The organism is Asticcacaulis sp. AC460 (genome assembly GCF_000495795.1).
GTDB lineage: Bacteria > Pseudomonadota > Alphaproteobacteria > Caulobacterales > Caulobacteraceae > Asticcacaulis.
Map to the genome: position 1 here is coordinate 115,343 of NZ_AWGD01000011.1, position 115,343 is coordinate 230,685.

Here is a 115,343-nt window from a genome sequence, read left to right on the forward strand (position 1 = left end):
CACACGGTCAGGCCACGGTACCAGTCGGTACCGCCGTTGGGATGGACGCGTTCGACATATTTGGCGCGGAACTCGGTCGAGACGACATCGCCGACCGTGGTCATCATGGGTTCGTCCCAGGTCGCCGCCATACCGATGGCCTGGGGGAATACGGTGGCGACGCCGGCGCGGGCGACGCCGTGCAGGCCTTCATTCCACCAGTTGTATTGCGGCACGCCCAGGCGCGGAATGGCCGGCGCCGTATGACCCAGTTGCGCTGCCTTTTCTTCCAGAGTCATGCGCGCCACCAGATCGGCGGCGCGCGTCTTGGGATCGAGTGACGTGTCGCGATAGCCCATGGCGGCGATTTGGGCGGCCACTTCGGCCGGCACCGGATCGAGATCCAAATTCTGAGATTGGGCCCTGACCACAGGCGCCGCCACGGCGCACATCGCGATCAGAGACACGGACACCAGAAGGCGTCCCACAAAACTAGGGGTCAGACTCACGGGCATCTCCTCAACACGCTCTGTACGGCGCTTCTTGCAGTGGTAGCGTTACCAGCCCAACCACATAAGCGTCAAGACAAACATCTGACCTATGCAAAAAGTGATCAGACCAATTTAAATCTATTGAATTATTTTAATCCTTAAAAACGGACCGTGACAGGCGCAAATTTTTGTCGTTATCTGCCCCCCAATAACAAAAACCATCCCTCAGGGGGACACATGTTCGACAAGGCCGCCCGATCCACCGGGCACGATGTCATTATTGTCGGTTCCGGCGCCGGCGGCAGCATGGCCGCCTATGCCCTGACCCGCGCCGGGATCAATGTCCTGGTCCTGGAAGCCGGCCGGTCCTATGACCCGCAGGCAGAGGTCAACATGCTGGGCCAGGAGCACGAGGCGCCCCTGCGCGCCACGGGCACGGTCGACAAGCCCTTCGGCTATTACGACGCCACGATCGATGGCGGCTGGCAGGTACCGGGCGAGCCCTACACCACCGCCAAGGACGAAAAGTTCGAATGGTGGCGGTCGCGTATGCTGGGCGGGCGCACCAATCACTGGGGCCGCCATGTGCCGCGCTTCGGGCCCTACGACTTCAAGCCGTTTTCGCGCGACGGCATCGGCATGGACTGGCCGGTCTCCTACGACGAGGTCGCGCCGTGGTATGACCGCACCGAGGAAATCGTCGGATTGTGGGGCGCGCGGAACGGACTTGAGAATCACCCCGATTCGCCGCCCGGCATCGCCCATCCCGTCCCCAAGCCGCGCGTCTATGAGCTGCTGATCAAGGCGGCGGCCAACGACCTGGGCGTGCCGTGCGTGCCGTCGCGCTACGCCATCCTGACCAAGGACAAGCCCGACGAGGTCGCGCCGCGCAACGCCTGCTACTATACCAGCCCCTGCGGCCGTGGTTGCAGCATCGGCGCCGCATTCCAGGCGACGACCTCGCTGCTGCCGCTGGCGGCGGCGACCGGCCGGCTGACCGTTGTCACCGACGCCATGGTGGCGAAAGTGGTGATGAAGTCGAAAAACAAGGCCGACGGCGTCGAATATGTCGACCGCAAGACCGGCCAGCGCCACACGGTCACCGCCAAGGCCGTCATCCTGGCGGCCAGCGCCTGCGAGACCTCGCGCCTGATGCTGAACTCGCGCAATGACGACCATCGCAACGGCGTGGCCAACGGCTCGGGCCAGGTCGGGCGCAACCTGGTCGACACGGTCGGCGGCTACACCGGCGGCATCATTCCGGGCCTGGAAGGCCGGCCAATCTATAACGAGGAAGGCGCCGACCAGGCCCACCTCTATATCCCGTGGTGGCTGTACAAGGAACAGAAAGAGGGCAAGCTCAACTTCGCCCGCGGCTATCACTTCGAAATCGGCGGCGGCTTCCGCCTGCCCGGGCCGTGGACCGGCGGCGGCGACCTGCCCCGGGCCAATGGCGCCGAACTGCGCGCCGCCATGAAGCGCCGCATGGGCAACCGCGTCCACTTCTCGCTGCGCGGCGAGATGATCCCCAACAAGGACTGCTATGCCGAGATTGACGCCAATGTCCGCGACAAGTGGGGCATTCCGGTGCTGAAGTTCCACTGGAAATGGTCGGACCAGGAGATCAACATGGTCCAGCACGGGCTGGACACGGCCCGCGCCATCATCAAGCGCATGGGTGGGACCGTAACGAATCCCAACGACACCGGTGAAACCAACATTCGTCCGGGCGGCTTCATCATCCACGAAGGCGGCACGGCCCGCATGGGCGCCGATCCGAAAACCTCGGTGCTGGATGCCTATAACCGCTGCTGGGAAGTACCCAACCTGCTGGTTACCGACGGCGCCATGCTGACCTCGAACCCGCACAAGAACCCGACCCTGACCATCATGGCCCTGGCCTGGCGCGCCTGCGACAAGCTGGCCGCCGACATCAAGCAAGGGGCGTTCGCATGACCCTGTCCCGCCGCACCACCCTAGCCTGGCTGGCGGCCGCCGCCACCGCCATTCCCGCCGTCCCGGCCGCCGCCCGCGCGGACAAGCCGGTGGCCGTAACCGCGCTCAATCCTCAGATCGCCTGGCCGGATCTCGAGCTGCCGGTCAATGCCGCGCTCGGCTACGGCACCGATCCCGACCTGATGAACCCCACCGCGCCCTGGCCGCTTCTGCTCAGCGCCGACGGCCGCAAGGCGATCAACATCCTGGGTAACCTGATCCTGCCGCCGGACGAAAGCGGTCCCGGCGCCGGCGATATCGACATCGCCGCCTTTGTCGACGAATGGATCAGCTCGCCCTACGAAGCCCAGGCCGGCGACCGCCGCAAGGTGATCAACGGCCTGGCCTGGCTGAACGCGCAAGCCGGTAAACCCTTCGCCAAGGCAGACGCTGCGACCCACGCACGTATCGTCGACGCCCTGATGCTGGACCCCGTGCCGGACTTCCTGGTCGAGCCGGCCGGCTTCTTCGGACGCCTGCGCGGGTTGATCGTCGGCGGCTATTTCACCGCGCCGGAAGGCAAGGCGGCGATCGGCTTCCAGGGCAATACCCCGATGAAGGACTATCCCGGCCCCAGCGACGAAGCCGTCGAACACCTCAAAGGCCTGCTGAAACAACTGAACCTGCCCTACCCCGTGGTTTAAAGGATACCCCATGAACCGTCGCTCTCTGCTCCTCTCCGCCACGGCCGCCGCCGCCTTTCCGCTGACCGCCTGCGCCGGCACGCCCCAGCCCAACACCCTGACTGCGGCTGAAAAGTCCGCCGGCTGGAAGCTGTTGTTCAACGGCACCGACACCACCGGTTGGCGCAAGTTCAAGGGCGGCACGCCCGGCTGGGTCATCGAGGACGGCGCTCTGGCGCTGAAGGCGGCCGGCGGCGGCGACATCGTCACCGAAGAGGAGTTCGGCGCGTTCGAACTGGTCTATGACTGGAAGATCTCGCCCAACGGCAACAGCGGCGTCATGTACTTTGTCCGCGAAGTGCCCGACACCGACCGCCCCTACCAGACCGGGCCGGAAATGCAGGTCCTGGACAATGCCGGCCATTCCGACGGCAAGATCCCGTCGCACACCGCCGGCGCACTCTACGACCTGATCGTACCGCCGTCGGACGCCTCAAAGCCGGTCGGCGAATGGAACTCCGCGCGTGTCCTGTTCAACAACAACCACATCGAACACTGGCTGAACGGCGTGAAAACGGCCGACACCTCCTATGGCGACGACGCCTGGAAGGCCATGGTCGCCAAGTCGAAGTTCGCGGCCATGCCGCACTTCGCCGAAGTCGCCACCGGCCGCATCTGCCTGCAGGACCACGGCGACCCGGTGTGGTACCGCAACATCAAGATCCGCAAGCCGTGAGATTCCACATTTGACGTTTCATTGGGGCTATGCCCTCGCCGCCGCCCTGGTCTTCGCCGTTGAGGTCCTGATAGCGCTGTTCGTGCGCGACGGTTTTGTGCGGCCCTATCTCGGCGATGTCCTGGCCGTCGTGCTGGTCTATCTGACCTTGCGCGCCGTCACACGGCTGAACATCGCCGCGGCCCTGATCGCCACCCTCGCTATCGCCCTGGCTATCGAACTGGGCCAGCTTCTGGGCCTGACCGACCTGCTGGGCCTGCGCGGCAACCGGCTGGCGCAGGTCGTCCTGGGCGGTTCCTTCGACCCGAAGGACCTCGTCTGCTATGCGGTCGGCGGCATCGTCATTGCCGTTTTCGAAGCCCTTCGTGGAAAACGCCGGGCTTAAGCGTAATTTTAACCGCCTGCGCGTAAAGCTGAAACCCGTATCCTTCAGCTTGTGCCCAATGACCGAAGCCGCCTTTGAACTTGCTCCCTGTGGCCTGGTCGTTTGCGACGGCAACGGCTCCATCGTCGCCGCCAATCGCTTCTTCCGCGAGATGAGCGGCTATGACGGCGGCACCAAGACCTTCGGCCGCTGCCTGACCCGGCCCTCGCAGTTCATCCTCAGCGCCAAGCTGCTGCCGCAACTGAACCAGAGCGGCGAAGCCAGCGAGATCGCCCTGACCCTCAACGGCCCCGACGGCGACAGCATTCCGGTCCTCGTCAACGCCCGCCACGACGGAGACGGTTTCCACTACGCTATCTTCCCTGCCAGGGAACGGCGCGAATACGAGTCCGAATATCTCAACGCCAAGAAGAAGCTGACGCAATACAGCGACTATCTGCGCATGGCCGAACGGCTGGCGCATCTGGGCCACTGGCACGGCAACCTGGTGACCCGGGAAACCTACTGGTCGCCGGAAACCTACGCCATCTTCGGCTGCGATCCGGAGACCTTCACGCCGCGCATCGGCGAAACCATGGTCCTGTACCATCCCGACGACCGCAAGGACATCCTCGCCACCGTCGACGCCGCCGTAGCGGGCAATGGTGAATTCTCCTTCCGCGCCCGCTGCATCCGCCGCGACACCGGTGAAATCCGCCATATCGAGACCAACGGCGTGTGCGAGCGCGACGAAAGCGGCCAGGCCATCGGTCTGTTCGGCGTCGTCCAGGACCTGACCGACCTTCTGCGCGCCCAGGACGCCACCGAGGCCAGCGAGGCCCGCTACCGCCTGCTGGCCGACAGCTCCAACGACATCATTTCCGTCTTCGACCTGGACGGCACCATCGACTATGTCTCGCCGGCGATCGAAAAGCTGCTGGGTTTCACCCCGGCCGAGGTCATCGGGAAAAACGTCCGCGACATCGTCCATCCCGACGACTTCCGCCTGACCCAGGCCGCCTTTGCCGGCTATGTCCGCAGCGGCGACTGGAGCGCCGTGCCGCGCGTCCAGTACCGCGCCCGTCACAAGAACGGCCACATCGTCTGGCTGGAGGCGTCGCCGCGCGCCATGCTGGGGCCGGACGGCAAGATCGCCAAGCTCCAGGACGTGGTCCGCGACATCACCGAGCGCAAGGCCGTTGAGGCCGCGCTGGAAGACGCCATGGTCGAGGCCAATGCCGCCGCCGACGCCAAGTCCCAGTTCCTGGCCACCATGTCGCATGAACTGCGCACGCCGCTGACCAGCATCATCGGCTTTTCCGCCCTGCTGCGCGACGTCGTCCAGGACGAAGAGCCGCGCCGCTTCAGCCAGCGCATCTGGACCGCCAGCCAGGGCCTGCTGGCCCTGATCAACGACATCCTCGACCACTCCAAGCTGGAGGCCGGCCAGCTGGAGCTGGACATTGCGCCGTGCTCGGCCAACGAACTGATGCTGGAGGTCGCCGAGACGCTGGAGGTCCAGGCCCAGGCCAAGGGCCTGTTCCTGACGGTGGATACCGACGACGACATGCCGCTGATGCTGCTGGACGAGGTGCGGATGCGCCAGATCCTGATGAACCTGGCCGGCAATGCCGTGAAGTTCACCCAGGACGGCGGCGTCACCATTGCCCTGCACTGGCGCGGCGACCGGCTTCAGGTCACCATCACCGATACCGGTCCCGGCATTTCCCCCGAAGGTCAGAAGCGCCTGTTCAAGCGTTTCTCCCAGGTCGACCACACCACCAACGGTACCGGCCTGGGCCTGATGATTTCCAAACAGCTGGTCGAGCTGATGGGCGGCCGGATCAGTGTCGAAAGCAGCCCGGGCAACGGCTCGATGTTCTGGTTCGACATTCCGGTTCAGGTCTGCGAAGGCGATGCCGACGAAGAGGTCGGCCCGGAAGTCGCCGCCGAAACCGGTTTCATCCTGGTGGCCGACGACCATGCCGCCAACCGCGAGCTGATTGCCACCCTCATGCGCTCCCAGGGCTACAGCGTCGACACCGTCCCGGACGGCGGCGAAGCGCTTCAGGCCTGCCTGGAGCGCCGCTACGACCTGATCCTGATGGACGTCAACATGCCGGTCATGGATGGTCTGGTCGCTACCCAGGGCATCCGCGCCAGCTGCGAACTGAATGCCCGCACACCGATCGTCGGCGTCTCCGCCGGCGGCGAATCGCGCCGCCGCATCTGCCTTGGGGCGGGGATGAACGCCATGGTCGAAAAACCTATTCGCCCGGCGGTCCTGACCGCCACGGTCGCCGAATGGCTGGCCCAATCTCAGGGAGACTTCCCCCATGTCCGCACTGGATAAGTTCCGCATCCTCGTCGTCGAGGACACCCGTGACATTTCCGATCTTCTTGTCATCCGCCTGGAGTTGGGCGGCTATGTCACCTGCGTGGCGCGCAACTGCGAACAGGCCATCGCCCAGGCCTTTGCCTTCAAGCCGAACGCCATCCTGCTGGATATCGGGTTGGGCGATGGCGGCGATGGCTTCGAGGTGCTGCGGATCCTGAAGTCCAGCACCAAGACAAGCGACATACCGGTGCTGATGCTGACGGCGCGCCAGCAGCTGACGGACATCCGCCGGGCAATCGATATGGGCGCGCGTGACTATGTCACCAAGCCGTTCGACGACCGCAAGCTGTTGATGCGGGTGGCCAAGCTGCTGGGCCAGCCAATGCCGCATCTGACGACCGAGCGGCGGATGATGCTCTGAACTCGCGAAAAGTCCTTCGCGGCGCTGCGCTTGCTCAGCGTACATATACGAACGGCACTGGCGTCTGACCGTTAATCGGAATGGCCTTTTCTTTCTTCTCCTCCCCATTTCTTCAATGGGGAGGTGGCGAGCAAGTGAGCCGGGCCGAAGGCCAATGGCGAAACGCGTCGAGACGGAGGGGTCCTCTGTGCGGCCGACCGCCGACGCGTTGGTATCACCCCGCCCACTGCCTCAGCAGGTTGTGATACAGCCCCGTCAGGCTGACCACTTCCGGCGTATCCCCCTGCTCTGACCGCAGCTTCAACACCGTCATATCCAGCTCGAACAACATCCGCCGGTGGGCTTCGTCCCTCACCCGGCTCTGACACCACAGAAACGACGCCAGCCGCACCCCGCGCGTCACCGGCTCGACCCGATGCAGCGAGGTCGACGGATACAAAATCGCGTCCCCCGCCGGCAGCTTGACTTCATGGGCGCCATAGGTGTCCTCGACGATCAGCTCCCCGCCATCATACTCGTCCACCTCACACAGAAACAAGGTCGTTGAAATATCTGTCCGCGCCACGATCCCCCGCCCGACATCGTTCTGCAAAGCACCGTCGATATGGTTGCCGAACTGCGCCCCGACCTCATAGGCATTGAACCGCGGCGTCAGGATGATGTGCGGTATCGCCGCCGACACGAACAAGGGATGCCGGCGCAACGCCGCCTCGACCAGACCGCTCAGTTCTGCGGCTTCCGGTGCATCATGCGGAAGCTGGGCATTGCTCTTGACCCCGGCCGCCTGGGGGCCGGCTGAACTGCGGCCGTCCTGCCAGTGGGCCTTTTCCAGCTTGCCGCGGATATAGGCGACCTCATCGCGGGTCAGGACCTCAGGGATATGCAGCATCATGGGGGGCAATCCAAAGAATAACCCCGCCGGCTTAGCACCGGCGGGGCATGAAACTCAACCTCTGGGCTGAACCTAGAAACGGACGTTCAGGGTCAGCATGCCATTCAGCGGGGCACCCGGAAAAACCCGGCCGCCGCCATTGTTCAGCGAGCCGATATAGTCTTCGTCCAGCAGGTTGTAGATGTTGAGCTGGACGGCGACACGATCGGTCAGGCTGTAGGACGCCATGGCGTTGACCAGCCAGTAGGCGGGGATTTCGCTCAGGCCGGCCGACGGAGCGGCGCCCGGCGCCACGACGCGCAGCTGTTCCGAGGTATAGTTGCCGCCGAGGCCCAGGGTCAGCTTTTCGGTGACGTCATACGACGTCCACAGCGAACCGGTCAGGTCCGGCGACCAGCGCGCGGCCGCACCCGTGGCATTGTTGCCGGTGGCGGCGCCGTCCTCGACCTCGGTGTCCAGTGTGGCGATGCCGGCGATGACCTGCCACTTTTCAGTGACCTGGCCGACGGCGCCGAATTCCAGCCCGCTGACCTTGCGCTTGCCGAACTGGCGGACAGTGACGCCGGCGCCCGGATCGATGTCCTCGACGATTTCGTTCTGGTGCTCGGTCGAATACCAGGCCGCGGTCAGCGACAGACGGTTGCCGTACAGGTCCCACTTGGTGCCGATTTCCGCATTGGCGGTTTCCTGTGGATCCAGGTTCGGGCTGCCGATATTGGTCGCCGTGTCCGACAGGGCGAAGTTGGCGCTGCCCGGCGGCGTGGCCGAATTGCCGATGGCGACGTAGATGCTGCCATTGGCGCGCGGCTTGTAGACCAGGCCGGCGTTCCAGCTGACCAGGGTGCCGTCCTTGCTGAGGTGAACCGGGATCAGGGTGCCGACCGTATAGCCAGTGTCGGCGGCGACTGTGCGGCGGGCGCCACTCGTGGTCGTCTTGTAGCTGTCGACACGGACGCCGGCATTGATCAGCCACTGGTCGCCCAGTTTCACCGTATCGAACAGATAGGCCGCGACCGTCGTGGTCTCGCCATCGGTAAAGGCGCCGGTGTCGAGCGGATCGGGCAGGGTCTGGTTCGGGTTCGGATTGTACAGACTGACCACCGGCACGGTGACGCTGACCGTTCCGGTCGGCGTGGCGTAGCTGGTGTTGTAGGTGCGGTTGAACTGGCTTTCCGACGACACCTCGACGCCGCCCGACAGTTCGTGGGTAAGGCCGCCGGCCGTCCAGGCGCCGCGCAGGTTGGTGGCATTGGCCAGGATGGTGTTTTCCTGGTCGACCTTCTGGCGCGACAGGTTGACGGTCCAGGTCGACGGGTCGGCCGGAGTCGGCGCCGCGATGCCGGTCGCGCCGGTATTCACGCCGGTCAGGACCCGGTCCATGGTCGAATGGCCGTAGCGCGTGGTGTTGGTCAGCTTCAGGCCCGAGGCGAAGTCATGCTCGATCCTGGCGGTGACCAGGGCGGCATCGACGTCTTCGTGGTCGTTGATCGAGCCGTAGAAATTCTCGCGATCGACGCGCTTGCCGGCCTTGATGGTGGCATTGGTCGGGAAGTCGTAGCCGTCATAGCCGATGGTCGGGATACCGCCGTCGGGGACATTGTCCTGCTTGACCACCTGGCCGAAGACATAGAAGCGGGTATTGGTGCCCAGGCCGATGCCCCAGGCCGGCGCGATGCCCCAGCCCGAGCGGTTGACGACGTCACGGCCGGCGGCATCGATGTCCTGGGTAAACACGTTCAGGCGCAGTGCACTGGTTTCCCCGGTGGCCAGGTTGGCGTCGGCGGTGCCGCGATAGCCGCCCGAGCTGTAGGCCGAGAGGGTGGCCGAGGAACCGCCGCCCAGGCGCGGCAGCTTGGAGACCAGGTTGATATAGCCCGACGACGAACCGCGGCCGAATTCCGAACCGGCGGCGCCCTTGGCGACTTCGATCTGGCCGACATTGAAGGTATCGCGGGTGACGGCGCCCAGGTCGCGGAGGCCGTCCAGGAACAGCGAGGTCTGGGACGAGAAGCCGCGCAGCTGGAAGGTGTCGCCGGCCGAGGTATTGCCGTTTTCACCCAGCTGGATGGTGATGCCCGGCGTGTTGCGCAGGGCATCCATCAGGGTGGTGGCGCCCTGCTGGCGGATGACGTCGCTGGTGATGACGACCATGGTCTGGGGCGTGTCGAGCAGCGGCTGGGTGCGCTTGTCGGAGCTGGAGGCGGCGGCCTTGAAACCCGGGCGCTCGCCCTTGACGACAACGGCATCAGCGTCGCCGGAGGCGTCGAACGCGTCGTCAGCGTGGGCGGCAGCGGGGATGGCCAGGGCCAGGGCGGCCAAAGTCGCGTAACGGGCGGCGCTGTGTTTACGGCTGCGGATGGAGGCGGTCATTGACGTTCTTTCTCTACTTCCGCCCTTCCGGGCGGGGGCATTCCTTAGTCCCGGCCGGTTCTCTGGCCAGGTTTTAGCTTCGGTTCCGGCCGGGGCCGGCGGGGAGGTGCCGGGTTTCGGCGAAGGGCCAGAATTCGATATTGCAAGTCATTCGCAATTGCAAGCCGCAAATCGAACAAAATGTTTCGCGGCGGTTACAGCCCGTTCGCATGTGTCAGAAGGGCATCACCTGGAACACGCCGGTGTACGACCAGCGCTTTTCGGGCATGGGCGCATTGGGATCGGGCGGCGTGCCTTCAGGCTGCTGGACGCGGGCGGGGTACGAAGCGCCGATCCAATAGGTCTGGGCCATCGGCCAGGTGATGGTGACGTCACCATTGGCGTCCGAAGTAACGCTGAAATCCTTCAGGTTGCTGCGGTAGCGGCCGCCGCCGGGCACGACGGTCAGGCTCAGCCCAGCCAACGGCTTGCCGTCCAGGAGGACGCGGAACTTCGCCGGCTCATCAGCGACCAGTTCCGACGGATGGCTCAGTGGCACCAGTTCCAGGCCCGAACCGGTCGGCTCCAGCACGCCGTCGCTGGTATGTCCCGAGGTGACATAGGTTTCGACGCGACCATAGTTGCGGGTCAGGGAGACATCGGTGGCGCCGGCGGGAATCTGGCTCGCCAGGTCGGCCTCGGTGCCGCGGAAACGCTTCTGCTCGCCGTTGAGGGTATAGCGGCCCATGACGGCGGTCGAGACGCTGGCGATGCGGTAGGTGCCGTCCTTGGCCAGGTTCAGGTCGAAGGTGGTGCGGAACTTGCCGTTGCCGACGTTCTCGGGCGTGACGGTGGCGCCATCCGGGCCCGTGACCGTGACGTTGTCGAGCTTGATCGGCAGGTGGTCGAAGTCGAACAGGCCTTCCGACACGGCGGCATCGACCGTGACATAGCGCTCCTTGCCGTCGACATAGTTGGTCGAGACCAGCAGCCACTGACGGTGGGCAAAGGCGGGCGAGGCCAGGACTCCACCGATTGCCAAGGCCAGCGCGCTCGCGGCGAGAACGGAGGATTTGAAGGTCATGGGCCGGCTCCTGAACAGATTGAGGGTGACGTATCACTCATGCAATTCATTCGCAACTGGCTTTTTGCGAATGCGTATCAGATTGCCCGTCGCTGCGCAGTATTTGCCGCTTCACGGGGACACGCCGGTAGACTCAAACGACGGAACATACGGAAAGAGGCGGAACGAACCGGAATCCCGGGTGGCCGATCTCCCGCGCGAAGCGCCTTAATGGATAGATGGTTCGGGTGACGCACCGGCATATCATCACCCGGAATTCCGTGACTTCCGTGCACGTCGCCGCAGGCGGCGCTTCAGTGTTTTCCGTGTTCCTCTTAAAAGCCTCCGGTTTGTCTGAGGCTTTTAAGAGGAACACGGAACACACGGAGGCCGCTGCGCGGCGACACTGAAAACACGGAATTCAGGATGCTCTCATGCCTATGCGTCAGATCATGCCATCGGTAGGAAGGCGCTTCGCGCGGGAGATCGGCCACCCGGAACTCAGCTTCTTTCCTGCCGCCATTAGATTGCCGGGTTTACTTCCGACAGGGTAGGAAACAGAGACTGACGACAGGATGACATCATGGACTGGGCAAGGCGGATCTCACTTTTGGCGTTTCTGCTGATGCTCGGCTGCACGGGCCAACCAAAGGGACATGCGGCGACGATTCCGCACCCCGACGCCCCTGGCAAGGTCGTGGAATATTTTTCAGAAACGCCGAAGACATCTGGCCCATGGCCTGTGGTCGTTTTTCTCCACGGTCATCAGGACGGACTTGTTCGACCTGGCGGCAAGACCTATGCCGATTGGGGTGTCCTCGATGAGTTTGCAAAGCGCGGCTATCTGGCCGTCTCGATCTCCCTGCCGGGGTACGGCGGGTCAAGCGGGCCTGAGGACTTCGCCGGTCCCTTTACCCAGCACGCTGTCGAAGCTGTCCTTGCGAAGGTGCGCCAGGATCCGCGTGTGGCGCCCGACCGGGTCGCGATCGAAGGGGTAAGTCTTGGCGCCGTAACGGGTGCCCTCGTCGCCGAACACGATCCGAACGTGCGCGGCCTAGTGCTCATCTCGGGTCTTTACGACCTCCAGCCCTTTTTTGCGCATCCAAAATCGGACGCGGCCAAAAACGTCAGGTCGGCCTTCGACTCCCAGACCGGCGGAACCCCCGAGGCCCTGCAAACCCGTTCCGCGCTGAGGGGCGCCGCGACGATCCGGGCTCACACCCTGATCATCAACGGCGCCAGGGATGATCGTACAGACCCCGACCAGGCCCGGCAGCTCGCGGCGGCGATCAACGCCCATGGCGGTCACGCCTGGGCGCACATCTATCCGGACTATGGTCACGAAATCCCGGTCAAGGTCAGGGCGCTTGAAATCGACGCCTTTCTCGACGAAACCTTAATGCCCGATAGCGGATCGGCCCATTAGGCGTCATGCCGAGTTCCTGCGCGAAGCGCCTTAAATTCATGTGCCTGGATATGGCGCACCGGCATATCATCACCCGGAATTCCGTGACTTCCGTGCACGCCGCCACAGGCGGCGCTTTCAGTGTTTTCCGTGTTCCTCTTAAAAGCCTCCGGTTTGTCTGAGGCTTTTAAGAGGAACACGGACCACACGGAGGCCGCTGCGCGGCGACACTGAAAACACGGAATTCAGGGTACTCGCATGCATAAGCATCAGGTCATGCCATCGGTCGGAAAGCGCTTCGCGCGGGAGGTCTCGCAACCGGAATTCCGTTTCTTTCCGCTTCTTTCCGCGTCAGTACAGATCCTTGCGATAGCGCCCGGCAGCCACAGCAGCTTCGATCCAGGCTTCACCAAGAATAGCCCGCAGGGCGGCGTCCACGCCCTGCCCCATCGCCAGGCCGCCGCACACCAGCACGGCTCCATTGCCGCCGAGCCAGGCACGCACCTCGGCGCCATGGGCAGCCAGGACGTCCTGGACATATTGGCCATCACCGCCGTCGGGCTGGGAAAAGGCCAGGTCGAGCCGCTTCAGCGGCAGGGATTGAGCTTCAGCACACAAGGCGCCATCGCGGACCGGGTGGCGCTCGCCATAGACCAGCCAGCCCGGCGTCGTCGCCTGACGGATATGGGCGCGCAGGCCGGCCAGGCCGGACCCGGCGGCGATCAGCAGCACCGGATCGTCCCCGTCCGGCGCATGGAAATTGCGGTGGGCCTTGACGCGCAGCGGCACAGTGTCGCCGACCTTCAGGGTTTGGGTCAGGAGCATCGAACCCGGGCCGCCTTCGACGGTGCGGACATAGAGTTCGACATGGCCTTCGTCCGGCAGCGAGGCCAGGGAATAGTCGCGGCGATGACCGTCGGCCGTCAAAATCTCGGCCAGGTCGCCGGCCTGCCAGTCCGGCAAGACATCTGCCGTCAAACGCAAACGATAAAGCGGTTGGTCACCCTCGGGATTGAGGCGTTCGCGTGAAACCAGACGCCATGGCGCGAACACGGCTTCATCGGCGGCATCACCGGCGCCCAGGCTGTGCAGCAGTTCATCCCATTGCTTCAACGCGGCGGCATCGAGATCATCGACCTCGAGACAGGGCATGAGCGGATGGGCCTTATTGCTTTCCAGCCAGGCAAAGACGCGATGACCGAAAGCGCAGAAACGGTCGTATTTGCGGTCGCCCAGCGCCAGGACAGCAAACCGGCGATTGGCCAGGTCGAGCGTCTTGCGCAATAGGCCGCGCTCAAAGCCGATACCTTCGTCCGGCGCGTCGCCGTCACCGGTCGTCGATGCCACCACCAGGATCACCTTCGCCGCGCCCAGCATATCGGCCGTCGCGTCACGCAACGACGCCACCACGGCATCACGGCCGCCGGCCTCCAGTTGCGCATAAGAATGACGGGCGATCTCTTCGGCCTGGCCGGTCTGGGAAGCGAACAACACCAGATACTCGGCGGAACCCACGACCTTTTTGCGCGGCCACAGCGACCACAGGCAGGTCAGGACGAAGAAGGCCATCGCCCCCCACGCCCACAGCCAGCGTTGCGGATCCTGCGTCATCAGCTCGGTCACAGCCAGGCCTCCAGGGCGGGGCTCAATACCTCACGGACACTGTCGCCATCGCGCACGCGCAGCAGACAGGGAATGTTGTGACGTCTGGCAAAGTCGAGCGCGCGGCCCTCCCCCATCACCATCAAGGCTGTGGCCAGGGCATCGGCGCGCCAACAGGCGGGATCCAGCACGGTAGCGCCGGCGATATCCGACGTCGTCGGCGCACAGGTCGCGGCATCGATGGTGTGCGACATCACCTTGCCGTCATGGACGAAGAAACGGCGGCTGTCGCCCGAGGTGGCGACCGCGATGTCATGCAGGGCGACCACGGCGTCGGCGTCTTCGATCTCGACCCACCATGGCAGACCGTCCGCCTGGACGCCCCAGCCGGTCAGTTCCCCGCCGACCTCGACCAGGGCCGCGACACAGCCCGGCTCGGCCTTGACCAGGCGCAGCAGTTCATCGGCGGCAAATCCCTTGGCGATGGCGCACAGGTCGATGCGCACGCCGGCCGGCCTGACCAAACCATCGGCCTGCCAGGTCAACTGACGCCAACCACCACCGCTTAAACCGGAAACATCCGCCAAGCCTTCCGGCACGGCCTTCGCCCCGAAACCCCAGGCTTCGACGGCGTCCAGAAGACAGGGGTCGAACGCCCCGTCGCTCAGGCGCGCCACATCCAGGGCATGGCTCATAACCACCATGAACATCGGCGGCAGCTCAACAAAACTGCCAGGCTCGGCGGTATTGAAACGCGTCAGGTCGCTGTCGCCGCGATAGGGCGACATTTCACGATCGACCTGATGCAGCTTGGTTTCCAGCCGTTTGTGCAGATGGGCGAAGGCGCGCTCACTGAGGCCCGGATCGGCCAGCAGGATCACCTTCCAGGTGGTGGCGAAGGCCGCGCCCTCAAGAACATATTTGCGCGCCGTCGGGTGCGGCCTGGGCAGGGCGCCCAGCTCCGGGATCAGAACCTTGCGGCCGCTGACGCTTTCCGGTTTCACGGCTTGTAGGTCAGGCTGACCGTACCCAGTTCGCCGTCGCCCTTGCCCGACACCGTGCCGCCCTTGCCGGGGGTGTAGGTGAAGGGCACCTTGACCAGGTCGTGGCCGCCGGCTTCACGCGCGGCTTCGACGACCAGGACATAGGCACCGGGCTTCAGGCCGCTCAGCTTGGCGGTGTCGATGGTCAGGGTCTGGCGGCCCGGAGCGCGCGTCGTCGAGGTCACGCCGTCGATCGGCAGGGTCAGGTCGCGGCCGCTCTTGCGCCACCAGGTGCGCACGTCCTGGAGCCATTTCTGGCCGGCGCCCTCGCGCTTCTTGACGTCGTACCAGACGAATAGGTTACCAGCATGGCCACCTGAGGCGCTTTCCAGCCAGCCGGCGACATAAGGCTTATGGTACTCGGCGACCTTCTGCTGCGGAATATCGATGTCGAGCACCAGTTGACCAGCGGTCGCGCCGGTCGCCGTGAGAGCCAGCGCGCCGCCGGCGATGAACAGCGAAGATTTAAGCATGTACGAACACCATGAACAGGATGAAGGGGATGACCAGGCCGGCAGCCGCCAGAGGCCAGGTGATGCGGCGGTTTTTGGCGTAAAGCCACAACAGGCCGAAACCGGTGACCGAGAAGATCACGCAGGCCACGGCCAGGATATCGATGAACAGCGACCATACGGCGCCGGTATGCCGGCCCTTGTGCAGGTCGTTAAGGACGGCCACGGCGCCGCGGTCGGTTGTCTCGTAGCTGACATGGCCGTCGGCCTTGTCGATGGTCACCGAGGTGTCGACGCCGGGACCGGTCAGGTCGAGATAGATGTCGTCGTCGGAGACCTCGGCCTTGACCCGCGCCACGTCCGCGCCGGTCAGGGCCTTGATTTCCCCGGCCAGCTCCGCCGGTACCGGTTTGCCGTTTTCGGCCTTGCCCAGGCCGTTGAAACCGGCGTCCGACAGGTCCTTTTCGACGCGCTCTGTCTTCGGCTTGGCCTCGATCTGCGCCGCATGGTTCAGGGTGAACCCGGTCACCGAGAACAGCAGCAGGCCGACCAGGCACAGGGCCGAGCTGATCCAGTGCCATTGGCGCAACTGGTTACGCCAGAAGCCTGCCAAAGAACCTGAAAGCGCGGGCGGAGGTGAGGACATCGGAAACTGAGGCTGTGGCGGAGTTAGTTGATAATCATTCGCATTAGCAACGGCACCCGCCTTTTGCAAGGTAAAAAGGCTTCGCGGTCTCCCGAATCTCAGGGAGCTATGAAATCGTCGCCTTTGCCGGCGTCTTGCTCAGCCTTCAAAAGCGTGCGGTCGGTTTCGTCGATGACGCCGTTCTTGTCGCGGTCCTGGCGCTCGAACATGCCGATGCCCGACGCCAGGAATTCGGCGAAGGTCATGCTGCCGTTCTTATTGGTGTCCAGAACACCGAAGCGGACATGGACCTGGCGCATCTGGCGCTGGTATTCCTCGACCTTCTTTTCCTCGTCGCGGTCGAAAGTCTTCAGGTCCTCGTTCAGACGGGCCTCGAACTCGGCGACATATTCGGCTTCCGACAGTTCGCCGCTCTTGTCGGCGTCGGTCTCGTCGAAGCGGACGTGGCGGTAGGCCTCGAACTCGGCGCGGGTGACCTGGCCGTCCTTGTTGGTGTCGTACTCCTCGATCATGCCGGCGATCGAGTGCGACACGGCAAAGGCCGGAGCGGCGGTGAATGCGGCCACAACAGCCAGGGCGGGGATAAGCTTTTTCATGGCGCGTTCCTTACTGAGGCAGCACTTCGAGGGTGACGGTGGCGGTGGAACTGGTCCAGGTCGTCTCGGAAGCCGGACGGCGGACGCGAACCTGGATCAGGTAGAGACCCGCCGTCGCCGGGGTGAAGCTGACCTCACCCTTGGCATCCGACACCAGGTCGAGGTCGACGAGCTTTTTGGCGGCATAGTTCTGGCCATCGGTGACGATGGTGACGTGTTCGCCCGACAGCGGCTTGCCGTCGGCCAGGACGGCGAAGCGGACGGCCTCACCGGCATAGGCGTCATTGGGCGCGGTCAGGGGCTGCAGCTCGACGCCGGTACCGGCGGGCGGCAGCATGCCGGGCTTACCCTTGCTGACATAGACGTCGGCGCGGGTCAGGCTCTGGACATCGACGATAACGGCGCCCGGTTCCGGGGCGGCCTGGGGGTCTTCCTGGAAATGAAGCTGGCCGTCCTTAACGGCGGCCTTGGCGACCCGGCCGGTGCGCAGGCCCGAGGTGACGCGGTAGGTACCGGCGGCGCCCAGAGGCACCTCCAGGAAGGTCGCGTCCTTCAGGCTGGCCGCCGGGGTCAGCGGGGTGACGGTACCATCGGGACCAACCACGGCGAAGTGGTCGGACTTCATGGCGACGTCGGGGCGCAGGTCACCTTCGGCGAACGAAGCCTCGACCGTGACATGCGGCCGCTTGGCGTCGGGATTGAAGGTGTTGGGCTTGAGATAGGGCGAATGGGCCAGGGCGGCGGATGCCACAAACGGCAGAACCAGCAGGGACAGACAGAGCTTTTTCATGAGGCGTTTCCCTTAGAATTTCACCGTCAGCGACACGGCGCCGTTGACGCCGGGCTGGGTGTAGGCGTCCTTGATGGTCGAGGTCCGGGCCAAGCCACGAACGTCGCTCCACCAAGCGTATTTTTCGTTGGTCAGGTTAAACAGGCCGGCCCGCACAGTGGCCTTCTCCGTGACATCCCACCAGCCGGTCAGGTCGACCGCGGCAAAGGCGTCGGGGATATAGCAGCCGCCGGTGCAGGTCACGCCCAGCCGGTCAGCTTCCTTGCGCACAACCGCCGTGGTGTGCAGGCCGCCGCCGTAATTACCGGACGGGGCACGATAGCTCAGGCCCAGGACCAGCTTGGCCGGATCGATGCTGGCCAGGGCGCTACCGGTCGTGATGTTGGTGCCGCGCGCCGTTGACGCCGCCACATCGAAGGTGAAGCGCTCGCCGATCTTCAGGGTACCGCGGGCTTCGGCGCCCTCGATCTCGACCTTCGACTGGTTGACATACTGGTATTTGGCCGGGTCATTGGCCGTGAAGGTGCCGCCGATGAAGACCTGCTCGATGAAGTCGTCATACTTGGCCGAGAACACCGTGACGCTGCCGGAGAAGACGTCGTTGCGATAGCGCAGGCCGCCTTCCCAGGTCTGGCTGGTTTCCGGCTTCAGGTCCGGATTGGGCAGGGTCATATAGTTGGAGACCAGGTTGGCGAAGGCGTTGTTGACTTCGGACGGGGCCGGCGCCTTGAAGCCTTCGGCATAGTTGACGAAAACCGACAGGTTGCCGGTGAAGCGGTACAGGCCGCCCAGCTTGGGCGAGACGTGCGAACCGTCCTGGGCCGAGGCCGTGAACCCGGTTAGCAATGCATCCGGCTTCGGCGTCAGTTCATAGCTGTCGAAGCGCAGGGCCGGGAACAGCGACAGCTTGCCGTCGAAAGCGGTGATTTCGTCCTGAACATACAGGCCCGTCCGCGTATAGTCGGTATTCGGGAAGGCCCGCGTCGGGAAGGTTTCGCCGACCGGCGGCACGGTGCCGTCGCGGACCGATTCCTGGGTCGTCTTCGACCAGTCGCCACCATAGATGAGGTTGTGCGTCACGCTGCCCGTGGCGAATTCACTGGTCAGCGTGACGCTGCTACCCAAGCTCTCGGTGTCGAAAATATTGATCCGGGTGCGGTCGGCGCTGATATTACGGTCCTCGGACGCAAACTGGTAGCTGTGCGAGGTCTGGCCGTAGACGGCCACCAAAGCCGTCTTGACGAAGCCGTCGCCGCGATAACGGTAATCAAAGCTGAGCCGGTCGCGATCCGTGGTGTCATGGGCCCACAGGCTGAGCGTCGAGGTCGCGGCCAAAGGCGGCACGGCCACGGCCGACCAGGCGATGGTGTCGACTTCGCTTTCCTGACGGTCATAGGTCAGGCGCAGGCGATGCGCGTCGGACGGCTCATAGACCAGCTTGGCCAGGATCGACTGGCTGTCGATGTCCTGCGGGTTGGGTGTGGTGCGGGTGATGTTCGGCGCGTCGATATCGCCCTGGGTCTCCTGTTCGTGTCCCCGGCGTTGCGAATATGCCACCATGCCCGAGAGGCTACCGCGACGGCCGGCCAGAACGATGCCGCCGCCCTGGCTGTCGTCGGCAGAATTGCGGCCGAATTTGAGCTGACCGCCTACACTTCCAGTTTTTACGAAGTCTCCCGGATCCTTCGTGGTGAAGTTTACGGCGCCGGCAATGCCGTCCGAACCGTACAAGGCCGAGGCCGGACCGCGCAGAATTTCGACCGATTTCAGCAGATCCAGGCCAACATAATCGCCCCGTCCGGCGTTCTGACCGCCGAAGGAAAAGCCGTCCGGCACGCGGATTCCGTCGACCGTCATCAGGACGCGGTTACCTTCCAGGCCGCGGATATTGAAGCCGGAATTGCCATCCCGCCCTGTCGTCGCGCCGGCAGCGGTAAATCGCGCCGGCGAATTGCGCACCGACACGCCCGGCTCATAGCGCACCAAATCCTTGATATCGCTGACCAATTGGTCGTCCATATCGGTGTCGCTGATCACGCTGACGGTGGCCGGGACGTCCTCGACGGCTTTTTCCGACCGGGTGGCCAGGATGGTCACGGCTTCATCATCCGCCAGGACAGGCACGGCCGCCGCCATCAGCCACAGGGGAACGGTCATCATCAACGCAGTGCGCATGGTTACTCTCCTCAGATTGCATGCCCGAGGCGATAATGAGAATGATTTGCAGAGTCAACATATATTGCGAATGATTCTTAATTGCTTATTGGATGTGTGGCGTGAGGGCCGCACACTTTTTCCGCGCCAAACGCCGCACGATTTGCTAGGCCTTTAGAAAACACCTGTTGGGGGAACCGATCATGCGTCCTGTCCTTCTGAGCCTGGCCTTGCTGGCCGCTGCCGTGCCCGCAACGGCCAAGGAAAACGTGCCCCTGCGGCTGGATGGCCTGTTCCAGGATCACATGGTCCTGCCGCGCCACGGCGCCGTCGTGTCGGGCCATGCCGCCCCGGGCGAAGAGGTCACCGTCTCCTTCTTCAACATCAGCCAACTGGCTTCCGCCGACGACAAGGGCCGCTTCCAGGTCGAGCTGCCGGACTTCCAGCCCGGCAAGACCGGCCGGCTGTCGGTGTCATCCGGATCGGGCGATCGCCTCGAATTGGACGACGTGGTGTCCGGCGATGTCTATCTGTGCTCGGGCCAGTCCAACATGCAGATATCGGTCAAACGCGCCCTCAATGAAGACGTTGTCATCTCCAACTCGGCCAATGACCTGATCCGCATGGCCACGGTTCCAGTCAACCCGCAGGCCAGGCCGCAGGAACGGTTCTCCGGTCCCATTACCTGGCAGAAGGCTGCGCCCGACACGGTCGGCGACTGGTCGGCGACCTGCTACTTCTTCGCCGCGGCGCTGCAGAAGCGCGTCCAGGTCCCGATCGGCCTGGTCCATGCCTCGCTGGGCGGTTCCGACATTACCACCTGGCTGTCGCCGGAAGCCCTGCTGCCCGACTATGCCGCGGCGGAAAACCTGCTCAACCTCTATGCCGAGGATCCCGACAAGGCCGGCGCCGAGTTCGGCCACAGCTTCGAGCAGTGGTGGCAGGACAAGGGCGCTCCCGGCACGCCATGGGCGGCTTCGGCGGGCGACCTGCGCACCTGGCAGGCTGCGCCCAACGTATCCAGCAATTGGGAAAAGTGGGGCCTGCGCGAACTGGCCAGCTACAATGGCCCCCTGTGGTACGGCGCGACCGTCACCCTGACGGCGGAACAGGCGGCGCAAGCCGCGACCCTGGAACTGGGCCGGGTCGACGACATCGACCAGACCTGGCTGAACGGCCAACCAGTCGGCTTTACCTCCGGCGCCGGGACGGAACGCAAATACAAGGTGTCCGCGGGCACGCTTAAGGCCGGCGACAATGTCGTGGTGCTCAATGTCGTCGATCTGTGGAGCTATGGCGGCATGTATGGCGATACTCCGCGCCAGCTGAAGCTTGCCGACGGCACGGCGGTACCGCTGGCGGGCTGGCGCTGGAATCCGGTACCGGCGGGATTGGGCAATCCGCCGCGCGCGCCGTGGGACGCCACCGGCGGGGTCAGCATCCTGAAAAACGGCATGATCGCGCCGATGGGACCGTTCGGCTTTGCCGGAACGGTCTGGTACCAGGGCGAAAGCAATGTCGGCCGGCCCTATCAGAGCCTGATGGCGCGGCTGTTCAAGGACTGGCGCGGCCAGTTCGGCGACGACATGGTCTTCGCCGTGGTGCAGTTGGCCAATTACGAGAACCGCGCGGTGAAACCCGTGGAATCGGGATGGGCGCGGCTGCGTGAGGATCAGCGCCTGGCGGTTCTGGCGGATGGCAACGCGGTGCTGGCCACGGCGATTGATATCGGCGAGCCCACCGACATCCATCCGGCCAACAAGCAGGTTCTGGGCGAGCGGATATCGCGGGCGATTGCCATTAAACTGTATGGCTTCAACGGCTCGGAATCGGGGCCGATGATCAAGTCGGCGGTGAAGGACGGCGATCGCCTGGTGGTGACCTTCGACGGCATGGAGGGCGATTTCATCACCTACAGCTCCAATCGCCCGATCGGGTTCGAAGCCTGTGTGAGTAACGACTGCCGCTATGTCGATGCCGAGGCGAGCGGCAAGACGGTGGTGTTGCTGGCGGCGGCCGATGCCACCAAGGTGCGGTTCTGCTGGGCCGATGCGCCGACCTGCAACCTGTATGACGGCAAGACGGGCCTGCCCGCAGTGCCGTTTGAGCAGGCGGTGGCCCCCTAAGCTCGGTCCCGCGGCTCCAGCGGTCCGAAGTCAATCGCCTTGCAGCCGTTGCAGCTTTCGCAGCCCGAACCGCAGCCGTCCGACTCGGCGGCGGCTTTCTTCGGCAGGAAGCGCTTTACCAGCTGCCACGCGGCGAAGGCCACGATCAGAGCAACGATCAAACCCTGGATCATGACGTCAGCGCCTTGGTGATCTGATAGGTCGCAAACGCTGCGACATAGGCCAGGGCGAACAGATAGCCCGCCGTCACCGCGACATATTTCCAGCCGTTGGTCTCGCGCTTGATAACGGCCAGGGTCGACAGGCATTGCGGCGCGAAGACGTACCACGCCATCAGCGACAAGGCCGTGGCCAGCGACCATTGCGACGAGATCAGCCCGCCCAACTGACTGGCGATTTCATCGTCGCTGCCTGCGACGCTGTAGACGGTGCCCAGGGCCGACACCGCGACTTCGCGGGCGGCCAGGCCGGGGATCAGGGCGACGCAGATCTGCCAGTTGAAGCCGATGGCATCGAAGGCCGGCTGGATGAAATGACCGATGCGGCCGGCGATCGAATAGTCGATGTCCGGGCCCGTGGCGCCGTCGGGCTTGCCCGGGAAGGTGACCAGGACCCACAGCAGGGTGTTGACGGTAAAGATGATCCCCGTGATACGGCGGATGAAGATCATCGCCCGCTCCCACAGGCCCAGGGCCAGGCTCTTCAGGTTGGGGAAGCGATAGGACGGCAGCTCCATCAGCAGCGGATATTCCCGCTTTTCGCGGCGGCTGATCGAAATCACCCACGACACGATCAGGCCCGAGACAATACCGATCAGGTACATGCCGAACAACACCACGCCCTGGAAGCTGAGGAAGCCCCAGACGGTCGTGTTAGGCAAAAAGGCGCCGATCAGCAGGGTATAGACGGGAATCCGCGCCGAGCAGGTCATCAGCGGCGATATCAGGATGGTGGTCATGCGTTCGCGCAGGTCGGGAATGCTGCGCGTGGCCATGATGCCCGGGATGGCGCAGGCATGCGAACTGAGCAGCGGGATGAACGACCGTCCGGTCAGGCCGGCCGCGCCCATCACCCGGTCCAGCAGGAACGAGGCGCGCGGCAGGTAACCGGATTCTTCCAGGACCAGGATGAAGAAGAACAGGATAATGATCTGGGGCAGGAAGACCAGAACGCTGCCCAGGCCGCCGAACAGGGCGTCGGCGACGAAGCTTTTCAGCAGGCCGTCGGGCATGGACTGGGTCGCGACGCCACCCAGCCAGGCAAGGCTGCCCTCAATGGCGTCTTGGGCCGGGGTCGCCCAAGTGAACACCGCCTGGAAGACCAGGAACATGATGACTAGCAGCAGCGGAATACCCAGCCACGGATTAAGCAGGAAGCGGTCCAGGGCATCGTCGGTTTTCGCAGTACGCGTCGGCATGACCACGGTGGCGGAGAGAATCCGGCGCGTTTCGCTGTGGTCGGTTTCGACCGGGCTGACAGGTGGCGCGGCCGGGGTGGCGCGGTCGATCTGGCCGATCAGCGCCTTGGTGCCTTCGGAAGTGACGGCGACGGTCTCGATCACCGGCAGGCCCAGTTCGCGTTCCAGCCCGGCGGTGTCGATCTGGATGCCGCGCTTGCGGGCGGCGTCCATCATGTTCAGCGCCAGCACCATCGGCCGGCCCAAGCGGCGGATTTCCAGCACGAAACGCAGGTGCAGTCGCAGGTTGGTTGCGTCGGCGACGCAGACGATCAGGTCGGGGACGGCGACGCCTTCGAGCTGACCCAGACAGACGTCGCGGGTGATGATTTCGTCGGCGCCCAAGGCGTCCAGGCTGTAGGTGCCGGGCAGGTCCAGGACATGGACGGTGCGGCCGGACGGAGCGGTGAATGTGCCTTCCTTGCGCTCGACCGTGACGCCGGCATAGTTGGCGACCTTCTGGCGCGAGCCAGTCAGTTGGTTGAACAGGGCGGTCTTGCCGCAGTTGGGATTGCCGACCAGGGCGATGTTAAGCGTGGACATCAGGCGGCCAGTTCTACCGTAATGCGGGCGGCCTCGGAGCGGCGCAGGGCAAAGCGGGTAAAGCCGATCTGGATCAGCAACGGATCGGCGCCGAACGGGCCGCGGCCCACCACCTGGAGCGGTTCACCATCGACAAAGCCGATCTCGCGCAGGCGCCGGGCGATCGGGTCGGCGTCGGAGGTGTCGCTGACCGCGATGACGCGGGCAGGGGTGAAGGCTTTCAGTTCGGTGAGTTTCATGGCCGCCAGATAATAAGATGCGAATGATTATCATTTTGTTCATGGCGGGGTCAAGGTCGCGCGCGTGTTTTGTCTTGCGGCGAAAGGCCGCCGGGTGTTGAGTGCGGCCATCTTCCGGAGGGCTGCCATGATCCGCTTCGTAATGTCCTGTCTTGCCCTGGCGACCTTGAGCGCCTGCGCCAGCCTGCCGCACGGCGAGGCGCCGGCGCGGGCCGAGTTCGTGGTCATCGGCGACACCCCCTATAACGCCAGTGACGAAGCCATGCTGGCCACGGCGATACCCAAGATCAAGGCGATCAAACCGCCGTTTGTCCTGCACGTCGGCGATACGCAAGGCGGCGGCGAGGTCTGCGGCGCACCCGACGACCGTTTCGCGAAACTGGTAGAGGCGTTGAAACCCATTCCTGTTATCTATTCGCCCGGCGACAACGAATGGACCGACTGCGACCGCAAGGACGTGCCGGGCACCACGACCAAGTTCTCGGAACTGGCGCGGCTGGACATTCTACGCAGCAGGTTCTTCGCGGCACCGGCGGTAACCGATCCGGCGTTCGACTATATCCAGCAGGCAGGCCAGCCGGAAAACGCCCGCTTCGAATATGGCGGCATGGTGTGGACCACCCTAAACATGGTCGGCACCAACAATGGTCGCGACTCAGTCATGGGTGACGATCTGGCAACAGCGGCCAAGGCGGCGGAAGCGCGCGAACTGGCCAATGTCGGCTGGCTGAACGAGGCCTTTGCCGTGGCGGCGGCGAAGAAGGCCCGCGCTGTCGTGATCATCATGCAGGCCGACATGGTGACCGAGGTCGATCCGAAAGCTTTCGGTCATCCCTGTTTCGATGCGGTGGCGGGGAAACGCGAGGTGCCGTGCGACGGCTTCTATCCCATCCGTGACATGCTGCCGGCTTTGGCGGCCAATTTCGGCAAGCCGGTGTTTCTGATCCACGGCGATACCGGGCCATTCCGGGCGTTCAAGAGCTGGGCGCCGGGCCAGGTTTATGAGCTGAATGCAGCCGGCGATGTCTGGTACCGCGACAGCGGAGAGATGTGCGCCGTGCGCGACGTCACCCATGTGTGGATCGATGTCGATGCCGCAGAACCCCTGCGTGCTGTGGGGCTGACGACGGGTGAAGTGCCGGGAACGACACAGCCTGTTCACGACGACTGCAAGTAGGTGGAGACTTAGTCCCCCCGACACTCCGGCATGGTGAACAGCACCTGCATCACCTGGCGCAGGCCCAGCAACAGCGCCTTGCGATCCGTATGGGGGTTGGAAATCGCCCGGATCATCATGCCGTCGAAGATCATGCCAATGATCTCGCCGCGCGCGTCCATCAGGGCCGGATCGCCGAAGCCCGGATTCAAGCGCCGGCACAAGCCCCGGCCCAGTTCGCGTTCCTCGATATCGGCGGCCTGGACGATCGCGGCCACACGCGGATTGCGCGCGGCTTCGGCCAGCACCTCCAGCGCCAGGGCCGAGTTGTCCGGATCGTACTTGTGCGCGATGGCGTGCTCCATCGTCTCAAGCAGCACCTCCATCAGCCGTTCGTCGGGCGTGGCGTCCCACTCGGCGAATTTGGCGCGCATTTCGGCCAGGTCGTTGGCAACGATGGCCTCAATAATGGCTTCCTTATTGGCAAAGTACCTATAGATGACGCCGACGCTCATCTTCGCTTCCGCAGCAATGTCAGCCATGCTGGCGCCGTGGAACCCCGAACGGCGGACACAGCGCAAGGTGGCTTCGAGGATATGCTGGCGGCGGGCCTCGCGACTCGGGCGAGGTTTGGTGCCGTCCGCGGGCAGGGCGTCCGTGGTCATTCTTTACGCAGATTCCTTGGTAAATAAGGATTTAAACATTTTGTAATGCAGCCTGGTGCTTGACATACAGGATTGCCAGGCTTAAAGCCACTCAAATGAGAGTGAACGATCATTCTCATTTTTCGCATCTCTACTGACAGTTTTTGTCGGCATTGCGGCGCAAACGGAATTCAGTATCCTCATACCTGCGTAACCGACTCTCGTTCGTCCCGGAGAATCCGCATGACCCCGTCCCTTTCGTCCATTAAGCGCGGCGCCCTCCCCGTGGCGATCCTCCTGGCCGCGACTTTGGGTATGACCGCCTGCGGCAAGAAACAGCAGGGCATGCCCCAAGGCGGCGCGACCGAGGTCGGCATCGTGGTGGTCCAATCCGAACCCGTGCCGATCACCACCGAACTGTCCGGCCGGACCTCGGCCTATCTGGTTTCCGACGTACGGCCCCAGGTCAGCGGCCTGGTCAAGGCGCGCCTGTTCACCGAAGGCGGCTACGTCCGTCAGGGCCAGCCGCTTTACCAGATCGACGCCGCCCCGTTCCAGGCCCAGTACGCCCAGGCCCAGGCGCAACTGGCCCAGGCCAATGCGTCGCTGACCAGTGCGAAGCTGCGCGCCGAGCGCTACGCCGAACTGGTCAAGGTCAATGCCGTGTCCAAGCAGGAAAACGACGACGCCCAGGCCGCGCTCGGCCAGGCCAAGGCCTCCGTACAGGCGGCCGAGGCTTCGGTGCAGACCGCCGCCATCAATCTGAACTACACCAAGGTCGCAGCCCCCATTTCCGGCCGCATCGGCAAGTCCACGGTCACGCCCGGCGCCCTGGTGACAGCGGCCCAGCCGACGGAACTGGCCCGCATCCAGAACATTGAGCAGGTCTATCTCGACATCAACCAGTCGGTCGCCGAGCTGACCCGCCTCAAGCGCGCCGTCGCCGGCGGCCAGATCAGCGAACCGGCCTCGGCCGATGTCGAGCTGATCCTGGAGGACGGTTCGGTCTATCCGCTCAAGGGCCGCCTGCAGTTTTCCGACGTCACGGTCGATCCGGCCACCGGAACGGTGACCCTGCGCGCCGTGTTCGCCAATCCCGACGGCGCCCTGTTGCCCGGCATGTACGCCAAGGCCCGCGTCATTTCCGGCGTGGTCGGCAACGGCATCCTGGTGCCCCAGCCCGCCGTCACCCGCGACCCCAAGGGCAATGCCATGGTCATGGTCGTCACCAAGGACAACAAGGCCCAGCCGCGCCCGATCAAGACCACCCAGACGGTCGGCAACAAGTGGCTGGTCACCGAAGGCCTGCAACCCGGCGACCGCGTCATTGTCGAAGGCCTGCAAAAGGTTATGCCCGATGCTCCCGTCAAGCCCGTGACCATCGGCGCCGCCGCCGAAAAAAAATAAGGCCCCACCAGGCCTGAACCGACTCCAAAGCCTATAAGCCCATTCCCTAGAGCGGGGTTTTGGTAGACTCAAAACGCCGCTCTAGATTTTTGTTTTGACGCGCAATTTTTCCGAAAAGTGCTGCACACTTTATCGGATTGCGCTCTGAAGGATACCGGCAATGCTCTCCCGTTTCTTCATCCACCGTCCGATCTTCGCCTGGGTCGTGGCCATCGTCATCATGATGGCCGGCATCCTTTCGATCTGGAAGCTGCCGATCGCGCAGTATCCCCAGATCGCCCTGCCCCAGGTATCGGTCTCGGCCTTCTATCCCGGTGCCTCGGCCAAGACGGTGGAAGACAGCGTCACCCAGATCATCGAACAACAGATGAAGGGCATCGACGGGCTGCTGTATATGAATTCGACCTCGGATTCGAGCGGCGCGGCCAGTGTCACCCTGACCTTCAAGTCCGGAATCGACCCCGACATCGCCCAGGTCCAGGTCCAGAACAAGCTGCAATCCGCCACCGCCCTGCTGCCGCAGGAGGTGCAACAACAGGGCCTCAGCGTGAGCAAGGCGACCGGCAGCTTCCTGATGGCCATCGGTCTGTATTCCGACGATCCCAATGTCAGCAGCACCGATCTGGGCGACTATATGAGCTCGACCCTGATCGACCAGGTCAGCCGCGTCGATGGCGTCGGAACGATCCAGAATTTCGGCGCCCAGTACGGCATGCGCATCTGGCTCGATCCGGCCAAGCTGACCGGCTACAACCTGACACCCACCGACGTCATCGCCGCCATTCGTGCCCAGAATACCCAGGTTTCGGCCGGGCAGCTGGGCGGTTTGCCGGCCGTCAAGGGCACGGCGCTGAACGCCACCATTACGGCGCAGTCGCGCCTGACCACGGTCGAGCAATTCCGCCAGATCATCGTTAAGAACTCGGCCGGTGGCGCCACGGTGCGCCTCCAGGACGTCGCGCGCGTAGAGATGGGCGCCGAACAATATGCCGCGTCGGTGAAGTTCAACGGCCGGCCGGCCACCGGCATGGCGATCAGCCTGTCGACCGGCGCCAACGCGCTGGAAACCGCCAAGGCGGTCAAGCTCAAAATGGACCAGCTGTCGAAAGGCTTCCCTGCGGGTTACAAGTATGTCGTGCCGTTCGACACGACGCCGTTCGTCGAACTGTCGATCCATGAGGTCATCAAGACCCTGGTCGAAGCCGTCGTCCTGGTCTTCCTGGTCATGTTCCTGTTCCTGCAGAACTGGCGCGCCACCCTGATTCCGACGATCGCCGTTCCGGTGGTTCTGCTGGGGACCTTTGCCGTCCTGGCGGCATTCGGCTACTCCATCAATACCCTGACCCTGTTCGCCCTGGTTCTGGCCATCGGGCTACTGGTCGACGACGCCATCGTCGTGGTCGAAAACGTCGAGCGCGTCATGCGCGAGGAAGGGCTTCCGCCTCTGGCCGCCACCATCAAGTCGATGAATGAGATCACCGGCGCCCTTATCGGTATCGCCCTGGTCCTGTCGGCGGTGTTCATTCCCATGGCCTTCTTCGGCGGCTCGCAGGGCGTCATCTACCGCCAGTTCTCGATCACCATGGTCTCCGCCATGGCCCTGTCGGTGGTCGTCGCCCTGGTGCTGACACCGGCGCTCTGCGCGACCTTGCTGAAGCCGATCACGGCGAATCATGAGCCCAAGGGTTTCTTCGGCTGGTTCAACCGCAATTTCGACCGCGCCGCCGTCGCCTATCGCAACGCCGTCAACCGCATCCTGGGCCAGAGCGCGCGCTATCTCACCATCTTCCTGGTGATTGTCGGGCTGATGGTCGTGCTGTTCACGCGCATCCCGACCGCCTTCCTGCCGGATGAAGACCAGGGCTACCTGTTCACCATCGTGCAACTGCCCCCCGGTGCGACCGAAGAACGGACCCTGGCCGTGCTGGATCAGGTCTATGACCAGTTCAAGAACGACCCGGCTGTCGCTTCGGCCTTTACCGTCTCGGGCTTCTCCTTCTCGGGACCTGGCCAGAATGCCGGCATGGCTTTCGTCCGCCTGAAAGATTTCGAAGAACGCAAGGGCGAAAACATGAAGGCCTCGGCTGTCGCCGGACGCGCCATGGGCACCTTCATGCAGTTCCGCGACGCCATGGCCTTCGCCATCGTGCCACCGGCCGTGTCCGAACTGGGCAACTCGTCCGGCTTCGACCTTCAGCTCAAGGACGTCGGCGGGGTCGGTCACGACGCCCTGCTCAATGCCCGCAACCAGGTCCTGGGCATGGCCTCGCAGAACCCGGCCTTGGCCGGGGTGCGTCCTAACGGTATGGAAGACACGCCTCAGCTGAAGCTGGAAATCGACCAGGCCGCCGCCGGCGCCATGGGCCTGAGCCTCGGCGACATCAATGCGACCCTGTCCAGCGCCATGGGCGGCGCCTATGTCAACGACTTCATCGACCGCAACCGGGTCAAGAAGGTCTATGTCCAGGCCGATGCCCCCTTCCGCATGAGGCCCGAAGACCTCGACCGCTGGTATGTCCGTAACGACCAGGGCAATATGGTGCCCTTCTCCGCCTTCGCCACCTCGCACTGGGAGTTCGGCTCCCCGCGCCTGGAACGCTATAACGGCGCCCCGTCGATGAACGTCCAGGGAGCAGCCGCTCCCGGCAAGTCATCGGGTCAGGCCATGGCCGAGATGGAAAAGATCATCGCCACCCTGCCCGCCGGCATTTCATATGAATGGACGGGCCTGTCGTTACAGGAAAAGCAATCCGGCGCCGAAGCCCCGATGCTGTACGCCCTGTCGATCTTCGTGGTCTTCATCCTGTTGGCCGCCCTGTACGAAAGCTGGTCGATCCCCGTCGCCATCGTCATGGTCATCCCGCTGGGCGTTCTGGGGGCCTTGCTGGCCACCATGCTGCGCGGCCTGGCCAACGATATCTACCTCCAGGTGGCGCTGTTGACCATCATCGGGCTCAGTTCCAAGAACGCCATCCTGATCGTCGAGTTCGCCAAGCATAACCACGAGAAGGGCATGAGCCTGATCGACGCCACCCTGGAAGCCGTCCGGGTCCGTCTGCGCCCGATCATCATGACCTCGCTGGCCTTCACCTTCGGCATTACGCCGCTGGTCTTCGCCAACGGCGCGGGGTCCGGCAGCCAGAACGCCATCGGTACCGGCCTGGTCGGCGGCATCATTTCTGCCACCCTGCTGGCCATCTTCTTCATCCCGCTGTTCTTCGTCGTCATCGAACGCATCTTCAAGGCCGACGAAAAGCACCTGAAGAAACTGGCCCTGCAACGCGAAGCCGAAGCCCTGCTCGACAACGACCCCAATAGCCGCGGAGGGCACTGATCATGCCTAAGCTTGTTCGACTTTTCCTTCTGACCACCGTGGGCGCCGTAGCGTTGAGCGCGTGCACCATGGCCCCGAAATATGAGCGCGGAGTCCTGCCGGTACCGGGCCAGTTCCCAGCCGAAGCCTCGAGCGTTTCGGCCGAAACCCTGTCTTGGCGCCAGGTTTTCCTCGACCCGCGCCTGCAGGCGGTCATCGCCCAGTCGCTGGACAACAACCGCGACCTGCGCGTGGCAGTGCTCAATGTCGAGCGCACCCGCCAGCAGTACCGCATCCAGCGTGCCGGCTTGCTGCCGGGCGTCAATGGCAGCGTCTCCGGCACGCGCGGCGATACCGGTCAGGTTGATGCCTCGGGCAATCCGGTCGGCGAGACCGAAGTCTATAGCGCCAATATCGGCGCGGCGTGGGAGATCGACCTGTTTGGCCGCGTGCGCTCGCTGAGCCAGGCGGCGCAGAACACCTATTTCGCCGCCGGTGAAAACCGCAAGGCCGCCCAGATCAGCCTGATTTCGGCCGTGGCCTCGACCTGGCTGACCCTTGCCGCCGACCAGGAACAACTGCGGCTGTCGCGGCAGACCCTGCGGTCGCGTGAGGAGAGCCTTGACCTGACGCAACGGCGTTTCGACGCCGGCGCCTCGGATCAGTTGACCCTGCGCCAGGCCCAGGTGCTGACAGAGCAAGCCCGCGGCGATGTCGCGTCGTTAAGTGCGCTGGTGCAACAGGACCAGAATGCCCTGCGGCTGCTGGTCGGCGCCGAAGTGGCCGCGGAAAACCTGCCGGATGCCTTCCCCGATAATGCGGTCCTGGCCGACCTGCCGGTGGGCGTGCCGTCGGACGTGCTGCTGAAGCGGCCGGACGTGCTGGCGGCGGAGTATGGTTTGAAGGCGGCCAATGCCAATATCGGTGCGGCGCGCGCCGCCTTCTTCCCGAGCATCTCGCTGACCGGGAGCGTTGGCAAGGCCTCAACCGATCTGGGGCAACTGTTCGACGGGACGGATACCTGGACCTTCTCGCCGTCGATCTCGGTGCCGATCTTCGCCGGCGGCGCCAACCGCGCCAATCTCGGTGTTGCCAATACCAGCCGCGACATCGCCGTGGCCCAGTATGAGCAGGCCATCCAAGCGGCGTTCCGCGATGTTTCGGATCAACTGGCGACGCGCTCGACCATCGACGAACGGCTCAGCGCCCAGACCCGCGTGGTTGAGGCGGCTGCAGACAGCAACGCGCTGGCTCAGGCGCGGTTTACCCAGGGTGTGGATTCGCGTTTGACCCTGGTCGATGCCGAGCGGACGTCTTACGGCGCCCAGCAACAGCTGATCGGCATCCGGCTGGTGCGGGCGGTCAACCTGGTCAACCTGTACGCCGCGCTCGGCGGCGGTTTCGAATAGTGGGCTTCACACCCCCTCCGCTTCGACGCGCTACAGCCTTCGGCTTTCGCTTGCTCAGCACCTCCCCCGCAAGCGGTGGAGAATAAGAAGCGACTATCCTCCCCCGTTTACGGGGGAGGTGTCGAGCAAGTGAGCCCGCAGGGCGAAACGCGTCGAGACGGAGGGGGCGTGCAGCCCCGCTTACTGCGCCAGAATGTACGTCGCGAGCACCTTACGGTCATCCTCGCTGATACCTTCGAAGGCCGGCATGGCATGGGTTCCACCCCACACACCCGTGCTGCCAGCGCCGATCCGTCCGGCAACATAGTCCACCGCATCGGCACGATCGTGGTACTTCGCCGCCACCTTCTTGTACGACGGCCCGACCGAGTCCTCGTCGATCTGGTGGCACGACAGGCACGAATTGTCCTCCAGCAGAGCCAGGGCAGGTGATACCGGCGCCTCGGCCACAGCGACCGCCACGGGCTCCAACTCACCCGGCCGGAAGACGATCCGGTACAGGCCCGACGTCGGGTTCGGCGCGTTCCACTTCGGCCCATAGGCTAGGACATACAGGTTACCGTCCGGGCCGAACATCATGTCGATCGGGTTGTCGATCTTCACGTTGGGCGCCAAATCGACGATCTGGCGGACATTCCCCTGGTTGTCGAAATCGACCACCTTCACATAGCTGCGCACGAAGTCCGAGATGAACAGCTTGCCCTCGTACCAGACCGGGAGGTTGGTCGTCGCCGGGGTTTTCAGCCGGCGGTAAACGCCGCCCGCCGTCGCCGAACGGCCGCCCGTGCCCAGTTCCGGGAAGATCGAGGATTCGTTGTACGGATAGTACAGCAGGGCTGGACGCGCCGGCGGCAGCACCTTCATACCGGTATTGCGCGCCGACGGATTGACCGGATGCGCCGGATCGAAGGCCGGGCCATTGGCGCCGGTGACGAAGTCGTGCTTGTGGTAGGGATAGTTGTTGCCGATGAACAGCGGCCAGCCGTAGTTGCCAGGGCTCTTGATCTCGTTGATCTCGTCATGGCCGCGCACGCCGCGGTTCTCGTCGTCGACGCTGGAATCCGGGCCGACATCGCCGAGATACAGGTAGCCCGTCTTCGGGTCCTGAGCGAGCGAGTACGGGTTACGGAAGCCCATGGCGTAGATTTCCGGCCGGCCCTGTTTCGGGCTGGCGAACAGGTTGCCCTTCGGCACGGTGTAACCACCGGCGGGCTTGGGCCGGATGCGCAGGATCTTGCCGCGCAGGTCCTGGGTGTTGCCCGACGAACGGCCGGCATCCATGTCGCCGCCGGTCGGACGGTTATCCAGCGGCGCGAAGCCGTTGACGTCCTTGTCCCACGGATTGGTGTTATCGCCCGTGGTGATGAACAGCTCGCCGGCCTTGTTGAACAGCAGGCCGCTGCCGGTGTGGCAGCAGGTGTCCTCGATCGGGATATCGATCAGGGTATCGACCGGGGTCAGGCGCCCGGCCTTCACGTCCAGCCGGAAGCGGCCGACGCGGTTCATCATCTTGCCGCCCTTTCCGCGCTTCGAATGCTGGATGTAGAGAATGCGATTGCCGGCAAAGCCCGGATCGACGGCCAGGGCATAGGCGCCGTGCTCGCCATTGGACGAATCGAAGGCCACCTTGCCCACCGTGCGGCGCGTGCCCCAGGTCGGATCGACATGGATCAGCTCGCCGCCACGCTGGATGATCAGAATGCTGCGGTCGGGCAGGAAGTCGAAAGCGATCGGCTCATTCATGTTGGAGACGACGGTTTCGCGCGTCATGCGCTCGGCCGCCGGGCGGACCTTGCTGTAATCCTTGGCTTTGTTGCCGACGGCATAGGTCAGACCCTGAATGATCAGGCGCTGCATGATCGGTTCGGCATAGGATTCGTTGCGGTGGCCCAGGCCGATATAGAAGCCGCGGCCGCCGTCAAAGTCGTTCGACCATACCATGTTGCTGATGCCCTGGGATTGCGATCCCTGGTAGCTCTGGCTGTCGATTTTCAGAATGTGGTGCAGGAAGGGGCTGACGTCGCGGTAGTCGTACCACTCGTCGGTGAAGCGCAGCTCGCCCTTCTTGACCAGGGCGGGATCGGCGGCAATGGCCGGGTTGTGCGGATCGGCGACGACCAGCCGGGCTTCCTGGATGGCCGGGTGGTGCTTGAAATGGCCGCCGATCAGCTTGGTGTACCACGGCCACTTGCCGTCGCTTTCGGTGTCGGTCGCCGAGTGTATGCCCAGAAGGCCACCGCCCGACTGGATAAAGTGTTCGAAGGCGGCCTGCTGGTTTTCGTCCAGGATATCGCCCGTGGTGTTGAGGAACACGACGGCGTCATAGGTCTTCAGGTTGTCGTCGGTGAAGACCGACGCGTCCTCGGTGACGGTGACGCTGAAGCCCTGCTTTTGAGCCAGGTCCTTGAGCGCCGCTTGGCCGGTCGGGATGGAGTCGTGACGGAAGCCGGCGGTCTTGGAAAAGACCAGGACCTGCGCCCCCATCAGCGGTTTGGCCGTTGCTCTTGCGGGGCCTTTCGCGGCCCAGGCAGCAAACGCCACGGCCAGGGCGGCCAGGACGAGTATCAGCCCGAACAGCAGCTTACCGCGGCCCAGACCCAATCTTTGAACTATCGCCATTGTTTCCTCTCGATCTTGTTTTTTCTTGTCTTCTTCACAGCTTACGGGGAAGCGCCCTCCTCCCCATCTCATGGGGGGGGTGCCGGCGAAGCCGGCGGAGGGGTATTCTTCGGTCTTTAAAACGCCTTACGCAAACTCACCGTTACATTGCGTCCCCGCGCCCGGAAGCCGACCACGGTTTCATACTCCGCATCCCACAGATTGCCGATCCGCGCCGACACCGCCAGCCCATCTCCAAAACCATAGCCGACCGTCAGATCGCTGCGGACATAGCCTTTCAACCTGACATCGCCGGTCGGGATCGAATTGGACGAACGCTTGCCGACATAACGGTTGTCCAGCCGCACGGTCCATCCCGGCGAAGGCGTCCAGGTCACGTCGAACGCCGCCGTCAGGTCCGGCCGATGCAACAGGCCATCCTCGCTGCCATTGACCTCGTTCTTCAGGGTCGAGACCCGCGCCTCATAGGTCACCCGCGATCCGATCGGGCCTTCCAGGCCCAGGTCGACGCCGGAAATTTCCACCTTGTCGCGGTTGACCAGCTTGAAGGTAGCGAAATCGAAGTCGATCAGGTTGCGATAGACGGTGCTGTGGGCCGCGATCGTCAGACGCGCACCACCGAACCGGTACGCCAGGCGGAGATCGCCGCCTTCGCTTTCTTCCGGCCGCAGATCGGGCGAACCAACCAGCGGATCGCCCAGGGCGTAGAAGCTCGGCACCTTCAGCGACCGGCCCCAGGTGCCGGCCACGGCCAGGCGATCGTCGGCCGACTGCCATTCCAGACTGGCGCGATGGCTCCACGCCGCCTTGTCGTTGTCGCGGGCATCGGCGCGGATGCCGCCGCGCAACGAGAAGCCGCCGCCCAGCCGGACCAGGCCTTCGCCGAAGACGCCGGCGCTGCTGCGGTCCTGTTCGAAACTGGATGGCAGTGAAAAGAAGCCGAAGTCCAGCACGCCGTCGACCTCGCCCTGTTCGCGCATCAACTCGACGCCGGCGGCGTAATCCACCCGCTGGCCGGCGGCACGATAGGTGGCGGTGGCCTGGACTCTATCGAAAGAACTGGTCTGGACCGTTGCCGGTGTGCCGCCGGCCATCGGATCGCCCATGGCCGGGCTATACTGGTCCTGATCACGCCGGAAAGCCGCCAGGTTCACGTTGACACTTCGGCCATCGCCAGCCGGTTGCCGGAACGACAACCCAGCCAGGCGGTCCTTGTCCTGGATATGCTGCTGTTCGCCGTTCGAATAGAGAATTCCGCCGCTGGCGACATCAAAACCTTCACGGTCGCTGTCAGCGGCGCGGACGAACAGGCTGAGGCGGCCATCGCGCGGCGTCGCGCCCGTCAACTTCGCCGTCACGGTCGAGAGCGTCCGCCACTGCCCCAGGTCCTTGTCGCCGTCCTCGCCATGGCGGGCAGCGCCGTTCAGAGTCCAGCCGCCCAGATCGACGCCACCGGCCAGGCGGACGGCATATTCCTCATCGCCCGAAACCGACAGGCGCAGTTGCGGTTGCGGTTGCAGGTCGATCTCGGTCGTCACCACGCCGGCCAGGGCGCCGGAACCGTACAGGGCCGACAAAGGCCCCTGCCCCACGGTAACTCCGGAAATCTCATCACCGGCCAGGGTGGAAAAGTCATAGGCGCCGCCGCGCGAATCGCCGAGGTCATGGACCGGCACGCCTTCGATCAGCACCGGGGTGAAGTTAGCGTCGGCGCCGCGCACGAACAGTTCGGCGCGCGATCCCGCCACGCCGCCGTCCAGAACCGTCATGCCGGGCACGCCTTCCAGGACGTCATTGACCGACTGGCCCTCCTTGGCGACGCGGTGTTCGGACCACGGCACGGCGGTTTTCAGCCTTGTGCTGACGATGACAACGTCTTCGGCGAACGCCGGAACCGTCACGGCGGTCAACGCCCCCGCGCTGCACAGAACCCAAACCCACTTCACGCGGAACTCCCTGAACGACCCAGGCGGAGTTGCAGCACGAAATGCGGCAAACCTCAATATGTAAACGATGTAAAGGATTACAATGATGAGGACCTATTCTGCCCCACCCTTGCCGAACTTGCGGTTGATGCCGATCATGACACCCGGGCTTTCGGTGCGGCTTTCAACGCGCGACGTGCCTTGCGGCGTTTCGAACACCGTCTCACGCTTCGACGAATTCAGCAGATCGAAGCCACGCACCGAGAAGGTCCATTTCGGTGTGATCTTGTGACGGTAGACCATGTCCAGGCGGTAGAAACCGGTCTGATAGCCCTGTAACTGCACGCCGCGGCCTTCGGCGTTCAGGTTGAACTGCAGCCAGTCCTTGGCATTGGGCCGCCAGTCGATGACGGCATTGCCGGAATAGGTGACATATTGCCGCTTCAGCGCCTCGCCGCCGAACATCCCGGCGATCTCGCTGTCGAAGACGTTCAGGTTGACCGAATAGTCGATCTTTTCCGAGACCTTGCCCTTCGCGGTCAGTTCCAGCCCCATGGCGCGCGACTCATCGGCAGTGGTGACCGAGGTCATGACGACCTGGCCGACCACCCGCCGTGTCTGGGTCATCGGGTTAGCATTGACGCGATAATAGAGGCTGCCGTTGGAGCTGAAATCCTTGCCTTCGAACTCATAGCCGATCTCGTAGGCGTCGGTCTCCTGGGCCTTAAGATAAGGATTGCCTTCGTAGGTGTAGTAGCGGCCGTAATAGACAAGGCGCGGATTGAGCTGATAACCGTTGGGCCTCTGGGTGCGGAGGCTGTAGCTCGCCACCAGCTTGGTGCTGTCCGACAGGGTGCGGTTCAGGTTCAGTGACGGCAGCCAGCGCAGGTCGGAGGTCTCGGCGGGGCCCGCCGTCCAGCGTTCGGCTTCGACCCGCAAACCCGGCATGACCGCCCATTTGCCCAGCGGCGTCTGCCAGGTGACATAGGCGGCCTGGGTGGCGCGATCGTACAGGAACAGGCTGTCGATATCGCTTTCGCCCGGCACCAGGTTGGCGAGGTTTTGCGACCGGTTCAGGCCCTCGCTTTCGTTGGTCTCGATTTCAAACCCGGCGTTCAGGCGGGATTTTCCGAGGGGCCGCTCGTAGTCGCCCTTGAAGTTCATCCCGCCCTCGGGCCCTTCGTTGAAATAGGCATAGGCGATATCGGACGGCGTAGGCACGGCGCCGATCAGCCGGTGCCAGGCGCCGTCGGCATAGGTCCCGGTATTATAGGATACGTTCAGGTCCAGGGTTTCGCCTTCGACGGCGCCCTTGTGCTGGAAATGCGCCGACACTTCCGATCCGTGGCCGGCTTCGGCGCTAAAAACGTCTTCACCATGATCGTCGATCACCTGGCCGGCGGCATTCTTGATCAGCACCGTGCCGTCCTCGCGCGTCGAAGCCCGCCAGCGGTAGTGGCTGAGGTTCAGTTCCAGCCGGTCGCGCTCGTTGGCGTCGTAGGCCAGGCTGGCATTGGCATAGGTGCCGCGGCGCGACACGTCGGAATGGCTGACGCCATCGGTGGTTTCCGTGCCCCATGTCTGATGACCGCGCCAAGTCGTGTTTTCCAGGGTGCGGCTGGTGCCGGCCGAGCCGCCCCACGTCCAGCGTCCGCGCTTGGTGTTGAAGCCGAGATTGATGTTGTAGCGGCCGTCGTCATCGCCGCGGACACCGGCATTGCCGTTGACGCCGTCCTTGCGCTTCTTTTTCAGGATGATGTTGATGATGCCGCCGCTGCCGTCGGAAGCGAACTGGGCCGACGGGTTGGTCATCACCTCGATGCGCTCGATTTCGGACGCCTGAAGGTTGGCCAAGGCGCCTGAGCGGGATTCGACGCCGTCGATCATGACCTTGACCTGGGGATCGCCGCGCAGGGCGATGCGGCCGCGCGGATCGATGGTGACCGAGGGAATCCGCTGCAAAACGTCGCTGGCCGTCGCAAAAGCCGATTGCGCACTGGTGCTGACGTCGTAGACACGGCGGTCGATCTTGTTAGTGACCGAAGGCTTGCGCGCCTTGATGGTGATGGTGGGATTGTCTTTACTATCGGCTGGCGGGGCCTCTGCCGACTGTGCCCAAACCACGCCGGGCGCACACGCCACCACAGCGACCATAACCGCCAGAACTCGCACCATTTTACCACCCCGTACACCTGCGCACGCAGCAAACATGCGCAGGTGCCGTGGTCAAGGGCTTACGGGATCAAATCCTTGCGAAGTTCCGGAACCGCCTTGGAGAGTTCTTCCGTGACGATCTTGGCGAAGACATCGGCGCCTTTCGGCCCCAGGTGGGTGTAGTCGAAGGACAGCTTGGCGGCGCCCATGGGTTCAAGGGCGGCGTTGATCTGGGCTTGCGTCGGCGCGGGGGCATTGGGCGGTACGGGTACGCCGGTCGCGGCGGGAATGGTGGTGCCGGTCTGGGCCGCGGCGGCGACCTCCGCCGACGGCGGGAGTTGGGCAAACTGCGTCGCCTGGGCCGCGCCCATGGCCTGGACCACGGCCTGGCTGCGGGCGTAGAGGTCGACCACGGGCACGTTCATCTCTTGGGCGACCTTGCGGGTGGCGTCGGCCCAGGGACCGAGGTCATCCTGCAGCTTGCCGTTCTCGAAACCGCGCCGGGTCAGGGGCGTCACCAGCACGGGGATAGCGCCGGCGGCACGGACCTCTTCGACATAGGCGCGCAGGTTGGCGGGAAATTCCGTAGCCAAGTCGGTGGAGCGGCCGGGCTTGCCGGGCTGGTCGTTATGGCCGAACTGGATCAGGACATAGGTCTTGGCGAACCCGCCTGATTTCATTTCAGCCAGCGCGATATCCCACGAACCTTCGGCGCGATAGTTGAAGCTGGACCGCCCGCCGCGCGCCAGGTTGACGCAGGCCAGGAAGGAAGTGACGTGGTCGGCGCAGAAGCTGGGGCCCCAGCCGCCCTGGACCGCCGTGGTCGAATCGCCGACCAGGATGATCTTCTTGGCGGTGATCTTTTTGACCTGGGCGCGGGCTTCTGCGTCGGTTTGCGCGAAGGTGGGTGTGGCGAAGGTGAGAGCGATCAGGGGCAACAGGTATTTCATGTCGTCATCCACTTTAAAGCATTGATCAGGAAACGTTTTTGCAGCGGCGCCACCATGTCCGGCAGGCGATGGACAATGGCGCGCATGCCGGCTTTTTCGACCGTGAAACAGGCGGCGCCGTTGTGGCGGTCGTGGTCACGGCTGTAGCCGGCGATAACCTGGATGCCATCGCCTTCGATCTTCAGGCCGTTCGACGGTTCGCCGGGAATCTGATGCAGGACGCTGGTCGCCTGGTCGGTCGGGATGCCGTCGAACAGGGCATGGGCGCGCAGGTAGTTCCAGTTGCCCATCCACGGTGCGCGGAGATTTCCGACCTGGCCGGAATAGGTGAATAAACCCAATGCCGCCAATTGTTTAGCCACGCCATCCGCCAGGCCGTCTTCGGGCACCATGGCCAGCAAAGGGGTGCCTTTGCGGACCGCGGCGAGGACGTCGGGCGGCAGTTCACCGGGGATGACGACCGGCTTTTCGCCCTTCTTGGGCCGGGCTTCCAAGCCGGTCTGTTCGGCGATCTGGCGGCGTTCGATCTCCTCAGCTTTGAGGCCGGAAGCGATGATGGCGTCGTATTTTGTGTTGGGTTTAAAGTCTTCGAACGTGACGACGGAAATTCCCGCCAGCTGGTCGCAGAAGGATTTGGCGATGCCGGAAACGCCTATTTTCAAAGGGCGGGCGAAGGCGGGACGGGTGTGGGTGACCCAGATTTCGCGTGTGAAGGTCGAGGTCCAATGGCCGGGCAGTTCCAGCACGATCTTGTGCAGGCCGGTCTGGGTCAGGACCGGGGTCGTGATTTTTTCGGCAAGGAGGTAGCTGAACTGGTCGCGGACATGTTTCGGCACCGGAAAGGTTAGTATTTCCAACGACTTGCCATCGGGCGTGACCAGGCTGAGGTTGAGAGTGCCGGTCAGTTGGGTGTCGGTGTCGTTGAGCAGCCAGATGTCCAGTTCGGCGGCCTCGCCAGCCGAAAAAGCCAGTTTTTTGGTCTTGGCGACGGGTCGGACCGGCAGAAGGCTGGACCTGATCAGATCCGGATTTGCCTTGAAATACCGCAGGTTATCGACAATGCCGGAGTGGTTCTCGATGGCCGTGGTCTCCCATCCCGAGATGGCGGCGACATCGACCGAGTCGCCGATGCGGATGTTCTCGCAATAGTGCTGCCAGGCGTCATAGGCCTTGCGCCCGATTGACAGGAACAGCGATTCAGTCGTCGGGAAGGCTTTTCGGAAACCCCACACTTCGCAATAACTGGATGTGTTTTCGATAATGGCCGTGTGGTCAGCCAGATCGTACGACTTGCCGCCCTGGGCCTTGATGTCGGCGACCATCTTGACGTGATTGTCGGCCACCGCGCAGCCCTGCATCTCGCCGAATTCGACGATGTAGGGTTTGCCCGGCTGGTGGTGGATATAATCGTCCCTGGTCTGATAAAATTTGTCATACCACTGATCACCGGCGCCCTGGTGGTTGACCCACCATCCGCCCCATTCTTCGACGTCGGAGCGATAGTAGTGATCGCTGTAGGGCAGGTACATGGCCTGGGCGGCGCCGCGGGCGACGAAGCCGTCATTGAGGATGACTGCGCGGCTGGGGTCGGTGTCGTGGATGGCCTTCAACACCGCCTGGACGTCGGGATTGGCCAGGTTGGCGCCGATCTCGTTCTGCAGGGTGTAGTGGGCCAGCGATGGGTGCGACCGGAAGGCTTTCGCCATGGCAACGCATTTTTCGACCATGAAGGCGCGGCTGAAGATATCGGCTTCGGACAGGGTCTCGCCGGGTTTGATATCCCTGGCGATGGCGTGGCGGCCGCCGCCGGGTTCCATCACGCGCAGGAGACCCAGTTCGTCCTGGGCCTTGAACACATCGGCCTTGCCGACATTGCGGTGGGCATGGAGGGTGTTGAGGCCCAGGGCCTTGGCCGAGTCGATCTCGCGCCGCGCCAGGACGGGGGTCGGCCACATCCCGTTATAGCCCCAATAGCCCCAGGAGATGGCCGAGTAGAGTTTGATGCGTTTGCCGTTCAGCCGCAGCACGGCGTCGCTGCCGAGGCCATCGACGCCGAACCAGCGGAAGCCGAAGCGGACATCGCGGGTGTCGTCGCCATAACTGAAGCGCAGATGGTAGAGGTGGCGGTTTTCCAGGTCCCACAGTTGGGCCGAGGGCGCCGAGACGGTGAAAACGCCGTCCTTGAGCCGGATATCCGCCGGGACGGGTTTCAGGTCGGCGTCGAGCAGGACGGCGGTCAGCTTGCGTTTCTTGCCGGTGACCTCGACATGGCCGGTGACGACGTGGGGGTCGGGCGTGTTCAGCACCCAGGCGTCGCTGATATGGCCGTCGAGGGGGTGGACGGTGAGCGACATGCCGCGGTCCAGGCCGCCGAAGCCGTGCGAGGCGAACAGCCTGGCCTTGCCCCACATCATGGTGGTCGAGTCGCGCCAGTCGTAGCGGCCGCCGGGATTGGTGATGCGGATGGCCAGCCGGTTAGGCTGGCCGGGTTTCATGGCCCGGGTCAGGTCGCAGTCGAAGGGCAGCTCCGACATGATCGAATAGCCGACCAGGGTCTCGTTGAGGAAGACCTCGGCGCGCAGGCGGGCGCCGCGAATATGCAGGAGCACGCGTTTGCCCTTGGCCGCAGCGGGGATCTCGATATCGCGCCACCACCACGACACGCCGCGATACGCCCCGTTTTGCGGCACGTCGTCGTCCTCGGCATAGCGGTATTCGTCGCCGGTATAGGGTCGCAGGCCGAACCGGCCCCAGAAATGCTGTTCGACTGTGGCCGGCAGGGTGACGACGGTTTCGGGCGTGAGCGCGCTCCAGCCGCCGGTCGGCGGATTGACCGGCAGGTTTTTGAGATCGACCTGGGCGGGCAGGAAGATGGTGTCGTCCTGCCAGGAAGCGGCCTGGTCGATCCACAGGTTCCAGCCGTCATCGGGGATTATCATGCGGAGGTCCTGTCGAGGAAGTGGATCAGCCGGCTCATGTTGTTGATGTAGGTCCCCGTCGAAATGCCGATCACCGGCGTGGTGGTGATGTAGGGCGAGGTGTCGCGGGCATCGATCGCTTCGCCGTTGGCGGCGATCGACGCCGGCAAAAGCGCGGCTTCCGCATCGGGATGGAAGACATTGCTGGTGGCGTTGAGCAAGGTCGGCCAGTAGCCGTCGCTGTTGAGGCTCGCGACCAGTTCTGCGATGCCGGCGTTTTCGTCCTGGGTGTTGAGGTCCGAACCGCGTTGCGGCCGGTCGACGGCGTATTTCGGCAGGGGCTTCAGCGCTGGCGACAGCAGGGGCGAGTCCTGGGTCGCGACGTCGCGCGGCAAGGCCTTGACGGTCTCGTATTCGCGGCGCAAGGCGGCGATGTTGAGCTTGCGGTTGACCCAGCCGACGCCATCCTTGGGTTCGTAGACGACCTCGTTGCGTTGATCTCCCGACCATGTGCCGGAATGTTTGAGATAAAGGGCGCGGTCGGTGCCGACCTCGATAAAGGTCGGGTGGGTGAAGCCGTTGATTTGGCGTTCTTTGGGTAGTTCCAGCTTGTCGAGCCAGTCCAGCGCCTGCGGCAGGCGCGCCAGATATTTGGTGTCGCCGGTCCAGCGGTAGAATTTGATCATCTGGCGGATACAGGCCGCGGTGGTGTGGGTGGCCAGGGATGGCGGTTCCGAGCTGCGGGCGCCGGCGGGTTTCAGGTCTTGGGTATATTGCAGCGCCCAGCCCGGCTGGGGGTCGCCCTGTTGGGCCAGGATGAAGATGCCCATGCCGCGCATCAGCGGTTCCAGCACCCGCTGTTCGCCCAGGGTCTGGTAGATCAGGGCAAGGAAGTTGGTATTGTTGATCGCCACCTCGTCGTTGAAGGTGATGTTGGCGGTATAGTCGGGCAGACCGCCGTTGGAATATTCGCGATTGATCGGGAAACGCTGGGGCCAGCCACCGATCGGATACTGGGCGGCGATAACGAAATCGACCACCTTGTCGAGCGGAGCGCGGTATTTCGGATCGCGCTTTTCCATGTAGAGGCGCAGCAGGAACTCGCCGCTTTCGATGGTGCCGCCGTCGTCGAAGGTGCAGTTGCCGTAGTAGTGGCGCATCTCTTCCAGCCGCATGCCGTGCGAGCCGATGGTGTCGTACCAGTCGCGCAGAGAGGTCTCGCCGGCGAAGTCGATCATGTAGTGCCAGCCGCCCGACGGATGCTGGCCCCAGATCAGGGCGCCGGCGACGTCTTCGGCGGCCTTGTAATACTGGTCCTCGCCGGTGGCGTGGTAAGCGTCGAGGAAGAGCTGACCCATGCCGGGGGTACCGGGCGCCTGGACCCAGATCATGGTCGGCTTGGCCTCCATCTCGCCCCAGCGCCGCGACATATCGGGCAGGTAGGACCAGACATAGCCGCCATTGACGGCGACCTTGTCGGTCATGAAGGTCGTGGCACGGCGCATGGTGTCGAGGATTTTGGCGCGCGACGGTGTTGCGGCCAGCGCGGGGGTAGCGAGCATGGCGCCGGTGGCAGTCAGGAAAAGGCGACGATCCATCAGGCTATCCATGAACGGTCGGGGAAGACGGCTTCGAGACGCCATTTCGCCGCGTCTTCGGGTTTGAGCATGTCGGCCCAGAAGACGCGCGAAGCGTCATTGGCGCCAGGGCCGGTCGAGCCGTATTCGGCGAAGTGGGCCGTGGTGTAGGTCTCGGTCTTGCCCGGCGTCCATTCGCGCCAGCCTTCCGGATGGATATTCCCTTCGATGCGGGTATCGAGGAAGACGACCTGGCCGTAGGGGCGCCAGGCGCGGCCGAAGTAATAGTTTCCGTCGCCGGCCGTGGTCACTGTGCAGTGGTCGAAGACGTAGGCCGTGGTTTCGGTTTCGGCCGTGCGGCTATGGGCGGTGATAAAGGCCTGTTCGCGGGCGAGGATATGGAGGACGCAGCGGTCGAATAAGGCCAGGGCATTGCCGAAAATGAAGTCGACATGGCCTTCGATATAACAGTCGTGGAAGTACTGTCGCGACGGTTCGGTCGGTTTCTTGCTGGCGGCATACAGCGTGTCCTGGGCGCCCAGCAGGCGGACGTTCTGGAGTACGGCGCGGTCCGAGGTCAGGTACAGGGCGACGGCCTGGGACGGTTCGGGGTTATCGAGGTGGTAGTCGTTCTGGATGGTCAGGTTGGTGGCGCGGAAGCCGTCGCCGGTGATGGTCAGGGAGGCGGATTTGCCGGTGCCGCCGGCCATCTTGGCGCTGTCGCCCCAGACCAGGATGACGTCTTCGGGTTTTTCGCCGGTGCCGATCAGGTGGACGTCGGTTTTGTTGAGCGACCATTTTTCACGGTAGGTGCCGGGGGAGATCTCGACCGTGCCGCCGGTTTCCGGCAGGGCATTGAGGGCTTCGGTGACGGTCTTGTAGTCGGCCGGAACGCGGACCGTGGGGCGGGTTTGGGCCAGGGCGGGCCAGGGGGCGACGGCGGCAACGGCCGTCACTGTGGCGATGAAGGTACGGCGAGTCAGCATGGGAACTTCCTTTCCACACAGTCAGGCGAGGCCGTGACGACCGAAGATACCCCTCCACCGCTTCGCGGTCCCCCTCCCCACTTCGTGGAGAGGAGAAGTAAGACGGCTTCCATATTCAGATGGATCAGAGACTGCATCACAGCGCTCGGTATTTGAAGTTTTTGAAGCGAGCTTCGCCGGTGCCGGTGGCGTAGAAGCCGGGCTTCAGCATCAGGAAGCCGCCGCGGACATTGTGGTGATAGCCCGAGACCTCCATGCCGCGGTCGAACCGCTTCCACGTCACGCCGTCCGAAGAGGTGTGGAAGCTGACGATATGGCGCTCGTTGCGCAGCCGCATCAGCATGCGTTTGCCGTAGGGATTGGCCGGGCGGCCACGCTCGATGCCGTACTGGTGGGTGATGAAGCGGTCCTTGTCGAAGCCCAGGCCGCAATAGAGCTTCTGATCGTAGAACAGCAGCAGGCCGGCGCGGGCGCCGTCGTCGATCTCGATCTCCATCTCGATCTCATAAGCCGGATCGCCAACCACGGTGATCAGCGGCGCCGAGGATGACGGCGCTTCGGCGGTGGCCGTCAGGTGCAGCACGCCGTTGTCGCGGCGGATGCGTTTGGCTTCATCGGCCGACGGGTTGAAGAAGTTCCACTGGATGCCGTACTTGTCTTTCGTGAAGTCATCGGACAGGGCAAAGCCATGGGGTTGCGCAGTGCCGCCCTTGGGTTTGGCGATGGGCTGCGACAGATCGCCGCCGCCGAAGTCGAACCAGCCGTCGTTCGACCAGGTGACCGGCGCCAGCAGGGTTTGTCTCCCCAGGGTCCACAGGCCGTTTTCATAGCCGTGATAGACGCCCCACCAATCGCCGGCAGGACCTTCGACCAGGGTGGCGTGGCCGCGCGACCACCACTTTTCGTCCAGCGAGGTCGTGCGGACCAGAGGGTTGCGCGGGTGTTGCTCCCACGGCCCGTTTATGGATTTGGAGCGGGCGACGATGACCATATGGCCGGTGGGCGGACCGGCCGTGCCGCCGACGGCCAGGATCAGGTAGAAGTACTCACCGTGGCGGGTGACCTTGGGGCCTTCCGGGGCAAAGCCTTCGACGTCCCAGGTATCGGGGTAGCGCCACGGGTCGTAGACATGTTCGGGATTTGCGGTACGGGAGAGACCGTCATCGGAAAGGCGCACCCGGTCGCCGCCCGACAGGAACAGCCAGCGCGAACCGTCTTCGCCGACCGCATGGCCGGGATCGATATGGGCTGGCAGGTCCAGGTCCATGGGGTCTGACCAGGGGCCTTTGATGTCGTCGGCCCAGATGACCCAGGAGGTGGTCTTGCTGTCCGGGGCGGTCGTCTTTTTGGTGGGGATATAGAGGTAGTAGCGGTTGTTGTGTTTGGTAAGTTCGGGCGCCCAGACCGAACCGATATTGCGCGTCAGGGCGGCCGTGATGGGCTGCCAGTTGATCAGGTCCTTCGAGTGCCAGATGACGAGCCCCGGATAGGCGTCAAAGGTCGAAAACGTCATGTAGTAGTCGGCACCGTCCTTCAGGATCGACGGATCCGGATGGTCGCCGGCCATGATCGGATTGAGGAACCGCCCGTCGCCCAGGTCGGCCTGGCGCTGGTTTTCGATTCCGCGGGCCCAGGTGGTGGGCTTGGCGGGCTCGGGGGCGGCTTGGGCGACGGCGGGCGTGCCGAACAGCAGGGCGCCGAGGCTGAAGGATTTAAGCGCATCGCGCCGGGTGTTGGACATGTGGCATTTTCCTTAGTGGAATTTTCGTTGAGTTGGTGAAGCGGATTTTCCGGTCGCGGTATCTTCCCGCGCGAAGCGCATCCGAGTATCTACCGGGCCGTCGTGTTTGTGCGCGTAAACGCTGTCCATCTGGCTTATCTGGCTTATCTGTGGACAGCCCTCGCCGAGGTTCAAACGGATGGATGGTCGGCGTAAGGCCACCGCTGATCGTGCGAACGGAACCTTCTTTTTTTGGATCCACAGATAAGCCAGATAAGCCAGATGGATGGCGTCAGGGTCGGCCAGGCCTCGGGATAGCCCTACCTTCCTGTACCCCTCCACCGCTTCGCGGTCCCCCTCCCCACTTCGTAGGGAGGAGGGAGTTCGCCCCCTCTCCTTCATGCGAGCCTCACAAAGTCTGTGTGTTGGAGAGTCTTTGGGTTGAAGGGACGGCGGGTGGAAGGGCGGACGGGGTAGCCGCCAGCGTCGGATTCGGAGTGGATGATGCGGCCGGTGCCAGCCTTCGCCGAGGCGATGATAGCCGCATCGATCGGGTCGCGGCTCCAGGGGCGAGCGCCAGCGTTGGCGTAGACATGGCGTTGGGTGTTGGCGATTGTTGTCAGGTTGGGCTGGGGCATCGAGCGGATAAAGGCTTTGGGGACGTAGGCGCCGCCTTCGTCGTAGCCGTCAGAACGGGCCTGGTAGTAGCCGATGATCGGGGCCGGTGAGCCGTCCGCGTAGGTGGCGATATTGTCCGCCGCGTGCAGCTCCAAGTCCCCTGCCCCGCCGAAGGTCAGCATGGCCAGGCCCGCCCGGGTGTCTAATCCGCCGCGCATGACATTGCCGCGCAGGACCATGCGGCCGGGCACCCGTTCGCGACCGGTCCATTGGTCTTCGACCAGCGTGTATTGCGAACAGGTATGGCCAGGATTGGCAAAGACATTACCCGTCACCACCGCCTGACCGCCGCCCTTGACCAACGGATGACGCTCATTGTTGTTGGCGTAAAGATTGCCGGTGATGCGCACGCCAGTGACATTGTCGTGGATCAGGGAGCCCATCGAATGCGGCCCCTTGGCGTGGCTGGCGTCGTGCAGGCTGTTGGCCACGATGTTGTTGGAAAAGACGATGTCGTGCGAGGTGTTGCGCCGCCAATCCTCAAGCGTCGCGCCTTCAAAGCGCGGGCCGGAGGCCGAGAGCGCTTCGTCCACCGCCCAGGTCAGGCTGCAATGGTCGACGACGACATTGTAGGCCGAGGTGGTGGTCAGACCGTCGGGTTCGAAGCCGCTCCGTTTTGCCATGCCGGCCGTGCCGGGACGCACGGCGATATGACGGATGACGACATCGTGGGTGGCGACCGAGATACCGCCGCGGATCAGGGTGATGCCGGGGTCGGGCGCCGTTTCACCTGCCACGGTGACGAAGGGCTGGGTCAGTTTCAGGCTGGTCTTGTCGAGGTCGATGACGCCGCCGACCTCGAAGACGATGGTGCGCGGACCGGCTTCGTCGAGGGCGGCCTTCAGCGAGCCCGGCCCTTCGCGGTCGAGCGTGGTGACGCGCACGATCCGCGTCCCGGCCTGGGCCAGGCTCGGCAGGAGCAGACCTGCCGTCATTACCAGCAAGGCACGCCGATCGATCACAGCCGCACCAGTCCTTTGCCGTTCAGGCCGAAGACGGCCGTTTCACCGGCTTTCAACGCCAGGGGTTGCGTCTGCCCGTCGTAGACCAGGGCGGCCTTTTCGCCGAACGCCGAGGTCAGGGTGACGCGGTCGGCTTTGCCGTCCTTCCAGGCGATGTCGAGGGTGAAGCCGCCGCGCGCCTTCAGGCCGGTGATACGGCCCGACGGCCAGGCTTTCGGCAGGGCGGGGAGTATCTGGATTTCGCCGTCGTAGGATTGCAGCAGCATCTCGGTCATGCCCGACGTGCCGCCGAAATTGCCGTCGATCTGGAACGGCGGGTGGGCGTCGAACATGTTGGGATAGGTCCGTTCCGGCCCCAGCAACAGCTTCAGGATGGAATGGGCGCGATCACCCTCGCTCAGGCGCGACCACAGGTTCAGCCGCCACGCTATGGCCCAGCCGGTCGACAGATCACCGCGCTGATCCAGCGAGACCTTGGCGGCCTGGGCCAGGTCCGGAGTCTTGCGCAGGCTGATCTGGCTGGACGGAAAGGCGCCGTAGAGGTGCGAGACGTGGCGGTGATGCGGGTCACCGGCCTCGGCGTCCCAGTCCTCCTGCCATTCCTGGAGTTGACCTGCCTTGCCGATCTTGTTGGGGGCGAGTTGGGTGCGCAGGGCGGCGACTTCGCCACGGAAAGCCTTGTCGGTTTTCAGGATCTCGGCGGCTTTGATGGTGTTGGCGAACAGGTCGCGGATGATCTGCATATCCATGGTGGGGCCAGCACAGATCGAGGTGCCGAACTTGTGGCGGTTCTCCGGCGACATGGAGGGCGCGGTGACCATGAAGCCGCTGTGCGGATCCTTGACAAGGGTGTCGACGAAGAACAGCGACGCGCCCTTGAGCAGCGGGTAGATGTCCTTCAGGTAGGCCCGGTCGCGGCCATAGTCGTAACGGTCCCAAAGGTGCAGGCACAGCCACGCACCTCCCGTCGGCCAGGTGCCGTAGAAGGCGGAATCGATCGGTCCGGTCGCCCGCCACAGGTCGGTATTGTGGTGCGTCACCCAACCGCGCGCACCGTACATGATGCGGGCCGTCTCCCCACCGGTGATGGCCAGGTCCTTGACCATCTGGATCAGGGGCTCAACCATCTCCGGCAGGGCGGTCGGCTCGGCCGGCCAGTAGTTCATTTCGGTGTTGATGTTGATGGTGTACTTGCCGCCCCACGGCGCATTCAGCTTCTCGTTCCACAGGCCCTGGAGATTGGCCGGCTGGGTGCCCGGCCGCGAGCACGAAATCAGCAGGTAGCGGCCGTACTGGAAGTACAGGGCGGCCAAAGCGGGATCGTCCTGGACCAGAGATTTGGCGATACGGTCGTTGGTGGCCAGATCGGCAAATTCATTGCGGCCGAGGTCGAAGGTGACGCGGCCGAACAGCTTTTTGTGGGCAGCGATATGGTCGGCCAGGATTGTGTCGTAGGGGCGTTGGACGGCGGCGGCGATCTGGGCTTTGGTGATGGCGGCAGGGTCGCCCGAAACATCGCGGAAGTTTTTATAGTTGGTAGCCGCCGCCATGTAGACGGTCACGCTGTCGGCGTTTGCGACGATCAGTTCGTCATGGCCGGTGGTTTGTTGTCCGCCCTGGGCGACCACCCTGACCCGGCTTTCGAAGCGAAGGGCGCCTTCGATGCCATTATGCGGGCCGTTGCGGCCTTTGAGTACGATGTCCTGAGGGGATTCGATTGTGACGGCGGCCTGCTGCGGGCTTTCGAAAGCGAGCTGGAAGCCGATCTTGCCGGGCTGGTCGGCCGTCAGGCGCATGACCATCACTTGGTCGATCGGCGAGACAAAGGTTTCGCGGGTAAAGCGGGTGCCGTTCTGGGTGTAGGTCACGGTGGAGACGGCGCGTTCCAGGTCCAGTTCACGGCGGTAGTTGGAGGCGTTCGACGAGACGCCGAAGATCAGGCTGAGTTCGCCGATCGTCTGGTACGACACCTGGCGCATGGGGTTGGCCATGCGTTTGGCCTGGATCAGTTCCTGGGCCTTCAGGTATTCGCCGGCAAAGATCAGATTGCGCACTTCCGGCAGGGCGGCCAGGGCTTCGGGGTTGGCCGGCTGGTAAGGGCTGCCGGCGTAGATGGTGTCTTCGTTCAGTTGCAGCCGTTCGCGGGCGACGCCGCCGAACACCATGGCGCCAAGCCGGCCGTTGCCCAGCGGCAGGGCTTCGGTCCATTCGATGGCGGGCTGTTTGTACCACAGCACCAGGTCGCGGGGCGGGGTTTGGCCGCGCGCCGGCAAGGCTGCGGCGACGGCAGATGCGGCAGCCAGTTGGAGTGCGGAACGGCGAGTAAGGCGGGGCATGGGCACTTTCATACTATGTATGACTTTTGGTTTGGTATGAATTTCGGGCGAAATGGCCTTCGCCTGAAATACACGGTCGATGCCTGTAAGATACCCCTCCACCGCTTCGCGGTCCCCCTCCCCACTTCGTGGAGAGGAGAAGAAAGGACTATCTCGGTTCCACTCAAAAAAAGGGCGGGCGGGTTGGGCAACCCGCCCGCCTGAGTGGCCAGCTTGTCTAGGAATGTCGCATTCCACAACGGGGAGCTGGATCTGGAGAACGGTAGAAAAGACCGGCTGGGGCGCCCCGGTGGCCCCAGCCCGGCAAGAAAGACTGCGGTACCGGGAGACGGACACCGCAGTCTGGGAAAGCCTAGTACTTGTAACGCAGGCCCAGGGTGATGGTCCGGCCGGTCGAGCCGTACTGAGTCACCACAGGCTGGTCGTAGGCGTAGCGGTTGGTCGTCTGGTTGGTCATGTTCAGGCCTTCCAGGGTGACCGTCCAGTGCGGCGCCGGATTGTAGCTGATCGCGAAGTCGACGTTCAGCGTCCCTTCCGAACCGCCGAACTCGTTCATCAGCGGACCGTCGCACGGCGTGCCGTCGGCATTCAGGCCGACCGCACAGGCGCCCGATGCGATCGGGTAGGTCGTGTAATAACCCTTGCGCTGGGCGGCCGAGACACGGGCGCTGAGCTTTTCGGTTTCATAGTAGAAGGTCAGGTTGATGGCGTCCGGCGAGGCATTGAGCCACGGACCATTGCCGTAGGTCGGCGCCTTGGTGACCACGCCCGTCGTCGCGTTGACCGTGCCCGGATCCAGGATATAGGTCAGCTCGGAATCAATGTGCGTCATGTTGAACTGCACGCCGGTGTGGCTGAGCAGGCCCGGCAGGAAGTTGAAGTCCTGCTGGTAGCTGAATTCCCAGCCCTGCAGCGAGCCGCCCGGCGCATCGCTGACCTGGCGGGCCAGGAAGGGACGGTCATCGCTGACGTAGGCGATCTGGTCGGGATCGGTGAACTGCAGCTTCAGCGCATCGATGGCTTCGGCATCCAGGAAGGTCGACAGCGGCGCCGAGTACAGGATGGTCTGAGGGTAGGAGTCGATGTCCTTTTTGAACAGCGACAGCGACAGCAGGCCGTTCTTGGCGAAGTACCATTCGGCGGCCAGGTCGTAGGCCGTGGCGCGGAAGGGCTTCAGCTTGGGGTTACCGACGGTGAGCGTGCCGCCCGCCGCTTCGCCGCCCGCCGCCGGGACGCTGATCGCCGACACGGCCGGCGACAGGTTGACCAGTTGCGGACGGGCCATGACCTTGGAGGCACCGGCGCGGATATAGAGGTCGTCCATGACTTCCCAGGCTACGTTCATCGACGGCAGCACATCGTCATACTTGTTGGTGCCGAAGATGTGGCGGCCGGCCGTGGTTTCGCCCTGGGACAGAACCTCGGTCGAGACCTGGCGGACACCGATATTGCCGAACAGGTTGCGGCCCAGGATGTCGTGCTTGAAGTTCAGCTGGCCGTAGACGCCTTGCGTCTCTTCGGCCACCGTGAAGCTGGCCGTGCGGTTGCGCTTGCGGGTGATGCGGAAGTCGCCGTACTTGTTGACGCAGTTGCAGTCGAAGCCGAAGACCGACGAGAAGGCTTCGATCGACGGGGCGCGGAACGCGGTCGGCGTGCCTTCGGAGACCTCCAGGCCGTCACCGAAGTCGATGACGCGGCTTAAGGAATCGACCGAGACCTTGGCTTCCTTTTCGGTCGGGTTTAGCAGGTCGCTGTTGCGTTCGAACTGGTTGGTCGAGAAGCCGTACTTGCGGGTCACCGCGCCGAACTTGAACGAGAAGGTGTCGTTGATGTCCCAGGTGAAGTCCGCCTTGGCGCCTTCGTAGGTGTTTTCGGTATCGCGGATATAGTTGCGCATACCCGAGAAGCCCTTGATGATGCCCCACTTGGACGCATCGGTCAGGTCGAATCCCGGGTTGAAGGTCGGCATGTCGCCGCCGGCGCGTTCGTCGTAGGTGAAGACTTCCGGACGGTCCATCGAATTGAACTCGACCAGCAGGCCCTGATAGTGGTTGAACGACTTCGAGGCACCCACCGTGATATCGGCGCGGAAGTTATCCGTGAAGGCGTGGGTCAGGTTGAACGAAACCTGGTTGAATTCGGTGCTGTATTGGCCACGGTCGGCGGCGGAGCGCCAGTCGATGTTGCTGAGCTTCAGGTAGTCGGCATTGTTGTTGGTGACGTGGGCATCCAACACCTTGACCGCCGGCCGGCCGATCAGCGCATCGCGGAAGGCCATGCCGTTGGTCGAGGCGATATAGCCGGGCGACGCCGTGCTGTTGAAATAGTCGTAGGGGTCGAGGTTGAACGGGTTGTAGCTGAACTGAGTGCCGGCGACGAGCGTCGTGCCGTTCATCTGCTGGCCGCAGTCCTGGCCGGGCGCCAGGTCGGTTTCGGTCGCTGCGGTGCACAGGCCGGGATAGAAGCCGCGCTTGGTGGCCACCGCCGTGCCGGCGTTCGCCGTGTTGAAGCCGGCATTGGTGTTGTTGCGGTTCAGGCCGACGCTGGACACCTGGTAGATGGTCGATTTGTTGTCGAACTTCGAATAGAGGCCGTCGATGGTCAGGCGGGTGCGGGGCGCCAGCTGGATCTGGAACGAGGCCGTGACGCCCAGGCGCTTCTGCTCCAGGTCCTGCTGCTCGATCGAGCCCAGGGCCGGGAACTTGACGACCGAGTTGTTACAGCCGGGCTGAACCGCCGTGGTGTTGGTGGACGCTGCGGCGCAGCCCGGATACAGGGTGGCATAGGCCGTCGGGTCGGAGCCGGTCTGGGCGGCGATTACCGCCGGATTGGTGATGACGCTGCCGAAGGTGGTGCCGGCAGGTGCTGCGAAACCGGCGCGGCCGGGGATTTCGTTGCCGGCCCAGGTGGTGCCGCGATAGGTGTAGTCCGAGCTGCCCGGACCGCGGCGGAACTGGTCGTTTTCGGAGACCTTTTCCGAATAGGCGACCGAGGCCAGGAAGCCCATCTTGCCGTCGTACCAGCGCTTGGAGAACAGGCCGGTGATCCGCGGGCTGTTGGTGCCGCCGTTGCTGTTATAGGCGTTCTGGACCGACACGGCGAAGGCGCCGTCCTTATAGTCGAACGGGCGGCCGGTCTGCAGGTCGACCGTGGCGCCCAGGCTGCCTTCGTCGGTTTCGGCCGAGGCCGTCTTGCGCACGGTCAGCGAGTTAAACAGTTCCGAGGCGAAGGTGTTGAAGTCGAAGGCGCGCGAGCGGTTCGGCGTCGAGCCGGCGTCATTAGCGCCCGCCGTCGACAGGGCTTCCAGGTTGTTGATGCGGACGCGGGTGAAATCGCCGCCCAGGCCGCGCACGCTGATCTGACGGCCTTCGCCGTTGTCGCGATCGATCGAGATGCCCGGGATGCGCTGAAGCGATTCCGCCAGGTTGGCGTCGGGGAAGTCGGCGATGTCGTCGGCATTGATGGCGTCGAGCATGACGTCGGCATTGCGCTTCTTGCTGAGCGCGCTGCGCAGAGAGGCGCGATAGCCGGTGACGACGACGACATCGTCAGCCGCAGCAGCGGGCGCGGCGGCGGGCGCATTTTGGGCCTGAACGGCGCCGGGCAGGAGGCCCGCAACCGTTAGCGCTAACACTGAAGCTCCGAAGAGTTGAACCCTGCTCCCCGAGCGGATGGCATTCCGTTTCATGATGTTCTTCCTGGTTTTTCCTGCGTGGCGATGCCTGCCACTTTTTTGTTTGGCAATGACACCGGGGTCAGACACCGGTGTCATTTGTCGACCTATTAGCACATTCTTCGGAAACGGAAATAGAAAATGAGCATTTTGCTATGTTGCTGCGCAATTTTGCGCGATTCAGAGCGTCTACGTGGCAAAATCGTCACAAATAGCGGAACAATTATGAATATAAAAATAATTCTATACTTATTTTATGCTTGCAACGCCAATCGCCCTTTGCGCTAAAAGCACAAAGGTTATCTCATTTTCGCCACTTTGAGCGGCGAAGCGCGAATTTTACTTACGGCCGGCGAATTTCGTCATGTCATGCGCATGTCCAAAATGCCTTCCGTCAAAAACTGTAGCGAAGACCGGCATGGATGCGCCGGCCGCCGAGACGGTAGTCCGTCGTCCGGCGGGCCACGGAATCGCTCCATGTGCCATTGGTCTCCTTGGTGAGATTCAGCCCTTCCAGGCTCAGGGTCAGCTGGTCGGTGACGCGATAGCTGGCCGAGGCATCCCAATAGGTCGCCGCGTTCATGCCGTTGGCGTCGGTGTTGAAACCGCCCGGCACGGCGCTGAGATATTCGTCGCGGTAGTTCATCGACAGCCGCGCCTCGAACCGGCCCTTGCTGTAATACAGAGTGGCGTTGGCCGAATTGCGCGACAGGTAGACCAGGTCGGCGGTCACGGTGACCGTGCCCAGTGCCGAGGTGGTGATGTAGTCGATCTGGCTGGTCGCCCAGGTGTAGTTCATGCGCACGCCCAGGCCCGACCAGAGACCGGGCAGGAAGCGCAGGGGCTGCTGATACGTGATTTCGGCGCCGTAGAGCGGTCCGCCGGGCGTATTGACGGCACGCTGGATGACGAAGTCGTCGGTCATCGTCGCCCCGGTGCCGGCCAGAAGCTCCACCGGCAGGCCTGTGGTCGAATAGGGCGCCACGTGGGTCAGGGACTGCACGTAGGTCGAAATGTCCTTGTAGAACAAGCCGATGGCCGCCACCTTGCCCGAGGCCGGATACCATTCGTACGACAGGTCGAAGCTGTCGGCGCGGTAGGGCTCGAGATAGGGATTGCCCGTGGCCACGCGGCGGGCGCCGCCATTGACCTGGACGCTGGTGTCGGCGACCAGGCTGGTCAGGGGCGGACGGGCGATGACCTTGGCGGCGCTGAAACGCAGCACCGTGTCGCGGTTGAGGTCGGCGGCGATGTTGAAGGACGGCAGGGTGTCGCTATAGGCGCGGCGGACCTGGGTCAGGCGCTGGCCCGACGGATCGACCGAGGTCGGGACGCTGGCGATGAATTCGGAGACCTGTTCGGTGCGGACCTGGCGGACGCCGAAATTGCCGCGCACCGGCACGCCCCACAGGGTGCGTTTGAAGGCCACCAGGCCGTAGACCGAATGGTCGGTTTCGAAGACGGCCTGATTGAAGCCGCGCGCCGCCGGATTGGTGGTCGACACCGCCGTGCGGCCGCTATTGCCCAGCAGGTCGTACTCGGCGATGAAGGCGTCGATATCGGGGATGGTCCAGCAGATGGGCGAACGGCCGTCTTCGACGATGTCAGACACGCCGCAGAACTGTTTGGTCAGGTCCGCGATGCCGGCTGATGGCGCCGAGAAGTTGGCCTCGCCCTGGATCAGGCGGTAGACGATGCTGCGGAAGCTGTAGTCCTTGGTTTCACCGCCCAGGCTGGCACGCCAGCCGTCGCCAAGGTCATAGGTGAATTTGGCCTGGGCGATTTCATAACCGTTGTGCAGGTAGTTGGGACGCAGGCGCAGTTCCGGCCCTGTCGCCCCCGTGCCGCCCGGTTGAGTCACACGCGGGCCGAAATACCAGTTGGACGGTTCATTGACGTCGAAACCATAGTCAATCTTCGGGCGATACTGGCCGCCGTCGCGGATGTCGTAGCTGTAGCCGTCGACATTGAAGCGGTCGATCTGGGCCGACAGTTCCAGGTTGCTGAACCTCGACGAAGAGACACCGAACATGCCTTCGAAGCCCAGGCGGTCGGTCAGTTGGTGCTTAAGGCTGAACGAGCCCTGCTTGAAGATGGTGGTGAAGTTCTCGATGGCGATTTCCGAGCGGACATCGACATTGTCGAACCGGCCATAGACCAGGGTGTCACTGGCATCGACCGCGGCCTCCAGCGGCACGCTTTCCGGTTTGCCGCCCTGGGAGGCGCCACGGCTGAAGCCGATGGCCTCCAGGAAGTGGTCGGTGCGTTGCGTACTGAACTGCGAATAGAGCAGGTCGACCGTCATCAGGGTGTGTTCCGATGGCTGCCACTGGGCGCTGGCGGTCATGCCGACGCGTTCGACGTCGCCCTGCAGGTCGGTATAGCGGTAGAAGCGCGGGATGTAGGTGGTGGCCTGGTTGACGCTGTTATAGGCGGCGGTCGCCTGGGCCAGGTTGGCGACGTCGCACGGGCCGCCGGTGCCCTGGGTCGGCTTGCAGAAACCGCCATCCGCCGTGCCCTGGTTCCAGCCGCCGCTGTTGACGCCCTGCAGGTTCAGCGGGGTCAGCGACCAGGCGGCCGAGACCAGAATCCCGGCCTTGTCATCGGCAAAGGTGTCACTGAGCATAAGCGTGGCGCGGGCGCCGCTGCGGTCGCCCAGGTCGTTATAGGTAAGCTGGGTGCCGGCAGCGATGCGCGGGCCCTTGCGGTCCAACGGATGCGGCGTGACCAGGTTGACCGTGGCGCCCAGGGAGCCTTCCGGTTTGTCGGCGCTGGAGGTTTTCAGCACGTCGACGCGGCTGAACAGCTCCGACGGGAAGACGTTGAAGTCGAAGCCGCGGCTGCGGTTGACGCCCTCGGCCAGGCCATCGGTCGCGGCCTGCGATTCCAGGCCGTTGATCTCGACGCGCGTGAAGTCGGGGCCCAGGCCGCGCACGGTGATGCTGCGGCCTTCGCCCTGGTCGCGGGTGATGGCGACGCCCGGCATGCGCTGGAGGGCTTCGGCCAGGTTGTTGTCGGGGAACTTGGCCATGTCTTCGGCCAGGACGACGTCGACCACGCCATCGGCGCGGCGCTTGATGCGCAGGGCTTCGGTCAGGCTCTGGCGATAGCCGCGCACGATGACCGGCGGGGACGGCTCTTCGACCCAAACCACCGGCTGGGGCGTGGCGGCCACAGGCGCGGTCTGAACCGGCAGGGGGGCGACGATGTAGGAGCCGCCGCGCGTGGTGGTCAACCCTAAGCCAGTGCCGGCCAGCAGGGTCTTCAGCGCGCCTTCGGTGGAATAGGCGCCGCGCAGGGGTTTGGCCTGGCGGCCGGAGACGGCTTCGGGCGAGAAGATGACATTGGCGTGGGTCTGGGAGCCGATTTCGGTCAGGGATTTCGACAGCGCCTGGGACGGCAGGTCGAGCGCGTACAGAGCTTCGGCCTGCGCCGCGGGTGCGGACATCAGGGCCAACGCCACAACGGCGTTCAAGCTCATGAGACGAGCAAAACTTCCCATTTCCCCTTGCCTGTAACGAAGCGTCTCTGGGCGCTCCTTGATGATGAGACGGATGACGGTGGCAAAACCGACATTATCTTAGCGCGATAAGGTGATGGTCTCCCCTGAGCGGCGGGCTTTCAGCCGGTTCATCTGGGCGACGGCGACGGCGAATTCGGCAGCGTCATTGGTTTCGAACACGCCCGAAACGCGCAGTTCGCCGATCTCCGGATCGGCGATGACGATCCTGACCGGACCATAGCGGTTCAGCTCGCCGGCGGCGTCGCGCAGCGCGATGTCCGAGAAGATGACCTCGCCGTGGCGCCAGGCGGTTACGGTGTCGACCACCGGCTTGTCCAGCACGGTGCGCCCGGCGCCACCAAAGGTCAGGCGCTCACCGGGCGCCAGGATGGCCAGGCGCTCCAGGGTGTCGCCTTCGCGGCGCGACACCTCGACCTTGCCTTCGATGAGGGTCACCGCGGTATGATCCGGATTGCGCCGGACCAGGAAGGAGGTGCCCAGGGCCTTGACCTCGCTGCCGCCGACCGAGACGATGAAGGGCCGCTTGGGGTCGCGCTTGACGTCGAACAGGGCTTCGCCGCGATCCAGCGCCACCCGGCGCTGGCCGGGGGTATAGGCGACGGTGACGCGGCTGTCGGTATTCAGCGACACGCGGCTGCCGTCGCTGAGGGTCTGGACCTGCTGTTCGCCGGGCAGGGTTTCATAGACGGTCGGCTGCGATATCCACAAAGCGCCGGCGGCCACCATGGCGGCGACGGACGCGGCGGCAACGGCGGCAAAGGCACGGCGGCCGCCGGCCTTTTTGACGGCGACAGGGCGCGCCGGATAGTCGTCATTGGCGGCGATGGCCTGGCGCACGGAGGCGGCGCCCGGCAGCAGTTCCCAGACCTCGGTGGCCCGGTCGAAGGCGGCCTGGTGGTCCGGGTGGGTCTTCAGCCAGCGCTGGAAGGCGGCTTCGGTGTCGGTGGAGCGGTCGTCGTGCTGCAGCCGCGCCAGCCAAGCCGCGGCCTCGGCATCCGCCCGCTCGCGTTCCGCTGTTTGCTGTCTCACCATCCGTCCATCCACTTCATCAGTTCGAGAGTCGCCCGCGCCACCTGTTTTTCGACGGCGGCGACCGTCATGCCCTCGGTCTGCGCAATTTGCTTGAAACTTGTCCCGTCCAGCCGGCGGCTGAGCAGGATCCGCCGGGTCCGCTCCGGCAGTTGGTCCAGGCCTTCGGCGGCGCGTTTCAGCCGCGCCTGGGCCCGGACGATCTCATCCGGCGGCGGGGTGCGGTCGGCCACCCTCAGCAGGTCGTCGGCGACATCGACGAAGGGCGAGTCGCGGCGCCGCCGGGCGCGGTCCATCGACAGATTGACCGCGGCGGTGACCAGCAGGGCTTCGCGCGAGCGGACCTGTTGCTTGCGTTCGTATTCTTCGACGCGGAGGAAGGCTTCCTGGACGATGTCGTCGGTGTCCTGCATGAGAACGCCCCGCCGCAGCAATGCGCGTCGGGCTTTCTCCAGCATGGCCTGCAGTGGCGACATCAAAGGGATTCCTCGTCTCAGTTTATGAGACGTATGCGAAAGGAAAACCTGACATGGCCGGCTGAAAATCCAGTGAATATTGTAGAAGAAGGAAGAGTACCCCTCCACCGCTCCGCGGTCCCCCTCCCCATAAAATGGGGAGGAGAAGGAAGCAGATGTCACAGAATCTTTCTTCTCCTCCCTATCGAAGATGGGGAGGTGGCGAGCAAGCGAGGCCCCCTATGGGCCGACGCGCGTCGAGACGGAGGGGTCCTCTTTCCTACTCCACCGGCGGGATCAGCCGCGCATCGACGTCGGCGTTGCGATCGACCACCAGCCTGCCGTCGATCAGCTTCAACTCGGCGACCTGGATCACCGTGCGCTGGTTCCAGTGCGGGTCCTCGGGCTTCTCAGCCCCCTGGTGAACGAAGTAGTAGATAAACGCTCGGCCGCCCGACACCACCACATCCGGATGCTGACCCATCTTGCGATCGGTGGGCTTCACACCCGGCTCACCCAGGATAAAGCCGTCCTGCTGCGTCCAATGCTCGGCATCATCGGAACTCAGCACCGCCAGCCCCTTCCAGGCGTCGAACACCATCCAATATTTGTCAGCAAATCGGAACACCTTGGGCCCCTCGCCGCGCGTCTCGCTGACCGGGATGTCCCCGACCCGCTTCCAGGTTTTCAGATCCGCGCTATCGGCCGCCATGATGCGCGAACCGACCGTCTCGTCCTTGTACCACAGGCGATATGTGTCCCCGACCTGGATCACCGCGGCATCGATGATACGGCCGATATCGAGTTCGACGTCGCCGGCGCACGACCAGGTCTTCAGGTCCGGGCTGGTCAGGTGGACGATGCGGCTGGTCGCGCCGGGCTGGCCCCAGCGGTTGAAGATGCCCGGCACGATGGTCAGCCACATGTGATAACCGTCCTCGCCGCGGAAGACTTCAGGTGCCCACAGGGTCACGCCGGTACACGACGCCGGAAACACCGCCGTGCCCGCATAGTCCCACGTCAAACCGTCCGCCGAGGTCGCCACGCCGATCGGCGTGGCATGGACCCAGGCGACGTCCTTCAGGTCGGGCGCCTTAACGGTGGCGCGACGGTTGGTGTAAAACATGGTCCAGCGCGCCTGGGCTTCGTCCCAAACGATGGAGACGTCGGCGGCGCCGTCATAGACCGGATCGCGGTACAGAGGCTTGGACGCCACCTTTAACGCCGGTGCCCAGGTGAAACGCACTCCGTCCTTGCCGTCCGACTGCGGCCCCGGGCTATCGGCCAAGACCACGCCCGTCTTCGGATCGATGCGCAGGAAGCGGTTGGTCACCAAAGACATCAGGGCCAGTTCACCGGTCGGGGTCTCGATCCACTGGAAGCTCTGGGCCGCGCCGGGTTTGCCGGCTTTCAGGCTGACCGCGCCATCGGCGGCCACGGTCAGCCAGGCATCGCCGACCTTCAGCGCGGCCCGTCCCAGCTTCATATCGACGACCGCCGCATCGGCCGGCGCGCCACGCACGGGCTTGCCGTCGGTCACGCTCAAACCGGTCGGCTGTGTCCAGGACGTCAACCGGATCGATTGGCCGTAAGGGATGGGCTTCATCAGCCCCTTGGGATGCGGTTCATAGACGTCGATCGAGTCGAAATCGGCATAACCGCCTTCGGCCCGGCGGCTGTTGTAGGCGAACAGCGAGTAGCGCACGCCCTGGAAGGTCGTCAGTTGAAACGCCATGGTGAAGGGCTCGCCGGCCGGCAGGAAGGTCTCGCCGTCGGTCGAGTACGAAAACCGCGCGATTTCGGTCATGAAGTCAGCTTCGGCGCGCAGCCAAACCTTGGTTGCGTCGATCTTCACCCGCACTGTGGCATTGCTGTATTCGTCGAACTGGACCAGGAACAGTCCGTCATCGCTGCGTTCGACACCGATCCAGGCATAGGGCTTGTTGGTCAGGGCCAGCCCAGCGACATCGCCCGGCTTCAGGCCGGAAGCATCCAGCACGGCGGTCGGGGTCGATTGCGGCCCGATGGCGCGCTGGGTCAGGGTGTTGCGCGCCGTCCAGAAATCCCCCGCCGGCAGGGTGTGCAGCCGCAGATGGCCCGGCCGCTCGGTCAAAGACCATTTGGCATCGACGGGAACGTGGCTCCATTGCCAGACGGGTTTCAACGTCGCGCCGGCGAAGTCGTCGCTGCGTTCGTAAGGCATATGCGGCGCGACCTTGTACTTTGTTTTGGGCTTGACCCAGGTACGCGGATTGCGCGTCAGGTTGCCAGGCAGGCCGAAATAGGGCCAGCCGTCCTTCCAGGTGATCGGCGCCAGTGAGGTCAGCCGGCCGACCGAATTATAGTCCATCATCGAAAAGCCCCACCATTCGCCTTCCGGCGTCTGGACCAGGCCGCCCTGGTGCAGCGACATGCGGCCATTGGGCGCCGGATTGCCGGGGTGGATGCGCAGGAAGGGTTGGCGGCCGCCGACTCTGTTGCCTTCGGCCAGGCCGAAGTCCTCATCGATGCTGATGGCCTGGTTGACCTCATACGGCCCCCAGATGTTATCGGCCCGCGCCGCCGGCATCCGCATCCGCCCGTCGAACCAGGCCGAGGTGATGACGTACTTGCCGTTCAGCTTATAGAAATGGACGCCTTCGCCCATGCCGGCGCTGTGGGGGATGATCTCACGCTCGGTGCCGGGCACAATGTCGGACAATTCAGCGTTCAGTTCGGCCATCCGGATACCCTGATAGCCCCAGATGATGTAGGCCTTGCCGCCGTCGAACAGCACCGACAGGTCGTGGAAGGACCGCTTCATCTGGGTGTGGGTCCACGGGCCTTTCGGGTCGGTGGCGGTGAAGAGCTGGGTCGTCTGGCCGTTGACGTTGCTGAAGATGTAGTAGGTGCCGTCGTAATAACGGAAGGTCGGCGCCCAGATGCCCTGGCCGTACACACCCTTGCCGTCTTCGAGGCGGAAACCGGGGCCGAGGTCCAGCTTGGGGCTGGCGTAGGTGAGGAATTCCCAGTTGACCAGATCCTTGGAATGCAGAATCGGCAGGCCCGGCATGGAGTGCATGGTGGTGCCGGTGAGGTAATAGTCGTCGCCGACACGGATCATGTCAGGGTCGGAAAACTCATCGTAAAACAGCGGATTGGTAAAGGTGCCGTTGCCGTTGTCGGCTGTCCAAGTCGTTGGCCAGGTGTCGGCTTTTGCGGCGGTGATCCCGGCGAGGCCGAGACCGAGGGCGATGACCAGTCCGGTGATGAACGAACGCATGGGATTCCTGCCTGTGGCTTTTTATATGTCTGACAATTACATAACGCGACGGGGCGTGAATGGGCAAGGGGATTTGTGCGGCTTTGCGGGCCTGTGGAGCGTTTGGAAAAAAGTTTTATGTGGTTGTTGACGCCTGAAAACTTTCTGACTATAGGTCGCCGCCTCCGGTCTAGGCCGGGGACCGCAGACCTAGAGACGTGCCCAGGTGGCGGAATTGGTAGACGCGCTGGCTTCAGGTGCCAGTGATGTAACAGTCGTGAAGGTTCGAGTCCTTTCCTGGGCACCATCTGCTAGTCCGTCACAGTGCGGAATCAATTGAAAAATCCATTTAAATATAGTCGTTTGAGCGGGCTGTAGTCCGCCAAAGTCCCATAGCGTTCGGTAACGTCCGAACCAAAATTGGGGCATCATTCGGGGTATGGCGCTATTACTCTATTAGGCGATACCCCAAGCTATTACCACAGGCCGTTGTGACGTCGGGATTTGACGTTTAGTTATGCGCTTCCCGCCGTGCTAGAGCGCGTTTCGATCCGGTAGAATCGGATCGGCGCTCTAAGTTTTTGTTTTTACGCGCATCTTAATCCAAAAAGTGCGTCACACTTTTTGGGATGCGCTCTATTGCCGTGGGCGTGTACTGCGTGTCGGTCACTCGCGACCAGATCACCGAAATGACCACCATGCTCGCCAGCGGGCGCGTTCAAACATTTCTTGAATAATTCAGCTAAATTAGCTAATATAGGGGATATAGCCATAACAAAGCCAAGGAGGGCAGTTATGACCGAATTTACCGTACCATCGACCGAGTTTCAAAACCGGGCGGGGCTTTATATCGAACGGTCAGCCAAAGACCCGGTTTTCATCACTAAGCATAGCCGCCCGGTTCGCGTTTTGCTGGATATAGACGAATACCGGAAGTTGCGCAAAAATTACCGAGAAGCCTTGCACGTGTCGGAATTAAGCGACGCAGACATGGACGCAATCATGTCCGCAGAACTACCGCCGGAGGCGGAAGCTCTCAATCACCTTATGAACGACGAAGCCCCATAGTCATATGGCCTTGCCCGATCCTAAACCCGGTCTGGTCATCAACTACAGTTATTTGTGGCAAGAAGAAGCGACGAAGGGACAAGACGAAGGCCGAAAGGATCGGCCTTGCGTCATCATTCTGGCTGTTCAGCAGATTGAAGGCGAACAGGTTGTCACAGTTGCGCCGATCACCCATTCGCCCCCGGCAGTCGCCACGTCCGCGATTGAACTGCCCGCGCCAGTAAAAAGGCATCTTGGTCTGGACGATCAAAGATCGTGGATCGTGACATCGGAAGTCAATCGCTTCGCTTGGCCTGGCAGCGATCTTCGCCCTGTTTCAAGAAACAAGCCCGGCCAATTTACGTTCGGATTCATTCCTGGTGATCTCATCCGAAAGATACGACAACAAATTCAGGAACGGCGATCCATCAAAATCACCGACCGCGACGCGTGATCCTCCTCGCTCCCATGCATCATCATATGCAGCACGGTTGATACCACTTCCATCGCGGCATGAACGCCCTGGTGGCGATCGAGCTGAAAATCGGCCGGTTCGAGCCGGAACACCTGGGCAAGGTTGGCTTCTATCTTGAAGCCCTGGACCGCGATGTTCGCAAGGCCCATGAAAATCCGTCCATCGGCCTGTTGCTGTGCGCCAGCGCCGACGATGAAGTGGTAGAATACGCCCTTATCCTGTCGTTTGCCCCCGGCCTTGGTAGCGCAATACCAAACCCAGTTGCCTGACAAGAACCTGTTGCGCGCCAGGCTGCATGAGTTTTACATGTTGAACGCCAGCGGCCAGACAGAGGACGCATGAGCGCGAAGCTCAATCCCGCCAACAATGACACCGGCGTGAGCAGAAATGTCTCTGGCCCCCTTTAAGCCAAGTCCTTTCCTGGCACCATCTGCTTAAGCCGCCAAGCGGCAACTCCTGAAAATTTACAAATGCAAAATGCGTGAAAGTGATGCGTAAAGCCACTTCACGACACGGAATTTTGCCCCAGTTTCTCCTCTGCAATCTGGTCAAAAGACTTTGCCGCCACGTCGTCCGCGCTAGCTGATCGGCTTACCCAATTCGAGTAGGTCTTGCCTGCCAAGGACCCTCATGATTTCAACATCGCCGTCCAGGATTCGGTAATAGATGGAGTCCACGCCGCAAACGCTTCTGCGGTATCCATCTCTGATATGGTCGACGGCCGGATACATGTACGGCTTCTCAGCGATGGTATCGAACCTGTCGAACAGCGCAGCATAGTAGCTGTCGGATCGCACCTCACCGAAGTCTGTCACGCCGCGCAGATAGATGCGCTTTATGTCGTCTCTGGCAGCATGGTTCAGTTTATATGCGGCCATTCCGTCGCATGTCTTCTTTTATTTCCGCCAGGAGAGCCTCCCGGGAAACGGTTGATGCCCCTTGCTGTTCCGCTGCAACGAGATGCGCGCGAATAGCCGCGATATCGGCGGCGGTTTCCTTCTCGCGGACCTGACGCTCGCGTATCAGTTCTCGGATGACTTCACTTTCGTTTCCATAATGGCCCGTCGCGACCTGCCCGGCGATCCAATCGTTTTGTTGGTCCGTAACGGAAATACTCTTTTTGACCATAGACATAGCGCCCTACCTCTCAGAACGAAATACTACACTGTAGCATATTATCCCACAATCACGGTGCCGGGAAGTGTGGCCGCTCCTAGTTCCAACGCGAATAACGTCTTTGCCCCCTTAACCCCATAACCCCATAACCCCATGGAGCCAGCCGTGCCGTGATCCCTTTGGTTTAACGAGCTTGACTCTATTAACGCATTGTTTACTCTTGGCTCCAACGGAGGGGAACCAATATGCAAGGTGTGGGCCTAAGTGAGCTTTGGCAACAGACCATTTCCGCATTTGGTAGCTTAACTTATCTGGACATATACAAAATTGCCTCCCCAATAGGCGCAGGGCTGTTCGGGCTACTAGGTTTTGCCACAAGATTTTGGAATGACTCAGCTAAGCGCATCACTTTTTCTGGTTTAGTCGCCACCTTGGGTGTGACCCTATCAATAGCCGCCGGGGTTACCGCTAACGTTTTTGAGTTTCGAAAAGAGCAAGTCGATCAAGCAAAACGAGATCAGACGCTTGTGGAAGTGGAGCGGCTGACGCGGCAACAAACAAAAATTGTAGAAGCACAGGGCGTACAAATCGAACTTCAGGGCAAATCCTTGCAGGTTCAGCGTGAACAGGTTTCGGCACAACGCGAATCCCTCAACTCAATTAATCGCGCTGTAAACTTGATAAATTCTCCCTCAGTTCACGCAACATTTCATGTCAATCGCATCCAGTATGATAGTGCCTTTGTTCTTAAGCCTGGAATTTCAAAAAAGGACATCCCTTATAGTCCAGAAAAGCACTTGAAAAATTACTTATCAACATCTTCCTTTTTGTCTGTAGCATTTTACAGAGAGTCGGAGAGTAGTGTAAATATAAGAAAAAGTCTAGAAGGCATGGATGAGGCTGGATATATTGAGCCTCTTTTATTCTGGAACGTAGACAGGCACGGTGAAATAATAGTCGTCGAAAAGCCATCTTCACTCGTCACGCCCGATGGTAAAAATTGTTGCGATTTGCGCGTTTCCTTTGAATCGGAAAGCCTGAAGCGTTGGAATACTGACAACATTCAAAGCTGGGTAGATATTGAGAAAACTCGTATTGCGGTTATATGCAACGGACTTGATCGAAAGGGATTTTGCGCACGCGCAAGTCTAACTAATTTTTACTTTAGGGATATTTCCGGGCTGGTTATAAACATGGCTGGCTGCGAAACGGACCACTCCGTAAACGATCAGGGGCTTGGTGTAGTTATGGCGATTTGCACGCCGAAAAAGTTTACAGGGCCAAAAAAACTCTAGCCTGCTAGGGCCGATAGAAGGAAATTCGGCTTGTCATGATGCGTGCGGCTTCATCCATTCAATGCTAGTGAGGCCAGGGAAACACCAGACCCTTTTGAGTTGCCGCCCTTGCCGGTATCCGCATGACGTGCAAATGTCCGGGGAAACTCAGGGGCTTACGGGCGAATCATGAATCCCACCGAAATTGCCGATGCGCTGGACGTCATCGCCAAAGCGCCGTTCGACGCCGCTGAATTCGGCTATGCCTTCGCCGACGCCACCGACAATGCCCGCGCGACCATCGCCAAGCTTAAATCCGGCGCCACCAACAAATCCGACCTGTCGGGTGGCGTCCTGCTCAACCGCAAATTCCACTACGCCCCAGCCCTGGCCGGCGACACGGCGCAAACCCTCGATGCCCTTCGCGCCAGCAAGAAGACCGCCTCGGCCAAACCGGCCATCCTGATCGCCACAGATGGCCAGATGATCGCCGCCGAACACCCCAAATCCGGCGACACCCTGCATTGTCCCTTCAACGAACTGGGTATGCATTTCGCCTTCTTCCTGCCGGCGGCGGGCAAGGACCGCTATCAGGCCGCCGAGGAAAACCCGGTCGATGTCAAGGCCTCGGGCAAGCTGGCCAAGCTCTACGACGCCCTGATGCGCGCCAATCCCGACTGGAAGCAGGCCGAACGCCGCCACGACATGAACCTGTTCATGACGCGGCTGATCTTCTGCCTGTTCTCAGAAGACGTCGGCATCTTCACCCAGCATCAGTTCTCCCACGCCGTCTTTTCCTATGGCGGCAACAAGGGTGAGCACGCCCACGACACCATCGTCTCGGCCTTTGCCGCGATGAACCGGCCCAAGGGCGAACGCAGCGACCTGCCGGCCTGGACGGCGAACTTCGAATACGTCAATGGCGGGCTGTTTACCGGCACGATCGATGCGCCGGATTTCGATCCGGTCGCCTTCCGCTATCTGCGCGATTGCTGCGACCTCGACTGGAAACTGATCAATCCCGACATTTTCGGCTCGATGATCCAGTCGATCGCCGACCCCGACGCCCGGTCGGAACTGGGCATGCACTATACCTCCGTGCCCAATATCATGAAGGTGCTGGGGCCACTGTTCTTGGACGATCTCGACGCCGCCATCGACAAGGCCTGGGACAAGGTGTCGGCCCTGCGCGCGCAACTGACCCGGCTGTCGAAGATCCGGGTGTTCGATCCGGCCTGCGGTTCGGGCAACTTCCTAGTCGTCGCCTATCGTGAACTGCGCGAACGCGAAATCCGCTTGTTGAAGCGGCTGGGTGAACTGGAGGCCAACCCGCAGAACGTCATGTGGTCGTCGGTCAGCCTGGGCCAGTTCCATGGCATCGAAATCACCGACTTCGCCGCTGAAACCGCCAAGCTGGCGCTGTTTATCGCGGAATATCAGGCCAATGCGCGCTTTGCCGATGTCTTTGGCCGGATGCCGGCCCTGCTGCCGCTGCGGGACGGTGGGCATATCCTGACGGACAATTCTTTGCGTGTGGACTGGGAGGTGGCCTGTGCTCCGCCAGTGGACGACGAAGAGGTCTATATAGCTGGTAATCCGCCTTTTCTCGGCAAAGCTCAGCAAGACAACGAACAAAAAGCTGATATGGATTATGTTTTCGGCGGACATACTAAAGCCTACCGGGCATTTGACTTGGTAGCAGCATGGTATTTTAAGGCATCTCTATATGTCCGCAACTGCTCTGCTCGGGTCGCTTTTGTGGCGACTAACTCCATTTGCCAAGGCGCTTCGGCTTCGTCATTCTGGCCGGAAATTCTTCACGGAGGAATTGAAATCGGGTTTGCTCACCGGTCGTTCAAGTGGAGCAATAATGCCGCGTCGAACGCAGCGGTCATTTGCGTCATCGTCGGCTTGCGCAACAAATGTTCTGAGCGGAAGCGCATCTTTGAACAGGGCATTGAAGCCGAGGTTGGGAACATAAATACCTACCTTATCGACGGCCCCACAATTTCAATCTCGGCAACCAGCAAGCCTATAAACGGGCTGCCGGAAATGACCTTTGGAGAAATGCCTCGCGATGGTGGGCATTTAATTCTCAATGCCGAAGAGCGCGCTTCTCTCGTAATGAACTATCCGGAAGTATCAAAGATCGTAAAAAAGTTTTGGGGTTCTGAAGAGGTGGTTAACGGTCTCGAGCGTTATTGTCTTTGGATTGATGAACGCAGTGACGATGGCACATTCGATGCACTTCAACTGGCTTCAGATATTCCTCCTGTAAGAGATCGCATTGAAAGAGTTTCTGCCAACAGGCGCATGAGCCCGAACAAATCAACAAGTGAATTTGCGGATCGTGGGTTTCGATTTGTAGAACGTCGTAGTCCCAAGAAATATAAAAGCGCGATACTTATTCCAAGTGTCACGTCCGAACGTCGTCCATACCTGCCAGTAGACAGGGTAGCTAGCGATGTCATTTCGTCTAATCTGAACCAGGTACTATACGATGCGCCCGACTGGTGCATCGCCCTGATTGCATCCCGCCTCCATCTGGTGTGGATCGCGACCGTTTGCGGAAAGCTGAAATCGGACTTCCGTTATTCCAACACACTTGGTTGGAATACCTTTCCCGTTCCCAAGTTCACCCCTGACCAGTTGGATCAGCTTACGGCCTCGGCGCGGCGCATCCTGAAAACCCGCTATCAGCACTATCCCAAGACCATCGCCGATCTGTACGATCCCGACGATATGCCCGACGACCTGCGTCAGGCGCACCGCGACAACGACGATCTGCTGGAAACCATGTATATTGGCCGGCCGTTCCGCAACGACACCGAACGGCTGGAAAAGCTGTTCAAGCTCTATGCCGCCAAGGTGGCCACCAAGGGGGGCAAGTAGATGGTCGAGATGGTCAAGGTCGCCTATGGGCAGTCGGGTGCGTCCAAGACGACCAACGCCCTGGGCCAGCGGCCTATGCAGGCGCGGGCCTATGCCGCGCGCGGTGCCCAGTGCCTGTTGTTGAAAGCGCCGCCCGCCGCCGGCAAGAGCCGCGCCCTGATGTTCATCGCGCTCGACAAGATGCACCACCAGGGCCTGGGCAAAACGATTGTCTGCGTGCCGGAAACCTCGATCGGCGCCTCATTTCGCTCGACGCCCCTCTCCAAAGACGGCTTCGACCACGATTGGGTGGTCGAAGACCGCTGGAACCTGTGCCTGTCGGGCGTGGAAGACGCCCCGACCTCCCAGAAGGTCAGGGCTTTCACCGAGTTCCTCACCTCGGACGCCCGTGTCCTGGTCTGTACCCACGCCACCTTCCGCTTCGGCTTCGACGCCGTCGAACAGGCGCGCGGGATCGAAGCCTTCGACGACATCTTCCTGGCCATCGACGAATTCCACCATGTCTCCGCCGCTGACAACAACCGGCTGGGCGAGATTCTGCGCCGCATCGTCCGCCGCGAAAAGTCGCACGTCATGGCCATGACCGGGTCGTATTTTCGCGGTGACGCCGTCCCGGTGCTGCGGCCGGAGGACGAGGAACGCTTCACCATCGTCACCTATTCCTATTACGAACAGCTCGACGGCTACGAATTCCTCAAATCCTTGGGGGTCAATTACAGCTTCTATCGCGGCCAGTATATCAACGGCCTGCCCGAAGTGCTGGACACCCGGCTGAAGACCATCATTCACATCCCCCATCGTGGCTCGGCCGAAGCCTTCGGCGACAAGTATGACGAGGTCGGCCGGATCATCGACCTGATCGGCGAGCACAAGGGACGCGACCCGGACACCGGCTTCGACCAGGTCGAAACCGCCGATGGCCGGGTGTTGCGCATTGCCGACCTGGTCGATGACGGCCCCGGCCGCGATATCGTCAAGGCGGCCTTGTCGCGCGAAATCCGTGGACCCGATGGCCGTCGCGACGATGCCGGCGACCGCGCCAAGGTCGATATCATCATCGCCCTGGGCATGGCCAAGGAGGGCTTCGATTGGGTGTGGTGCGAACACGCCCTGACCATCGGCTATCGCGCCTCATTGACCGAAATCATCCAGATCATCGGCCGCGCCACCCGCGACGCGCCGGGTAAGCCGCGCGCCCTGTTCACCAACCTGGTCGCCGAACCCGGCGTCGAAACCGGCGCGGTCACCGATGCCGTCAATGACATGCTGAAGGCCATTTCCGGCTCGCTGCTGATGGAACAGGTGCTGGCCCCCAACTTCCGCTTCTACCGTCGTGAGGATGGCGATATCCGCGAACCGATCAGCGTCGACGGCCAGGGCCAGGTCACCATAGGCATTCGCGGCCTGATGGAGCCGCCGACCGAGCGTGCCCGCGACATCTGCGAAAAGGACATGAACGACCTGGTCGCCAGCGCCTGTCAGGCCATGGATGCCCGCGTCCTGGCGCCCGACACCGCGCCGGAAGTGGCGACCCAGATGATGCTGACCGACATCATCGAACGGCGCTATGACAATCTGAGCGCCGATGAAACCGAAGCCATCCGCCAGGACCTGGCGGCGCGGATGAACATCCTGACCCTGGCGCGCCGCGAAGCCGCCACCGGATTTTCAGAAAGCGCCAGTGGCGTTTTCGAAGGCCCGCCACCGTCCGATGGCGATGACGAACCGGCGGGTGCGCCCAATACCCTGTTCGACCTGGTGCGGAGGTTCATCAATGTCCGCGAACTGGATATCGACCTGATCGACAGCGTCAATGCGTTCCGCGAACGCTTCGAAGTTGCGTCGAAGTCGCTGGATTCCTCGCTGCTGGCCCACGTCCAGACCGCCATGGTCGCCATGCGAGTCCAGATGACGGAGGAGGAGGCGCGCACCCTGTGGGTCCGCATCAAGCGTTTCCGGGCGCAGGAAGGCCGCGAGCCCAATGTCCACGCCTCCGACCCGATGGAAAAGCGCATGGCTGAGGCCCTGGCCTGGCTCAAGAACCGCAAGGCGCAGATGATGCGCGACGGGGCGGGCTGACCGTGCCGCGCCCGACCCTGGAAGACATCTTCGCCGAACCGGATGAATTCGGCTTGCTGAATGTAACCTTGCGTGCGGCTTCGTCGCGTCCGTCGGCGGATGGCGGTGCGGCCATTATGCGCGATGTGACGGGCTTTTTTCAGCGCACGGGCCGCCTGCCCGATGCGGACGCCGACGACCACGAAGAAATGCGCCTGGGGACCATCTGGTCTCGTATGTCGGCGACGGCGTCCGAAGCCATGCGCAACGAAGATCATCTCGGCCTGCTGACCCGGTCGGTGCAAAAGCGCGAACCGTCGTGGCGGGACGATCCGGACGGGGACGAGATTCCCGATAGCCTGGACGACATTCTGGGCGATGACGAATTTGGCATAGACGATGATGTTTTTTCGCTGCGCCACGTCACGCCGTCGGCGGAGCGTCTGGTCCCCGACCATCGCGCCGAGTTCACGCCGTGCCGTGATTTTGCGAACTTCCAGGCTTTGTTCGACGATATGCAGGCCGCGCTGGATGCCGGCGATCGCGTGGCGACCCGCATCGAGAAGCGTGCGATCATCGAGCCTTTGGAAGGTGATTTCTTTATCCGCAACGGCCTGTTGGCCTATATCGCCGAAAAGGGCGAGATGACCATGCGTGGCGGTGCCCGCGACCATCGGCTGCGGGTGATCTTTTCCAATGGCACCGAGAGCGACCCGCTGATGTCATCGTTCCGCAAGTCTTTGAACGACGACAAGACCGCGCGCGTGGTGCAAAGGCCGGGTATGGGGCCGCTCGACCCGGAATTCGACGCCGACCGGCTGGACCTGACGGGGACCATCTATGTTGCGCGAACGCTTTCAACGGACCCGGCACTGGCCGCCGACCGCGCCATCCTGCACAAGATCGGCGTGACCTCCCAGGACGTCAGCCGTCGCGTGGCGGATGCCCGTAACGATCCGACCTTCCTTCTGGCGCCGGTTGAGGTCGTTGCGACGTTTGAACTGAAGAACCTGTCGCGCGCCAAGGTCGAAGCGCTGCTGCACCGGTTTTTCATGGCCGCCCGTCCGGCGCAGCTGTTTATCACCGACCGCTTCGGCAAAAAGATACGGCCGCAGGAATGGTTCTATGTGTTGCCTGACCATGTCAGCCAGGCGGCAGCATTGATCCGGGACGGTCAGTTGCACCTGTACCGCTATGACGTGAGCCAGCAGAAGATTGTTCTCAAATGACGAGGTTGGATTGAGCGACATCAAACTCTTCAAGCTGGCCAACAGCGGCGTTCAGGAACTGAGCGGCACGACCGACACGATCGAAAAATCGGTTCAGGTGCTTTTCGAGCGCCATCTCGAAGCCTTGCTCGGCGTTCGCTTCCTGGCGACGGAATTCGTCACCACGAATGGTGGGCGGATGGACACCCTTGGGCTGGATGAAAATGGCTGCCCGGTGATCATCGAATACAAGCGCGCGATGAACGAAAATGTCATCAACCAGGGTCTGTTCTATCTCGACTGGCTTATGGATCACCGCAAGGATTTCCAGTGGCTGGTCATGGAAAAGCTGGGCAAGGCCGTGGCGGACAGCGTCGACTGGTCGGCGCCATGCCTGATCTGCGTGGCAGGTGACTTCAACCGCTATGACGACCACGCGGTGCGCCAGATTCAGCGCAATATCCGGCTCATCAAGTATCGCCGATTTGGTGAGGACCTGTTGCTTCTGGATCAAGTGACCTCGACTTCCGTCAAGAAGCCGGTCGCCCTCCCCGGCACAGTCGAGGTGTCGCCATCGGGCACACGGTACAAGACCATATCTGCGGTCATCGAAGAGCTGGATGCCGGCATGATCGACCGCCTGGAAGCGGTAAGAGCCACGCTCTGCGCCTTGGGGGACGACGTTCAGGAAACGATGCTTCGCTTCTACATTGCCTTCAAGCGCATCAAGAATTTTGCCTGTGTCGAGGTGCGGCCGCGTGAGGGAAGGATTCTCATATTCCTGAAAATCGATCCCGTCACCGTGCAACTCGAACCCGGGTTCAGCCGCGATGTTTCGAAGATCGGTCACTATGGCACCGGTGACCTCGAAGTCACCTTGTCACGGCCCGAAGACCTCGAAAAAGCGCTGTCGCTGATTCAGCGCAGCTATGACGGCGCATGATCCTGGCACGTATCTTGAAATAGTACAGATACAAAAAGGGCCTCCGTCCCGGTTCGGAACGAAGGCCCAAAGGATCGACTTTTCAGGAGCTTAGCCCAAAAACCTAGCCAAGCACGAAGCCGTTGATGTCATAGGTCCAGGGGGTCGTGCCGCTGCTCTGAAGGACAGCGATCATGGTGGCGCCGGCGCTGAAATCACCGTCGGCATCCCAGTACAGAGCCCCGACGTCCTTCTGGTAGACAAAGGCGCCCTTACCGCCGTTTGACAGAGACGTCGCCAGCATCGCATCATAGTCGTTGACGCTGGTGATGTTGGTTCCCGCGATCAGCGAGGTGCCGCCGATGTCGAACTCATTGGCCGTGTAGGTGCCCAGGCCGACCACGTCCAGCGCGATCTTGTCGGCGCCCGAAGCGCGGAAGTTCTTCACCGTCATCAGGGCGGTGACATCGTCCAGGACCGCCGTGTCGACGCCCGTGCCGCAGTAATAGGTGTCGCCGCCGCCGCCGCCAAAGAAGGTGATCGCACCCGTGCCCGTATGGGTCACCGTGTCGATGCCGGAACCACCCGTCACCGTTTCGACATTGGCCACCGACACGCCGTTCAGGACGCCCGACATGAGGGTCAGGCTGTCGGTACCGGCGCCCAGGTCGACCGTGCCAGCGGCAAGCGGCGTATCCAGGGTGATGATGTCGGCGCCGGCATTGCCGTTGATGGTCTCGGCGCCCGAGATGGTGCCGGTGTTGGCGAAGTTGCCCAGGTTCAGGATATCAATCCCGCCCTTCAGGTTGACCACCATGGTGTTGGTCAGCTGAGAGCCCAGGGTGATGTTGTCGACCAGCGAGCCGCCGTTGATGGTTTCGGTGTTCGACACCGTCGCCGAGTTGGCGAAGTTGCCGAGCGTCAGGCTGTCGGTGCCGCCGGCCAGGTTGAAGACGCCACCCGTAATGGCCGTAGCCAGGGTGATCACATCCGCCGCCGCGTTGCCGGTGATGGTCTCGACGTTGCTGACCGTACCCGTATTGGCCAGGTTGGCCAGGTTCAGGACGTCCGCGCCGGCCTTCAGATCCAGCGTCATGCCGGTCAGGGTGGTGGCCAGGGTGATGGTGTCGATGCCCGTGCCGCCGTTCAGGGTTTCGGCGTTTGAAACCGTCGCCGTGTTGGCGAAGTTACCGAAGGTCAGGCTGTCGGTGCCCGCCGCCAGGTCGATCGTAGCCGAGGCAACGGCCGCGCCGATGGTGATGGTTTCGTTGTTGGCCGCGCCGGTGATGGTTTCGACGTTCGACACCGTCGCCGAGTTGACGAAGTTGCCGAAGACCAGGGTGTCCGCACCGCCCGCCAGGTCGATCGTGCCCGCCGTGATGGCGGTGCCCAGCGTGATGGTATCGACACCCGCCGCGCCCGTGATGGTCTCGACATTGTTGATCGTACCGGTGTTGGCGAAATTGCCCAGGATGAGGACATCGAGGCCGCCGGCCAGGTTGATGCTGTCGGTATTGGCCAGGACGCTGCCCAGGGTGACGGTGTCGATGCCGGTGCCGCCCAGGAGGGTTTCGACGTCGGTGACGGTCAGGGTATTGGCGAAGTTGCCCAGGTTCAGGACGTCGTTGCCGGCGTTCAGGTCGACCGTACCGGCTGTGATGGCCGCGGCCAGGGTGATGGCGTCGACGGCCGCATTGCCGGTGATGACTTCGACGTTCGACATCGTGACCGTGTTGGCGAAGTTGCCCAGGATCAGGGTATCGACGCCGCCGTTCAGGTTGATCACCATGCCGGACGCGTCGGTGGCCAGGGTGATGGTGTCCGCCGCTGAACCACCGGTCAGGGTGTCGACGTTGGAGACCGTCGCCGAGTTGGCGAAAGCGCCAAGGATCAGAGTGTCGGTGCCCGAGACCAGGTCGATCGTGGCCGCCGTCAGCGCCGCACCGGTGGTGACGGTGTCGTTGCCGGTGCCACCGGTGATGGTTTCGACGTTGCTGACCGTGGCGCTGTTGGTGAAGTTGCCGAAGGTCAGGGCGTCGGTGCCGGCGGCCAGGTTGATCGTGCCCGCGGCAATGGCGGTCGCCAGGGTGATGTCGTCGGCCAGGGCATTGCCGGTGATGGTTTCGGTGTTCGAGACGGAACCGGTGTTGGCGAAGTTGCCCAGGTTCAGGATGTCCAGGCCGCCCGCCAGGTTGATGGCGTCGGTGTTGGCCAGGGCGCTGCCCAGGGTGACCGTGTCGATGCCGGCATTACCGGTGATGGTTTCGGCGTTCGAAACCGTCACGACGTTGGCGAAGTTGCCCAGGTTCAGGACGTCCGTGCCGGCGCCCAGGTTGATGGTAGTCGCCAGCAGGGCGGCACCGGTGGTGATGGTGTCGACTGCGGTGCCGCCGGTGACGGTTTCGACGTTGGAAACCGTGCCGGTGTTGGCGAAGTTGCCCAGGGTCAGGCTGTCGGCGCCGGTGCCCAGGTTGATCGTACCGCCCAGCGCGGTCAGCAGGGTGACGGCATCGACCAGGGTGCCGCCGGTGACGTTTTCGACATTGCTGAGGCTGCCGGTGTTGGCAAAGGCACCCAGGATCAAGGTGTCGGTGCCGGCGGCCAGATCGACCGTCATGGTATTGGCCAGGGCGGTGCCCAGGGTGATGGTTTCCGCGCCGGTATCGCCGGTGATGGTTTCGACATTACTGACGGTGGCCGAGTTGGTGCCTGCGGCAAAGGTCAGGACGTCGGTGCCACCGGCCAGGTTGATGACGCCCGCCGTGATCGTCGTGGCCAGGGTGATGTCGTCCGCCAGCGTGTTGCCGGTGATGGTTTCGACGTTGCTGACAGTGCCGACGTTCGCGAAGCTGCCCAGGTTCAGCACGTCCAGGCCGCCGGCCAGGTTGATCGTATCGGTATTGGCCAGGATCGTTCCGAGCGTGATGGTGTCAACCAGGGCATTGCCGGTGATGGTTTCGGCGCCGGAAACAGTGGCCGTGTTGGCGAAGTTGCCCAGGATCAGGGAGTCGGTGCCTGCGGCCAGGTTCACCGTACCGGTCAGGGCGGCGCCGATGGTGATGATGTCGGCGGCCGCGTTGCCGGTCAGGGCTTCGACGTTCGAAACCGTCAGGGTGTTGGCGAAGTTGCCGAGGGTCAGGCTGTCGGTGCCGGTGCCCAGGTTGATGGTCCCGGAGGTCATCTGGGTCGCGATGGTGATGGTGTCAGCCAGAGTACCGCCGGTGATGGTTTCGACGTTCGAAACCGTGGCCGAGTTGGCGAAGGCGCCCAGGATCAGGGCGTCGGTGCCGGCAGCCAGATCAATCGTGCCGGCCGTGATGGCGGTGCCGAGCGTGATGGTGTCAGCGCCGGTATTGCCGGTGATGGTTTCGGTATTTGAAACCGTGGCGCTGTTGGTACCCGCCGCGAAGGTCAGGACGTCGGTGCCGCCGGCCAGGTTGATCGTGCCGGCCGTGACGGCGGTCAGCAGGGTGATGTCGTCGGCCAGGGTGTTGCCGGTGATGGTTTCGACATTGCTGACCGAACCGGTGTTGGCGAAGGCGCCCAGGTTCAGGACGTCGAGGCCGCCGGCCAGGTTGATGGTGTCGGTATTGGCCAGCGCCGTGCCCAGGGTGACCGTGTCGACCAGGGCGTTGCCGGTGATGGTTTCCGCACCCGAGACTGTCGCCGTATTGGCGAAGTTGCCCAGGGTCAGGCTGTCGGTGCCGCCGGCCAGGTTGACGGTGGCCGCGACCAGGGCGGCGCCGGTGGTGATGAGGTCGGCCGCGGCATTGCCGGTGATGGTTTCGACGTTGTTGACGGTGCCGGTATTGGCGAAGTTGCCCAGGTTCAGGACATCCAGGCCGGCGGCCAGGTCGATCGTGCCGGCCAGGGCGGTCAGCAGGGTGATGGTGTCGACGGCCGAACCGCCGGTGACGTTCTCGACATTGGTCAGGCTGCCGGTGTTGACCACGGCGGCCAGGACCAGGGTGTCGGTGCCGGCAGCCAGGTCGACCGTCATGCCGGTCAGGGTGGTGCCCAGCGTAATGGTGTCGGCGCCGGTGCCGCCGGTGACGGTTTCGGTGTTGGAGACCGTGGCGCTGTTGGTGCCGTTGGCGAAGGTCAGGGCGTCGGTGCCGGCCGCCAGGTTGTAGACGCCTGCGGTGACGGCTGTCAGCAAGGTCACGCTGTCGAGGCCGGTACCGCCAGTGACGGTTTCGACGTTCGACAGTTGGGCGAAGTTGCTACCGTTCATCAGGTTGAGTACGTCGACGCCGCCACCCAGGTTGATGGTATCGGTATTGGCGACGTTCCAGGCCATGGTGACCGTATCGATGCCGGTACCGCCGTTGATGGTTTCGGCGTAGCTGACGGTGACCGTGTTGGCGAAGTTGCCCAGGTTCAGGACGTTGACACCGCCGCCCAGATTGACCGTGCCGGCCGTGATGACGGTGGCCAGGGTGACGACGTCGGCCAGGAAATTGCCGGTGATGACCTCGGCATTGCTGATCGTCACCGTGTTGGCGAAGGCGCCCAGATTCAGGGTATCGGTGCCGCCGGCCAGATTGATCGTCATCCCCGTGGCGTCGGTGGCCAGGGTGATGGTGTCGTTGGCCGAACCACCGGTCAGGGTGTCGACGTTGGAGACCGTCGCCGAGTTGGCGAAGGCGCCGAGCGTCAGGCTGTCGGCGCCCGAAACCAGGTCGATCGTGCCCGCTGTAATGATAGCGCCCAGGGTGACGGTGTCGGCACCGGTGCCGCCGGTGATGGTTTCGACGTTGCTGACGGTGGCGGAGTTGGTGCCGTTGGCGAAGGTCAGGGCATCGGTGCCGGCCGCCAGGTTGATGGTTCCCGCCGTCACAGCCGTGACCAGGGTGATGGTGTCGGCACCGGTGCCGCCGGTGATGGTTTCGACATTGCTGATCGAGCCGGTGTTGGCGAAGTTGCCCAAATTCAGGACGTCGAGGCCGCCGGCCAGGTTGATGACGTCGGTATTGTTCAGCACTGTGCCCAGGGTGATGGTGTCGATCCCGGCATTGCCGGTGATGGTTTCGGTGTTCGACACCGTGGCGCTGTTGGCGAAATTGCCCAGGATCAGGGCGTCGGTGCCGGCCAGCAGGTTGATAGTGCCACCGGTCAGGATGGTGGTGATGGTGATGCTGTCGGCGCCGGCATTACCGGTGATGGTTTCGGTATTGTTGATGGTGCAGGTGTTGGTCGTATTGGCCAGGGTGATCGCGTCGACGCCGGTGCCCAGGTTGACCGTGGCGCTCATGGCCGAGGTCAGGGTGATGGTGTCGTTCAGCGTACCGCCGGTCAGGCTTTCAATGCCTTGAAGCGTGCCGGTGTTGGTGAAGTTACCCAGGATCAGCGTGTCGTTGCCGTTGTCCAGGTTGACCGTCATGGTGTTGGTCAGGGCCGAACCCAGGGTGACGGTATCCGCGCCGCCGCTGTTCTGACCGAGGATGGTTTCGGCATTGGAGATGGTCACCGAGTTGGTGAAGTCACCCAGCGTGATGCTGTCGGTGCCGCCGCCCAGGTCGATTGTACCCGCCGTGATAGCCGTCAGCAGGGTGATGTCGTCAGCCAGGGCGTTGCCAATGATGGTTTCGACATTGCTCAGGCTGCCGGTATTGGCGAAGTTGCCCAGGTTCAGCCGGTCGATACCGGCGGCCAGGTTGATGGTGTCGGTGTTGCTGAGCACGGTGCCCAGCGTAATGGTATCGGCATTGGCATTGCCGGTGATGGTTTCTGCGTTCGAAACCGTCGCGGTATTGGCGAAGGCGCCCAGGAGCAGGGTATCGGTACCGCCGGCCAGGTTGACCGTGCCCGTCAGGGCGGCGGCGATGGTGACGACGTCGGCCGCGGCGTTACCGACCAGGGCTTCGACGTTCGAAACCGTACCCGTGTTGGCGGTGTTGGCCAGGTTCAGGGTATCGGTGCCGGTACCCAGATCGACCGTGCCCAGGGCCGTGGCAAGGGTGATGGTGTCGGCGGCCGTGCCGCCGGTGATGGTATCAGCGTTGGAAACCGTCGCCGAGTTAGCGAAGGCGCCGAAGGTCACGCTGTCGGTACCCGAAACCAGGTCGATGACACCGGCCGTCATGGCTGCGCCAATGGTGATGGCATCGTTGCCGGTGCCGCCGGTGATGGTTTCCACGTTCGAAACTGTGGCCGTGTTGGTACCGTTGGCGAAGGTCAGGGCGTCGGTGCCGCCCGCCAGGTTGATAGTGCCCGCGGTAATAGCGGTGACCAGGGTGATGTCGTCGGCCAGGGTGTTGCCGGTGATGGTTTCGACGTTTGACACCGAACCGGTATTGGCGAAGGCGCCCAGGTTCAGGACGTCGAGGCCACCGTTCAGGTTGATGGTGTCGGTATTGGACAGCACCGTGCCCAGGGTGATGGTGTCGACGCCAGCATTGCCGGTGATGGATTCGGTGTTCGAAACCGTGGCGGTGTTGGCGAAGTTGCCCAGGGTCAGGCTGTCGGTGCCGCCGGCCAGGTTGACCGTGCCGGTCAGGGCCGCGCCGATGGTGATGAGGTCGGCCGCCGCGTTGCCGGTCAGGGTTTCGGTGTTGGACACGGTGCCGGTATTGGCGAAGTTGCCCAGTGTCAGGCTGTCGGTGCCGGCGCCCAGGTCGATCGTGCCGGCCAGGGCGGTGGCCAGGGTCAGGGTGTCGGCCGCGCTGCCGCCGGTGATGTTTTCGACATTGGTGACCGAGCCGGTATTGGCGACGGCGGCCAGGATCAGGGTGTCGGTGCCGGCCGCCAGGTCGATGGTGACGCCGGTCAGAGTGCTGCCCAGCGTTATGGTGTCAGCACCGGTGCCGCCGGTGATGGTTTCGGTGTTGGACACTGTGGCGCTGTTGGCGCCGTTGGCCAGGGTCAGGCTGTCGGCGCCCGCCGCCAGGTCCACAACGCCGGCGGTGACCGCCGTGGCCAATGTGATGGTGTCGGCACCGGCCGCACCGGTGACGGATTCGACGTTGCTCAGCGTACCGGTATTGGTGAAGTTGCCAAGCGTCAGGGCATCGATGCCGCCGGCCAGGTTGATGCTGTCGGTGTTGCTCAGGACCGAGCCCAGGACAACCGTGTCGACACCGGCATTGCCGAGGAGGGTTTCGACATCGGTGACGGTCAGGGTATTGGCAAAGTTGCCCAGGTTCAGGACATCGTTGCCGCCATTCAGGTCGACATTGCCGGCCGTGATGATGGTGGCGAGCGTAATGGCGTCGACGGCCGCGTTACCGGTGACGACTTCGACGTTCGACAGGGTGACCGTGTTGGCGAAGTTGCCCAGGATCAGGGTGTCGGTGCCGCCATTCAGGTTGATATTCATACCCGAGGCATCGGTCGCGACGGTGATGGTGTCGTTGGCCGAACCGCCGACCAGGGTGTCGACGTTGGAGATGGTCGCCGAGTTGACGAAGGCGCCCAGGGTCAGGCTGTCGGCGCCCGAAACCAGGTCGATCGTGCCGCCCGTGATGATAGCACCCAGGGTAATGGTGTCGGCGCCGGTGTTGCCGGTGATGGTTTCGACGTTCGAAACCGTCGCGCTGTTGGTGCCGGCGGCGAAGGTGAGCAGGTCGGTACCGGCCGCCAGGTTGATCGTACCGGCGGTGATGGCCGTGGCCAGGGTAATGTCGTCGGCCAGGGCGTTGCCGGTGATCGATTCGACGTTGGAAACCGTGCCGGTATTGGCGAAGTTGCCCAGGTTCAGCACGTCCAGGCCACCGTTCAGGTTGATGGCGTCTGTATTGGCCAGGGCACTGCCCAGGGTGATGGTGTCGACGGCAGCATTGCCGGTGATGGTTTCCGCGCCGGTCACGGTGGCCGTGTTGGCGAAGTTGCCCAGGAGCAGGCTGTCGGTGCCGGCGCCCAGGTTGATCGTGCCGGTCAGGGCGGCGCCGACCGTGATGAGGTCGGCGGCGGTGCCGCCGGTCAGGGTTTCGATGTTCGAAACCGTGCCGGTATTGGCGAAGTTGCCCAGCGTCAGGCTGTCGGTGCCGGTGCCCAGATTGACCGTGCCGGCCAGGGCCGTCAGCAGGGTGATGTTGTCGACCAGGGTGCCGCCGGTGACGTTTTCGACGTTCGACAGGCTGCCGGTATTGGCGAAGGCGCCCAGGGTCAGGTTGTCGGTTCCGGCCGCCAGATCCACCGTCATGGTGTTGGCCAGGGCCGTGCCCAGGGTGATGGTTTCCGCGCCGGTGCCGCCGGTGATGGTTTCGACGTTCGAAACCGTAGCGCTGTTGGTGCCGTTGGCGAAGGTCAGGACGTCGGTACCGGCCGCCAGGTTGAAGGTGCCGGCCGTAACGGCGGCGCCCAGGGTGATGTCGTCGGCCAGGGCGTTGCCGGTGATGGTTTCGGCATTCGACACCGTACCCGTATTGGCGAAATTGCCCAGGTTCAGGACGTCCAGGCCGCCGGCCAGGTTGATGGTGTCGGTATTGGCCAGAGCCGTACCCAGGGTGATGGTATCGACCAGGGCATTGCCGGTGATGGTTTCAGCGCCAGAAACGGTGGCGGTGTTGGCGAAGTTGCCCAAGCTCAGGCTGTCGGTGCCGCCGGCCAGGTTGACCGTGCCGGTGAGGGCGGCGCCGATGGTGATGAGGTCGGCCGCCGCGTTGCCGGTCAGGGTTTCGACGTTCGAAACCGTCAGGGTGTTGGCGAAGTTGCCCAGGGTCAGGGCATCGGTGCCGGTGCCCAGGTCGATCGTCCCCGAGGTCATCTGGGTCGCCACGGTGATAGTGTCGGCCAGGGTGCCACCGGTGACGGTATCGACGTTGGAGAGGGTGGCCGAGTTGACGAAGGCGCCAAACGTCACACTGTCGGTACCCGAAACCAGGTCGATGATACCGGCCGTCATGATGGCGCCGATGGTGATGGCGTCGTTGCCGGTCCCGCCGGTGATGGTCTCGACGTTCGAGACCGTGGCCGAGTTGGTGCCGTTGGCGAAGGTCAGGGCGTCGGTGCCGGCGGCCAGGTTGAAAGTGCCTGCCGAAACGGCGGTGCCCAGGGTGATGGTGTCGGCCAGGGCGTTGCCGGTGATGGTTTCGGTGTTCGAGATGGTACCGGTATTGGCGAAGTTGCCCAGGTTCAGGACGTCGAGGCCGCCGGCCAGGTTCACGGAGTCGGTGTTGGCCAGGACGCTGCCCAGGGTGACGGTGTCGACACCGGCATTGCCGAGGAGGGTTTCGACGTCGGTGACCGTCAGGGTGTTGGCGAAGTTGCCCAGGTTCAGCACGTCGGTGCCGCCGTTCAGGTCGACCGTGCCGGCCGCGATCGCCGCGCCCAGGGTGATGATGTCGGCGGCGGCGTTACCAGTGATGACTTCGGCGTTCGATACGGTAACGGTGTTGGCGAAGTTACCCAGGATCAGGGTGTCGGTGCCGGTGCCCAGGTTGATGGCCATGCCGGACGCGTCGGTGGCGACCGTAACAGTGTCGGCCGCGGTGCCGCCGTTCAGGGTATCGACGTTGGAGATCGTCACCGAGTTGGCGAAGTTGCCGAGCGTCAGGCTGTCGGTGCCTGAGACCAGGTCGATCGTGCCGGCCGTGATGGCCGCGCCCAGGGTGATGGTGTCGGCGCCGGTGCCGCCGGTGATGGTTTCGACGTTCGAAACCGTGGCGCTGTTGGTTCCGTTGGCAAAGGTCAGGGCGTCGGTGCCGGCCGCCAGGTTGATGGTGCCCGCCGCGACGGCGGTGGCCAGGGTAATGGTGTCGGCCAGGGCGTTGCCGGTGATGGTCTCGGTGTTCGAGATGGTGCCGGTATTGGCGAAGTTGCCCAGGTTCAGGACGTCGAGGCCGCCGGCCAGGTCCATGGTGTCGGTATTGGCCAGGGCGCTGCCCAGCGTGATGGTGTCCACGCCGGCATTGCCGGTGATGGTCTCCGCGCCCGTCACGGTAGCCGTGTTGGCGAAGTTGCCCAGGGTCAGGCTGTCGGTGCCGGCCCCCAGGTTGACCGTGCCGGTCAGGGCGGCGGCGACGGTGATGAGGTCGGCGGCGGTGCCGCCGGTGATGGTTTCGATGTTCGAAACCGTGCCGGTGTTGGCGAAGTTGCCCAGCGTCAGGCTGTCGGCGCCGGTGCCCAGATTGACCGCGCCGGCCAGGGCGGTCAGCAGCGTGATGGCGTCGTTGGCGGTGCCGCCGGCGATATTTTCGACATTGGACAGGCTGCCGGTGTTGGCGACATTGGCCAGGGTCAGGTTGTCGGTGCCGGCCGCCAGGTCGACCGTCATGCCGGTCAGGGTGGTGCCCAGCGTGATGGTGTCGGCGGCGGTACCACCGGTCAGGGTTTCGACGTTCGAAACGGTGGCGCTGTTGACGAAGTTGCCCAGCGTCAGGGCGTCCGTGCCGGCGGCCAGGTTGACGACACCGCCGGTCAGGATGGTTGAGAAGGTGATGGTGTCGGCATTGGTGCCGCCTGTCAGGGTCTCGACATTGGCGATGCTGGCGGTGTTGACGACATTGGCCAGGTTAAGGGTGTCGGAACCGCCCGCCAGGTCCAGCGTCATGCCGGTCAGGGTGGTGAGGAGCGTGATGATGTCGGCGCCCGAACCACCGGTGAGCGTCTCGACGTTCGAGACCGTCACGACGTTACCGCCCGCGGCCAGCGTCAGGGCATCTGTGCCGGCGCCCATATCCACGACAGCGGCCGTAAGGGGCCCGGTGACGGTGACGATGTCATTCCCCGTACCCGAGATAAGGCTGTCGAAATAGGTGATGGAGAGGGTGAGGTCGTTGTTGCCGTAGACCAGATTGACAGCCATGGTAATGCCCCTTTACGAACACATTACGCCGTCCTGTGAGTGTGTCTTTCCGCCTGAAAATAGCGCCTGCACACGCACGGATGCGTAAGTCGAGATGACTTGGATTGAGGCGCCGTCCGCGATCTGCGGGAATTATGACTATTGATTCCGAGTCCGCCCCGAATGGAACAGGCTTTTTGCCAATGAGCGTTTAACTCCCCAGCTCTCTTCTAGAGCCTATTGCTAAGTAATTTACAGAAATCGCTTGAACAAAGTGTTAATCGCCGAATCTCTAAAAAAGCGACTGTAAACACCTGTGGCGAACATTGTAATTTAATATGAAAAACAACGCGTTATAAATAATTAACTCAACCGTTTAACGTGTGAAAAACTTAATTTTTCAACTTCTGAATGTCCTGATAACCATTTCAGAAGGGCAGCTTGTTAACATTGTTGCGGCGCAACAAAAAGTATAACCGGCAAGTCTTGCCGACTATATTTAAGACTAGGCAAATTTTGCCGATCTATACTGAAAATATCAATCCACCGCAAAATAATGCGGTACAAAGCGCGCCCGGTCGTCGGTGATGGCGCCGTCGCTTTCGCGAATCCCCATGCCCCTGGCCTCGCCCCCGATCACCCAGCTGCCGATCAGGGCGTGGACGTGCGACGCCCCCAATCCCGCGGTAAACAGGGTGGCCAGGTCCTGATAGACGAAATCGTTGTCGCCATAGGTGCCGGAGGTGCGCTCGGTTGCCATGGCCTGCCCCTTACGGAAGATGGTCACGTTCTGGCCTTCGCGTCCCAGGGCCGGCTTGCGGACGAAGCCCTCGGACCCGCCACGCTCCATCTTCGCCCGCAAAGGACGTTCGCTGCGGTGGGTTTCCAGCAGGTAGGGGCTGTCGGGGAACATCTGCCACATCTTCACCAGCAGCAGCTTGTTGGCCATCAACATCTTCCAGGCCGGCTCGAACAGCCGGATGCGTCCCCCAAGCACGGCGTCGGCCAGCAGCGGGCCGTAGGAATCGGCCAGCAGCCAGTCCCAGGGATAGAGCTTGAACAACAGCCGGATCGGCTGGTCGTCCTGGTCGAGGAACAGGCCGCCGTCCTGGGAGGTGTGGCCGATGGCGGAGATCGGCACGAACTTGACCTCAATGCCGGCCTCGCGCGCCACGCTTTCGATATAGGCGACCGTGCCGGTGTCCTCGTCGTGCGGAAAGACGCAGGAGACGTGCAGGAAAGCGCCGTGCTCGTCGCGCCATTGTTTCATGCGTGCGACGAAGGCCGCGTGCAGGTCGTTGAACTGCCCGGTCGCGTCCTTGCCGAAGACATCGGTCAGCCACGACCATTGCACCACCGCCGCCTCCAGCAGGCTGGTCGGGGTGTCGGCATTGTATTCCAGCATCTTCGGCGCGCCGTTGCCGTCCCAGGCGAAGTCGATGCGGCCGTAGATGTCGCGCTCGTCATTTCGCCAGCTATGTTCGATCAGGGCGATGGCGTTGGGGCTATAGCCCCATTGCGCCAGTTCTCCGCCCCCGATCAGGGCGCCCGCCGCCGCCACGGCCATGTCGTGGCAGGCCTGGGTGGCGTCATGGATCTCGTCGATTTCGGCCTCGCTGAAGCGATAGGCCACGCCTTCGTGCCAGTAGGTGATGCCGTGGGCGGTGTGCCACAGCATGCCTTCCGCCTCGACCCGCTTCTGCCAGTCCGGGCGCGGGCCGCGCGTCTCGCGTTCCATGACCTATCCGCCACCGCCGTGGAAGCCCGAAGATCCGCCGAATCCGCCGCGCGACTTCGCGCTGTAGGACGGACGGCTGCTCTCCCGAGCGCGGCCACCGGAATAGACGGGGGCACTGGTATATCCATCGTTGCGCCGGCGCCGATAGGTATCGAGGTCGGCGCCGTTCATGGCACGGGCCAGCATGAAGCCGGTCAGGGCCGGCACGAACCAGCTACCACCGCCACGGCTTTCGCAATGTCCGGCGCCGTATTCGGCTTCGCACTGTTCCTTGCGGCTGAACTGGTGCTGGCCCTGGACGGCGGCGGCCTCGGCCATGGCTTCGTCGCAGATGCGGTCGTCGGTCTGGGCCGCCTTGCATTCGTCGAGCGACTTATAGACGATGGCGTCGTTATTGCCGTTGTCCCAGCCGGCTTGGCTGGGCGCGGGATTGCCGCAGCCGCCCAGCATGGCCACGGCCGAGGTGGTGCAGGCCAGCAGGGCCAGCCAGCGCGCCCGGCGGCGTTTCATTTCGCCCATATGGCGTGTGCGGTAGGCGCGGGTGGAGTTGGTCATCGTGCGGTCTCAGTACGACAGGGCTGCGGCGTTGAGCATGCCGACGACCAGGCTGAAGCCGGACAGCAGGAGGGCCGAGGCGATGCAGGGCTTTTCGTCGCCGCGCGCCGTCAGGCGGCCATAGGTGGTCTTCCAGAAGGTACGGATGACCAGGTGCGTGGCGACCTGGGAGACGATGCCGATCCCGCCCCACAGAACCAGTTCGAGGGGGTTGAAGGTCGAGTGCCCGACCGACTGGATCGGCAGGGCCAGGGCGATGGCGACGGCCATGAAGTTGATGGCGACGGCGGTATTGCCGTTACGGATTTCGTCAAATTCCTTGATCGGGGTGACCAGTTCGTAGAGGAACAGGCCGACGCCCCAGACCAGGAGGCCTGCGCCGAAAAACAGGAAATAGTCCGGCAGGTTGGCCAGGGTATCCAGGTTGAGCATGGCGTCCCTCCTCTATCTTTCGACATCAACCATAATCCGCGTGGGAAGTAAATTAAGCTCGTCAATCCGGCTTGCGAGCGGTTATCCGCTTGGCCGCCAATTCAAGAACATCTTCCGCTGCCGTATCTGGATCGATCATGACATCGGCTCCGTTTAGCCGGAAGACCATCATGCCCTGTGCTTCCAGCCAGGCTGTACTCACCTCGTCCCGACGGGCCTTGTCGTCTTCGGTGTGAACACTGCCATCCACTTCGACGACCAGCGACGCCGCGGTACAATAGAAGTCGACAATATAGGGACCGATGGGATGCTGGCGACGGAAATGGATACCCTGTGGATTGCCCCTTAACCTGAGCCACAACCGGGTTTCGGAGGGTGTGAGAGTCCGCCGGAACCTGCGCGCCAGTTCGTACTTCAGACGATGCCGGGTTGTGTCCATGTTGAGAAGATAGCTTCAAATTCAACCTTGGGAAGCGCAAAATTTTCAGAACCCCTCACCTCCGAAGACGCAAACTCCCTCCTCTCCACGATGCCTGCCGGCGAGGCTGGGGAGGTGCCGGCGAAGCCGGCGGAGGGGTATAGGCGGGTGCGGCTTGCACTCTGTTTCAAGCCTTGCTCAACCCTGTAAGAGAAGAAGTATAAATAAATTAACCCCTTAAAAGACCTTCACCTCTGATAGCTAGATACCCCTCCGTCGGCTTCGCCGACACCTCCCCACTTCGTGGAGAGGAGGGAGTTCGCAGCATCACCCGCGATTGTCCTGTAAATTCCATTGACAATGCCGGCCTGAACATTTATGAACAATGTTCAAATTTGCCTGGAATGACACCCGTGACCTATCCCATCGGTCTTCGCATGGCCGGCGCCGGAACCTACTCACCGCAATTCCGCCAGCCGTCCACCGCGCTCGACGCCGTCTACGGCCAGGCCGAAGGCTGGACGCAGACCAAATTCGGCATCGCCGAACGCGGCATCGCTTCCCGCGAAGAGACCACTTCGGTCATGGCTGCCCAGGCCTGCCGCGCCGCGCTCGACGAAGCCGGCTGGGGCGAGGATTTCGATGTCATCGTCGGCGGCTGCGGCGTGATGGAACAGCCCATCCCCGGCACCTCGGTCCTGGTCCAGCACGAACTGGGCCTGCACAAGTCCGGCATTCCCTGTTTCGACGTCAACATGACCTGCCTGTCCTTCCTCAGTGCGCTGGACCTGGTCAGCCTGGGCTTCAAGGCCGGACGGTGGCGGCGCGCCCTGATCTTCGCCAGCGACATCGCCTCGGCCGGCCTCAACTACAGCCAGCCGGAGATGTCGGCCATTTTCGGCGACGGCGCCGCCGCCATCTGCGTCGAAGCCGCCCCGGAGAACGGTGCGGCCATCCTGGCCTGCCGGTTTATCACCTTAAGCTCCGGCAAGGACCTGGCCCATCTGCGATCGGGCGGGACACGTATCCGCGTCGAGGACGGCTATGAGGCGCTGCAGGCCGGCGCGCGGTTCCATATGGATGCTTTCGGGATCTTCAAGGCCGCCGGAAAGCGCCTGCCCGAGCTGATCAACGAAACCCTGGCCACCGCCGGCCTGACGATGGACGGTATCGACACCGTCATCGGCCACCAGGCCAGCAAGCCGGGACTGGAATATGTCCGCCACATCCTGAGGACGCGGCCCGAGCGCGTGGTCGACATCTTCGGCCATACCGGCAACCAGATCGCCGCATCGCTACCGACCGCCCTGGTCGCCGCCCGCAACCAGGGCCGCCTGACACCCGGCAGCCATGCCCTGCTGCTGGGAACCTCGGCCGGGGTCAGCATGGGCGCCATGGTCGTGCGGTGCTGAACGCACTGTTCGCCTATGCCGGTGCCCATTGCCCGCCGCCGGCGCGCCAAGCCCTGGAGCAACAGCAACAACGTCTGTGGCGCAGGCTGCCGCTGTCGCGCGCGCCGGCGTTGAAGGGTTTCGCCGGCAAGCCCCTGGCCGAACTGCCGGTGATCACCACGGCGCAGTTTCGCGAGCGCTTCGCCGACTACACCACCCAAGGCCTGGACGCCGTCCTCGCGAGCCAGGCCGCCATGGCCGCCGAAACGGGTGGCGCCAACCCGCTGCCGCGCGGCTTGAGCGCCGGGTTTTCGACCGGCACCGGCGGCGGCACGCGCGGCCTGTTTGTCGCCTCGCCGGAGGAGCGCAGCCTCTATGGCGGGATGCTGGCCGGCAAGCTGTTCGGGCCCTTTGAACTGGCCGGATTGAAACGGATCGCGGTGTGCCTGCGCGCGCCCAACCGGCTGTACGACAAACGCCGGGTGCGTTTCTTCGGCCTGGGCGATCCCGATCGCGATACCGCCATCGAAGCCTATGACCCGCAGGTGCTGATCGCCCCGCCGCAGGTGCTGCTGGACCTGGCGCAGTCCGGCCGTCCCCTCCCCGCTCTTAAACGGCTGTTCTACGGCGCCGAAACCCTCAACGCCGCCGAACGCGATTTCGTCGCCACGCGGCTGGGTCGCCGGCCCGATCCGATCTACCAAGCGACCGAAGGCTTTCTGGGGGCGCCGTGCCGGCTTGGGACCCTGCATCTCAACGAAGACTGCCTGATCATCGAGCGCGCGCCTCTGGGCGGCGATCGTTTCCAGCCCATCGTCACCGACCTGCTGCGCACAAGCCAACTGGTGGTGCGGCTGAGGCTCGACGACATCCTGCGCCCCGCCGTCTGCACCTGCGGCTCGCCCCTGGCGGCCGTCCAACCGGTCGAGGGCCGGGTCCAGGATATCTGGCGCTGGGGCGAACAGGTGGTCTTCCCCGGCGAGGTTGAAGCCGCCGTATCGCCGCACCTGCCGCCGGGGCATCGCTGGATCGCCACGGGGCATCCGGACGGCATCGCCTATGCCTGCGAAGAGGCACGGGACGCCCCAGCTCTGGTCCAGGCTTTGGCCGTCTTCGGCCAGCCCCTGTCGCGGGAACCCTATGACCGCGGCCTGGACTTTCCCAAACGCCGGCATGTGCGATGGCGGCCATGAAGATCCTGCTGACCGGCACCCGAGCCCCCGTTACCCGCGACCTGGCCGCCGCCTTCGCGGCGCGCGGCCATGAGGTTCACGGCGCCGACAGCCTGGCCGCCGCCTCGACCACCCGCACCTTAAACAGCTTCACGCTCCATGCCCCGCCGGCGCAGCGGTTCGACGCCTTCGCCCGTGACGCGCAGGCCCTCGTCGATCGGTTACAACCTGACCTGATCCTGCCGCTGTGCGAGGACATCTTCTACTGGACCAAGGCGTCACAAGGCTGGCCGCTGTTCGCGCCGGACCTGAAGGCGCTGATCCAGCTCCATTCCAAGTTCGAATTCGTCGTCCTGGCCGATTGTCTCGGCCTGCCCGTGCCGCAAACCCGGCGCCTGAGTCCCGGCGAAGATGCCGAACCGGGCGACTGGGTCTACAAACCGGAATATTCGCGCTTCGGCCGGCGCCTGGTGATCCAGCCGCGACAGGCGCAAGCCCTGGCGCGCGATCCGAAAAATCCGTGGCTGCGCCAGGCCTGGATTCCGGGCGAAGACGTCTGCTTCCACGCCATCGCCCGTGACGGCGCCTTGCGCGCCTTCGCCGCCTACCGCTCGTCGTGGCGCACCCGAGGCGGGGCCAGCTATTATTTCGACCCGCTCGAACCCGAGCTGGCGCAACGGCTCGAGGCCATGGCCGCCCGCCTGGCCGCGGCGTTGAACCTCACCGGCCAATTCGCCTGCGACCTGCGCCACGATCCGGACGGCCGCCTGTGGCTGATCGAGTGCAACCCGCGCGCCACCTCCGGCCTGCACCTGCTGGCGCATGATCCGGGCGCCTTGAGCGACGCCTTTACCGGTGGCGGTGACAGCATCCTGCGGTCCGACGGGCGGGCGACCTGTATCGGCCCGGCCATGTGGCTGTACGGCCTGCGTCCCGGCCGTTACCGGCCATGGCGGACGGACCTGCGCCGGGCGCGCAATGTCTTCGCGGGCGTTACCTGTGCCGCCGTGCTGGATACGATGGGTTTTTCGCTGCGCGCCGCCCTGGCCGGCCGCAACCTGCAGGACTTCCTGACCGCCGACATGGAATGCAACCGGGACCTGACATGCACCTGAACAATGCCCGGGTGCGGATGGACACCGTCGATCTTGCCGGCCGGCCGCTCGATGTGGTGGTGCCGCAGACACCCAATGGCTGCTGGCAGACCTCGCTCAGCGTCCTGCTGGGGCCGGTGGCGCGCGAGGAGGCCCGCCGGGCCTTGTCCGGACCGGAGCTGTGGGCCGTGCTGGCGCTCAGCCATGCCACCGAAGCCTTTGGCCGGCTATTGCGGATCGACCGGGCCGTCTATCCCGGCCACCAGTTGCTCAGCACCAATCTCTATGACGGCCGGCTGGACCAGATCATCGCCGCGGTCCCCGATCTGGCGCGGGCCTATCCCGACCGCGCCATCATCCTGCGTTCGCTGACGCAGCGGCCGCAGACCGGTGTGGCGTGGCCGATACGGGTGGTGTGGATCATCGACGACATGCCGGACATCTGGGCGAAACGCCGCGATAGCCGCCGCGATATGCGCAAGCTGGCCGAGTCGAACCTGACGGCCCGCTGTTTCGGTCCGCAGATCGACGATGTGCGGCTCGATCGCTGTCTGGCGCTGTATCGCCGGCTTTATATCGAGACCTATTCGGCCTTCAATCCCGACTATACGGCGGCCGGCCTGCGTGACCTGCTGGCGCGTGGGATCATCGAGATCTGGACGCTGGAGTCGGATGATGGTGACATCGCCGCCTTCTGCGCCGCCCGGGACGACGGCGAAACCCTGACCATACCCCTGGTGGGCTACGATCGCAGCCGCCCCCAGGACGACGGCCTTTACCGGGCCATCATGGCGCATATGGCCCAACAGGCCATGGAACGCCGTCTGAAACGCAACCTGTCGGCCGGCGCGCCGCACTTCAAGCGCCACAGAGGAGCCTCGCCGTGGATGGAATATCTGGTGATCTTCGACAGCCACCTGCCGGTCTGGCGGCGGATGGCCTATCGCCTGATCGGGGCGATGCTGAGCCGGTTCGAGGCCCGGCTGATGGCGGCCGCGGTCACCTGAACCTTCCTGCGGGCATCGACGAAGCCTGGCTGCCGGTCGCCCTGAGCCATGAGGTCGGCGCCAAACCGCATGGCGTCAAGGTCGCCGGCGTGCCCGTGGTGCTGTGGCGCGGGCGTGAGGGTCTGAAAGCCTTTCTCGACCGCTGTCCGCACCGCAACTATCCGCTGTCGGCCGGGCGGGTCGAGGACGGCCAGCTGGTCTGCGCCTATCACGGCTGGGCCTTTACCGGCGACGGCGGCTGCGCACATGTGCCCGGATGTGCGGCCGGCGACCTGTCGCGGCTGAAGGCCGAAACCGTCGGCGTCGCCGAATGGCAGGGCATGATCTTCGTCAGCCTGAAACCGCAGGTTCCTTTCACGGACGGATTGCCGCCCATTCCGGACGGTCCGGATTACGACCATTTCTGGTGGGCCATGAAGCCCCAGCGCGCCCGGGTGTTCGACGCGCTCGACAATGTGCTGGACCCGTTCCACACCAACTTCATCCATGACGGCCTGATCCGGGTCAGCCACCGCCGCCAGACGGTCGAACAGACGATCGAGACCTTCGAAAACGGCTTCGAGGCGACCTATATCCAGAATACGGACTATGGCTGGATGTCGCGGGCGCTGGAGGGCAAACGGGCCCGCAGCCGCGGCCGCTATTTTCCGCCGGTGGCCTTCCAGGGCCGGTGGGAGGGACCGGAAAAACTCAACCTGTGCACCACCATCTGGTTCGTCCCCCAGGACGCGCACACCATCCGCCCGATGGCGCGGTTCACGACCTTGAAATCCCGCGGACCGGCGTGGCTTAAGGAAGCGGCCATCCGACTGTTCCTGTTCCGAGTGATCGACCAGGACGCGGATGCCTTGACGAAGCTGCATGACAATATCGCGGCGTTCGGCGGGCCGAAGTTCCGTGCCGGCCCGGGCGACCGGCTCGGCGACAAGCTGATGCGCCTGTATACCGGTGGCAAGCTGGTCCCCGAGGTCCTGGGACCGTTTCACATGGAGCTTTAGTGATACTCCGCCTCGTCGGCGGGCAGTTGCATCAACTGGAACCAGTAGTCTTCGATCTTGGCGACGATGCCGTCATAGGCGTCGATCGTCACCGGCTTGGTGATGTAGCCATTGGCGTGACGGTTGTAGCTGCCCACCACGTCGGCACGGGCGCTGGAACTGGACAGCACGATAATCGGGATACAGCGCAAAGCCGGGTCGGACTTGACCTCCGACAAAAAGTCATGACCACCGATACCCGGCAGGTTCAGATCCAAAAGGATGATGTCCGGACGGTCGGCGTCATCGAAACCGTCCTCACGGCGCAGGATGCTCAGGCCCTTTTCACCCGTCTCGGCAACGACGATATGGCGCACCCGCTGCGCCCGTTTGAACGCCCGGCAGGTCAGCATGGCGTCGCCGCGATTGTCCTCCACCAGCAGCACCCGCGCGCTGCGTTCGATCTCCATACCCGTCATCACCGCTTCCCTCCGTGCCTTCAGGGATACCGGCCGCGCCTTCTGGCGGGTCCGGAGGCTGGGATTGTCCGCCAATCCCCCGCAACTGGCAAGCGATTGGGCTGTCACTTTCGAGTGTAAACTACTCACCGTTCCAGTAGCTGGTGATGGTCTTTTGCTCGAAGCGAACCTCGCTGAACACCGTCGTCAGGTGCTCGCCCAAAGGTGACTGGCCGAACATGCCGATCGACAAGGGTTTGGCCGGATCGACGCTGAAATCGCGCACGATTTCCCAGCTCTTGCCGTCACGCGAAGCGTAGAAGAAGACCGAGGTCTTGACCCGGACCATCTTCATCCATATCTCGTCGACGCTGCCTTCGGTGCGGAAATGGTAGCTGTTGTCACCGACCGGAGTCGAGAAGTTGGACGACACGGCATTGCTGTTGTCCGGAAGGCGTTCGAACAGCATTTTCGCCCAATAGCCTTCGCCGTTCCACACCACCAGGCCGGGGCCGTCATAGGCGGCCTTCAGCTGGCTTTTGGCCTTGAAGGCGAAGATGAAATCGCCGGCAGGCGGGGTAAAGGTCAGGCGCGGCGCAGACGATACCGCAGGCTCGCCGGCCGGGTTGTACAGGTCCGTCCCCTTGGGCGCCGTCAGGGTCACGCCGTCATCGGACATGGCCACCTCGCCGGCTTGCGACAGGGTCAGTTCGAACGGCAGTCCCTTCTGCCAGATGCGGATATCCTGGGCCACGGCATGGCTACAGACCAAACTGAGACCAATCACCAATGTTACGATAAAACGCATAATATCCCCCCGATTATCTGGTTATGGTTTGGTCTTATTGCGTGTATCGCTACGTGTCAAGTTCACTTCGGATGGCAGGTGACGCCGGACAGCGCATAGGCCTGTTGCGTGTCACGGCGGACGGCCAGGCATTCACCGTCCTCGATGACGATGTCGAAGCGGATCGGCTGGGCGGTGGAGTGGGTTTCGTAAGGCCCCAGCGGCGGCGGCAGAACCGTGACGGTCGCGCCGTTGCTGGCGCCCAGTTCGATGCGGGCCTTGCCGACGGCCTGGGCCAGGGCGGAAGCAACGGCGGTCTTGGTGGCCGGGTCGTCCAGATTAACGGTTGCCGGCGCGCGAACAGCCGCGGTCGACTGGCAGGCGGCCAATGCCAAGGGGAGGACCAAGAAATAGCGCAGAAACATGGGATAGCTCCGGACAGGACTCCCTCTCCCCGCCTGCGGGGAGAGGGTGGGGGTGAGGGGCATGCTTTACCGTCAGGTGCAAAGCCGTCCTCTGAAGGCCCCTCACCCGATCGCCTTCGTTTCACTCGGCTCTCGTCCTCTCCCCGCAGGCGGGAGAGGGAATTTTCTGCGCTCCCCTTACCGCGGCAGGGTCATGTCGCGGTTACGCTCCATGATCCACCGCTCCGGTTTCTCAACCGCGATCGAAGGGATCTTCGACGTGCTCACCGACGCCGAGGACGACCGCACCGCCGATGACACCAACGCCGGACAGGTCGCGCTCGACCGGTACCCCAGGGCCGCGCTCAGCAGGCCTTCGCCGGCATCGCCCAGCTCATGGCCGTAGTCGTCATTGACCTTGCAGCCCGGGAGGCGGACGCCGAACGAACCGCTGGCATTGTTAGGCACGAAGCCGTCCGCATAGTCGCCGAAGCCCAGGTGGTTCACCCCCTGGAACTGAATGGAGTAATAGGTCTCGCCGCAGTTATCCTCGGGGTAAAAGCCGTACGGCTTGCCGCAGGTGCCGGCGCCGATCAGCACCACCTCGACCCCCGCGCCACGCAGGCCGTTGACCACCGCCTCGCTGGCCGAACAGGTGTTGTCGGTCGACAGCACATAGACCCGCGGCAGGTTCAGGCTGGGCAAGGGCGTACCGTCGGCGACGCTGAAACCCAGGCCAGTGCGGTAGAAGGGCACGGGCTCGTTGACCTCGCCCGTCACCGGGTTACGGTTGCCGGCCGCCGCATTGAAGCGCAGGGATTCGAACGTCTTGCCCGCCGTACGCGTATCGCCGGCCACCATGTAGCTGACCTGCGACGCCACCGCCAACAGCCCGCCGCCGTTATAACGCAGGTCCAGAACCAGGTCCGAAACGCCTTCGGTCTGCATCTGCTGCATGGCCGTGACAATCTCGGTTTCGCTGGAATAGGGGCTGAAGGTGTTGAACAGGATATAACCGACCTTCTGGCCGCCGCTGTTGAGGATACGCGTGCGATTGACCGCCTTGGTGACCAGGTTCTGCGACGTCACCATTACCGTGCGGCTGGTCGATGATCCCGGATCCTGGACGGTCAGGGTGGTGGTGGTGCCGGAACTGGACGGCCACAGACCGTTGTTCAGCGTATCGACCTCGGCCTGGGTGCTGCCGCCATTGACCAGGTCGATACCGTTCACCGTGAGGATGCGCGTACCGCGGATGAGCTTCTTCTGGCCGCCCGACAACTCCTCGGCCGGCGAACCCGGCTCGGTGAAGGCCACGCGGACGTCGCGCGGCACGGTCGCCGAGATGACGACAAATTCTGCGCCGTAGCTGGCGCTGGCCGTCGAGTTGCGCCGCGCCAGGTAGTCCGCCGTCGACTCGCTGAAATGGAAGTCGTCCTTGGCCTTGCCCGACGTCGTGGTGGCAAAGGTCTTCAGGCTGTCGAAATACTGCAGCCGTGTGCCGCCCAGGGCCGGATTGGTGTCGGCGACCTCGGTGTTCCACAGATAGGTTTCATGGGTCCACGACCGCAGCCAGTTCTTTTCGTCGGTGGCCGTGCCCGCCCGATCGGGGAAGGCATTGCCTTCAATGTCGATGCCGGTGCGCACGGCGGCGCACTTGTTCTTGAAGCTGCTGGCCAGTTGGAAGACGCCGGCCACCCAGCCGCCCGAGGGCGGCGTCACCGTGCCGCCACCGCCGCCTCCGCCGCCGCTGTTGAAGCTGCTGCCGCCACCCCCACCGCCTCCGCAGCCCAGGAGAGACGCCGAAGCGGCAGCCACCAGCAATAGTCTCACAAGGTTCACGACATATCCCCCAAGGTTCACATGGCGATCATGACTCCGATACGCTGCCTGTGCAAGAGCGGCCGGATTGGGGGCAAGGTCACCACACAAAAGTGAATCCGGCGTGTCCTTCGCCGCATGGGTCCGGCACGACCATTCCGCAATCGATATCCGTCCATAACGCCGATCTTGTTGCGAATCTGTCACAGCGCACAACCGTCATTTTCAAGGATTTCAATGCCTTGTGCGGAGATGACATCGTATTAATTCAAATTGTTTTAATGATACCGCTACCAATGCCTTCGTCGAATTGACATCGTTGTCAGTCCCGCCGCATTTAAAGGCGCGGACATGCCCGGCCTCGCCTTGAGGCTGCGCGTGCCGCCAAATAATTCCTAATGGGAAGGATACCACGTGTTGAAGTCACATCACCCACGGCTGGCCCTCATGGCCGCCGCCTCTCTGCTTGCGCTCGGAACCGCCACGGCCGTCTGTGCGCAGGACGCACCCGCGGCCGCGCCTGGCGATGACAATGTCGTCGTCGTGCGCGGTTTCCGCGCCTCGCTCCAGTCGTCGCTGAACACCAAGAAGAACTCGAACCTGATCATCGAGTCGGTGACCGCCGAAGACATGGGCAAGTTCCCCGACCAGAACATCGCCGAAAGCCTGCAACGCCTGCCCGGCATTCAGATCGACCGCGAAAACGGCCAGGGCACCAAGGTCCGCATCCGCGGCCTGGACCAGAACGTCACCGTCATGAACAACGACATCTTCGTCTCGGGCATGGAAATCTTCCGCCTGGGCGAAGGCAATGCCCTGCAGGACGCCTCTCTGGAAGGCATTCCGTCGGAACTGATCGGCGGGGTCGACGTCTACAAGTCACCGGACGCCTCGCTGCTGGAAGGCGGCCTGGGCGGTATCGTCAACCTGAAGACCCGCTCGCCGCGTTCGGTGCGCGACACGCTGTTCTCGGGCGACATCCGCCTCAACAAGGGTGGCGAAGGCGACGCGACGCCCGTCGGCTCGCTGGTCTTCGGCAAGAAGTTCGGCGACCGTTTCGGCCTTCTGGCGACCATTTCCTACGACCGCACCGACATCCACACCGACGTGCTGGGCGGTGAAAACCGCGGCGGCTGGCGGCTGTTCGAACGCCCGACCTCGGGCGGCACGGCCACCGTCTATTCGCCGGAATATCGCTACGCCACCAACCGCAACCAGGAACGCGAACGTATCGGCTTCTCGCTGAGCGGCGAGTTCCGCGCCAGCGACTCGCTGACCCTGACCGGCGACTGGTTCCACTCGGACCTGTCGATCCTGACCAAGGAAGCCTCGCTGAAGTTCCCCTTCGCCAACGAAGGCGCGACCTATGCGGCTTCGGGCCTCAGCATCGACAGCAACCACGTGCTGCAGTCGGGCACGGTCACGGCCAATTCGTCGGAGTCGATCACCTTCGTCCAGAACGGCGAGGTCAAGACCGACAACCTCCAGTTCGCGGCCAAGTGGGATAACGGCGGCACCCTGACCGGTACCTTCCGCGCCGCCCTGTCCAAGGCGGACTACGAAAGCTCGGCCGCCAATGCCGACGTGCGCTACACCCAATACGGCGTGCGCGCGGTCAATGGCGGCGCCGGCGTCACGCCGAACAGCACCGCGCCCGGCGCCTTCACCTTCAGCTACAAGAACGGCGACCTGCCGTCCTTCTCGGCGGCGGGTCCGAACGCCACGGCCTTTACCAACCCGGCCATGGTCTTCGCCAAGTCTCACTGGGCCTTCGGTGAAAAGACCGAGATCGAAAACACCGCGCTTTCGGCCGACTTCAAGTGGCGCCCCGACTTCGCCGCCGATGCCGGCCTGGTGGTCAGCTTCGGCGCCCGCTTCGCCGAACGCACGGTCGATTCCGAATACGGCCGCTACCTCGCAGACCTGACCAGCCGCGGCGAACTGCCGACCTCGGCTCAGGGCCAGTACCTGACCTTCTCGGGCGGCCAGCCTGTGGTCTCCCCGACCAACACGCCGGGTTCGACCTTCATCAACTGGACGCCCTACGGCTACTTCATGGACGGCGCCATCGGCCTGAAATGGTGCGACGGCGCGGGCTCGCCGTGCGGCCGCTTCGGCGACTCGAAGGCCACTGCCTTCCACAACGCCACCAACCCGTACGACACGGCCGCCAGCAATCCGGGCCGCTTCGAGCAGGTGAATATCCTGGGCATCAATGCCCTGGTGAACCGCGCCGACGGCATGACCGATGCCGCCGCCTGGATCAGCAAGCTGTATCCGGAAACCCCGTTCAAGTTCTTCAAGGATCCGCTGAACTCCTTCAAGGTCGAGGAAAAGACCACCACCGGCTACATGATGGCCGATGTCGGTGAACGCGGCGACCGCTTCCACCTCAATGCCGGCGTTCGCGTCGTCAAGACCGAGCTGGCGGTTACGGCTTCCTCCACGCCGGTGACCCCGCTGTGGTGGGGTACAGACAGCTGGAACGGCATCCTGAAGAACCCGGGCACCGCCACCACGGTGCGCGAATATACCGACGTCCTGCCGTCGGCGTCTGCGGTGTTCGAGCTTAACGACTCCGACAAGCTGCGCGCCTCGGCCGCCCGCGTCGTCTCGCGCCAGAACCTGTTCCAGCTCGGCCAGGGCTCGGCCTACGACTTCACCCGGTCGTCCTCGCCCGGTCCGAACCTGGACAAGTTCCTGTACACCTCGGGCTCGGGCGGCAACCCGAACCTGGATCCGTACCGCGCCTCGCAGTACGACCTCGCCTATGAACGCTACTTCGGCCAGGACGGCTTTGTCTCCGGCGGCTTCTTCTACAAGAGCGTCGACAGCTTCATCCAGACCGACACCATCAGCGTCTGCGTCGCCGACCAGTCGGCGGCCGGCTGCACCTCGGGTCCGTTCTCGGCTCCGGTGAACGGTGACGGCGGCACGATCAAGGGCGTGGAACTGGCGGCGCAATACGCGTTCGACAACGGCTTCGGCTTCACGGCCAACTACACCTACTCGGACTCGGAATCGTCGAACTTCAACGACTTCGACGAAAACCTGCCGATCCCGGGCGTGTCCAAGCATGCCTATAACCTCCAGGGCTTCTATGAAGGCGGTGGCTTCGAAGCCCGCGTCTCCTATGCCTGGCGCGACAAGGCCTACTACGGCAACTTCGGCTTCGGCTCGGGGGCAACCGGCGGCGGCACGGTCACGGCCGGCACCTGGGAGCGCGCCTATGGCCAGCTCGACGCCCAGGTCGGTTATGCGATCACGCCGAAGCTCAAGGTCACGCTGGAAGGCATCAACCTGACGGAAGAAGCCACCGGCCGCTATCTGCAGTTCGAGAACCTGCCGCTGCGTTACGCTTCGGGCGAGCGCCGCATCATTCTCGGCCTGCGGTACAACTTCGGTAACTGATTCGCGGTGCCGAAATGTCCGGTCCGGTGTCCCCTATGGCACCGGGCCGGTCTCCCAAACACTTGGCCGGCTTTCCTCCCGAGAGCCGGTCCTTTTGTTGTATACAAGGGCGAGGCGCTGTCAGAATCCCCTCTCCCCTCCCTTCCGGAGCCCCCCGCGTGCAGTCACCCGACCCCATCCGCAGCATCGTCATCGTCGGCGGCGGCACCGCCGGCTGGATGGCAGCCGCCGCCTTCGCCCGCAACCTGGGCCGCCACCTCAGCATCACCCTGGTCGAATCCGAAGACATCGGCACGGTCGGGGTCGGCGAAGCCACCATCCCGCCGATCAAGCTGTTCAACGCCATGCTGGGCCTGGACGAAGCCGAGTTCATGCGCGAGACCCGCGCCACCTACAAGCTGGGCATCCGCTTCCACGACTGGCTCAACCTCGGCCATGAATATTTCCATCCGTTCGGCGTCTACGGCCTGAAACCGGAGCTGGGCCACTTCCTGCAATTCTGGCTGCGCGTGCAGGCTCAGGGCCACGATATCGGCCCGGTCAGCGACTACTCGCTGTGCACCCTGGCCGCCCTGCAGGGCAAGATGGGCCGCCAGACCGATGACGGCGTCATGGCGACCTTCGGTTCGGCCTATCATTTCGACGCCGGCCTCTATGCCCGCTACCTGCGCCGCTACAGCGAACGGCTGGGCGTCATCCGCATCGAAGGCCTGATCGCCGACGTCGAACAACACCCCGAAACCGGCAATGTCAAGTCGGTCCGCCTGAAGGACGGGCGTGAGATCGAAGGCGACCTCTTCATCGACTGTTCCGGCTTCCGCGGCCTGCTGATCAAGCAGGCGCTCAAAACCGGCTACGACGACTGGAGCCATTGGCTGCCGTGCGACCGCGCCATGGCCATGCCCTGCGCCCACGCGGGTGCGGACATCAACCCCTACACCTCATCAACCGCGCGTGAAGGCGGCTGGCAGTGGCATATCCCGCTGCAGCACCGGGTCGGCAACGGCTATGTCTACAGCAGCCGCTTTACCGACGACGACAGCGCCGAAACAACGCTCCGCGCCAACGTCGAAGGCGAGGCTTTGGCCGAACCCAATCGCCTGCGCTTCGTGACCGGACGCCGCAAAAAGTTCTGGAACAGGAACGTCGTGGCGCTCGGCCTTGCCAGCGGCTTTATCGAGCCGCTGGAATCAACCAGCATCCACCTGATCCAGTCAGGCATCAACAAGCTGCTGCTGCACTTCCCCGACCGGTCCTTCGCCCCGGCCAATATCGAGGCCTATAACCGCCGCCAGCACCTGGATTATGAGCGCATCCGCGACTTCATCATCCTGCACTACCATGCCACTGCGCGCGACGATTCAGCCCTGTGGCGTTACACCCGGACCATGGAGATCCCCGACACCCTGGCGCACAAGATCGAAGTCTTCCGCGAACGCGGCGCCTTCGCCAATGCCGCCGAGGAGATGTTCACGCCGACCTCGTGGATGGCGGTGCTGATGGGCCAGGGCGTCATCCCCCAAAGCCACGACCCGCTGGTCGCCTATGAGGACATCGCCACCCTGCGCACCGGTTTCGCCCGGATGAAGGACCACCTGACGAGGTTGGCTGCCGACCTGCCGTCGCAGCGCGACTATCTGCGTCAGAACGGCATGCTGGCGATGTCATAATCGTTGCCATTCTCCGGGAATTGGTGAAGGATGATTCCACACAGGTGCCATAGAAGCATCCAGGGGTCTCGAGAGTAATGGCGTTAACTGCCGACAGAAAGCCGGGCATAAGCCTGGCCGGTACGAACATGGTTCGTGCCGGCGACTATAACCAGCGCGTCATCCTCCAGGCGATCCGCGCCGGCGGACCTGTGACGCGCAGCGAACTGGCCGGTGCCACCGGGCTGACGCATCAATCGGTCATCAATATCACCCGCCGCCTGATGGAGGACGGCATCGTCCAGGACGAGGGCGCCATCATCGGCGGCCGCGGCCAGCCGGCGGCGCGCCTGGCGGTCAATCCCGACGGCGCCTATGGCCTGGGGCTGAATATCGACCGCGAACACGTCACCCTGATGCTGATGGACCTGTCGGGCAAGGTGCGTCACCGCGCCTATATCCCCCAGCGCTTCGCCATGCCCGAGGACGTGCTGGGCTTTGTCGAGGACCAGTTGGACAACGTCCTGGGGCGCCGGCTGATTTCGCGCAAGCGGCTGGTCGGACTGGGAATCGCCATGCCGGAACGGCTGGACTGCGTCGAAGCCTCGGCCCGGCCCGCGGCCTACAGCCAATGGTCTTCGCTGGACATCGTGGAAACGTTTACAGAGCGGTTGCACATGCCAGTCTCGGTGCGCAATGACGTGACGGCGGCGGTATTGGGCGAACTTCAATTCGGCCAGGGTTTCCAGTTCAAGAGCTTCGTCTACACCCTGATCAGCGCCGGCATCGGCACGGGTCTGGTGGTCAACGGCCAACCCTATGAGGGTGGCCTGCGCCAGGCGGGTGAGATCGGCAAGTATCCGATCACCCAGGACGGAGAGACCGGCACGCTCTGGGATGTGCTGTCGGTGTTCGCCTTCCAGGAAATGCTGGGCCGGCGTGGCATTGCGCCCGACCGTGAACTGGACCCGTCCGACGCCCAGGTTTCGGCGGCTGTGGATGCCTGGGTCGAACGCGCTGCCGGCTATATGGTCGCGCCCTATCTGGCCCTGACCTATACGCTGAGCCCCGAGCGGCACTTTATCGGCGGTCAGTTGCCGCCGTTTGTGATCGAACGGCTGTGCCAGGCCCTGAACGCGCGGTTCGCGAGCCATTCGGCCAGCTTCCCGATGGGGCCGTTCTGTGCCGCGACGACGGCGGTCGACGCGGCCGCTCTGGGCGCGGCCGTCCTGGCCTTCCAGGAACGCCTGCTGCCGTCGCCGGACGTGTTGATGAAGTGAGATTCGGCAAGGCCGGTAGAATCAGACGACGGAACACACGGCTCGATCCGGAAAGAAACGGAATTCCGGTGGCGGCACCTCCCGCGCGAAGCGCCTTCATGACGAGGCGCCATGGTGTCGCGCTTTATGTGATGAAACCCTGAATTCCGTGTCTTCAGTGTACGCCGCCATCGGCGGCGCTTCAGTGTTTTCTGTGTTCCTCTTAAAAGCCTCCAGTTTGTTTCAAGCCTTTAAGAGGAACACGGACCACACGGAAGCCGCTGCGCGGCGACACTGAAAACACGGAATTCAGGGCGCTTCGAGGTACGCGCGTCACGTCGTGCCCATAGGTAAGAATGCGCTTCGCGCGGGAGGTGCCGATGCCGCAATTCCGCTTCTTTCCGGATCGAGCCGTGTGTTCCGTCGTTTGATTCTGCTGCCGGGGCGAGGCTTGGCAGCCAACTCCGGTTGGGCGATCAAAATCGGTCACTTCAATTGCCTGGTAGCTTGCCTCCGGCAATATAAATAGTATACGGTATATGCATGGAAACTTTCAGCTCCCGCCCCTTCGCGTCTGGCGCGCATATCTGCGAATCCGACGCCTGCCGTTGTTCACCCTTGAGCCGCCGCGGCCTGCTGGCCGCCACCGGCGCCGCCCTGTTCGCCACATCCGTGCCTTGGGCCGCCGCCCAGGCGCAGCAGACGCCGGTGAACCTCGCTAAAGTCGCGACACCCTCGACCTCGTACAATTCCGGCGACACCCGGGTCATCGCACTGAATGACGGCCAGGAACCGGCCAATTCCGCCGACACCGAAAAGGGCATGTACGGCAACTGGCCCAAGACCGGCACCGAATGGGTCGAATTCCAATGGAGCCAGCCCGTCACCACCGACAAGATCGAGATCTATTGGTGGGTGGACGGCCAGGGCGTGGGCCTGCCGAAGTCGTGCCGCCTGCTGTACTGGAACGGCAAGGACTATGTGCCGGTCAAAAATGCCAAGGGCCTGGGTCTCAAGAAGGACCAGTTCAATTCCACGACGTTTGATCCGGTTACGACCGACCGCCTGCGGCTGGAAATCACCTCCGACGGCACCCTGTCGACCGGCGTCCTGGAATGGCGCGCCTGGAGCCACGGCGCGGTGCCGGCCTTCGCGCCCGCCGTTGCCGCCGGCATCGACCGCATTGTCATGACCGGCGGCCGCACCTGGCTGTCCGGCAAGGCCGAATGGCTGACCTCGACCTCCAGCGAAGGCCTGATTTGGCGCAAGGTCTCCGGCCCCGGCGAGGTCAGCTTCGCCGACGCCACCTCCGCCAACACCACCGCTAAAGTCACGGCGCCCGGCGACTATATCCTGGAGCTGGCCGCCACGGCCAACGGCAAGACCAGCACCTCGACCTTACGTGTCCGCGCCGAAACCCCGCCGCCCGCGCAGCGCCTCGATGTCGTCTATACCAAGCGCTACAGCATCGACAGCCCGCTGTGGAACGCCCGCGCCAAGTCGCTGATCGTCAACTGGATGCCGCACGTCATTTCCTATTGCGAGCGCACCGATCTGAAGGCCGGCGACGGCGGGCTCGACAACTTCATCGAGGCGGCCAAGAAGCTGCGCGGCGAACCGCACGGCCGCCACCGCGGCTATGTCTTCTCCAATGCCTGGGTGATCGAGTCGATCGAAGCCATGTGCATCTGCCTGATGGTCGACCCGCGCGGCGACGCCGAGATCATCGCCGCTCAGGACCACATCCACGCCAGCCTGGAGCGCTGGATTCCCATCATCCTGGGCGCCCAGGAACCCGACGGCTATCTCCAGACGGCCAAGACCCTGGCCGAGCCCGGTGCCTGGGACGAACGCTGGTCGGCCGATCACCGTGGTGACCACGAAGGCTATATCGCCGGCTATTTCATCGAGTCGGCGATCAACCATTACACTCTGACCAACGGCCAGGATCTGCGCTTGTACAACGCCGCCAAGAAGCTGGCCGACTGCTGGGTCGCCAATATCGGCCCGGGCAAGAAGGCGTGGTTCGACGGCCACCAGGAGATGGAGCAGGCGCTCGTTCGCTTCGGCCGCTTCGTCAACGACATGGAAGGCCCCGGCCACGGTGACGCCTATATCGCGCTGGGACGTTTCCTGCTGGAATCGCGCCGCGGCGGCCAGGAGTACGACCAGAGTCACCTGCCGCCGACGCAGCAGTACGAAGCCGTCGGCCACGCCGTGCGCGCGGTCTACTTCTATTCGGCTATGGCCGACATCGCCGCCGAAACCCACGATACCGACTACCAGAGCGCGGTCATGTCGCTGTGGGACAACATGGTCAACCGCAAGTACTACATCACCGGCGGCATCGGCAGCGGCGAGACCTCGGAAGGCTTCGGCCCCGACTATAGCTTGCGCAACGGCGCCTATTGCGAGTCGTGTTCCAGTTGCGGCCTGATCTTCTTCCAGTACAAGCTCAACCTGGCCTATCACGATGCCAAATATGCCGACCTGTACGAACAGACGATCTATAACGCCCTGCTGGGCTCGACCGACCTGGACGGCCAGTCGTTCTGCTACACCAACCCGCTGACCAATACCGAGCGGACCAAGTGGCACGTCTGCCCGTGCTGCGTCGCCAACATCCCGCGCACCCTGTTGATGCTGCCGACCTGGACCTATGTGAAGGGCAATGACGGGCTCTATGTCAACCTGTTCGTCGGCAGCCGTATCACGGTCGAAAAGGTCGCCGGCACCGATGTCGAGATGGTCCAGGAAACCGACTATCCGTGGAACGGCAAGGTCAAGATTACCGTCAATCCCAAGGCGTCCAAGGCCTTTGCGTTGCGCATCCGCATCCCCGACCGCAAGACCAGCGAGCTCTATACACTGTCGCCGCAGGTTGGCGGGGTGAAGGGCTTCATGGTCAACGGCAAGGCCGTGACGCCTGAGATCGTCAAGGGCTATGCGGTCGTGGAACGCACCTGGCAGGCCGGTGACACGGTGTCGTTCGAACTGCCGATGGCGCCGCAACGTATCATCGCCGATCAACGCATCGAGGCCGATCGCGGCCGCGTCGCCCTGGCCTATGGCCCGCTGGTCTATAATGTCGAGCGCGCCGACCAGCCCGATATCGAAAAGAAGCTGAGCGGTAAGGCGATCGAAGCCAAGTGGCGTCCGGACCTGCTGGACGGCGTCATGACCCTGACCGGGACGTGGGAAGACGGCTCGCCCATGCTGGCCATTCCCAACTATGCCCGCATGAACCGGGTCGGTGCGGCGGCGGAAGTCGGCGCCGGCGATGTCGACTATGCGCCGGGCTCGAACGCGGCGGTCGTGGATGCCCAGATCGGCCCGCGCACGCGCTTCAAGGGCCTGCAGTCCCAGGTCTGGATACGTTCCGTTTAAGGATGGCGGCGTGACGTACAGTCTGACACTGGACGAGGCGTGGGACCTGAGCGTCCGCGTGCTGGAAACGGCCGGGTTCTCGCCCGCCCATGCGGCGGCGATTTCGCGGACCATCTGGGCCGGCCAGCGCGACGAATGCCATTCCCACGGCCTGTACCGGCTGCTGGTCTGTACCCATACGCTGAAGACCGGCAAGGTGTCGCCCGACGCCGAACCGGTGGTCAGCGACGCCGCCCCGGGGTTGGTCCGCGTGGATGCGAAAGGCGCCTATTCGTTGCTGGCCTATGAAACCGGTCGGCCTGTGCTGATCGACAAGGCGAAGACGGTCGGCCTGGCGGCTTTGGCGATCAATCACTGCTACCACTTTTCGGCCCTGTGGCCCGAGGTCGAGGCGATCGCCGAGGCCGGCCTGGTGGCCATGGCCATGACGCCGTCGCATGCCTGGGTGGCGCCGCATGGCGGGACCAAGGGCGTGTTCGGCACCAATCCTCTGGCCTTTGCCTGGCCGCGGCCGGAAGGCAATCCGTTCGTCTTCGATTTCGCCACCAGTGCGGCGGCGCGCGGCGAGATCGAACTGCACCGCCGGGCGGGGAAACCGATCCCGCAAGGCTGGGGGTTGGATCGCGACGGTCGGCCGACCACGGATGCCGAGGCCGCCATGCAGGGCGCCATGCTGACCTTTGGCGGGCACAAGGGTTCGGCTCTGTCGGCCATGATCGAGCTGATGGCCGGGCCGCTGATCGGCGATTTTTTAAGTCTAGAGTCGATGGCCTATGACGGCGGCGCAGGTGCGACGCCTTATCATGGCGAACTGATCCTGGCCTTCGACCCGAAGGTATTTATGGGCCCGGATCATGGGGTGCATTCGGCCCGCGCCGAAGCCTTGTTCGACGCCATCCTGGGCCAGGGCGCGCGTTTGCCGTCGCAACGCCGCTACGAGGCCCGCGCGCGCAGCCTGACCAGCAATAGCGTCACCATTCCACGCAAGCTGTACAGTGATTTGGTGGCTTTGCTGGATCCGACCACCGAATCCAAGCCGTTCTAGCGCTGTAAAGCCCCTCTCCCCGCTTTGGCTGGTAGAGGGGATTCTTACGCATCCTCACCCGTCAGTTTGAACCGCGTTTCGCCGTTTGGACGGAAGGTTATCGCATCGTCGACCAGTTTCACCGGCCGGCCGTTCAGACGCAGATCCCGCACCTTGCGGCCTTTCGGCAGGCGTAGAGTCAATTGGATTTCCTTCGGTTGCGAACTCCCCTCCAGCACCACCTCAGCGCTTGCGCCCTGCAAACGGAAATCCACCCGGCCCCAGCGCGTCGGCGCGTCCTTGATCTCAACCGGTTGCCCCCACCAATCCCGCGGCACCGCCCGGCCGAGATACAGCACCTCCGCATCCGACGCTTCGAACACCAGCATCCACCGTACCAGCTTCGGCATCGTCAATTGCGCCGGCACGCAATACAGCGGCAAACCCCCGTCGATATCCGACACCTCGCCCGCCACCCAGGTGCCCGGCGTGTGCGAATGGTAACGATGCGAATACAGAAACAGCAGGTATTCCTCGATCCGTCCGCTGCGCAAAAGTTGCTGGGCATGGCCATACGAAATGAAGCCCAACTGGCTGCGCGTCGTCTCATTGGCCCCGACGACATTGGCCGTGACGCCGATCGTGGTGGCACCGTGGCCGCGCATCGCGTCGATTACCGTCGCCGCCAGGTCGTCGGGCAAAACATCGGCATGCAACAGTTCGGCATAGACCCGGTGCGCCCAGCCATGCTCGGTGCGCTGCTTCTTCGCCCGCGCCTCGGCATAGGCTTCACGGTGGGTTAGCTTCGCTCCCGGCAACACGGCGACATAGGCCGGTTTCAGTTCATGCCGCACCGATGCGCGCAAAGCCTTCACCAACTGCGCCTGCAGGACCTCCGCCCGCCGGTTCCAGTCGGACGCCAGACCCGCGCCGCCGGGATCGACCGCCGCCCATACCTTCGCCATGTCGCGCCAGCCGCGCACGGCAAAGGCTGAATTGTTCCAGTAGGGCTTCCACCACAGCGCAGGATCGGGATGCAGGCAGGCATCCGACTCGCTCCAGCCGTCCAGCAAACCAAAGCCCGCCTCCCCCATCGGCTTGGCCAGGGCCAGGTCGTGCAACTCGGTCAGGATCGCCGCCGTCGCCGCCAGCTTGCCGGCATACTTGCGCACTGTGCCTAAGTCGCCGGTGTACATCAGGTAGCGGGCCATCAAACTCAGGGTCAGGCCGAACTGCGGCACTTCCGGCCCGCGCATATTGATCATGCCGTCATCGGCGACGAACAGATCGAAATAGTTCTCGATGACGGCTTTGGCCTGGTCGAACCGGCCCCATTCCAGGTTGGCGTAGAGCGACGAGGTGAAAATATCCTGGAAGCCGTCATATTCCGGACCGAAATAGTCGCGATCGACCACGCCGTATTTGGGATAGGTGCCGCCCGGCCGGGTGACCAGCTCGCGTGCAAAGGCGGCGCTAACCATGTCGCTCAAGGCGCCATCGGGCAGGGTAACCTTGCTCTGGTCTTTCAGTTCGCCCTGCCACACGCCCGCAAAGTCCAGCATGCCGCGATAGAAGTCGACCGCCTGCGGTTCCTTCCGGCGCGGCGGAAAGGCGGCGTAGGAATAGCCGAACGCCGTCTTCACCGGCCGGCCATTGTCGTATTGCACGGTGCGGTGCCAGGTCTGGACCAGCAGCGGGTCCTTGGCGTTGACATCGGCAAAAACCAGCAGGTCGTACCAGCGCGTCGGCGACACCTCGATGATCTTGTGCACCGCCGGCAGCCACCCGCCCAGCAGCCCTTCCCAGCGCTTTTTCGAGCCTTCGTCGCCGGTCAGGTCGGGAAAGGCGTGCTCCGGCCGGTAGCCGCGCGTGCGGCCATTTGGGAAGACCGGCATGGTGTCGCCTTGCTGGCGTGTGCCGACAAAGTTGGTCCAGGCCAGGCGGGTATAGAGATTGTTGGGATCATAGTTGGAACCTGCCGGCGGGGCGGCCTTGCGCACCATCTCCGGGTCGGGATCGCCGCCATGGCCCAGCAGCTTGTCGGCCAGAAGATCGGCATCGGCCAGGCAGATGTCTTTCAACGCCAGGCCGAGATAGGGCGGCGTGATATCGTCGAAACAGGCCTCAAGCCGCTTGGACAGGACCATGGCCTCGTCGCCGCCCACAAAGGTGATGACGCCGTCGCGCTTCGACTGATCCTCGTACACCGTCCAGCCATCGAACCCTGCCAGTTTCGCATGGCCGCTCACCGGTGCTTCGGCGGCGGGCCGCAGTTTCGGAGCGGCGACGGCGCTGGTGCCCAGGGCGGCGACCGTGGATGCGGTCAGAAAGGCGCGGCGGTCGAGACGGGGCATGAACTCACTCCAAAAGAAAACGGCGCCGCAGGGGGATCTGCGGCGCCGATACGCTTAGACACTCACATGGTTTAGAAGGCCGACGACAGACCGATAAAGAACATCCGGCCCAGCGGATCATAGGTGCTGGTATAGGTGTTGCCGTTGCCGTTTTCGGCCAGGAGGCCACCGTCGATCGCCGGCGGCGACTTGTCGAAGATGTTGGTCACGCCGGCGCGCAGGGTGACATTGTACGGCAGGTTATAGACCGCCGTCAGGTCGAAGTAGTTATAGGCTTCGATCTCGGCGTTGAGCACCGACTTGTTGCCCGACAGGAAGGGATCGTCGGTGTTACGCGACAGCTCCGTCTTGCCGACATAACGCCAGTTGACCGACACGGCGGCGGGCAGCCAGGCGCTTTCGAACGGCGTCGCCCAGGTGGTGCGCAGGTTGTGGCGCCATTCCGGCGAGGGCTGGCCGCAGATCGGGCCATACAGCCCCTTGCAGTCATAGGAGCCCAGGCCCGGCAGAACCTCGGTTTCCAGCGAGCCGAGCAGCGTGCCGACCAGCGAGAAGGTGACATCGCCATGGCCGGTATCCAGGACATAGTTGGCGGTGACGTCAAAGCCGGTGGTTTCCAGGAAGCCGGTATTGAGGTTGGTCCCGATGATGTAGCCACCCTTGGTGTTGTAGCCGAACAGGGCGCCGGTAGCCGGATCGCGATGGATCAGGCCGCAATAATAGGGATCGCCGGTGTTCAGGCACTGGGCCAGGGTCACGCTCGAATCCACCGTGCCGATATAGCCGTCGATGTGGATCTTGAAGTAGTCGACGCTGGCCGAGAAGTTGCGCATGCCCTGCGGCGTAAACACCAACCCGAAGGTGGTGGTCTTGGCTTCTTCCGGGTTCAGGTTCGGGTTACCGCCGCCCAGGGCAGAGCCGACATCGGCCGGGGTCTGGGGGATGGTCTTGTTGTCGTACTGGGCCGCGGTGGCGCCGGTACGCAGGCACTGCTCCTTGGTCGCCGTCTGGGTGGCGTCGGCGCAGGGGTCGATCAGGGCGACATTGCCGACACCCTGGGCCGCGAACAGCTCCGAGATGTTGGCGGCGCGCATGGCCTTGTTGTAGCTGGCGCGGAACAGGATGTCGGCGGTCGGGGCATAGCGGCCTTCAACCTTCCAGGTGTCCGTCTTCTTCTCGCTACCGGTGGTGGTCGACGACGAGACATTGAAGGTCGAGGCGCGGTAACCGAGCGAAAAGTCCAGGCTGTGGATGCCGGGCTTGTCGGCGACGACGGGGATCTGGATTTCGGTGAAGATTTCCTTCGCCTGCACCTCGCCGTCGGCATTGGCCGAACCGGCCGCCAGCTGGGTTTCGTCGCGCTTCTCGTCCAGGGTTTCCTTACGGCTTTCGACGCCCAGAACCACGGCTATGCCATCTTCGGCCCACGGCGAGCGGATGCCGTATTCACCCAGGTCACCCGAGACATAGGCGTTGTAGACAAGGATGTCCTGTTCGTTACGGGTAAAGGTCGGGGCGTAGATATAGGCATAGGCCTCGGCGCTGGGGCCCTTGCTGCTGAAGATGTCGATCGGCACGCAGCCCTGCTGGCCGCCCTTACAGACGACAGAGCCGCCCGAATTGATGGCCTGCAGCGCATTGGCCGCCTTGTCCTGGTTGATGTCGTTCTGGTAGTTGAACTGGCCCAGGGTCTTGGCATACAGGACGCTGGCATTGTAGTTCCAGGCGTCGCTGATGTCGCCCGACAGGGCGGCGGTGAAGCGGTAGTTGGTGTGGCGCATGTCGTTGCGGCGGCCCGGGCCGGTGGCGGCGCGGAAGGCGACCCAGGTCGAGGCGTCGGCGGTCGAGGTCGTCGATCCGCACAGCTTCATCTTCTGGTCGTCGCTCATCAACGGGTTATCACAGTTGACGGTGAACGGCCGACCGAACCAGATGGCCGACGGCGCCACCTGGGACACCGAATGGTCATCCATGAACATGGCGCTGCCGTCGAACTTGACGTGGTCGTTGAACACGTAGTTGACGAAGCCGCCGGCCTGGTAGCGCTCGGAATTGCGCAGGGTATAGTTAGACGGGGCGTAATTGTAGGCGAACGAGCCATCGTTCGGCACCCAGGTCTTGCTGCCGTCCTTAGAGTTCGCAAACTCGGTGTTGGCGTTGGGCCCGGTCAGAGGACGGAAGCGGCCATAGGCGTGGTTGCCCGAACCGCCGCAGCCGAAGCTGGTCGCCGAGGCCTCGAACAGGGCGCAGGCCGAATAGTCGCGGGCGTCCTGGGTCACGGCCTCCATCTTGCGGTAGCCGAAATAGCCGGTGACATTGCCCTTGCCATCGGCCAGGTTGGCGCCGATGGCGATGTTGGCGTCGTACTTGGCGCCGTCCCAGACGTTTTCCGGCGCCAGCACGATGCCGCGCGACTTATGCAGGGCGCGCAGGTCCTCGTCATCGTTATTGTGCTGATAGATGCTGTACTGGGCGTCGACGCGGACGCCGTCCAGGCGCTTGCGCATGATGAAGTTGACGACGCCCGACATGGCGTCCGAACCGTAAACCGACGACGCGCCGCCCGTCAGGACGTCGGTGCGCTCGATCAGGGTCGAGGGGACGAAGTTCAGGTCCACGCCCTGCTGCGGCAGCAGGCGCTGGCCGTCGACCAGGACCAGGCTGCGGTTGCCGCCCAGGCTGCGCAGGTTGACCCCGGCCGTGCCATCGGAATTGTTGGACTGGTTTTCGTTGTTGCCGGCTTCCATGGAAGGCAGGGCCTTCAGGAAGCTGTCGACGGCGATGGCGCCCTGAAGTTTGACTTCGCGTTCATCGACCGTGGTGATCGGCGAGGCGCTCTTCAGGTTGGGCCGGCGGATACGGGTACCCGTGACGACCACGACGTTTTCTTCGGCCGTCGCCACAGCGGCGGCCGTGTCGTCCTGCGCGAAGGCCGTATTGCACAGGAAACCCGTGCTGATGGCGGCCACGGCCGCCCCGGCCATAATCCACGCCTTATGGTTACTTTTTTTCATTTAGCGAACCCTTCTTCTTCCAAAGTCGGTTCGCGCTTTCCCCGGCGCACTGTACGCTACTACGGGCCGGTGGATACGCGACCCCTGAAACTAAAGGGCCACCGGCGCCCTGAATCGTCAATATATATTATACGGAATGTGAAATACCGTATACGATTGTGTGACAGTGATGTTTTAATATCACCTTTTGGAGGTGGAATATGTCCGTTTCCGTGTACCGGGATGTGAGCCGGGCGCAGTTTTCGGGTGAGATTTGCCCGGCGAATCGTCCCGCCGTACTGAAGGGCATGGCAGGGGACTGGCCCGCCGTGGCGGCGGGGCGCGCGTCCGATGAAGCCCTGGTAGCGTACCTGAAGGCGCGTGATAACGGCCAGGTCGCCGGGGTCTATGTCGGCGCGCCGGACATAAACGGCCACTTCTTCTATGGCGCAGATACGAAGAGTGAGAACTTCCGCTACGGCCCTGCCCCCATCCCCCAGGCGCTGGACCGGCTTATCACTGAGAAGGCGAACGCGCGGCCGACCTCTGTTTATGTCCAGTCGGCTGAACTGTTTCGCCACATGCCTCAGGTCAGGGCCGAGAACCATTTGGACCTGCTGCCCGACACGGTCGAGCCACGCATCTGGATCGGCAACCGCACGGTGACGCGAGCGCATTATGATCTGAACCACAACCTGGCCTGCGTGGTGACCGGCCGGCGTAAGTTCCTTTTGCTGCCACCCGATCAGCTACCCAACATGTATCCCGGGCCGTTCGATCGCACGATCGGTGGGGTGCCGGTGGCCATGGTCGATCCGGAAGCGCCGGACCTGGACCGTTACCCACGCTTTGCCTTCGCCCAGGCCTCGATGATGGAGGTCGAACTCGAACCGGGCGATGGGTTGTATATTCCCTACGGCTGGTGGCACCAGGTGCGATCGCTGTCGGCGTTCAATGTGCTGGTGAACTACTGGTGGGACGATGCCCCGGCCATGGCGGCCCAGCCGTACGACGCCCTGTTCCATTCGCTGTTGGCCCTGCGAGATATGCCGGAAGGGCATAAGGCTTTGTGGAAGTCGGTCTTCAATTACTATGTCTTCAACGACGAGGCTCTGTCGCACCTGCCGCCGGGCGACCGCGGCAGCCTGGGCGACCTGACCCCGGAGCTGGTGGCGAGGATCAAAGCAAACCTAAAGAAGGGGCTGGGATAAACTTATCCTCCACCGCTTTGCCTGCCGGCGAGGCCGGGGGAGGTGCTGAGCAAGCGAGCCCCCCCCTATGGGGCGAAGCGCGTCGAAGCGGAGGGGGCGTTACAAGCTCCGAGCTCCCGGCTCCCCCTCCGTCTCGACGCGGTCGCCTAAGAAGGCTCCCTTGCTCGACACCTCCCCCGCAAGCGGTGGAGGATAAAGTTACGAGCATTCCTTGCTCGCCATCCCCTTAACCGGCGTCACCACTGTCGCCTCCGGTGTCAGGGCTTCCCATTCCTGGGCCGCCACGGCCGCGAACGTCTTGCCATCGGTCGAAGCGTCGAACACCGCCCGCAGACACTTCGTCGTCACAGGCGCAAAGCTGACAGAATTAAACCCATCCGCCGTCGGATACTCCGCCGCAATCGCCGACCACGCCGAGCCCGTCCAATATTCGAGATGCCACGCCTTGGGCGGCGCCACCCCGACACCGGAACCGGCCGGCTGGTCACCCCAGAACTGGATCCGCGCGCCGTTCAAAACCACCGGCTGGTCCCAGTTATACTGCGCCCATTGCTGCTTGGGATTGTCCGGCGTCCAGGTCGCCCACATGTCGGGCGGCAAAGGCGCCATCCGCACCTTGCCGTCATTCAGCGCCCTCAGCCAGTATTGCACCGGCACCGGCGCGTTCGACGCCGTGACCCGGGCGGCGGCGGCGATATTGCGCGCCGGCACCGGCGGCGGCAGATTACGCGTCTGAACCACCGTCTTGATCCGCGCCGGCGAGACACTGTCGTCCCAAAGCACTTCATCGACCGCCACGCTGCGGCGGAAATGCCCGCCACCGACGGCATCGGCATTGTGATAGGCGATGTACCACTTGCCCTTGAACTCCACGATGCCCGGGTGCGAGGTCGTCGACGACACCGGCTCCAGCATCACCCCGCGATAGGTCCACGGCCCCAGGGGTGACGACGCCGTGCCATAGGCGATACAGGCATAATAGACGGCCTCGGTGCACTCGGACTCCGGCCCGGCCTTGTTGCCGGCATAGGCCATGTAATAGGTGCCCTTGCGCTTGAAGATCCACGGCGCCTCGAAGAAACCGGTCAAACTCTTCACATCGACC

75 protein-coding genes and 1 tRNA gene (2 of these 76 running past the window's edge) are annotated in these 115,343 nt (G+C 63.3%); 32 read left to right on the forward strand and 44 right to left on the reverse strand.

All coding sequences use genetic code 11. The features are described 5' to 3' along the window. Positions 1-488, reverse strand: the 5' end (the start) of a protein-coding gene (locus tag ABAC460_RS31850; RefSeq protein WP_444551271.1) for a glycoside hydrolase family 3 C-terminal domain-containing protein. Its footprint begins 2,236 nt before the window's first position; 488 of the gene's 2,724 nt are visible here — the first part of the coding sequence; the start codon lies at positions 486-488; its stop codon lies beyond the left edge, outside the window. A 219-nt stretch (positions 489-707) separates the two neighbouring features. Here ABAC460_RS31850 and ABAC460_RS31855 point away from each other — a divergent pair, with 219 nt between their 5' ends. Genes ABAC460_RS31855 through ABAC460_RS31875 form a run of 6 tightly spaced genes read left to right on the forward strand, consistent with a single transcriptional unit; the run spans position 708 to position 6,947 of the window. Next, positions 708-2,426 (forward strand): GMC family oxidoreductase, encoded by a 1,719-nt coding sequence (locus tag ABAC460_RS31855; protein WP_023452694.1) that lies wholly within the window; start codon positions 708-710, stop codon positions 2,424-2,426. Next, on the forward strand, positions 2,423-3,109 hold the full coding sequence (locus ABAC460_RS31860; protein ID WP_023452695.1) for a gluconate 2-dehydrogenase subunit 3 family protein: 687 nt from the start codon (positions 2,423-2,425) through the stop codon (positions 3,107-3,109). Before ABAC460_RS31855 ends, ABAC460_RS31860 begins: the two co-directional genes overlap by 4 nt. 10 nt (positions 3,110-3,119) lie before the next feature. Beyond that, positions 3,120-3,824, forward strand: coding sequence for a 3-keto-disaccharide hydrolase (locus tag ABAC460_RS31865; RefSeq protein ID WP_023452696.1), 705 nt, complete (start codon positions 3,120-3,122; stop codon positions 3,822-3,824). 10 nt (positions 3,825-3,834) lie between these two features. Next, positions 3,835-4,209 (forward strand): DUF2809 domain-containing protein, encoded by a 375-nt coding sequence (locus tag ABAC460_RS31870; RefSeq protein WP_023452697.1) that lies wholly within the window; start codon positions 3,835-3,837, stop codon positions 4,207-4,209. Positions 4,210-4,267: 58 nt separating this feature from the next. Next, positions 4,268-6,541, forward strand: coding sequence for a PAS domain S-box protein (locus ABAC460_RS0124320; protein WP_023452698.1), 2,274 nt, complete (start codon positions 4,268-4,270; stop codon positions 6,539-6,541). After that, on the forward strand, positions 6,525-6,947 hold the full coding sequence (locus tag ABAC460_RS31875; RefSeq protein WP_023452699.1) for a response regulator transcription factor: 423 nt from the start codon (positions 6,525-6,527) through the stop codon (positions 6,945-6,947). Before ABAC460_RS0124320 ends, ABAC460_RS31875 begins: the two co-directional genes overlap by 17 nt. Positions 6,948-7,161: 214 nt before the next feature. Here the strand turns inward: ABAC460_RS31875 and ABAC460_RS31880 are convergent, their stop codons facing one another. The 3 genes from ABAC460_RS31880 to ABAC460_RS31890 all read right to left on the reverse strand — a co-directional run bounded on the left by ABAC460_RS31880 (position 7,162) and on the right by ABAC460_RS31890 (position 11,272). Next, positions 7,162-7,839: a Fe2+-dependent dioxygenase gene (locus ABAC460_RS31880; RefSeq protein WP_023452700.1), complete on the reverse strand. Its 678-nt coding sequence runs from the start codon at positions 7,837-7,839 to the stop codon at positions 7,162-7,164. Between the two features lie 72 nt (positions 7,840-7,911). Further along, positions 7,912-10,209: a catecholate siderophore receptor Fiu gene (locus ABAC460_RS31885; RefSeq protein WP_023452701.1), complete on the reverse strand. Its 2,298-nt coding sequence runs from the start codon at positions 10,207-10,209 to the stop codon at positions 7,912-7,914. Between the two features lie 214 nt (positions 10,210-10,423). After that, positions 10,424-11,272: a DUF4198 domain-containing protein gene (locus ABAC460_RS31890; protein WP_023452702.1), complete on the reverse strand. Its 849-nt coding sequence runs from the start codon at positions 11,270-11,272 to the stop codon at positions 10,424-10,426. 589 nt (positions 11,273-11,861) lie between these two features. Here ABAC460_RS31890 and ABAC460_RS31895 point away from each other — a divergent pair. Next, entirely contained in the window at positions 11,862-12,677 is an 816-nt protein-coding gene (locus tag ABAC460_RS31895) for an alpha/beta hydrolase family protein (RefSeq protein WP_162150299.1), read from the forward strand. Positions 12,678-13,007: 330 nt separating this feature from the next. On the opposite strand, the gene ABAC460_RS31900 is transcribed toward ABAC460_RS31895, so the two are convergent. From ABAC460_RS31900 to ABAC460_RS31930, 7 genes are all read right to left on the reverse strand, one after another. After that, positions 13,008-14,279, reverse strand: a complete 1,272-nt coding sequence (locus tag ABAC460_RS31900) for an NADPH cytochrome P450 oxidoreductase family protein (protein WP_023452704.1) — start codon at positions 14,277-14,279, stop codon at positions 13,008-13,010. Next, the gene (locus tag ABAC460_RS31905) at positions 14,276-15,262 is read right to left on the reverse strand and encodes an FAD:protein FMN transferase (RefSeq protein ID WP_023452705.1); all 987 of its coding nucleotides are present in this window, start codon (positions 15,260-15,262) and stop codon (positions 14,276-14,278) included. Before ABAC460_RS31905 ends, ABAC460_RS31900 begins: the two co-directional genes overlap by 4 nt. After that, positions 15,259-15,774 (reverse strand): DUF2271 domain-containing protein, encoded by a 516-nt coding sequence (locus ABAC460_RS31910; RefSeq protein WP_023452706.1) that lies wholly within the window; start codon positions 15,772-15,774, stop codon positions 15,259-15,261. The genes ABAC460_RS31905 and ABAC460_RS31910 overlap by 4 nt, the downstream gene beginning before the upstream one ends. Then, positions 15,767-16,342 carry a PepSY-associated TM helix domain-containing protein gene (locus ABAC460_RS31915; RefSeq protein ID WP_023452707.1) on the reverse strand — a complete coding sequence of 192 codons (576 nt, stop codon included), beginning with the start codon at positions 16,340-16,342 and terminating at the stop codon, positions 15,767-15,769. Before ABAC460_RS31915 ends, ABAC460_RS31910 begins: the two co-directional genes overlap by 8 nt. Before the next feature lie 155 nt (positions 16,343-16,497). Continuing rightward, the gene (locus ABAC460_RS31920) at positions 16,498-16,995 is read right to left on the reverse strand and encodes a hypothetical protein (RefSeq protein ID WP_023452708.1); all 498 of its coding nucleotides are present in this window, start codon (positions 16,993-16,995) and stop codon (positions 16,498-16,500) included. A 10-nt stretch (positions 16,996-17,005) separates the two neighbouring features. Next, a complete protein-coding gene (locus ABAC460_RS31925; protein ID WP_023452709.1) occupies positions 17,006-17,785 on the reverse strand; it encodes a DUF4198 domain-containing protein in 780 nt (259 codons plus the stop codon). Positions 17,786-17,797: 12 nt separating this feature from the next. Next, positions 17,798-19,960 (reverse strand): TonB-dependent hemoglobin/transferrin/lactoferrin family receptor, encoded by a 2,163-nt coding sequence (locus ABAC460_RS31930; protein ID WP_023452710.1) that lies wholly within the window; start codon positions 19,958-19,960, stop codon positions 17,798-17,800. Between the two features lie 182 nt (positions 19,961-20,142). Here ABAC460_RS31930 and ABAC460_RS31935 point away from each other — a divergent pair, with 182 nt between their 5' ends. Continuing rightward, a complete protein-coding gene (locus ABAC460_RS31935) occupies positions 20,143-22,065 on the forward strand; it encodes a sialate O-acetylesterase (protein WP_023452711.1) in 1,923 nt (640 codons plus the stop codon). Here ABAC460_RS31935 and ABAC460_RS48925 read toward each other — a convergent pair. From ABAC460_RS48925 to ABAC460_RS31945, 3 genes are read right to left on the reverse strand one after another with little or no spacing between them, the layout of a single operon-like run. Beyond that, positions 22,062-22,238 (reverse strand): FeoB-associated Cys-rich membrane protein, encoded by a 177-nt coding sequence (locus tag ABAC460_RS48925; RefSeq protein ID WP_023452712.1) that lies wholly within the window; start codon positions 22,236-22,238, stop codon positions 22,062-22,064. The genes ABAC460_RS31935 and ABAC460_RS48925 overlap by 4 nt on opposite strands. Then, positions 22,235-24,064: a ferrous iron transporter B gene (feoB, locus tag ABAC460_RS31940; RefSeq protein WP_023452713.1), complete on the reverse strand. Its 1,830-nt coding sequence runs from the start codon at positions 24,062-24,064 to the stop codon at positions 22,235-22,237. Before feoB ends, ABAC460_RS48925 begins: the two co-directional genes overlap by 4 nt. Next, positions 24,064-24,303, reverse strand: a complete 240-nt coding sequence (locus ABAC460_RS31945; RefSeq protein WP_023452714.1) for a FeoA family protein — start codon at positions 24,301-24,303, stop codon at positions 24,064-24,066. The genes feoB and ABAC460_RS31945 overlap by 1 nt, the downstream gene beginning before the upstream one ends. 127 nt (positions 24,304-24,430) lie before the next feature. Here ABAC460_RS31945 and ABAC460_RS31950 point away from each other — a divergent pair, with 127 nt between their 5' ends. Next, the gene (locus ABAC460_RS31950) at positions 24,431-25,480 is read left to right on the forward strand and encodes a metallophosphoesterase (RefSeq protein WP_023452715.1); all 1,050 of its coding nucleotides are present in this window, start codon (positions 24,431-24,433) and stop codon (positions 25,478-25,480) included. An 8-nt stretch (positions 25,481-25,488) separates the two neighbouring features. Here the strand turns inward: ABAC460_RS31950 and ABAC460_RS31955 are convergent, their stop codons facing one another. Beyond that, positions 25,489-26,124, reverse strand: coding sequence for a TetR/AcrR family transcriptional regulator (locus ABAC460_RS31955; RefSeq protein WP_023452716.1), 636 nt, complete (start codon positions 26,122-26,124; stop codon positions 25,489-25,491). A 222-nt stretch (positions 26,125-26,346) separates the two neighbouring features. Here ABAC460_RS31955 and ABAC460_RS31960 point away from each other — a divergent pair, with 222 nt between their 5' ends. From ABAC460_RS31960 to ABAC460_RS31970, 3 genes are all read left to right on the forward strand, one after another. Further along, positions 26,347-27,510, forward strand: coding sequence for an efflux RND transporter periplasmic adaptor subunit (locus ABAC460_RS31960; protein WP_023452717.1), 1,164 nt, complete (start codon positions 26,347-26,349; stop codon positions 27,508-27,510). Between the two features lie 160 nt (positions 27,511-27,670). Continuing rightward, positions 27,671-30,844 carry an efflux RND transporter permease subunit gene (locus tag ABAC460_RS31965; protein ID WP_023452718.1) on the forward strand — a complete coding sequence of 1,058 codons (3,174 nt, stop codon included), beginning with the start codon at positions 27,671-27,673 and terminating at the stop codon, positions 30,842-30,844. Between the two features lie 2 nt (positions 30,845-30,846). Beyond that, entirely contained in the window at positions 30,847-32,232 is a 1,386-nt protein-coding gene (locus tag ABAC460_RS31970) for an efflux transporter outer membrane subunit (protein ID WP_031236555.1), read from the forward strand. 180 nt (positions 32,233-32,412) lie between these two features. Here the strand turns inward: ABAC460_RS31970 and ABAC460_RS31975 are convergent, their stop codons facing one another. From ABAC460_RS31975 to ABAC460_RS0124330, 15 genes are all read right to left on the reverse strand, one after another. Beyond that, the gene (locus ABAC460_RS31975) at positions 32,413-34,851 is read right to left on the reverse strand and encodes a ThuA domain-containing protein (RefSeq protein ID WP_162150300.1); all 2,439 of its coding nucleotides are present in this window, start codon (positions 34,849-34,851) and stop codon (positions 32,413-32,415) included. A 116-nt stretch (positions 34,852-34,967) separates the two neighbouring features. Beyond that, positions 34,968-36,797 (reverse strand): TonB-dependent receptor plug domain-containing protein, encoded by a 1,830-nt coding sequence (locus tag ABAC460_RS31980; RefSeq protein WP_023452721.1) that lies wholly within the window; start codon positions 36,795-36,797, stop codon positions 34,968-34,970. A 93-nt stretch (positions 36,798-36,890) separates the two neighbouring features. After that, a complete protein-coding gene (locus tag ABAC460_RS31985; protein WP_023452722.1) occupies positions 36,891-38,951 on the reverse strand; it encodes a TonB-dependent receptor in 2,061 nt (686 codons plus the stop codon). Between the two features lie 59 nt (positions 38,952-39,010). Then, positions 39,011-39,880: a rhamnogalacturonan acetylesterase gene (locus ABAC460_RS31990; RefSeq protein ID WP_023452723.1), complete on the reverse strand. Its 870-nt coding sequence runs from the start codon at positions 39,878-39,880 to the stop codon at positions 39,011-39,013. Then, positions 39,877-42,819, reverse strand: coding sequence for a sugar-binding domain-containing protein (locus tag ABAC460_RS31995; RefSeq protein ID WP_023452724.1), 2,943 nt, complete (start codon positions 42,817-42,819; stop codon positions 39,877-39,879). The genes ABAC460_RS31990 and ABAC460_RS31995 overlap by 4 nt, the downstream gene beginning before the upstream one ends. After that, positions 42,816-44,396 (reverse strand): pectate lyase, encoded by a 1,581-nt coding sequence (locus ABAC460_RS32000; RefSeq protein ID WP_023452725.1) that lies wholly within the window; start codon positions 44,394-44,396, stop codon positions 42,816-42,818. Before ABAC460_RS32000 ends, ABAC460_RS31995 begins: the two co-directional genes overlap by 4 nt. Continuing rightward, positions 44,396-45,361 (reverse strand): pectinesterase family protein, encoded by a 966-nt coding sequence (locus tag ABAC460_RS32005; RefSeq protein ID WP_023452726.1) that lies wholly within the window; start codon positions 45,359-45,361, stop codon positions 44,396-44,398. Before ABAC460_RS32005 ends, ABAC460_RS32000 begins: the two co-directional genes overlap by 1 nt. 136 nt (positions 45,362-45,497) lie before the next feature. After that, positions 45,498-47,102: a family 43 glycosylhydrolase gene (locus ABAC460_RS32010; protein ID WP_023452727.1), complete on the reverse strand. Its 1,605-nt coding sequence runs from the start codon at positions 47,100-47,102 to the stop codon at positions 45,498-45,500. Positions 47,103-47,479: 377 nt separating this feature from the next. Continuing rightward, positions 47,480-48,721 (reverse strand): pectate lyase, encoded by a 1,242-nt coding sequence (locus ABAC460_RS32015; protein ID WP_023452728.1) that lies wholly within the window; start codon positions 48,719-48,721, stop codon positions 47,480-47,482. Continuing rightward, entirely contained in the window at positions 48,718-51,057 is a 2,340-nt protein-coding gene (locus tag ABAC460_RS32020; protein WP_155914602.1) for a glycoside hydrolase family 95 protein, read from the reverse strand. Before ABAC460_RS32020 ends, ABAC460_RS32015 begins: the two co-directional genes overlap by 4 nt. A 352-nt stretch (positions 51,058-51,409) precedes the next feature. Continuing rightward, complete coding sequence (locus ABAC460_RS32025; RefSeq protein ID WP_235075777.1) at positions 51,410-54,691, reverse strand: TonB-dependent receptor domain-containing protein; 3,282 nt, start codon at positions 54,689-54,691, stop codon at positions 51,410-51,412. 433 nt (positions 54,692-55,124) lie between these two features. Beyond that, positions 55,125-58,211, reverse strand: a complete 3,087-nt coding sequence (locus tag ABAC460_RS32030) for a TonB-dependent receptor (RefSeq protein WP_023452731.1) — start codon at positions 58,209-58,211, stop codon at positions 55,125-55,127. A 99-nt stretch (positions 58,212-58,310) separates the two neighbouring features. Then, positions 58,311-59,285 carry a FecR family protein gene (locus ABAC460_RS32035; RefSeq protein WP_023452732.1) on the reverse strand — a complete coding sequence of 325 codons (975 nt, stop codon included), beginning with the start codon at positions 59,283-59,285 and terminating at the stop codon, positions 58,311-58,313. Further along, positions 59,279-59,758 carry an RNA polymerase sigma factor gene (locus ABAC460_RS32040; RefSeq protein WP_023452733.1) on the reverse strand — a complete coding sequence of 160 codons (480 nt, stop codon included), beginning with the start codon at positions 59,756-59,758 and terminating at the stop codon, positions 59,279-59,281. Before ABAC460_RS32040 ends, ABAC460_RS32035 begins: the two co-directional genes overlap by 7 nt. 259 nt (positions 59,759-60,017) lie before the next feature. After that, positions 60,018-62,999, reverse strand: a complete 2,982-nt coding sequence (locus ABAC460_RS0124330; protein WP_023452734.1) for a family 43 glycosylhydrolase — start codon at positions 62,997-62,999, stop codon at positions 60,018-60,020. A gap of 199 nt (positions 63,000-63,198) precedes the next feature. Here ABAC460_RS0124330 and ABAC460_RS32045 point away from each other — a divergent pair. From ABAC460_RS32045 to ABAC460_RS32060, 4 genes are all read left to right on the forward strand, one after another. Then, a tRNA-Leu gene (locus ABAC460_RS32045) sits at positions 63,199-63,285 on the forward strand. Positions 63,286-63,773: 488 nt separating this feature from the next. Continuing rightward, the gene (locus ABAC460_RS32050) at positions 63,774-64,046 is read left to right on the forward strand and encodes a type II toxin-antitoxin system prevent-host-death family antitoxin (protein ID WP_023452736.1); all 273 of its coding nucleotides are present in this window, start codon (positions 63,774-63,776) and stop codon (positions 64,044-64,046) included. Between the two features lie 4 nt (positions 64,047-64,050). Then, entirely contained in the window at positions 64,051-64,479 is a 429-nt protein-coding gene (locus ABAC460_RS32055; RefSeq protein WP_023452737.1) for a type II toxin-antitoxin system PemK/MazF family toxin, read from the forward strand. A gap of 71 nt (positions 64,480-64,550) precedes the next feature. After that, positions 64,551-64,769: a PDDEXK nuclease domain-containing protein gene (locus ABAC460_RS32060; protein ID WP_200863663.1), complete on the forward strand. Its 219-nt coding sequence runs from the start codon at positions 64,551-64,553 to the stop codon at positions 64,767-64,769. A 309-nt stretch (positions 64,770-65,078) separates the two neighbouring features. Here ABAC460_RS32060 and ABAC460_RS32065 read toward each other — a convergent pair whose 3' ends face one another. Both ABAC460_RS32065 and ABAC460_RS32070 read right to left on the reverse strand, forming a co-directional pair. Continuing rightward, positions 65,079-65,378 carry a type II toxin-antitoxin system RelE/ParE family toxin gene (locus ABAC460_RS32065; protein WP_023452739.1) on the reverse strand — a complete coding sequence of 100 codons (300 nt, stop codon included), beginning with the start codon at positions 65,376-65,378 and terminating at the stop codon, positions 65,079-65,081. Continuing rightward, entirely contained in the window at positions 65,365-65,634 is a 270-nt protein-coding gene (locus tag ABAC460_RS32070) for a type II toxin-antitoxin system ParD family antitoxin (RefSeq protein WP_031236567.1), read from the reverse strand. The genes ABAC460_RS32065 and ABAC460_RS32070 overlap by 14 nt, the downstream gene beginning before the upstream one ends. 227 nt (positions 65,635-65,861) lie before the next feature. Between ABAC460_RS32070 and ABAC460_RS49585 the strand changes: the two genes are divergently transcribed. The 5 genes from ABAC460_RS49585 (at position 65,862) to ABAC460_RS32095 (ending at position 73,991) form a co-directional block, all read left to right on the forward strand. Next, on the forward strand, positions 65,862-66,911 hold the full coding sequence (locus ABAC460_RS49585; protein ID WP_155914603.1) for a hypothetical protein: 1,050 nt from the start codon (positions 65,862-65,864) through the stop codon (positions 66,909-66,911). Positions 66,912-67,079: 168 nt separating this feature from the next. Then, positions 67,080-69,782: a class I SAM-dependent DNA methyltransferase gene (locus ABAC460_RS32080; protein WP_023452742.1), complete on the forward strand. Its 2,703-nt coding sequence runs from the start codon at positions 67,080-67,082 to the stop codon at positions 69,780-69,782. Next, positions 69,783-71,861 (forward strand): DEAD/DEAH box helicase, encoded by a 2,079-nt coding sequence (locus tag ABAC460_RS32085; protein WP_023452743.1) that lies wholly within the window; start codon positions 69,783-69,785, stop codon positions 71,859-71,861. Positions 71,862-71,863: 2 nt separating this feature from the next. After that, positions 71,864-73,069: a GIY-YIG nuclease family protein gene (locus ABAC460_RS32090; RefSeq protein WP_006273883.1), complete on the forward strand. Its 1,206-nt coding sequence runs from the start codon at positions 71,864-71,866 to the stop codon at positions 73,067-73,069. Between the two features lie 10 nt (positions 73,070-73,079). Then, positions 73,080-73,991: a DUF5655 domain-containing protein gene (locus tag ABAC460_RS32095; RefSeq protein WP_023452744.1), complete on the forward strand. Its 912-nt coding sequence runs from the start codon at positions 73,080-73,082 to the stop codon at positions 73,989-73,991. 103 nt (positions 73,992-74,094) lie between these two features. Here the strand turns inward: ABAC460_RS32095 and ABAC460_RS32100 are convergent, their stop codons facing one another. The 5 genes from ABAC460_RS32100 to ABAC460_RS32120 all read right to left on the reverse strand — a co-directional run bounded on the left by ABAC460_RS32100 (position 74,095) and on the right by ABAC460_RS32120 (position 87,860). Continuing rightward, positions 74,095-84,717 carry a beta strand repeat-containing protein gene (locus tag ABAC460_RS32100; RefSeq protein WP_023452745.1) on the reverse strand — a complete coding sequence of 3,541 codons (10,623 nt, stop codon included), beginning with the start codon at positions 84,715-84,717 and terminating at the stop codon, positions 74,095-74,097. A 517-nt stretch (positions 84,718-85,234) separates the two neighbouring features. Then, complete coding sequence (locus ABAC460_RS32105; RefSeq protein WP_023452746.1) at positions 85,235-86,434, reverse strand: glutathionylspermidine synthase family protein; 1,200 nt, start codon at positions 86,432-86,434, stop codon at positions 85,235-85,237. Positions 86,435-86,437: 3 nt separating this feature from the next. Beyond that, positions 86,438-86,989 (reverse strand): DUF1190 domain-containing protein, encoded by a 552-nt coding sequence (locus ABAC460_RS48195; RefSeq protein WP_023452747.1) that lies wholly within the window; start codon positions 86,987-86,989, stop codon positions 86,438-86,440. Between the two features lie 9 nt (positions 86,990-86,998). After that, on the reverse strand, positions 86,999-87,421 hold the full coding sequence (locus tag ABAC460_RS32115; protein WP_023452748.1) for a DUF350 domain-containing protein: 423 nt from the start codon (positions 87,419-87,421) through the stop codon (positions 86,999-87,001). 61 nt (positions 87,422-87,482) lie between these two features. Further along, positions 87,483-87,860, reverse strand: coding sequence for an endonuclease domain-containing protein (locus ABAC460_RS32120; RefSeq protein ID WP_023452749.1), 378 nt, complete (start codon positions 87,858-87,860; stop codon positions 87,483-87,485). 383 nt (positions 87,861-88,243) lie between these two features. On the opposite strand from ABAC460_RS32120, the gene ABAC460_RS32125 reads away from it, so the two are divergent. The 5 genes from ABAC460_RS32125 to ABAC460_RS32145 are packed head-to-tail and all read left to right on the forward strand — an operon-like array spanning position 88,244 to position 93,501. Further along, positions 88,244-89,251, forward strand: a complete 1,008-nt coding sequence (locus ABAC460_RS32125; protein WP_031236569.1) for a 3-oxoacyl-[acyl-carrier-protein] synthase III C-terminal domain-containing protein — start codon at positions 88,244-88,246, stop codon at positions 89,249-89,251. Continuing rightward, complete coding sequence (locus tag ABAC460_RS32130; protein ID WP_023452751.1) at positions 89,245-90,423, forward strand: hypothetical protein; 1,179 nt, start codon at positions 89,245-89,247, stop codon at positions 90,421-90,423. Before ABAC460_RS32125 ends, ABAC460_RS32130 begins: the two co-directional genes overlap by 7 nt. Next, entirely contained in the window at positions 90,420-91,517 is a 1,098-nt protein-coding gene (locus ABAC460_RS32135; RefSeq protein WP_031236570.1) for an ATP-grasp domain-containing protein, read from the forward strand. Before ABAC460_RS32130 ends, ABAC460_RS32135 begins: the two co-directional genes overlap by 4 nt. Continuing rightward, a complete protein-coding gene (locus tag ABAC460_RS32140) occupies positions 91,508-92,503 on the forward strand; it encodes a GNAT family N-acetyltransferase (protein ID WP_023452753.1) in 996 nt (331 codons plus the stop codon). The genes ABAC460_RS32135 and ABAC460_RS32140 overlap by 10 nt, the downstream gene beginning before the upstream one ends. Beyond that, positions 92,389-93,501, forward strand: a complete 1,113-nt coding sequence (locus tag ABAC460_RS32145; protein WP_235075782.1) for a Rieske 2Fe-2S domain-containing protein — start codon at positions 92,389-92,391, stop codon at positions 93,499-93,501. Before ABAC460_RS32140 ends, ABAC460_RS32145 begins: the two co-directional genes overlap by 115 nt. Here the strand turns inward: ABAC460_RS32145 and ABAC460_RS32150 are convergent. The 4 genes from ABAC460_RS32150 to ABAC460_RS32165 form a co-directional block, all read right to left on the reverse strand. After that, positions 93,498-93,959 (reverse strand): response regulator, encoded by a 462-nt coding sequence (locus ABAC460_RS32150; protein WP_023452755.1) that lies wholly within the window; start codon positions 93,957-93,959, stop codon positions 93,498-93,500. The two genes, ABAC460_RS32145 and ABAC460_RS32150, sit on opposite strands and share 4 nt — an antisense overlap. Positions 93,960-94,080: 121 nt before the next feature. Then, positions 94,081-94,746 carry a DUF1349 domain-containing protein gene (locus tag ABAC460_RS32155; protein WP_023452756.1) on the reverse strand — a complete coding sequence of 222 codons (666 nt, stop codon included), beginning with the start codon at positions 94,744-94,746 and terminating at the stop codon, positions 94,081-94,083. Between the two features lie 62 nt (positions 94,747-94,808). Continuing rightward, a complete protein-coding gene (locus tag ABAC460_RS32160; RefSeq protein WP_023452757.1) occupies positions 94,809-95,150 on the reverse strand; it encodes a hypothetical protein in 342 nt (113 codons plus the stop codon). 177 nt (positions 95,151-95,327) lie between these two features. After that, on the reverse strand, positions 95,328-96,971 hold the full coding sequence (locus tag ABAC460_RS32165; RefSeq protein WP_235075778.1) for a S41 family peptidase: 1,644 nt from the start codon (positions 96,969-96,971) through the stop codon (positions 95,328-95,330). Between the two features lie 426 nt (positions 96,972-97,397). Here ABAC460_RS32165 and ABAC460_RS32170 point away from each other — a divergent pair, with 426 nt between their 5' ends. From ABAC460_RS32170 to ABAC460_RS32190, 5 genes are all read left to right on the forward strand, one after another. Continuing rightward, on the forward strand, positions 97,398-100,361 hold the full coding sequence (locus ABAC460_RS32170) for a TonB-dependent receptor (protein ID WP_023452759.1): 2,964 nt from the start codon (positions 97,398-97,400) through the stop codon (positions 100,359-100,361). A gap of 158 nt (positions 100,362-100,519) precedes the next feature. After that, positions 100,520-102,031: a tryptophan halogenase family protein gene (locus ABAC460_RS32175; protein WP_023452760.1), complete on the forward strand. Its 1,512-nt coding sequence runs from the start codon at positions 100,520-100,522 to the stop codon at positions 102,029-102,031. A 77-nt stretch (positions 102,032-102,108) separates the two neighbouring features. After that, the gene (locus ABAC460_RS32180; protein WP_023452761.1) at positions 102,109-103,290 is read left to right on the forward strand and encodes an ROK family transcriptional regulator; all 1,182 of its coding nucleotides are present in this window, start codon (positions 102,109-102,111) and stop codon (positions 103,288-103,290) included. A gap of 522 nt (positions 103,291-103,812) precedes the next feature. Continuing rightward, positions 103,813-106,656: a glycoside hydrolase family 127 protein gene (locus tag ABAC460_RS32185; RefSeq protein ID WP_031236574.1), complete on the forward strand. Its 2,844-nt coding sequence runs from the start codon at positions 103,813-103,815 to the stop codon at positions 106,654-106,656. 10 nt (positions 106,657-106,666) lie between these two features. After that, on the forward strand, positions 106,667-107,701 hold the full coding sequence (locus ABAC460_RS32190; protein WP_023452763.1) for an Ldh family oxidoreductase: 1,035 nt from the start codon (positions 106,667-106,669) through the stop codon (positions 107,699-107,701). A gap of 44 nt (positions 107,702-107,745) precedes the next feature. On the opposite strand, the gene ABAC460_RS32195 is transcribed toward ABAC460_RS32190, so the two are convergent. Both ABAC460_RS32195 and ABAC460_RS32200 read right to left on the reverse strand, forming a co-directional pair. Beyond that, a complete protein-coding gene (locus ABAC460_RS32195; RefSeq protein WP_023452764.1) occupies positions 107,746-110,034 on the reverse strand; it encodes a hypothetical protein in 2,289 nt (762 codons plus the stop codon). A gap of 71 nt (positions 110,035-110,105) precedes the next feature. Further along, a complete protein-coding gene (locus ABAC460_RS32200) occupies positions 110,106-113,048 on the reverse strand; it encodes a TonB-dependent receptor domain-containing protein (protein WP_031236576.1) in 2,943 nt (980 codons plus the stop codon). A gap of 200 nt (positions 113,049-113,248) precedes the next feature. Here ABAC460_RS32200 and ABAC460_RS32205 point away from each other — a divergent pair, with 200 nt between their 5' ends. Then, a complete protein-coding gene (locus ABAC460_RS32205; protein WP_031236577.1) occupies positions 113,249-114,238 on the forward strand; it encodes a cupin-like domain-containing protein in 990 nt (329 codons plus the stop codon). Positions 114,239-114,436: 198 nt separating this feature from the next. Here the strand turns inward: ABAC460_RS32205 and ABAC460_RS32210 are convergent, their stop codons facing one another. After that, on the reverse strand, positions 114,437-115,343 hold the 3' portion of the coding sequence (locus tag ABAC460_RS32210; protein WP_031236578.1) for a family 43 glycosylhydrolase. Its footprint extends 650 nt past the window's final position; the window shows 907 of its 1,557 coding nt (coding positions 651-1,557); its start codon lies beyond the right edge, outside the window; its stop codon occupies positions 114,437-114,439.

Excerpts from the sequence above, each read along its gene's own strand:
- ABAC460_RS32070 (WP_031236567.1), bottom strand. The coding sequence starts at position 65,634 with ATGTCTATGGTCAAAAAGAGTATTTCCGTTACGGACCAACAAAACGAT.
- ABAC460_RS0124330 (WP_023452734.1), bottom strand. The coding sequence starts at position 62,999 with ATGCGTTCGTTCATCACCGGACTGGTCATCGCCCTCGGTCTCGGCCTC.
- ABAC460_RS32105 (WP_023452746.1), bottom strand. The coding sequence starts at position 86,434 with ATGGAACGCGAGACGCGCGGCCCGCGCCCGGACTGGCAGAAGCGGGTC.
- ABAC460_RS32140 (WP_023452753.1), top strand. The coding sequence starts at position 91,508 with ATGCACCTGAACAATGCCCGGGTGCGGATGGACACCGTCGATCTTGCC.
- ABAC460_RS31910 (WP_023452706.1), bottom strand. The coding sequence starts at position 15,774 with ATGCTTAAATCTTCGCTGTTCATCGCCGGCGGCGCGCTGGCTCTCACG.
- ABAC460_RS31920 (WP_023452708.1), bottom strand. The coding sequence starts at position 16,995 with ATGAAAAAGCTTATCCCCGCCCTGGCTGTTGTGGCCGCATTCACCGCC.
- ABAC460_RS32000 (WP_023452725.1), bottom strand. The coding sequence starts at position 44,396 with ATGGATCGTCGCCTTTTCCTGACTGCCACCGGCGCCATGCTCGCTACC.
- ABAC460_RS32065 (WP_023452739.1), bottom strand. The coding sequence starts at position 65,378 with ATGGCCGCATATAAACTGAACCATGCTGCCAGAGACGACATAAAGCGC.
- ABAC460_RS32040 (WP_023452733.1), bottom strand. The coding sequence starts at position 59,758 with ATGTCGCCACTGCAGGCCATGCTGGAGAAAGCCCGACGCGCATTGCTG.
- feoB (WP_023452713.1), bottom strand. The coding sequence starts at position 24,064 with ATGTCCACGCTTAACATCGCCCTGGTCGGCAATCCCAACTGCGGCAAG.
- ABAC460_RS31960 (WP_023452717.1), top strand. The coding sequence starts at position 26,347 with ATGACCCCGTCCCTTTCGTCCATTAAGCGCGGCGCCCTCCCCGTGGCG.
- ABAC460_RS32120 (WP_023452749.1), bottom strand. The coding sequence starts at position 87,860 with ATGGACACAACCCGGCATCGTCTGAAGTACGAACTGGCGCGCAGGTTC.
- ABAC460_RS31860 (WP_023452695.1), top strand. The coding sequence starts at position 2,423 with ATGACCCTGTCCCGCCGCACCACCCTAGCCTGGCTGGCGGCCGCCGCC.
- ABAC460_RS32100 (WP_023452745.1), bottom strand. The coding sequence starts at position 84,717 with ATGGCTGTCAATCTGGTCTACGGCAACAACGACCTCACCCTCTCCATC.
- ABAC460_RS31855 (WP_023452694.1), top strand. The coding sequence starts at position 708 with ATGTTCGACAAGGCCGCCCGATCCACCGGGCACGATGTCATTATTGTC.
- ABAC460_RS31975 (WP_162150300.1), bottom strand. The coding sequence starts at position 34,851 with ATGGCGATAGTTCAAAGATTGGGTCTGGGCCGCGGTAAGCTGCTGTTC.
- ABAC460_RS32055 (WP_023452737.1), top strand. The coding sequence starts at position 64,051 with ATGGCCTTGCCCGATCCTAAACCCGGTCTGGTCATCAACTACAGTTAT.
- ABAC460_RS32195 (WP_023452764.1), bottom strand. The coding sequence starts at position 110,034 with ATGCCCCGTCTCGACCGCCGCGCCTTTCTGACCGCATCCACGGTCGCC.
- ABAC460_RS32170 (WP_023452759.1), top strand. The coding sequence starts at position 97,398 with ATGGCCGCCGCCTCTCTGCTTGCGCTCGGAACCGCCACGGCCGTCTGT.
- ABAC460_RS31935 (WP_023452711.1), top strand. The coding sequence starts at position 20,143 with ATGCGTCCTGTCCTTCTGAGCCTGGCCTTGCTGGCCGCTGCCGTGCCC.
- ABAC460_RS48925 (WP_023452712.1), bottom strand. The coding sequence starts at position 22,238 with ATGATCCAGGGTTTGATCGTTGCTCTGATCGTGGCCTTCGCCGCGTGG.
- ABAC460_RS48195 (WP_023452747.1), bottom strand. The coding sequence starts at position 86,989 with ATGACCAACTCCACCCGCGCCTACCGCACACGCCATATGGGCGAAATG.
- ABAC460_RS32035 (WP_023452732.1), bottom strand. The coding sequence starts at position 59,285 with ATGGTGAGACAGCAAACAGCGGAACGCGAGCGGGCGGATGCCGAGGCC.
- ABAC460_RS32200 (WP_031236576.1), bottom strand. The coding sequence starts at position 113,048 with ATGAAAAAAAGTAACCATAAGGCGTGGATTATGGCCGGGGCGGCCGTG.
- ABAC460_RS31875 (WP_023452699.1), top strand. The coding sequence starts at position 6,525 with ATGTCCGCACTGGATAAGTTCCGCATCCTCGTCGTCGAGGACACCCGT.
- ABAC460_RS32155 (WP_023452756.1), bottom strand. The coding sequence starts at position 94,746 with ATGCGTTTTATCGTAACATTGGTGATTGGTCTCAGTTTGGTCTGTAGC.
- ABAC460_RS32080 (WP_023452742.1), top strand. The coding sequence starts at position 67,080 with ATGAATCCCACCGAAATTGCCGATGCGCTGGACGTCATCGCCAAAGCG.
- ABAC460_RS31955 (WP_023452716.1), bottom strand. The coding sequence starts at position 26,124 with ATGACCACGGACGCCCTGCCCGCGGACGGCACCAAACCTCGCCCGAGT.
- ABAC460_RS31945 (WP_023452714.1), bottom strand. The coding sequence starts at position 24,303 with ATGAAACTCACCGAACTGAAAGCCTTCACCCCTGCCCGCGTCATCGCG.
- ABAC460_RS31890 (WP_023452702.1), bottom strand. The coding sequence starts at position 11,272 with ATGACCTTCAAATCCTCCGTTCTCGCCGCGAGCGCGCTGGCCTTGGCA.
- ABAC460_RS32125 (WP_031236569.1), top strand. The coding sequence starts at position 88,244 with ATGACACCCGTGACCTATCCCATCGGTCTTCGCATGGCCGGCGCCGGA.
- ABAC460_RS31925 (WP_023452709.1), bottom strand. The coding sequence starts at position 17,785 with ATGAAAAAGCTCTGTCTGTCCCTGCTGGTTCTGCCGTTTGTGGCATCC.
- ABAC460_RS31865 (WP_023452696.1), top strand. The coding sequence starts at position 3,120 with ATGAACCGTCGCTCTCTGCTCCTCTCCGCCACGGCCGCCGCCGCCTTT.
- ABAC460_RS32005 (WP_023452726.1), bottom strand. The coding sequence starts at position 45,361 with ATGCTGACTCGCCGTACCTTCATCGCCACAGTGACGGCCGTTGCCGCC.
- ABAC460_RS32205 (WP_031236577.1), top strand. The coding sequence starts at position 113,249 with ATGTCCGTTTCCGTGTACCGGGATGTGAGCCGGGCGCAGTTTTCGGGT.
- ABAC460_RS32050 (WP_023452736.1), top strand. The coding sequence starts at position 63,774 with ATGACCGAATTTACCGTACCATCGACCGAGTTTCAAAACCGGGCGGGG.
- ABAC460_RS32135 (WP_031236570.1), top strand. The coding sequence starts at position 90,420 with ATGAAGATCCTGCTGACCGGCACCCGAGCCCCCGTTACCCGCGACCTG.
- ABAC460_RS31950 (WP_023452715.1), top strand. The coding sequence starts at position 24,431 with ATGATCCGCTTCGTAATGTCCTGTCTTGCCCTGGCGACCTTGAGCGCC.
- ABAC460_RS31970 (WP_031236555.1), top strand. The coding sequence starts at position 30,847 with ATGCCTAAGCTTGTTCGACTTTTCCTTCTGACCACCGTGGGCGCCGTA.
- ABAC460_RS31985 (WP_023452722.1), bottom strand. The coding sequence starts at position 38,951 with ATGGTGCGAGTTCTGGCGGTTATGGTCGCTGTGGTGGCGTGTGCGCCC.
- ABAC460_RS31880 (WP_023452700.1), bottom strand. The coding sequence starts at position 7,839 with ATGATGCTGCATATCCCTGAGGTCCTGACCCGCGATGAGGTCGCCTAT.
- ABAC460_RS49585 (WP_155914603.1), top strand. The coding sequence starts at position 65,862 with ATGCAAGGTGTGGGCCTAAGTGAGCTTTGGCAACAGACCATTTCCGCA.
- ABAC460_RS32180 (WP_023452761.1), top strand. The coding sequence starts at position 102,109 with ATGGCGTTAACTGCCGACAGAAAGCCGGGCATAAGCCTGGCCGGTACG.
- ABAC460_RS31930 (WP_023452710.1), bottom strand. The coding sequence starts at position 19,960 with ATGCGCACTGCGTTGATGATGACCGTTCCCCTGTGGCTGATGGCGGCG.
- ABAC460_RS32085 (WP_023452743.1), top strand. The coding sequence starts at position 69,783 with ATGGTCGAGATGGTCAAGGTCGCCTATGGGCAGTCGGGTGCGTCCAAG.
- ABAC460_RS31990 (WP_023452723.1), bottom strand. The coding sequence starts at position 39,880 with ATGAAATACCTGTTGCCCCTGATCGCTCTCACCTTCGCCACACCCACC.
- ABAC460_RS32150 (WP_023452755.1), bottom strand. The coding sequence starts at position 93,959 with ATGACGGGTATGGAGATCGAACGCAGCGCGCGGGTGCTGCTGGTGGAG.
- ABAC460_RS31885 (WP_023452701.1), bottom strand. The coding sequence starts at position 10,209 with ATGACCGCCTCCATCCGCAGCCGTAAACACAGCGCCGCCCGTTACGCG.
- ABAC460_RS0124320 (WP_023452698.1), top strand. The coding sequence starts at position 4,268 with ATGACCGAAGCCGCCTTTGAACTTGCTCCCTGTGGCCTGGTCGTTTGC.
- ABAC460_RS32020 (WP_155914602.1), bottom strand. The coding sequence starts at position 51,057 with ATGCCCCGCCTTACTCGCCGTTCCGCACTCCAACTGGCTGCCGCATCT.
- ABAC460_RS32185 (WP_031236574.1), top strand. The coding sequence starts at position 103,813 with ATGGAAACTTTCAGCTCCCGCCCCTTCGCGTCTGGCGCGCATATCTGC.
- ABAC460_RS32160 (WP_023452757.1), bottom strand. The coding sequence starts at position 95,150 with ATGTTTCTGCGCTATTTCTTGGTCCTCCCCTTGGCATTGGCCGCCTGC.
- ABAC460_RS31995 (WP_023452724.1), bottom strand. The coding sequence starts at position 42,819 with ATGATAATCCCCGATGACGGCTGGAACCTGTGGATCGACCAGGCCGCT.
- ABAC460_RS32010 (WP_023452727.1), bottom strand. The coding sequence starts at position 47,102 with ATGTCCAACACCCGGCGCGATGCGCTTAAATCCTTCAGCCTCGGCGCC.
- ABAC460_RS32030 (WP_023452731.1), bottom strand. The coding sequence starts at position 58,211 with ATGAGCTTGAACGCCGTTGTGGCGTTGGCCCTGATGTCCGCACCCGCG.
- ABAC460_RS32115 (WP_023452748.1), bottom strand. The coding sequence starts at position 87,421 with ATGCTCAACCTGGATACCCTGGCCAACCTGCCGGACTATTTCCTGTTT.
- ABAC460_RS31965 (WP_023452718.1), top strand. The coding sequence starts at position 27,671 with ATGCTCTCCCGTTTCTTCATCCACCGTCCGATCTTCGCCTGGGTCGTG.